Annotated in this window: 92 protein-coding genes, 2 tRNA genes and 2 pseudogenes; 60 read left to right on the top strand and 36 right to left on the bottom strand. The window is 69.9% G+C overall.

Annotated elements, in window-relative coordinates; translation table 11 throughout:
• Positions 1 to 396 precede the first annotated feature (396 nt).
• Positions 397 to 813, bottom strand: a pseudogene (gene tnpA / locus ACFU95_RS24160) (IS200/IS605 family transposase).
• A 25-nt stretch (positions 814 to 838) separates the two neighbouring features.
• On the opposite strand from tnpA, the gene ACFU95_RS24165 reads away from it, so the two are divergent.
• Positions 839 to 2062, top strand: a complete 1224-nt coding sequence (locus ACFU95_RS24165) for an RNA-guided endonuclease InsQ/TnpB family protein (RefSeq protein WP_383831206.1) — start codon at positions 839 to 841, stop codon at positions 2060 to 2062.
• 58 nt (positions 2063 to 2120) lie between these two features.
• Here the strand turns inward: ACFU95_RS24165 and ACFU95_RS24170 are convergent, their stop codons facing one another.
• Positions 2121 to 3476, bottom strand: coding sequence for an aspartate aminotransferase family protein (locus ACFU95_RS24170; protein WP_383831208.1), 1356 nt, complete (start codon positions 3474 to 3476; stop codon positions 2121 to 2123).
• 183 nt (positions 3477 to 3659) lie between these two features.
• Here ACFU95_RS24170 and ACFU95_RS24175 point away from each other — a divergent pair, with 183 nt between their 5' ends.
• The 4 genes from ACFU95_RS24175 to ACFU95_RS24190 all read left to right on the top strand — a co-directional run bounded on the left by ACFU95_RS24175 (position 3660) and on the right by ACFU95_RS24190 (position 8433).
• A complete protein-coding gene (locus tag ACFU95_RS24175) occupies positions 3660 to 4316 on the top strand; it encodes a type 1 glutamine amidotransferase family protein (protein ID WP_383831209.1) in 657 nt (218 codons plus the stop codon).
• Positions 4313 to 4771, top strand: coding sequence for a MarR family winged helix-turn-helix transcriptional regulator (locus tag ACFU95_RS24180; RefSeq protein WP_383831210.1), 459 nt, complete (start codon positions 4313 to 4315; stop codon positions 4769 to 4771). Before ACFU95_RS24175 ends, ACFU95_RS24180 begins: the two co-directional genes overlap by 4 nt.
• Before the next feature lie 89 nt (positions 4772 to 4860).
• On the top strand, positions 4861 to 6807 hold the full coding sequence (locus ACFU95_RS24185) for a protein kinase (RefSeq protein ID WP_383831212.1): 1947 nt from the start codon (positions 4861 to 4863) through the stop codon (positions 6805 to 6807).
• Between the two features lie 57 nt (positions 6808 to 6864).
• Positions 6865 to 8433: a PstS family phosphate ABC transporter substrate-binding protein gene (locus tag ACFU95_RS24190; protein ID WP_383831214.1), complete on the top strand. Its 1569-nt coding sequence runs from the start codon at positions 6865 to 6867 to the stop codon at positions 8431 to 8433.
• A gap of 22 nt (positions 8434 to 8455) precedes the next feature.
• Here ACFU95_RS24190 and ACFU95_RS24195 read toward each other — a convergent pair whose 3' ends face one another.
• Positions 8456 to 9208 (bottom strand): SLATT domain-containing protein, encoded by a 753-nt coding sequence (locus tag ACFU95_RS24195; RefSeq protein ID WP_383831216.1) that lies wholly within the window; start codon positions 9206 to 9208, stop codon positions 8456 to 8458.
• Between the two features lie 285 nt (positions 9209 to 9493).
• Here ACFU95_RS24195 and ACFU95_RS24200 point away from each other — a divergent pair, with 285 nt between their 5' ends.
• The 3 genes from ACFU95_RS24200 to ACFU95_RS24210 all read left to right on the top strand — a co-directional run bounded on the left by ACFU95_RS24200 (position 9494) and on the right by ACFU95_RS24210 (position 11194).
• Complete coding sequence (locus tag ACFU95_RS24200; RefSeq protein WP_234766960.1) at positions 9494 to 9838, top strand: YbaB/EbfC family nucleoid-associated protein; 345 nt, start codon at positions 9494 to 9496, stop codon at positions 9836 to 9838.
• A gap of 92 nt (positions 9839 to 9930) precedes the next feature.
• A complete protein-coding gene (gene recR, locus ACFU95_RS24205) occupies positions 9931 to 10530 on the top strand; it encodes a recombination mediator RecR (protein WP_383831218.1) in 600 nt (199 codons plus the stop codon).
• Complete coding sequence (locus ACFU95_RS24210; protein ID WP_383831220.1) at positions 10523 to 11194, top strand: DUF5063 domain-containing protein; 672 nt, start codon at positions 10523 to 10525, stop codon at positions 11192 to 11194. The genes recR and ACFU95_RS24210 overlap by 8 nt, the downstream gene beginning before the upstream one ends.
• A 29-nt stretch (positions 11195 to 11223) precedes the next feature.
• On the opposite strand, the gene ACFU95_RS24215 is transcribed toward ACFU95_RS24210, so the two are convergent.
• Positions 11224 to 12060: a PhzF family phenazine biosynthesis protein gene (locus ACFU95_RS24215; RefSeq protein WP_383831222.1), complete on the bottom strand. Its 837-nt coding sequence runs from the start codon at positions 12058 to 12060 to the stop codon at positions 11224 to 11226.
• Positions 12061 to 12256: 196 nt separating this feature from the next.
• On the opposite strand from ACFU95_RS24215, the gene ACFU95_RS24220 reads away from it, so the two are divergent.
• A complete protein-coding gene (locus tag ACFU95_RS24220) occupies positions 12257 to 12673 on the top strand; it encodes an SsgA family sporulation/cell division regulator (protein WP_383831224.1) in 417 nt (138 codons plus the stop codon).
• Between the two features lie 73 nt (positions 12674 to 12746).
• Here the strand turns inward: ACFU95_RS24220 and ACFU95_RS24225 are convergent, their stop codons facing one another.
• Positions 12747 to 13478, bottom strand: a complete 732-nt coding sequence (locus ACFU95_RS24225; protein ID WP_383831225.1) for a TSUP family transporter — start codon at positions 13476 to 13478, stop codon at positions 12747 to 12749.
• Between the two features lie 166 nt (positions 13479 to 13644).
• Here ACFU95_RS24225 and ACFU95_RS24230 point away from each other — a divergent pair, with 166 nt between their 5' ends.
• Positions 13645 to 13830, top strand: a complete 186-nt coding sequence (locus tag ACFU95_RS24230) for a hypothetical protein (RefSeq protein WP_383831227.1) — start codon at positions 13645 to 13647, stop codon at positions 13828 to 13830.
• A gap of 162 nt (positions 13831 to 13992) precedes the next feature.
• Complete coding sequence (locus tag ACFU95_RS24235) at positions 13993 to 14493, top strand: SgcJ/EcaC family oxidoreductase (protein ID WP_383831229.1); 501 nt, start codon at positions 13993 to 13995, stop codon at positions 14491 to 14493.
• Here the strand turns inward: ACFU95_RS24235 and ACFU95_RS24240 are convergent.
• The 4 genes from ACFU95_RS24240 to ACFU95_RS24255 all read right to left on the bottom strand — a co-directional run bounded on the left by ACFU95_RS24240 (position 14459) and on the right by ACFU95_RS24255 (position 18556).
• Positions 14459 to 15844 carry a sensor histidine kinase gene (locus tag ACFU95_RS24240; RefSeq protein WP_383831231.1) on the bottom strand — a complete coding sequence of 462 codons (1386 nt, stop codon included), beginning with the start codon at positions 15842 to 15844 and terminating at the stop codon, positions 14459 to 14461. The two genes, ACFU95_RS24235 and ACFU95_RS24240, sit on opposite strands and share 35 nt — an antisense overlap.
• Positions 15841 to 16539 (bottom strand): response regulator transcription factor, encoded by a 699-nt coding sequence (locus tag ACFU95_RS24245; protein WP_383831233.1) that lies wholly within the window; start codon positions 16537 to 16539, stop codon positions 15841 to 15843. The genes ACFU95_RS24240 and ACFU95_RS24245 overlap by 4 nt, the downstream gene beginning before the upstream one ends.
• 102 nt (positions 16540 to 16641) lie before the next feature.
• Positions 16642 to 17829 carry a cytochrome P450 gene (locus tag ACFU95_RS24250; protein ID WP_383831235.1) on the bottom strand — a complete coding sequence of 396 codons (1188 nt, stop codon included), beginning with the start codon at positions 17827 to 17829 and terminating at the stop codon, positions 16642 to 16644.
• Positions 17819 to 18556, bottom strand: a complete 738-nt coding sequence (locus ACFU95_RS24255; RefSeq protein WP_383831365.1) for a tRNA-dependent cyclodipeptide synthase — start codon at positions 18554 to 18556, stop codon at positions 17819 to 17821. The genes ACFU95_RS24250 and ACFU95_RS24255 overlap by 11 nt, the downstream gene beginning before the upstream one ends.
• 320 nt (positions 18557 to 18876) lie before the next feature.
• Between ACFU95_RS24255 and ACFU95_RS24260 the strand changes: the two genes are divergently transcribed.
• The 4 genes from ACFU95_RS24260 (at position 18877) to ACFU95_RS24275 (ending at position 23679) form a co-directional block, all read left to right on the top strand.
• Positions 18877 to 20154: an aspartate kinase gene (locus ACFU95_RS24260; protein WP_383831237.1), complete on the top strand. Its 1278-nt coding sequence runs from the start codon at positions 18877 to 18879 to the stop codon at positions 20152 to 20154.
• Positions 20155 to 20299: 145 nt separating this feature from the next.
• Positions 20300 to 21358 carry an aspartate-semialdehyde dehydrogenase gene (locus tag ACFU95_RS24265; RefSeq protein WP_383831239.1) on the top strand — a complete coding sequence of 353 codons (1059 nt, stop codon included), beginning with the start codon at positions 20300 to 20302 and terminating at the stop codon, positions 21356 to 21358.
• Between the two features lie 441 nt (positions 21359 to 21799).
• The gene (locus ACFU95_RS24270; protein WP_383831242.1) at positions 21800 to 22480 is read left to right on the top strand and encodes a SigE family RNA polymerase sigma factor; all 681 of its coding nucleotides are present in this window, start codon (positions 21800 to 21802) and stop codon (positions 22478 to 22480) included.
• Between the two features lie 149 nt (positions 22481 to 22629).
• Entirely contained in the window at positions 22630 to 23679 is a 1050-nt protein-coding gene (locus tag ACFU95_RS24275) for a hypothetical protein (RefSeq protein WP_383831367.1), read from the top strand.
• A 23-nt stretch (positions 23680 to 23702) separates the two neighbouring features.
• Here ACFU95_RS24275 and ACFU95_RS24280 read toward each other — a convergent pair whose 3' ends face one another.
• Positions 23703 to 24563 carry an SURF1 family protein gene (locus ACFU95_RS24280; protein WP_383831244.1) on the bottom strand — a complete coding sequence of 287 codons (861 nt, stop codon included), beginning with the start codon at positions 24561 to 24563 and terminating at the stop codon, positions 23703 to 23705.
• Between the two features lie 155 nt (positions 24564 to 24718).
• Between ACFU95_RS24280 and ACFU95_RS24285 the strand changes: the two genes are divergently transcribed.
• On the top strand, positions 24719 to 26572 hold the full coding sequence (locus ACFU95_RS24285) for a prolyl oligopeptidase family serine peptidase (RefSeq protein WP_383831246.1): 1854 nt from the start codon (positions 24719 to 24721) through the stop codon (positions 26570 to 26572).
• A 113-nt stretch (positions 26573 to 26685) separates the two neighbouring features.
• On the opposite strand, the gene ACFU95_RS24290 is transcribed toward ACFU95_RS24285, so the two are convergent.
• The 4 genes from ACFU95_RS24290 to ACFU95_RS24305 all read right to left on the bottom strand — a co-directional run bounded on the left by ACFU95_RS24290 (position 26686) and on the right by ACFU95_RS24305 (position 30074).
• Positions 26686 to 26880, bottom strand: coding sequence for a ferredoxin (locus ACFU95_RS24290; protein ID WP_383831248.1), 195 nt, complete (start codon positions 26878 to 26880; stop codon positions 26686 to 26688).
• Between the two features lie 126 nt (positions 26881 to 27006).
• Positions 27007 to 28227: an amidohydrolase family protein gene (locus tag ACFU95_RS24295; protein WP_383831250.1), complete on the bottom strand. Its 1221-nt coding sequence runs from the start codon at positions 28225 to 28227 to the stop codon at positions 27007 to 27009.
• Positions 28228 to 28347: 120 nt separating this feature from the next.
• Positions 28348 to 29076 (bottom strand): TIGR03943 family putative permease subunit, encoded by a 729-nt coding sequence (locus ACFU95_RS24300; RefSeq protein ID WP_383831252.1) that lies wholly within the window; start codon positions 29074 to 29076, stop codon positions 28348 to 28350.
• Positions 29073 to 30074: a permease gene (locus ACFU95_RS24305; RefSeq protein WP_383831254.1), complete on the bottom strand. Its 1002-nt coding sequence runs from the start codon at positions 30072 to 30074 to the stop codon at positions 29073 to 29075. The genes ACFU95_RS24300 and ACFU95_RS24305 overlap by 4 nt, the downstream gene beginning before the upstream one ends.
• 220 nt (positions 30075 to 30294) lie before the next feature.
• Between ACFU95_RS24305 and ACFU95_RS24310 the strand changes: the two genes are divergently transcribed.
• On the top strand, positions 30295 to 32214 hold the full coding sequence (locus ACFU95_RS24310) for an NAD-binding protein (RefSeq protein WP_383831369.1): 1920 nt from the start codon (positions 30295 to 30297) through the stop codon (positions 32212 to 32214).
• A 15-nt stretch (positions 32215 to 32229) separates the two neighbouring features.
• On the opposite strand, the gene ACFU95_RS24315 is transcribed toward ACFU95_RS24310, so the two are convergent.
• The 6 genes from ACFU95_RS24315 to ACFU95_RS24340 all read right to left on the bottom strand — a co-directional run bounded on the left by ACFU95_RS24315 (position 32230) and on the right by ACFU95_RS24340 (position 46561).
• The gene (locus ACFU95_RS24315; protein WP_383831255.1) at positions 32230 to 32991 is read right to left on the bottom strand and encodes a glycosyltransferase family 2 protein; all 762 of its coding nucleotides are present in this window, start codon (positions 32989 to 32991) and stop codon (positions 32230 to 32232) included.
• A complete protein-coding gene (locus ACFU95_RS24320; RefSeq protein ID WP_383831257.1) occupies positions 32988 to 33593 on the bottom strand; it encodes a UTRA domain-containing protein in 606 nt (201 codons plus the stop codon). The genes ACFU95_RS24315 and ACFU95_RS24320 overlap by 4 nt, the downstream gene beginning before the upstream one ends.
• Positions 33594 to 33920: 327 nt before the next feature.
• The gene (locus tag ACFU95_RS24325) at positions 33921 to 37979 is read right to left on the bottom strand and encodes a hypothetical protein (protein ID WP_383831259.1); all 4059 of its coding nucleotides are present in this window, start codon (positions 37977 to 37979) and stop codon (positions 33921 to 33923) included.
• Between the two features lie 412 nt (positions 37980 to 38391).
• Positions 38392 to 39315, bottom strand: a complete 924-nt coding sequence (locus ACFU95_RS24330) for a hypothetical protein (protein WP_383831261.1) — start codon at positions 39313 to 39315, stop codon at positions 38392 to 38394.
• Between the two features lie 2 nt (positions 39316 to 39317).
• The gene (locus tag ACFU95_RS24335; protein ID WP_383831370.1) at positions 39318 to 41021 is read right to left on the bottom strand and encodes a sulfite reductase flavoprotein subunit alpha; all 1704 of its coding nucleotides are present in this window, start codon (positions 41019 to 41021) and stop codon (positions 39318 to 39320) included.
• A gap of 5 nt (positions 41022 to 41026) precedes the next feature.
• A complete protein-coding gene (locus ACFU95_RS24340; protein ID WP_383831263.1) occupies positions 41027 to 46561 on the bottom strand; it encodes a glutamate synthase-related protein in 5535 nt (1844 codons plus the stop codon).
• Positions 46562 to 46989: 428 nt separating this feature from the next.
• On the opposite strand from ACFU95_RS24340, the gene ACFU95_RS24345 reads away from it, so the two are divergent.
• From ACFU95_RS24345 to ACFU95_RS24380, 8 genes are all read left to right on the top strand, one after another.
• Complete coding sequence (locus tag ACFU95_RS24345; protein WP_383831372.1) at positions 46990 to 47697, top strand: Crp/Fnr family transcriptional regulator; 708 nt, start codon at positions 46990 to 46992, stop codon at positions 47695 to 47697.
• A gap of 93 nt (positions 47698 to 47790) precedes the next feature.
• Positions 47791 to 48603, top strand: a complete 813-nt coding sequence (locus tag ACFU95_RS24350) for a hypothetical protein (protein WP_383831264.1) — start codon at positions 47791 to 47793, stop codon at positions 48601 to 48603.
• On the top strand, positions 48596 to 50896 hold the full coding sequence (locus ACFU95_RS24355) for a hypothetical protein (RefSeq protein ID WP_383831266.1): 2301 nt from the start codon (positions 48596 to 48598) through the stop codon (positions 50894 to 50896). The genes ACFU95_RS24350 and ACFU95_RS24355 overlap by 8 nt, the downstream gene beginning before the upstream one ends.
• Positions 50893 to 51966 (top strand): hypothetical protein, encoded by a 1074-nt coding sequence (locus ACFU95_RS24360; protein ID WP_383831268.1) that lies wholly within the window; start codon positions 50893 to 50895, stop codon positions 51964 to 51966. Before ACFU95_RS24355 ends, ACFU95_RS24360 begins: the two co-directional genes overlap by 4 nt.
• On the top strand, positions 51959 to 53389 hold the full coding sequence (locus ACFU95_RS24365; RefSeq protein ID WP_383831269.1) for a DUF4407 domain-containing protein: 1431 nt from the start codon (positions 51959 to 51961) through the stop codon (positions 53387 to 53389). Before ACFU95_RS24360 ends, ACFU95_RS24365 begins: the two co-directional genes overlap by 8 nt.
• Before the next feature lie 95 nt (positions 53390 to 53484).
• Complete coding sequence (locus tag ACFU95_RS24370) at positions 53485 to 53979, top strand: hypothetical protein (protein WP_383831271.1); 495 nt, start codon at positions 53485 to 53487, stop codon at positions 53977 to 53979.
• Positions 53980 to 54473: 494 nt separating this feature from the next.
• Positions 54474 to 55628 (top strand): ImmA/IrrE family metallo-endopeptidase, encoded by a 1155-nt coding sequence (locus ACFU95_RS24375; protein ID WP_383831273.1) that lies wholly within the window; start codon positions 54474 to 54476, stop codon positions 55626 to 55628.
• On the top strand, positions 55628 to 56128 hold the full coding sequence (locus tag ACFU95_RS24380; RefSeq protein ID WP_383831275.1) for a DUF4411 family protein: 501 nt from the start codon (positions 55628 to 55630) through the stop codon (positions 56126 to 56128). The genes ACFU95_RS24375 and ACFU95_RS24380 overlap by 1 nt, the downstream gene beginning before the upstream one ends.
• A gap of 63 nt (positions 56129 to 56191) precedes the next feature.
• Here ACFU95_RS24380 and ACFU95_RS24385 read toward each other — a convergent pair whose 3' ends face one another.
• Positions 56192 to 57439 carry an XRE family transcriptional regulator gene (locus ACFU95_RS24385; protein ID WP_383831277.1) on the bottom strand — a complete coding sequence of 416 codons (1248 nt, stop codon included), beginning with the start codon at positions 57437 to 57439 and terminating at the stop codon, positions 56192 to 56194.
• 158 nt (positions 57440 to 57597) lie between these two features.
• Complete coding sequence (locus tag ACFU95_RS24390; RefSeq protein WP_383831279.1) at positions 57598 to 57933, bottom strand: GntR family transcriptional regulator; 336 nt, start codon at positions 57931 to 57933, stop codon at positions 57598 to 57600.
• A 592-nt stretch (positions 57934 to 58525) separates the two neighbouring features.
• Here ACFU95_RS24390 and ACFU95_RS24395 point away from each other — a divergent pair.
• The 17 genes from ACFU95_RS24395 (at position 58526) to xerC (ending at position 70196) form a co-directional block, all read left to right on the top strand.
• Positions 58526 to 58975 (top strand): transcriptional regulator, encoded by a 450-nt coding sequence (locus ACFU95_RS24395; protein WP_383831281.1) that lies wholly within the window; start codon positions 58526 to 58528, stop codon positions 58973 to 58975.
• 32 nt (positions 58976 to 59007) lie between these two features.
• Positions 59008 to 59157: a hypothetical protein gene (locus ACFU95_RS24400; RefSeq protein WP_383831283.1), complete on the top strand. Its 150-nt coding sequence runs from the start codon at positions 59008 to 59010 to the stop codon at positions 59155 to 59157.
• Between the two features lie 177 nt (positions 59158 to 59334).
• Entirely contained in the window at positions 59335 to 59625 is a 291-nt protein-coding gene (locus ACFU95_RS24405; RefSeq protein ID WP_383831285.1) for a hypothetical protein, read from the top strand.
• Complete coding sequence (locus ACFU95_RS24410) at positions 59622 to 60635, top strand: DUF2637 domain-containing protein (protein ID WP_383831287.1); 1014 nt, start codon at positions 59622 to 59624, stop codon at positions 60633 to 60635. The genes ACFU95_RS24405 and ACFU95_RS24410 overlap by 4 nt, the downstream gene beginning before the upstream one ends.
• Positions 60635 to 61042, top strand: coding sequence for an RRQRL motif-containing zinc-binding protein (locus ACFU95_RS24415; protein WP_383831289.1), 408 nt, complete (start codon positions 60635 to 60637; stop codon positions 61040 to 61042). Before ACFU95_RS24410 ends, ACFU95_RS24415 begins: the two co-directional genes overlap by 1 nt.
• Positions 61043 to 61045: 3 nt before the next feature.
• On the top strand, positions 61046 to 61357 hold the full coding sequence (locus tag ACFU95_RS24420; protein ID WP_383831291.1) for a hypothetical protein: 312 nt from the start codon (positions 61046 to 61048) through the stop codon (positions 61355 to 61357).
• Positions 61354 to 61530: a pRL2-8 gene (locus ACFU95_RS24425; protein WP_383831374.1), complete on the top strand. Its 177-nt coding sequence runs from the start codon at positions 61354 to 61356 to the stop codon at positions 61528 to 61530. The genes ACFU95_RS24420 and ACFU95_RS24425 overlap by 4 nt, the downstream gene beginning before the upstream one ends.
• Positions 61531 to 61659: 129 nt before the next feature.
• Complete coding sequence (locus ACFU95_RS24430) at positions 61660 to 63885, top strand: cell division protein FtsK (protein ID WP_383831293.1); 2226 nt, start codon at positions 61660 to 61662, stop codon at positions 63883 to 63885.
• 141 nt (positions 63886 to 64026) lie between these two features.
• Positions 64027 to 64302 (top strand): hypothetical protein, encoded by a 276-nt coding sequence (locus ACFU95_RS24435; protein WP_383831295.1) that lies wholly within the window; start codon positions 64027 to 64029, stop codon positions 64300 to 64302.
• Positions 64299 to 64493, top strand: coding sequence for a hypothetical protein (locus ACFU95_RS24440; protein WP_383831297.1), 195 nt, complete (start codon positions 64299 to 64301; stop codon positions 64491 to 64493). Before ACFU95_RS24435 ends, ACFU95_RS24440 begins: the two co-directional genes overlap by 4 nt.
• A gap of 19 nt (positions 64494 to 64512) precedes the next feature.
• The gene (locus ACFU95_RS24445) at positions 64513 to 65115 is read left to right on the top strand and encodes a hypothetical protein (RefSeq protein ID WP_383831299.1); all 603 of its coding nucleotides are present in this window, start codon (positions 64513 to 64515) and stop codon (positions 65113 to 65115) included.
• Complete coding sequence (locus ACFU95_RS24450) at positions 65112 to 65420, top strand: hypothetical protein (RefSeq protein WP_383831301.1); 309 nt, start codon at positions 65112 to 65114, stop codon at positions 65418 to 65420. The genes ACFU95_RS24445 and ACFU95_RS24450 overlap by 4 nt, the downstream gene beginning before the upstream one ends.
• Positions 65421 to 65435: 15 nt before the next feature.
• Entirely contained in the window at positions 65436 to 65831 is a 396-nt protein-coding gene (locus ACFU95_RS24455) for a hypothetical protein (protein ID WP_383831302.1), read from the top strand.
• Between the two features lie 87 nt (positions 65832 to 65918).
• Positions 65919 to 66764 (top strand): bifunctional DNA primase/polymerase, encoded by an 846-nt coding sequence (locus ACFU95_RS24460; RefSeq protein WP_383831304.1) that lies wholly within the window; start codon positions 65919 to 65921, stop codon positions 66762 to 66764.
• Between the two features lie 2 nt (positions 66765 to 66766).
• The gene (locus tag ACFU95_RS24465; protein ID WP_383831306.1) at positions 66767 to 68242 is read left to right on the top strand and encodes an ATP-binding protein; all 1476 of its coding nucleotides are present in this window, start codon (positions 66767 to 66769) and stop codon (positions 68240 to 68242) included.
• Between the two features lie 467 nt (positions 68243 to 68709).
• Complete coding sequence (locus tag ACFU95_RS24470; protein ID WP_383831308.1) at positions 68710 to 68919, top strand: helix-turn-helix domain-containing protein; 210 nt, start codon at positions 68710 to 68712, stop codon at positions 68917 to 68919.
• 74 nt (positions 68920 to 68993) lie between these two features.
• Positions 68994 to 70196, top strand: a complete 1203-nt coding sequence (gene xerC, locus ACFU95_RS24475; protein ID WP_383831310.1) for a tyrosine recombinase XerC — start codon at positions 68994 to 68996, stop codon at positions 70194 to 70196.
• 82 nt (positions 70197 to 70278) lie between these two features.
• On the opposite strand, the gene ACFU95_RS24480 is transcribed toward xerC, so the two are convergent.
• The 3 genes from ACFU95_RS24480 to ACFU95_RS24490 all read right to left on the bottom strand — a co-directional run bounded on the left by ACFU95_RS24480 (position 70279) and on the right by ACFU95_RS24490 (position 72385).
• Positions 70279 to 70352, bottom strand: a tRNA-Pro gene (locus ACFU95_RS24480).
• A 33-nt stretch (positions 70353 to 70385) separates the two neighbouring features.
• Positions 70386 to 71195, bottom strand: coding sequence for a Pr6Pr family membrane protein (locus ACFU95_RS24485; protein WP_383831312.1), 810 nt, complete (start codon positions 71193 to 71195; stop codon positions 70386 to 70388).
• A gap of 263 nt (positions 71196 to 71458) precedes the next feature.
• Positions 71459 to 72385 (bottom strand): metallophosphoesterase, encoded by a 927-nt coding sequence (locus tag ACFU95_RS24490; protein ID WP_383831314.1) that lies wholly within the window; start codon positions 72383 to 72385, stop codon positions 71459 to 71461.
• A 196-nt stretch (positions 72386 to 72581) separates the two neighbouring features.
• Between ACFU95_RS24490 and ACFU95_RS24495 the strand changes: the two genes are divergently transcribed.
• Positions 72582 to 73046 carry a GatB/YqeY domain-containing protein gene (locus tag ACFU95_RS24495; protein WP_383831316.1) on the top strand — a complete coding sequence of 155 codons (465 nt, stop codon included), beginning with the start codon at positions 72582 to 72584 and terminating at the stop codon, positions 73044 to 73046.
• Positions 73047 to 73162: 116 nt separating this feature from the next.
• Here ACFU95_RS24495 and ACFU95_RS24500 read toward each other — a convergent pair whose 3' ends face one another.
• Entirely contained in the window at positions 73163 to 75457 is a 2295-nt protein-coding gene (locus ACFU95_RS24500; protein WP_383831318.1) for a transglycosylase domain-containing protein, read from the bottom strand.
• Between the two features lie 482 nt (positions 75458 to 75939).
• Between ACFU95_RS24500 and wblA the strand changes: the two genes are divergently transcribed.
• Entirely contained in the window at positions 75940 to 76278 is a 339-nt protein-coding gene (gene wblA, locus ACFU95_RS24505; RefSeq protein ID WP_383831320.1) for a transcriptional regulator WblA, read from the top strand.
• A gap of 90 nt (positions 76279 to 76368) precedes the next feature.
• On the opposite strand, the gene ACFU95_RS24510 is transcribed toward wblA, so the two are convergent.
• The 4 genes from ACFU95_RS24510 to ACFU95_RS24525 form a co-directional block, all read right to left on the bottom strand.
• The gene (locus ACFU95_RS24510) at positions 76369 to 77784 is read right to left on the bottom strand and encodes an ArsA family ATPase (RefSeq protein WP_383831322.1); all 1416 of its coding nucleotides are present in this window, start codon (positions 77782 to 77784) and stop codon (positions 76369 to 76371) included.
• Between the two features lie 52 nt (positions 77785 to 77836).
• Complete coding sequence (locus tag ACFU95_RS24515; RefSeq protein ID WP_383831324.1) at positions 77837 to 78814, bottom strand: ArsA family ATPase; 978 nt, start codon at positions 78812 to 78814, stop codon at positions 77837 to 77839.
• Positions 78815 to 79095: 281 nt separating this feature from the next.
• Positions 79096 to 79302, bottom strand: coding sequence for a DUF397 domain-containing protein (locus ACFU95_RS24520; RefSeq protein ID WP_383831326.1), 207 nt, complete (start codon positions 79300 to 79302; stop codon positions 79096 to 79098).
• Entirely contained in the window at positions 79299 to 80138 is an 840-nt protein-coding gene (locus tag ACFU95_RS24525) for a Scr1 family TA system antitoxin-like transcriptional regulator (protein ID WP_383831376.1), read from the bottom strand. The genes ACFU95_RS24520 and ACFU95_RS24525 overlap by 4 nt, the downstream gene beginning before the upstream one ends.
• A gap of 656 nt (positions 80139 to 80794) precedes the next feature.
• Here ACFU95_RS24525 and ACFU95_RS24530 point away from each other — a divergent pair.
• The 5 genes from ACFU95_RS24530 to ACFU95_RS24550 all read left to right on the top strand — a co-directional run bounded on the left by ACFU95_RS24530 (position 80795) and on the right by ACFU95_RS24550 (position 84637).
• Positions 80795 to 81121, top strand: a complete 327-nt coding sequence (locus ACFU95_RS24530) for a hypothetical protein (protein WP_383831328.1) — start codon at positions 80795 to 80797, stop codon at positions 81119 to 81121.
• Positions 81122 to 81783: 662 nt separating this feature from the next.
• A tRNA-OTHER gene (locus ACFU95_RS24535) sits at positions 81784 to 81900 on the top strand.
• 117 nt (positions 81901 to 82017) lie between these two features.
• Positions 82018 to 82869, top strand: a complete 852-nt coding sequence (locus tag ACFU95_RS24540) for a radical SAM/SPASM domain-containing protein (protein ID WP_383831330.1) — start codon at positions 82018 to 82020, stop codon at positions 82867 to 82869.
• A 20-nt stretch (positions 82870 to 82889) separates the two neighbouring features.
• Positions 82890 to 84035 (top strand): methyltransferase type 11, encoded by a 1146-nt coding sequence (locus ACFU95_RS24545; RefSeq protein ID WP_383831332.1) that lies wholly within the window; start codon positions 82890 to 82892, stop codon positions 84033 to 84035.
• A gap of 227 nt (positions 84036 to 84262) precedes the next feature.
• A complete protein-coding gene (locus tag ACFU95_RS24550) occupies positions 84263 to 84637 on the top strand; it encodes an SH3 domain-containing protein (RefSeq protein ID WP_383831334.1) in 375 nt (124 codons plus the stop codon).
• 708 nt (positions 84638 to 85345) lie between these two features.
• Here the strand turns inward: ACFU95_RS24550 and ACFU95_RS24555 are convergent.
• Together ACFU95_RS24555 and ACFU95_RS24560 are read right to left on the bottom strand one after the other, a co-directional pair.
• Positions 85346 to 86095 (bottom strand): annotated as a pseudogene (locus ACFU95_RS24555) (transposase family protein).
• A gap of 336 nt (positions 86096 to 86431) precedes the next feature.
• On the bottom strand, positions 86432 to 87127 hold the full coding sequence (locus ACFU95_RS24560; RefSeq protein WP_383831336.1) for a TetR family transcriptional regulator: 696 nt from the start codon (positions 87125 to 87127) through the stop codon (positions 86432 to 86434).
• 762 nt (positions 87128 to 87889) lie between these two features.
• Here ACFU95_RS24560 and ACFU95_RS24565 point away from each other — a divergent pair.
• Positions 87890 to 88222 carry a hypothetical protein gene (locus tag ACFU95_RS24565; protein WP_383831337.1) on the top strand — a complete coding sequence of 111 codons (333 nt, stop codon included), beginning with the start codon at positions 87890 to 87892 and terminating at the stop codon, positions 88220 to 88222.
• A gap of 728 nt (positions 88223 to 88950) precedes the next feature.
• On the opposite strand, the gene ACFU95_RS24570 is transcribed toward ACFU95_RS24565, so the two are convergent.
• Positions 88951 to 89754 carry a GntR family transcriptional regulator gene (locus ACFU95_RS24570; RefSeq protein ID WP_383831339.1) on the bottom strand — a complete coding sequence of 268 codons (804 nt, stop codon included), beginning with the start codon at positions 89752 to 89754 and terminating at the stop codon, positions 88951 to 88953.
• Positions 89755 to 90027: 273 nt separating this feature from the next.
• Here ACFU95_RS24570 and ACFU95_RS24575 point away from each other — a divergent pair, with 273 nt between their 5' ends.
• From ACFU95_RS24575 to ACFU95_RS24605, 7 genes are all read left to right on the top strand, one after another.
• Entirely contained in the window at positions 90028 to 90408 is a 381-nt protein-coding gene (locus tag ACFU95_RS24575; protein ID WP_383831341.1) for a hypothetical protein, read from the top strand.
• Positions 90408 to 90869 (top strand): hypothetical protein, encoded by a 462-nt coding sequence (locus ACFU95_RS24580; protein ID WP_383831343.1) that lies wholly within the window; start codon positions 90408 to 90410, stop codon positions 90867 to 90869. The genes ACFU95_RS24575 and ACFU95_RS24580 overlap by 1 nt, the downstream gene beginning before the upstream one ends.
• On the top strand, positions 90869 to 92206 hold the full coding sequence (locus tag ACFU95_RS24585; RefSeq protein WP_383831345.1) for an FtsK/SpoIIIE domain-containing protein: 1338 nt from the start codon (positions 90869 to 90871) through the stop codon (positions 92204 to 92206). The genes ACFU95_RS24580 and ACFU95_RS24585 overlap by 1 nt, the downstream gene beginning before the upstream one ends.
• Positions 92203 to 92394, top strand: coding sequence for a hypothetical protein (locus ACFU95_RS24590; RefSeq protein WP_062723942.1), 192 nt, complete (start codon positions 92203 to 92205; stop codon positions 92392 to 92394). Before ACFU95_RS24585 ends, ACFU95_RS24590 begins: the two co-directional genes overlap by 4 nt.
• Positions 92395 to 92459: 65 nt before the next feature.
• Positions 92460 to 92801, top strand: coding sequence for an SH3 domain-containing protein (locus ACFU95_RS24595; RefSeq protein WP_383831347.1), 342 nt, complete (start codon positions 92460 to 92462; stop codon positions 92799 to 92801).
• Positions 92802 to 92975: 174 nt separating this feature from the next.
• A complete protein-coding gene (locus tag ACFU95_RS24600; RefSeq protein ID WP_383831349.1) occupies positions 92976 to 94424 on the top strand; it encodes a replication initiator in 1449 nt (482 codons plus the stop codon).
• Positions 94414 to 94977, top strand: a complete 564-nt coding sequence (locus ACFU95_RS24605; protein WP_383831351.1) for a hypothetical protein — start codon at positions 94414 to 94416, stop codon at positions 94975 to 94977. The genes ACFU95_RS24600 and ACFU95_RS24605 overlap by 11 nt, the downstream gene beginning before the upstream one ends.
• An 80-nt stretch (positions 94978 to 95057) precedes the next feature.
• Here ACFU95_RS24605 and ACFU95_RS24610 read toward each other — a convergent pair whose 3' ends face one another.
• Entirely contained in the window at positions 95058 to 96815 is a 1758-nt protein-coding gene (locus tag ACFU95_RS24610; RefSeq protein WP_383831352.1) for a recombinase family protein, read from the bottom strand.
• A gap of 7 nt (positions 96816 to 96822) precedes the next feature.
• Between ACFU95_RS24610 and ACFU95_RS24615 the strand changes: the two genes are divergently transcribed.
• From ACFU95_RS24615 to ACFU95_RS24625, 3 genes are all read left to right on the top strand, one after another.
• Positions 96823 to 96993, top strand: coding sequence for a DUF4177 domain-containing protein (locus tag ACFU95_RS24615; protein WP_369390941.1), 171 nt, complete (start codon positions 96823 to 96825; stop codon positions 96991 to 96993).
• Positions 96990 to 97457, top strand: a complete 468-nt coding sequence (locus tag ACFU95_RS24620) for a RidA family protein (protein WP_383831354.1) — start codon at positions 96990 to 96992, stop codon at positions 97455 to 97457. Before ACFU95_RS24615 ends, ACFU95_RS24620 begins: the two co-directional genes overlap by 4 nt.
• Before the next feature lie 78 nt (positions 97458 to 97535).
• Complete coding sequence (locus tag ACFU95_RS24625) at positions 97536 to 98378, top strand: nucleotidyltransferase domain-containing protein (RefSeq protein WP_383831356.1); 843 nt, start codon at positions 97536 to 97538, stop codon at positions 98376 to 98378.
• Between the two features lie 75 nt (positions 98379 to 98453).
• Here the strand turns inward: ACFU95_RS24625 and ACFU95_RS24630 are convergent, their stop codons facing one another.
• Positions 98454 to 99284, bottom strand: a complete 831-nt coding sequence (locus tag ACFU95_RS24630; protein WP_383831357.1) for an MBL fold metallo-hydrolase — start codon at positions 99282 to 99284, stop codon at positions 98454 to 98456.
• A gap of 58 nt (positions 99285 to 99342) precedes the next feature.
• A complete protein-coding gene (locus tag ACFU95_RS24635) occupies positions 99343 to 100215 on the bottom strand; it encodes an NUDIX hydrolase (protein ID WP_383831359.1) in 873 nt (290 codons plus the stop codon).
• Positions 100216 to 100432 lie beyond the last annotated feature (217 nt).

Below are 100432 nucleotides of genomic sequence, written 5' to 3' on the forward strand. Positions count from 1 at the left end.
GGGCGGGCTGTGATGCCTGGATTGGCGCGGTGGGGCGAAGCCGCCTGCGGGTGGGTGGGGGTTCGGGATGGTGGTGGCTCGTCCTCGAACGCCGGGCGGGCTGTGATGCCTGGATTGGCGCGGTGGGGCGAAGCCGCCTGCGGGTGGGTGGGGGTTCGGGATGGTGGTGGCTCGTCCTCGAACGCCGGATGGGCTGTGATGCCTCGACCGGCGCCGTGAGGGCGGGCTGGAAAGATCCGGACCGGCTACCGGGATCTATTGGCAGTGCTCCGGCCTTCAGGCCGGGGGTGAAGCGAATCTGGCGGTGTGACGCGGAGCGTCACCGCGACTGGTCCGGCGGAGCCGGACGGAGGTATGCCGCCGGGAAGGCCTGGTCCCGGCGGAGCCAGGCGGTGCTCATCCCGGCCGGTTCTGCTGTTCGATGTACTGTCGGACCACGGACAGCGGGGCACCGCCGACGGTGCCCGCGAAGTAGGACCCGGACCAGAGCTTGTTGGCCCGCCAGTAATGGCGTACCAGGTCAGGGAACTCTTGGCGCAGACGGCGGGAGGAGACGCCCTTGAGGGAGTTGACCAGCTTGGTGACGGCGACCTTGGGCGGGAAGTTCACCAGCAGGTGGACATGATTGTCCTCGCCGTTGAACTCCACCAGCTCGCACTCGAAGTCCGCGCAGACGGAACGCATGATCTCCTCCATCCGCCTCAAGTGGCCGTCGGTGAACACCTTGTGCCGGAACTACGTCACGAAAACCAAGTGCACATGCATCACGAAAGCGCAGTGCCTGCCAGTTCTGATCTTCTGCATCTCGGCCATAACCCAAGTATCTATCGTGGCCGGCATGCAGCTTCGGTACAGCTTCCGCCTGTACCCGAACCCCGTCCAGCAGGCCGCGCTGGCCAGGGCGTTCGGGTGCGCCCGCGTGGTGTTCAACGATGCCGTCCGCGCCCGCGAGGAGGCCCGTGAGGCCGGGCGGCCGTTCCCGACGGCCGGGCAGCTGTCCCGCAGCCTGATCACCGAGGCGAAGCGGACCACCGGGCGGTCCTGGCTGGCCGAGGTCTCCGCGGTGGTGCTCCAGCAGTCCCTGCGCGACGCCGAGACCGCCTACCGCAACTTCTTCGCCTCCCTGAAAGACACCCGCAAGGGCCCGAAACTGGGTGCGCCGCGTTTCAAGTCCCGCAAGGACCACCGGCAGTCGGTCCGGTTCACCGCGAACGCCCGCTGGAAGATCACCGACGCGGGCCGCCTCGACCTGCCGAAGATCGGTGCGGTGCAGGTGAAATGGTCGCGCACGCTACCCACCACACCGTCCTCGGTCGCCGTGATCAAGGACGCGGCGGGACGGTTCTTCGCGTCCTTCGTCATCGACACCGACCCCACCGCCGACCAGGCCCGGATGCCGCAGACCGAGAACACCATCGGCATCGACCTCGGCCTGACCCACTTCGCGGTCCTGTCCGACGGCACGAAGATCGACTCCCCGCGGTTCCTGCGCCGCGCGGAGAAGAAACTGAAGAAGGCCCAGCGCGAGCTGTCCCGCAAACAGAAAGGGTCCAAGAACCGCGCCAAGGCCCGCCTGAAGGTCGCCCGCGCCCACGCCAAGGTCGCCGACGCGCGCCGTGAGTTCCACCACCAGCTCTCCACCAAGCTGATCTCCGAGAACCAAGGGATCGCCGTGGAAGACCTGTCGGTGGCGGGACTGGCGCGTACCAGGCTGGCCAAGTCCGTCCACGATGCGGGCTGGACCTCGTTCGTGAACATGCTGGAGTACAAGACCGAGCGGTACGGCCGCACCTTCATCAAGATCGACCGGTTCGCACCGACGAGTCAGGTCTGCTCCACCTGCGGCGTCAAGGACGGACCCAAACCCCTCAGCGTTCGGGAATGGACCTGTACCGCCTGCGGCACCATCCACGACCGGGACCACAACGCCGCGATCAACATCGAAACGGCCGCCGGACTGGCGGTAACGGCCTGCAGAGCGCCGGTAAGACCAGAACCCGTTCTGGCACAGCGCGAAGAAACAGGAAGCCACGGATTCCCGACCGGAAACCGTGCCGCGTAGCGGCACGGCAACCCGTCAGAGAAGGCCAGAATCCTCGCCCTTCGGGGCGAGGAGCATGTCAATCCGTGTACTCGTCCGCCACGGTCAGGGCGGCGTCCAGTGCGGCCAGGCCCTCCTTCAGCTCGGATTCGGTCGTGTTGCAGGGCGGTACGACGTGGGTACGGTTCATGTTCATGAACGGCCAGATGCCCCCGGCCTTCGCGGCGGAGCCGAACGCCGCCATGGGGGCGTTCGCCTCGCCCGCCGCGTTGTAGGGGACCAGGGGCTCGCGGGTCTGCCGGTTCTTCACCAGCTCGACCGCCCAGAACATGCCGACTCCCCGCACCTCACCGACGCAGGGATGCCGCTCGGCCAGCTCACGCAGCCCGGGGCCGACCACGTCCGCGCCCAGTCGGGCGGCGTTCTCGACGACGCCCTCCTCGGCCATGACGTTGATCGTCGCGACGGCGGCCGCGCAGGCCAGGGGGTGCCCGGAGTACGTGAGACCGCCGGGGTACGGCCGCTTCGCGAAGGTCTCGGCGATGGCCCCGGAGATGGCCACACCGCCCAGCGGCACATAACCGGAGTTCACGCCCTTCGCGAAGGTCATCAGGTCGGGGGTGACGTCGTACAGGTCCGCCGCGAACCACTCGCCGGTCCGCCCGAACCCCGCCATGACCTCGTCCAGGACGAAGACGATCCCGTACCTGTCGCAGATCTCGCGCACCCCGGCCAGATATCCGGGCGGCGGCAGCATGATGCCCGCCGTCCCCGGAATCGTCTCCAGGATGATCGCGGCGACGGTCGACGGCCCTTCGAAGGCGATCGTCGTCTCCAGATGCTCCAGCGCCCGCGCGCACTCCTGCTCCTCGGTCTCGGCGTAGAAGCGGGAGCGGTAGAGGTAGGGCGCCCAGAAGTGGACCACACCCGCCGTGGCGCTGTCGGAGGCCCAGCGGCGCGGGTCGCCGGTGAGGTTCACCGCCTGCTGGGTGCCGCCGTGGTACGAGCGGTACGCCGACAGCACCTTCGGGCGGCCCGTGTGCAGCCGGGCCATCCGCACCGCGTGTTCCACGGCGTCCGCGCCGCCGTTGGTGAAGAAGATCTTGTCCAGGTCACCCGGCGTCCGCTCGGCGATCAGCCGCGCCGCCTCGGACCGGGCCTCGATGGCGAAGGCGGGCGCGAAGGTGGTCAGGTGTGCGGCCTGCTCCTGTATCGCGGCGACGACCTTCGGGTGCTGGTAGCCGATGTTCGTGTAGACGAGTCCGCTGGTGAAGTCGAGGAAACGCCTGCCGTCGTAGTCCCAGAAGTACGAACCCTCCGCACCTGCGACGGCGAGCGGGTCGATGAGCTCCTGCGCGGACCAGGAGTGGAACACGTGCGCACGGTCCGCGGCCTTCACGGCGGCGCCGACCTCGGGATCTGGCTGAGGGGTCATGCGGCCGAGCGTAGGAGCGCGGGGTGTGGGCGAGGTATCGGCGTCATGTCTGTGCTCGGGAGGTTTCCGCGACAGGTTGTCGACAGCGGTGGCACAGGAGGGAGGGGACACAGGGCGTCCATTGACAGCAAGCTGTCTTAGTGACAGTATGTTGTCAACTTCGAGGGGTCCTCAGGAGGAGCCATGAGCAGCACCACCGGCACCACCGCAAGCATCCGCAAGCCCGTGTACCTCGCCGTCTACGACACCCTCGCCGACTGGGAGCCCGGCCACGCCACCGCGCAGCTGGCCCGGGCCGGGTACGAGATCCGCACCGTCGGTCCGACCCGCGCACCCGTCACCACCGTCGGCGGCCTGCGCATCCAGCCCGACCTGGCCCTGGACGACGTACGGCCCTCGGACGGGTCGCTGCTGATCCTGCCGGGCGCCGACCTCTGGACCGAGACATCAGCCGCTGACGCGGCGGGGGGTGACGCACTCGCTCCCTTCGCCCGCACCGCCCGCGCCTTCCTGGACGCCGGTGTGCCGGTGGCCGCGATCTGCGGGGCGACGGCCGGCCTGGCCCGCGAAGGGCTGCTCGACGACCGGGACCACACCAGCGCGATCTCCTTCTACCTGGCCGCGACCGGGTACGGCGGCGGCGGGCGGTACGTCGAGGCCGACGCCGTCACCGACGGCGGGCTCGTCACCGCGGGTCCCACCGAACCCGTCGCCTTCGCCCGGGAGATCCTGCGGCTTCTGCACGTGTACGAGGACGAGGCCGTCGACGCCTGGTACCGCCTGTTCCACGACTCCGACGCCGAGGCGTACGCGGTGCTCGAAAAGGCCGGCGTGCTGTGAGCCGGGAACGACAGGACCTGCTCAGCCGCAGCGCGCTCGGGGTCTTCCGGCTCAACGGCCGGTTCCTCGCGGTCGCCGAGGAGCTGGCCAGGCCCGCCGGGCTGACGGCGGCCTGGTGGCAGGTGCTCGGGGCGGTCCTCGGCGAACCCCTTCCCGTCTCCGGAATCGCCCGCGAGATGGGCATCACCCGGCAGAGCGTGCAGCGCATCGCCGACCTGCTGGTGGACAAGGGCCTCGCCGAGTACCGGCCCAACCCGGCCCACCGCCGCGCGAAGCTCCTCGCGCCCACCGAGGAGGGGCTGGCGGCCGTCTCCCGCATCGACCCCGGGCACGCGGCCTTCGCGGACCGGCTGGCGGAGGCGTTCGGGGAGGCGGAACTCGCCGATGCCGTACGGGTTCTGGAACGGATGTCGAAGGTGCTCGACGGGATCGCCGCACCTGTTACGGAACCGTAGACGCCGCCCCGCTCACCTCCTCATATGCCGCACTATCGTGGGGCCGTGGCGTAGGCGGGGGCCTGCGCGAGCGGGGTTGGGGGCGTGCGATGGAGAAGCTGGGGTCGGATGATCCGCAGCAGATCGGGGCGTACCGGCTGCTGGCGCGGCTGGGGGCGGGCGGGATGGGGGACGTCTACCTCGCCCGCTCCGACCGCGGCCGGACCGTCGCCGTGAAACTCGTCCGGCGGGAGCTGGCCGCACAGGAGGAGTTCCGGGCCCGTTTCCGGCAGGAGGTGCAGGCGGCGCGGCAGGTCGGCGGGTTCTGGACCGCGCCGGTGCTCGACGCCGACACCGAGGCCGACGTGCCCTGGGTCGCCACCGGGTATGTCGCCGGGCCCAGCCTCCAGCAGGTCGTCGGCCGCGACCACGGGGCGCTGCCCGAGCGGTCGGTACGGATCCTGGCGGCGGGCCTCGCGCACGCGCTCCAGGACATCCATGCCGCGGGCATCGTGCACCGGGACCTGAAACCGTCCAATGTGCTGGTCACCATCGACGGCCCTCGCGTCATCGACTTCGGGATCGCCCGCGCCCTGGAGACCGTGGACGAGAGCGGGCTCACGCGCACCGGCGCGCTGGTCGGGTCGCCGGGGTTCATGGCACCCGAGCAGGTGCGCGGGGACCGGATCACGCCCGCGTGCGACGTGTTCTGCCTGGGCTCGGTGCTCGCGTACGCCGCGACCGGCACGCTGCCCTTCGGCTCCGTCGACAGCGGCGCGCACGCCGTGATGTTCCGGATCGCCCAGGAGGAGCCCGACCTGGAGGGCGTGCCCGAGGGCGTCGCCGACCTGGTGCGGGACTGTCTGCGCAAGGACCCCGGCGCCCGGCCGACGCTGGACCGGATCCTGGAGCGCACGGGGGCCGAGGACACCGTCTCCGGCGGCCGGTCCCGGGATCCGTGGTTGCCGAGCGCGCTGGTGGCCCAGCTGGGGCGGCACGCGGTGCGGTTGCTGGACACGGAGGATCCGGTGGGTCCGGTGGGTTCCGAGGGTTCTGTGGGGGCGGGGGCGCCGGGGTCCGCCGAGCCGACTCCCGCGGCCTCCCCCGAGCACGCTTCTGCCGCCCCGCCCCCGCCGCCGGACCATCTCCCCACCGTGGCCGCGACACAGAGCGGTCCGCCCCTGCCCCTGCCCCCGCCGCCGGGCCCGGGCACCCCTCCCGGTGGCCCCTTCGGAGAGGCCGCCGCCTCTGGCGGCACCCCGGCGCACCCGGCGTACGGCTCCCCGCAACAGCACCCGCAGCAGCACTCCCGGCAGCCGGGGTACGGCTATCCGCCGGCCGGCCCCAACCCGCCCCACGGCCCCGCCCCCGCGTACGGTCCCACCCCCACGTACGGCCCGAACCCGCCGTACGGCCCCACCCCGCCCTACGACCCGGCCCTGCCCTACCTCCCCACGCCCCCTCCCGAAGCGCCCCACCGCAGCGGCCGTTCCACGGTGGCGCTCGTCCTTGTCGCGCTGGTCGTCGCGCTCGCCGCCGGTGGTTCGGTGTACGCCCTCATGAACGGCGGCGGGGACGACGGTGCGGGCGGCGGTCCGACGGGCGGCCCCCACAGCGCGACCCGATCCCCGACCGACCCCGCGACCTCCCCTTCCACCGACCCGGCCACCTCCCCGGACCCGACGGACAGCGCGCCGACGGACGGCGCGGTCCCGACCCGGTACCTGGGCACCTGGACGGCCTCGATCGACAACGCCACCGGCGAGAACTCCCGCCGGCTGACCATCCGGCAGGGCGAGGTGGGCGACAAGGTGCTCTCCCTCGTCGCCGACGGCCCCGCCGGCAGCGGCACCTACCACTGCGAGTTCGAGGCGACGCTCACCGAAGCGCCGGGCGCGGACGGCCCGTTGACGATCGGCCCGTCCACCGTGACCGCCGGCGAGCCGGCCACCTCCTGCTCACCCGGCGCGGCCACCGAGATCACCCTGCTGCCGGACGGCAGGCTGGAGCGGGTGAACACGAGCAGCGGGGAGAAGCTGACGTACACCAGACAGTAATCGCAAGTACCCCTGCGCATAAGGCTGTTGAGGCCGCGCGAGCCTACTGTGACCCCGGTGGAATGGCTGAGCGCAGAGAACATCGTGGCCGTCGGTACGGCGGTGCTCGGTGTCGTCGCGTCGGGCGTCATGGTCTGGTACGAGCGGCGTGTGCCGCGCAGGAAGCGGATCGGCTATCGCGTCCAGATGGACAACCCGATAGGCGACGACGTGCGTTCGGGCCGGGCCAACGTCAGGCTCGGCCTCTTCGACGCGGACATGGACGACGCGACGCTGGTGCTGCTGCGCGTCGAGAACGACGGCTCGCAGAGCATCGACCGCGACGACTACACGGGCCCCGAACCCCACGGCCTCACCGCGGTGTTCACGGACCGCACCATCCGGGGCGTGTCGGTCACGCAGCCGACCGACATCGACCATCTGATGGACCACTTCACCGCGCAACGGGGCTTCGGCTACGAGGACAACCGGCTGCGCATCCCGCGCGTCCCGCTCAACCCCGGTGAGTACTACAAGCTGCTGGTGATGCTCTCCGGCGGCGACGTGGGCGCGGAGATCCGGCTGCGCGGCGGCATCCGGGACGGCGAGGTGCGCCCCAACCGCGCGGCGACGCCGGACGACACACCGCCGGTGTTCAGCCTCCCGGCCAGGATCTTCACCGGCCTGCTCACCCTCTCCGTCCTCGCCCTCGCGGGCATCGTCGTCTTCCGTGACGGCAATCCCATCGAGTGCGAGCAGGGCGAGGTGACCGTCATCGGCTCGACCGCCTTCGAGCCGGTGATCGAGACGCTGGCGAAGAGTTACGAGCGCAAGTGCGCGGGCGTCGAGATCCACGTCGAGACGCGCGGCAGCGAGGCCGGCGTCGCCGAGCTCGCCGCCCTGGCCGGCCGGTCGAAGCCGAACGCGCGGAACGTGATCGCGTTCTCCGACGGCCCGCTGGGCGACCGGCTGGGCCTGAAGGGGAAGAAGATCGCGCTGTCCGTCTTCACGCTCGTCGTCAACGACGGCATCGACCTCGGGCCGGACGGCCTGTCGGTGCGGCAGGTGCGGGACATCTACCAGGGCAGGTACAAGCGCTGGGGCGAACTGCTCCCCGGGGCGGACCGGGCGACCGCCGACCTGCCCGTCGTCCTGGTCAGCCGCAGCGACAGTTCGGGGACGCGGCAGGTCTTCCAGGACCGTGTACTGGGGGAGTGGGAGCAGGCCCAGAGCACGTCACTGGACTGCCGGCCGTCCAGGGGCGCCGTCACCGCCGTGACGCGGTGCGAACTCCCCGGCACGAGCGACGTCCTGGACAAGGTCGCCGAGCAGCCCGGCGCCCTCGGGTACAGCGAGCTGAGCGTCGCCGCCCAGCACAAGGGGGTGCGTACCGTCCCCCTCGACGGCGACCGTGCCGACGTGGACGAGATCGAACGCGGCGCCGGCGCCTACCCGTACCGCGACATCGAGTACGCCTACACCTACGGCACCCCCTCCGAGGACTCCCTCACCGCCGGCTTCCTCGCCTACCTGGACAAGGAGGGCAGCCGCCAGGTGATCCGTACCCAGGGACATCTGCCGTGCGCTACGCCGGTGGGCCTGAGGCTGTGCGCGGACGCCCCGCCATCCGGCCCGTCCGGCGTGTGAGGGGCGGGGGCGAAGGAAACCCTCACCGAGGCTCCGGCGGCCGCTGCCGAGGCATGTTGGGCCGGGCCCCGTTGGCCGGCGGCACCGCGAACCGCCCCTGCCCCGCCCCCACGTCCTGCCGGGTCCCCCCGGCCACCGCCGACTGGATCCCCATCGGCGCGGACCCCGTGCGGAACTCCACCATCCAGTCCGCCGTCTCCGCCCGCACCAGCTCGGTGACATCCTCCGAGAACCGCCGCAACACCCCCAGGCACCGCTCGGCCGCCTCGCTCGCCGTCCCCTCGGCCGGCCCGAGCACCTCCCGCACACTCTCCGTCGCCCAGTCGAACTGAAGCATCTGCAACCGCCGCTGCACCGCCTGAGCCGTGGCGACGTCCCTTATCCACCCGGACGACACCCCGAAGAACCGGTCGATCGCCACACACGCCACCGCCACCAACAGCGCCAGATACCCCCACGGCGCCACCCCGCTCGCGGCCCCCGTCAGCTCCAGCAGCGGCAGCGCGGCCCCGACGACCGCCCCCGCCGCCGCCCCGCCCCGCAGCGCCCGAGCGCCCCGCCGCTTCCACACCCGGTCCGCGAGATACCACGCCGCCGTGTCCATCGCCCCGCGCTCCACCCACCGGTACAGCTCGTGCAGCCGGACCGCGGGCTCCCCCCAGTCGCCGAGCGGAAACGCCCGCCCCGTCAGATCGCCCGGCCGCAGTCCGGCGGCCCCCTCACCACCCCGCCTGTCCTGCGGCGACCTGTCGGGCTGCATCTCCGGCTGAACCACCCGGCACTCCCTACTGATCACGGTGCGTGACCTCGCGTACGACCCGGGTACGACCCCCGCGGCGCACGGAACGTCACGCGACACCTGAGGCTGACGCGCCGGACCCTTCCTACCTCCCAATGGGTGGCGAAGAGATGTCTTTCGCCTCTTTTCCGCCCAGAAGAGGGCCTTGATCAGGTATAGGACTCCAGTTCCTCTCACTCGAAAGAGTGCTGGGGCGACGGCTGCGCGGACCACGTAGGCTCGTGCTGAACGGGAAACGCGTATACACGCAAGGAGCTGATCGTGATCCCCGGTGGTGGCCAGCCCAACATGCAGCAGCTGCTCCAGCAGGCCCAGAAGATGCAGCAGGACCTGGCGAGGGCGCAGGAGGAACTGGCTCAGACGGAGGTCGAGGGCCAGGCGGGCGGCGGCCTGGTGAAGGCCACCGTGACGGGTTCCGGCGAACTCAGGGCGCTCAAGATCGACCCGAAGGCGGTGGACCCGGACGACACCGAGACCCTCGCCGACCTGGTCATCGCGGCCGTACAGGCGGCCAACGAGAACGCGCAGACGCTCCAGCAGCAGAAGCTGGGCCCGCTGGCCCAGGGCCTGGGCGGCGGCAGCGGCATCCCGGGCCTGCCCTTCTGACGCTCAGGGCGTTGCCCGGCTCGTCTTTCTAAGAGGGGCCGCCGCCAACTACCGTACGTACCGTAAGGAACCCCAGGAAGGACGGCAGTCCGTTGTACGAAGGCGTGGTCCAGGACCTCATCGACGAGCTGGGACGGCTGCCCGGCGTCGGTCCCAAGAGCGCGCAGCGGATCGCCTTCCACATCCTCCAGGCGGAACCGACGGACGTACGGCGTCTCGCCCAGGCCCTGATGGAGGTCAAGGCGAAGGTCCGCTTCTGCGCGACGTGCGGCAACGTGGCGCAGGAGGAACTGTGCAACATCTGCCGGGACACACGCCGCGACCCGGCGGTGATCTGCGTGGTCGAGGAGCCGAAGGACGTCGTGGCGGTCGAGCGGACCCGCGAGTTCCGCGGCCGCTACCACGTTCTCGGCGGCGCGATCAGCCCGATCGAGGGTGTCGGACCGGACGACCTGCGGATACGAGAACTCCTCGCGCGGCTGGCCGACGGGACGGTCACGGAGCTGATCCTGGCCACCGACCCGAACCTGGAGGGCGAGGCCACGGCCACGTACCTCGCACGCATGATCAAGCCCATGGGCCTGAAGGTCACCCGCCTGGCCAGCGGCCTCCCGGTGGGTGGCGACCTGGAATACGCGGACGAGGTCACCCTCGGCCGCGCCTTCGAGGGGAGACGACTCCTAGATGTCTGACGCCACGCTGCACGCGACCGACCAGGACCCGGACGACTTCGCGGTCCAGATCTCGGACCAGATCGAGAGCTTCCTGGTCGCAGTCACGGAGGTCGCGAAGGGCGACGAGCCGGGCTCGACCGTGCCCTTCCTCCTCCTGGAGGTCTCCCAACTCCTCCTGGCCGGCGGCCGCCTGGGCGCCCACGAGGACATCGTCCCCGACGAGCGCTACGAGCCCGACCTGGGCCCGGAGCTCGACGTCGACGAACTCCGCGAGAACCTCGCCCGCCTGCTGGACCCGGTGGACGTCTACTCGGAGGTCTTCGACCCCTACGAGCCCCGCAAGGCCCCGGTCCCGGCCCGGATCTCCGACGACCTGGCCGACGTCATCACCGACCTGCGCCACGGCATGGCCCACTACCGCGCCGGCCGCACCACCGAGGCCCTGTGGTGGTGGCAGTTCTCGTACTTCTCCAACTGGGGCACGACGGCCTCGGCGACCCTGCGCGCCCTGCACTCGGTCCTGGCCCACATCCGGCTGAACCAGCCCCTGGAGGAGCTGGACGGCCTGGACACGGACCAGGGTGTGATGGGTGACGAGACGCTGGAGTTCGAGGCCGGGAGGGTCATGGAGCAGGAGATCGGGGGGCCGCTGGGGGTGCGGCCCGCCAAGCAGCGCCAGTAGCTCAGCTCCGTCAGCTCAGCTCCGTCAGCTCAGATCCGAACGGCCGTGCCGGTCACGCCGATACCCGTGTCCGGTCCGGCCGGTACCGTCACCGTGATCGTGCTCGGCCTGCCCATGTCCGCGCCCTGATGGATCGTCAGGGTGGCGGGCGGGGCGACGAGTTCGAGCTCCCGCAGATAGCCGCCGAACGCGGCCGCCGCCGCACCCGTGGCCGGGTCCTCGACCACTCCACCGGGCGGGAACGGGTTGCGGGCGTGGAACACCGTGGCGGACTCCCGCCGCACCAGATCGACGGTGGTCCAGTCCTCGCGGGCCATGAGGGCGGCGAGCGCGGCCATGTCGTAGTCCAGGTCGGCCAGTCGCTCCCGGCTCGCGGTGGCGAGGATCGGATGCCAGGCCCCGGCGAAGGCCACGCGCGGCGGCAGCGCCGGGTCCAGGTCCTCGGCGGTCCAGCCCAAGATCGCCAGCAGCTCGGCCAGTTCGGCCTCGCCGATCAGAGCCGTCCGCGGCGCCACACTCACCAGGGTCGCCACCACGGCGCCCTCCGCCGTGCGGTCGGTGGTCACGGTGACGGGGCCCGCCTGGGTACGCATCACCAGCGGGCCGGTGCCGTGTCGTTCCGCGTGGGCGACGGCCGTCGCGATCGTCGCGTGGCCGCAGAACGGCACCTCGGCCAGCGGGCTGAAGTACCGCACGTCCAGCGTGCCGTCGCCGGACGGCACCACGAACGCCGACTCCGAGTAGCCGACGTCGGCCGCGGTCGCCAGCATCTCCTTGTCGTCGACCCCGGTGGCGTCGAGCACCACACCCGCCGGGTTGCCTCCCGTGGGGTCGCTGCTGAAGGCCACGTATCGCAGAATCTCCATCCGGGGACCGTAGCCGTGCGGGGGGAACCGGGCCAGGGGATTACTCGGGGAGCGCCGGGGGTGGGCCGGGGAGCGTGACGCGCGTTACAGGAAAAGGCTTCTGAAGTGGCGTAATGCAACGGCCCCTCGGGCGGTCTCACAGGCACAACGGCCGCACCCGGCCGGTGCCGCACCCCCCTCGAATCGGAGCCCGACCATGCACGTCACCCTGGAGCAGCCGACCGGCGCCTGCCTGATCACCGCCACGGACAAGGACATCGCGATACCCGCCACGCTCCGCTACACCTCGGCCGACCCGCTGGCCGTGCACCTCGACTTCCCGCCCCATGTCACGCTCGACGGCGAGGTCACGACCTGGACGTTCGCCCGCGTGCTGCTGAGCGAGGGCCTGCACGCCTCCGCCGGGCTCGGCACCGTACGGGTCCGGCCGTGCGGGTCGTCCCACACCTACGTCGAGTTCCACTCACCGGTGGGCACGGCCGTGCTCCGGTTCGCCACCGTGGACCTGTACCGCTTCCTGGCCCGCACCTACACCGTGATCGCGCCCGGTGAGGAGACGGTGGGTGCGGAGCTGGACCACGGGCTGGTGGCGTTGTTCGGGGGGCGGGTGTGAGCAGCGGGGAATTAGGGCCCGTCGTGGGCGGGGAGGGGAAGGGCGACGGCGAGGAGCCCGCGTCGGGTCGCCGTCACAGGCCCGACAGGCCCTTCCCCACCGCCGTCACCCCGCCCAGCAGCGCCAGCGCCAACACCAGCAGCCGGGCCCGCTCCTCCGGTGTCCGCGCGGCGAGCCACCTGCCGATCACCCCGCCGGCCGCCATCCCCCCGACCACCACCCCCCACCGGGACGCGGCCAGCTCCGGCACCCCGTTCGCCGCCACCGAGAACGCGTTGACGACGACCCCGTACAACTGGGCGTTCGGCACGAACTCCCGTACCGTCCAGCCCGCGTTGACCGCGTAGAGGGACACCGGCGGGCCGCCCACCCCCGCCGCGGAGTTCATGAAGCCGCCCACCGCACCGGCCGCGACCGCGCCCCGTCCGCCGCGCAGTGCCGGTACCCGGGCGCCGCGCAGGACCAGGAGTACGGAGACGGTCACCAGCCCGCCCATGACCAACAGCAGTACGGGCTCCGGCAGTTGGCGTGTCATCCATGCCCCGAGCGGGACCGTGCAGGCCGCCGCGGCGCACAACGGGACCATCGCGCCCGGCCGCACCTGCCGCAGGCCGCCCGCCAGACCCACGGCACTGATCGCCCCGGCGGCGCAGTTGGCGAGGACGACACCCTGCGCCGGTCCCAGCAGCAGGATCAGCGCGGGTACGGCGACCAGGGCGAAGCCCATCCCCGTGAGCCACTGGACGCAGGAGCCGAGCAGCACGATGGCGGCCAGCAGCGTGTCGCCCGTCCATCCGCCCGCCATGCCCACCCCTCGACGTCCCCGCCCCAGGCACGAGTCTGCCTTTGGTGCAGCCCGCTACACCACCCCTTCGGGAGCGCACACCCTCGTCGCTGACCTCGGCAGACGGGATCGTTGATCTCGTCAGGTCAACGGCCGCCGCAGCGGCCCCGCCCCGAAGGAAACCGCCATGAAGGCCCTGCTCTCCTCCCGCCCCGTCCTGTGGTTCCTGTTCCTCTTCAACGCCGTCGTCGCCGCGGCCGCCCCCTTCGTCGTGGACGGTGCCCAGTCCGTCGCGACCAGCGTCGGCATGGGCGTGGTGTCCCTCGGGGCCGGTTCCGCCCTGCTGCGTCGACGGACCGTGAACGCGGCGTAGCCGACGGCTCACCCGGCGTGAATTGGGCATGTGCTTTCCCGGCCCTGCATCTGCCCTGTACGGGCCCTAACCGGTGCCACGCGAATCTGGAGTCACCTCCACCGCAGAGAACACGGAAAGCGGAGAGAGACCCACCAGACCGCACAGCACAGGGAGTTCGCGATGACCCGTCGTTCCATGAGCAAGCGCGCAGCCGTCGTCACCGTGGCCGCCCTTGTCGCCGTCGGAACCCTTGCCGCGGGTGGCGCCGTCGCCGGTCCGGAGAAGGCGGCGAAGCCCACCAAGAAGCAGGTGGCCGCCCTGTTCGACGGGTGGAACGCGGCGCTGAAGACCCAGGACCCGGAGAAGGTCGCCGACCTCTACTGGGACGACGCGGTCCTGCTGCCCACCCTCTCCAACCAGGTCCGTGCCGACCGCGAGAGCCGCATCGACTACTTCGAGCACTTCCTGGCGAACGAGCCGGTCGGCAAGAAGATCGAGACGCACATCAACGTCCTCGACTCGAACTCGGTGCTGGACGCGGGTCTCTACGAGTTCGCGCTCACCGACCACGACACGGGCAAGAAGAGCATCGCCAAGGCCCGGTACACCTACGAGTGGGAGAAGCGGGACGGCGAGTGGAAGATCGTCAACCACCACTCCTCGTTGATGCCCGAAGGCTGATCCGCACGGACAGCCCGCCCCCGGCAGCGTCGCCCAGGGTCACCGTCCCGCCGTCGTCGGTCACCAGTTGCTTGACGACGGCGAGGCCGAGGCCGGAGCCGGCCTTCCCGGTCAGGCCCTGGCCGCGCCAGAAGCGGTCGAAGGCGCGGGACTTCTCCGCGTCCGACATGCCCGGGCCCTCGTCGTCCACCGACAGAACCACCTCTTCGCCCCTCGGCTCCACCCGGACGGTGATCGTGCCGCCGTCCGGTGACACCTCCAGGGCGTTCGAGAGCACGTTGTCCAGCACCTGGTCCAGATGACCGGGGCTGGTCAGCACAAGCGGCCGGCCGTCGGCACTCCCCCCGAGCGTGATGGTGACTCCACGCTCGTCGGCGGCCGGCCTCCACACCGCCAGCCTCTCCCGCACGATGTCCCACAGGGGGAGCGGTTCCGCCGCGGTGACCTTCGCCTCCGCCCGCGCCAGCACCAGCAGGCCGTTCACCAGCCGGCTCATCCGGACGACCTCCGCGGTCGCCTGCTCGACGTCCTCCTTGACGAAGTCGTCGTCCGTGCCGTCCGCGATGTTGTCCAGCGACAGCCGCAACGCGGTGAGGGGAGTGCGGAGTTGGTGCGAGGCGTCGGCCACGAAGATGCGCTGGGACGCGACCAGCGTGTCCAGGCGCTCCGCGCCCTGGTTGAGGGTGCGCGCCAGCGTCTGGGTCTCCGGGGGGCCGGTCACGGGCGAGCGGGCGGTCAGGTCACCGTCGCTGAACTTGCTCGCCATGTCGTTGAGCTGGCGCAGCGGCCGGGTGATCCGCCGGGCCGCCGCGGCACCGATCACGGCGGCCACACCGAGGACGACCACCGCGAGCCCGGCGCGGAAGCCCCAGATCTGCCAGAGGCGGCTGGTCATGCCGTTGGTGTGGTACACGATGCGTACGGCGCCGACGACCGGGCCTCGGTTGCGGCCGTCGAGGTCCTCCATGCTCTGGCGGGCGGGCACCGTGATCTTCAGCTCCGGCCCCCAGATGAAGGAGGAGCCCCAGTCGGTCGTGCGTTCGCCCTTCTCCAGGGCCTTGGTCAGGGCCGCGTCCTGCCGCGGTTGCTGCAGGCCCGTGTCGCAGCGCTCGGTCACCTGGACGTCGCTGGACGTCTGACCGCCGAAGGCGTCAGCCATCTCCTCCAGCGCCGCGCACGACGAGGCGTTCCCGTTGCCGAGCAGCAGGGCCATGGTCCTGGCCTCGCGCATGACGGAGTCCGCGGTGTCGTCCCGCAGCTGGTCCGTGAGGGTGAAGGCGACCGGCACGGTGAACAGGGCGATCGCGACGGCGACCAGACCGACGTAACTGCGGATGAGCTGACGGATCATGACGTGCCGTTACCGCCGTCGCCCTTGGCGATCTCCAGCCGGAACCCGACCCCCCGCACCGCCTCGATCGTGATCGCCCCCGTGAGCTTGCGCCGCAGCGCCGCCACATGGACGTCCAGCGTCTTCGTCGGGCCGAACCAGTTGGCGTCCCAGACGGCCTCCATGATCTGTTCGCGCGACATCAGCGCCCCGGGTTCCTCGGTGAGGAAGGCCAGCAGGTCGTACTCCTTGGGCGCGAGGGCCACCTCCGCGCCGTCCAGGCGGACGCGGGCCGCCTTGCGGTCGATGGTGAGGCGGTCGCCGTAACGGTCCGGGCCCGCCTCGGCGGCGGCACCCGTGCGGGGCTGCGCCCGGCGCATCACCGCCCGTATCCGCGCCATGACCTCCCGCACGCCGAACGGCTTGGAGACGTAGTCGTCGGCGCCGAGCTCCAGCCCGACCACGCGGTCCGTCTCGTCGCTGCGCGCGCTGATCACGATGATCGGCACCTCGCCGCGCTCGCGCAGCGCCTTGCAGACGTCGAGGCCGTCGGTGTCGGGCAGGCCGAGATCGAGGAGTACGACGTCGTAGGGCTCGGTGTGGCCGAGTGCCGCGCCGCCCGTGGTGACCCAGGCCACCTCGAAGCCGTACCGCAGCAGTCCGCGCCGGAGCGACTCGGCGACCGGTTCGTCGTCTTCCACCAGAAGTACCCGCACAGGGCGAACCATAGTGGTTGAACTTTAAAGACGACCGGACGCCGAGCCTGTGAACAGGCGATAAGCGGGTAAATCGACCGCCGGCCGACCGCTACCCGGTCGCTACCACATGATCGGCAGCCGCTCCGGGATCCGCTTCATGAACCCGGTCCGCCACACCAGCTGCTCGATCGGCACCGCGAGCCGCAGTCCGGGCATCCGCTCCAGCACGGTCTCCAGGGCGATCTCGGCGTGCTTGCGGCCGAGGGCGGTGGCGGGGCAGTAGTGGCGGCCGCCGCCGAAGGAGAGATGGGCGGTGGCGTTCTCGCGGGCGAGGTCGACCGTGTGCGGGTCGGGGAAGGCGGCCGGGTCGAAGTTCGCGCCCTCGACGAGGACCAGGACGAGGTCGCCCGCCCGCACGTCCACCTCTCCCAGCCGTACGTCCTCGGTCGCCAGCCTCGGCAGACCGTCGCCGATGGACAGGTTGACGCGCAGGAGCTCGTCCACGGCCGCGGGGATCCTGCCGGGGTGCGCGATCAGCTCGGCCTGCAGCTCCGGGTGCTGGACGAGCGACACCAGCGCCATGGTCAGGAAGCCGGCGGTGGAGATGACGCCCGCGCCGAACATCGTCACCCCGACCGTCGCGAGCATCTCGTCGCTCAGATGGCCGTAGTCGGGGTCCGCGCGCAGGGCGGCGAGTTCGGCCATCAGCCCCGTCGTCGCCGGGTCGTCGAGCCGCTCGGTCATGTAGGCGATGTCCCGGTCCCAGTTCAGCCGGGCGCCCGTGACCGGGCAGGCCGAGTTCATGAACGCGATGTCCAGGCTCCGCGTCAGCCGGGGCGCGTCCTTCGGCGGGATGCCGAGGATCCGGCAGTGCATGCCCGCCGAGTACGGGTCGGCGAAGCCGCCGCGCAGGTCCGCCGGGGCCCCCTCGCGGACCAGCCCGTCGACGAGTTCGGCGGCCTGGGACCGCATCCACCGCGCCAGGCCGGGGCTCTTGGGGTTCAGCGCCTTCAGTACGGCCTTGCGCAGTCCGGCGCCGGTGATGTTCCCCATGTTGTTGACGACCTCGGGCGGGATCGTCAGCGCGTACTGGCGCGGCACGCCCGGGGCCGAGGTGTCCTTCAGGCTGAAGCGCGGGTCTTCGAGGACCTGCCTGCACAGCTCGTACGACGACACGAGCCACGCCTCGTCGCCGGCGATGGTGCGCACGCGGCGCACCGGGGTCGAGGCGCGCAACTCCTCCACCTCTCCCGGGAGTTGGTCGCCACGCCAGGAGAACGGGAAGTCGATCAGGGTTTCAGTGGACATCGCAGGCCCCTTCCGCGGGCGTCACGATGGCGTGCCCCTGGTTGCGGGAGGCGCGCAGACCGGCGCCCCGGGAGTAGAGCAGCTCGGCCATCGGCAGGAGCTGGTGGTAGCAGTTGAGGGAGGAGGGGACGCCCAGGATGGCGGGGGTGTCCAGGAAGAGGGGTGCCTCGGCGCAGACGTAGGCGAGGCAGACCTCGCGCTGCGCGTCGGTCGCGTGCCCCGCCTTCTCGGCGAGGAAGGAGTCGACGAGCTGCTCGCAGGTCGTGCGGAACTCGTCGTCGGTGGCGAGGCGGGCCTGGAGGCGGTCGTGGATCTCGCGGTACGCCGGGTTGCCGCGGAAGTCGGACATGGCGTGGGCGTGCAGGCGGGTGCCGGCCGGGTCGACGGCCTCGACCGCGCCCAGCACCTTGGCCCGTACCCCGCGCAGGTTCTTCACCGCCTTGCGGCGCGCGTCGTCGGGCGGATAGCCGGACGCCGCGTACATCTCGGCCACGTACAGGTCCGTGTAGACGAAGTCCACCCGCTCGAACAGGGCGAGGCCCCAGCGGGCCAGGTCGTGGACGCGGCGGGCGGAGAAGTAGCTGTTGCCGGGGGAGACGCCGATGACGGCGTGGTCGCCCGCGCCGCGGATGACCTCGCAGTGGGGCGTGAAGGGCTGGATCTCGAAAAGGCCGGCCGGGGAATCCGTATCGGCTCGCGTGACGTGCTGGATCTCTGAAGCGGTCACAGTCGTCAAAGGAAGAGATTCCTTCGCGTCGCTAGTCCCGATGGAGCCTTGTGCCCCTGGTGTGGCGACGACGACGCGAAGTTAGCGGTCGACTACGGAGAGCGTCAATGGCTGATTTCGCGCTCCGCGCCGCGCGGCGGGCATCGGGGGTGTGCGCGGCCGTGCGGCCCGAGTGACCTGCACCACTAAACCGATTGCCCCACCCCCGGCCGGGCAGACACCACCCCGAGCGCCCGGATCTCACCATCTGGGAACCCCAAGGTCGAATTCGGACGCTCGTTAGACTGAGCCGACACACACGGACTGAGCGAGGAGCGCACGTGGGCCTTGTCGTGCAGAAGTACGGAGGCTCCTCCGTAGCCGATGCCGAGGGCATCAAGCGCGTCGCCAAGCGGATCGTGGAAGCCAAGAAGAACGGCCACCAGGTGGTCGCCGTGGTTTCCGCGATGGGCGACACGACGGACGAGCTGATCGATCTCGCCGAGCAGGTATCCCCGATCCCTGCCGGACGCGAGCTCGACATGCTGCTGACCGCCGGAGAGCGGATCTCCATGGCCCTGCTGGCCATGGCGATCAAAAACCTGGGCCACTCGGCCCAGTCGTTCACCGGCAGCCAGGCAGGTGTCATCACCGACTCGGTCCACAACAAAGCCCGCATCATCGATGTGACGCCGGGCCGGATCCGTACCTCGGTGGACGAGGGCAACATCGCCATCGTCGCCGGTTTCCAGGGCGTCAGCCAGGACTCCAAGGACATCACCACGCTGGGGCGCGGCGGGTCCGACACCACCGCCGTGGCGCTGGCCGCCGCCCTCGACGCCGAGGTCTGCGAGATCTACACCGACGTCGACGGCGTGTTCACCGCCGACCCGCGTGTGGTCAAGAAGGCGAAGAAGATCGACTGGATCGCCTTCGAGGACATGCTGGAGCTGGCCGCGTCCGGCTCGAAGGTGCTGCTCCACCGGTGTGTGGAGTACGCCCGTCGTTACAACATCCCGATCCACGTGCGGTCCAGCTTCAGCGGGCTTCAGGGCACGTGGGTCAGCAGCGAGCCGATCGAGCAAGGGGACAAGCAGGTGGAGCAGGCCATCATCTCCGGTGTCGCGCACGACACCTCCGAGGCCAAGGTCACGGTCGTCGGCGTCCCGGACAAGCCGGGCGAGGCCGCCGCGATCTTCCGCGCGATCTCCGACGCCGAGATCAACATCGACATGATCGTGCAGAACGTGTCCGCCGCCTCCACCGGCCTGACGGACATCTCCTTCACGCTGCCGAAGTCCGAGGGCCGCAAGGCCATCGACGCCCTGGAGAAGAACAAGGCCGGCATCGGCTTCGACTCCCTGCGCTACGACGACCAGATCGGCAAGATCTCCCTGGTCGGCGCCGGTATGAAGACCAACCCGGGCGTGACGGCCGACTTCTTCAAGGCGCTGTCCGACGCGGGCGTGAACATCGAGCTGATCTCGACCTCCGAGATCCGCATCTCGGTCGTCACCCGCGCCGACGACGTCAACGAGGCCGTCCGCGCCGTGCACTCCGCCTTCGGACTCGACTCCGACAGCGACGAGGCTGTCGTGTACGGGGGCACCGGGCGATGACCAGCCCTGGCCGTCACCTTCCCGTCGTCCGCCCGGAGGGCGGGCCGCGCGGTGGCGTGGGGGCCCCTCCCGCCCGAGCCGTGCGAAGCGCGGTTCGAGGGTGGGGGAGCATGCGATCGCAAGGCGCCGCGCGGCAGGCGGGAAGGTGACGGCCAGGCCCGCACCGACGCTCGCGGTCGTGGGTGCGACCGGGGCCGTGGGCTCGGTCATGCTCCAGATCCTGTCCCAGCGCGCGGACATCTGGGGTGAGATCCGTCTGATCGCCTCGCCGCGCTCGGCCGGCCGCAAGCTGGCCGTGCGCGGCGAGCAGGTCGAGGTGGTGGCGCTCACCGAGGAGGCCTTCGCCGGGGTCGACGTCGCGATGTTCGACGTCCCCGACGAGGTGGCCGCCCGGTGGGCGCCCATCGCCGCCGCCAAGGGCGCGGTGGTGGTGGACAACTCGGGCGCCTTCCGGATGGACCGGGAGGTGCCCCTCGTCGTCCCCGAGGTCAATCCGCACGCGGTGCGGATGCGGCCGCGCGGGATCGTCGCCAACCCCAACTGCACGACCCTCTCGATGATCGTGGCGCTGGGCGCGCTGCACGCCGAGTTCGGGCTGCGCTCCCTGGTGGTGTCCTCGTACCAGGCGGTGAGCGGGGCCGGACGGGCCGGCGTGGAGACCCTGCGCCGGCAGCTGTCCCTGGTCGCCGGCACGGAGCTGGGGACCAGCCCCGGTGACGTACGGCGGGCCGTCGGCGACGACACCGGTCCGTTCCCGGAGCCGGTCGCGCTGAACGTCGTGCCGTGGGCCGGGTCGCTGCGCGAGGACGGCTGGTCGTCGGAGGAGATGAAGGTGCGGGACGAGTCCCGCAAGATCCTCGGGCTGCCGCAGCTGCCGGTCGCGGTGACCTGTGTACGGGTGCCGGTGCTGACCGGGCACTCGCTGACCGTGCACGCCCGCTTCGAGGGCGAGGTCACGGTCGCCAAGGCGCGCGAGATCCTGGCCACCGCGCCGGGGGTCGTGCTGTACGACGACCCGGACGCCGGGGAGTTCCCGACGCCGTCCGACGTGGTGGGTACCGACCCCACCTGGGTCGGCCGGGTGCGGCGCGCGCTCGACGATCCGACGGCCCTCGAACTCTTCGTCTGCGGAGACAATCTGCGCAAGGGCGCGGCCCTGAACACCGCGCAGATCGCGGAGCTGGTGGCGGCGGAGTTGCGGTGAGGCCCCGGTGGCGCCGTAAATCCCCTGGGCTCCGACGGGAACATTTGTAGGATCTGTGTGAAAAGTGTGAGCCGATCGATGGTCCGGACCACTTGAACCGGACACTGTCGGCAGTTGAAGATTTTCCTCCCCGCCCTGCAACCGCTTGCAGGGCGGGGAGCGTCTTTGCGGTCGCCTTCAGGGGGCGCGGAGACGCGTTTTTCTGGCGTGGGGACGCCGGATGGGCAGGGCGTGGGGACGCTCGCCCATATGGGATATAAGGGAAGAGCGGGTAGGCATGTGGGCGTTTGACGCACGGTCAGCTGTGCTGCCTGGCGCGAGACGGTCGGTAGCGGGGGTGGGAGAGTCGGCTGCGGGCCCGGGAGGGGCGGCTGCGGACACTGTCGCAAAAGTGACGTCCGGCACGTACAACCCTCACGGGGGGACGCGTGTCCAACAGGCGTGGCAGAGGTACTCGACTTCAGCGCGGCGACCCGCGGCACGGCCCTACGGCCGCCCCGCCGGCCCGTCCGATCCCGCATGCCCGGTGCGCCCGGCGGCATGCCGGTGATCGCGCCCATGCCCGCAGCGCGGCCCGCCCGCATACCCAGTCAGCGCGACGGCGCCGAGGCCGAGAACGCCGCGGCAGCCGGTACGACCGTCGACCATCTCACCGAGACCTACCGGGCCCACTACCGCTCGCTGCTGGGTCTCGCGGCCCTCCTCCTCGACGACACCGCCTCCTGCGAGGACGTCGTCCAGGAGGCGTTCATCCGCGTCCACTCCGCGCGCAAGCGCGTCCGCGACCCGGAGAAGACGCTGGCGTACCTCCGCCAGACGGTCGTCAACCTCTCCCGCTCCGCCCTGCGCCGCCGGATACTCGGTCTGAAGCTGCTGTCGAAGCCGATGCCCGACATGGCGAGCGCGGAGGAGGGCGCGTACGACCAGCTGGAGCGGGACTCCCTCATCAAGGCGATGAAGGGCCTCCAGCGCCGGCAGCGCGAGGTGCTGGTCCTGCGGTACTTCGCGGACATGACCGAGGCACAGGTCGCCGAGACGCTCGGCATCTCGCTGGGCTCGGTCAAGGCGTACGGCTCGCGCGGCATCGCGGCGCTGCGGGTCGCCATGGAGGCACCGGCATGAGCGAGGACCATGGCGAGCGGCGTGATCCGCACGTCTCCCACGAGCCCTCCGGGGATCCCCCCACGCCCTTCGGGGAGTGGGGGAGGTCCGGGCCGGCGGGACGGCCCGACAAGCAACAGCCGAAGCAATCGCACGCTGGGAACGGAACTGTGAACCACGGCCCCGACGACCAGGGTCCCGAGGGGCTCGACTCGGACGAGCTGGCACTGCGCCGCATACTGCACCACGCGGTGGAGGAGATCGAGCCGCGCGACGGCACGCTGGACCATCTGCGCAGGGCGGTGCCGGCCCGGCGGGCACGCAAGCGGCAGGCGCTCGTCGGCGCGGCGGCCGCGGTGCTCTTCGTCGGCACCGCCGTCCCGGCCCTGGTGCACGTCTCCAACTCCACCGGCGCCAACGTCAACTCGTCGAACGCCGGCCATGGCGAACAGGCCCAGGGGGGCGCCGGTCAGGGCAAGGAGACGGAGGGCGGCGAGAGCACGTCCGGCGGCTCCTCGGGCAAGACCGAGGACAAGGGCAAGGGGAACGAGAAGGACGAGGACAAGGGCACCGGCACCGGACCGGGGACCGGCTCCGGCGCCTCCGACAACCCCCTGGCCACCAGCACGGCCGGTGTCCCCGTCTGTACCGCCGAGCAGCTCGGCACGGCGGGCGGCACCGCGGAGGTCCCCGACGTGTCCGGCGCGGTGTACGGCACCTTCACCTTCAGCAACATCTCCACCGCCGACTGCACGGTGGGCAGCCCGGGCACGGTGGGCTTCGTCACGGCCGGCGCGGCGGACGCCACGAAGATCGGAGCCCCGGTCCGGCACGTCGCCGGTGACCCGGCGGCCGGTCTGCCCGACCCGTCCCAGGAGCTTGCCTCGCTCGTTCTCAAGCCGGGCGACTCCTACCAGGTGAAGTTCGCCTGGATCCCCACGGAGACCTGTCCGTCGACGGGCGAGAACACCGGCGGCAGCACGGGCGGCGGCGAACCGTCCCCGGACCCGACCCCGACCGAGAACCCCACCGGCGCGACCGAGGGAACCTCCACGGGCGGTGACACCGGCACGTCGACCCAGATGCTCGCCGCGGAGGGCACGGCCGACGGCAGCGTCACGATCTCCAACACGGCGGAGGCGGGCACGACGGCCTCGGTGACGGTGTCCAACGCGTGCGCGGGCAACATCTACTGGACGGGCCTGCTGGCAGGGGCGTAGCGGACGCTTCGCGCCCCGGCGCGCTAGGCGTTCGTCGGCTGCTGTGGCTGGTCCCCGGCCGGGTTCTCGGCCGGCTTCCCGGTCGGTTCCCCGGGCCGGCCGGCCGCGGGAACGGCGGCCGTCTCGTCCGCCACCAGTCCCAGTTCCGCGTCCCGGATGGACTCCACCTCGCGGCGGAGCAGGCGGAACCACATGAAGACCACGAAGCCCGCGAAGACGAACCACTCGCCGGTGTAGCCGAGGTTCTGGAACGCCTTCAGGTCGAGGCCGGTGTCGTTGGCGGCGGTCACCGGTACCGGCTTCATGCCCGAGTCGGCCTTGGCGAGGGTGATCCAGGCGTCGTAGACGTCGTAGGAGACCAGGTTGACCAGCGATGCCGCGCTGATCGCCGCCGTCTGGCCGGACGGCAGACCGCCGCGCGCCGGAACGCCGTTCTCACCCGGCACCTCGGACGCCTGGAGCGCGCCGGTGACCGTGACCTCGCCGGTGGGCGCGGCGGGCGCCTCGGCCCGGTCGGCGTCGCCGGGCAGCCAGCCCCGCACGACCGGCAGTGCCCGGCCGTCGTCGGTGCGCAGCAACGTCAGGACGTAGAAGCCCTGCCTGCCGTCGAGCTCCCGGTCGGGCACGAGCAGCTGCTCGCCGTACCGGCCGCTCGCGGTGGCCTGCCTGCCCGACGTGGCCTTGTCCACCGGCAGCAGCTCGGCGAGCGGACGGGGAGCCTCGTGCTCGGCCTTCTCGGCCAGCTCGCCGGCGGTGCGGTGGTCCTGCACGCGCGCCTCGAACCGGCTCAGCTGCCACGACCCCATGAACACGCAGAAGGGGATGGCGAGCAGCACGAAGACGTTGATCCCCCACCAACGGGGCGTCAGCAGAAACCGGTACACGCCCTCAAAGGTACGGGGCTCCTCCACAGGGCCCGGCCGTGGGGTCGGTACCGCTCGACGAGATGCTCCCGGCACTGACAGCGGGGGCGTGAAAGTTATCCACAGGCTGGGGGCCTCGCCAGCGGATTGTCGGCGGGGCCAGGCACTATGGGGCCATGACTGAGAGCCACGGGTCCGATTCGCGGGATCACCACATGCAGGACAAGGGCATGGCGGACAAGGCCACGCCGGACTGGGAGACGCGCTTCAGGGCGCCTCGGGTGTCGCTGCCCGACTGGGCGGAGGACGCACCGGACCGCTCCTTGTTCGTGTCGAACGCCACAGGGACGTACGAGCTGTACGCCTGGGACCGTTCGACGGGCGAGCAGCGCCAGGTGACCGACCGGCCGAACGGCACGACGGACGGGGTGCTCTCCCCGGACGGCGCGTGGATCTGGTGGTTCGACGACAAGGACGGCGACGAGTTCGGCGTGTGGCGCCGTCAGCCGTTCCCCGGCGGGGAGGACGAGCTCGCCGCGCCGGGCCTGGACCCGTCGTACCCGGCGGGCCTCGCCCTCGGCCGGGACGGGCGTACGGCGATCGTGGGCCGCTCGACGGACGAGGACGGTACGACGATCCATGTGGCCCGTTCCGGCGAGCCCCCGGCGGAGATCTACCGCCACCGTGAGTCCGCCGGCGTCGGCGACCTCTCGCACGACGGCTCGCTGATCGCCGTCGAGCACACCGAGCACGGCGACGCGATGCACTCGGCGCTGCGCGTCCTGCGCCCCGACGGCACGGCGGTCGCCGAACTCGACGACACCAAGGGCGGCACCGAGGAACTGGGCCTGGAGGTCCTGGGCTTCGCCCCGGTCGACGGCGACACGCGCCTGCTCATCGGCCACCAGAGGCGCGGCCGCTGGGAGCCGCTCGTGTGGAACGTGGCGACGGGGGAGGAGACCGACCTCGCGCTGGAGCTGCCGGGTGACGTCAGCGCGGAGTGGTATCCGGACGGGGCCGCCCTGCTGATCGCGCACAGCTTCGAGGCGCGCAGCGAGCTCTTCCGGTACGACCTGGCCGGGCGTGAGCTGGTGCGCGTCCCGACTCCCACGGGATCGGTGTCGGGGGCGACGGCCCGCCCGGACGGCAGTGTGGAGTACCTGTGGTCGTCGGCGGCGGAGCCGTCCGCGGTGCGGTCCACGACGGGCCGGGTGGTGCTGGATCCGCCCGGCCTGAAGTCCCCCGGCTCGGTCGCGGTGGAGGACGTGTGGGTGGAGGGGCCGGGCGGCCGCATCCACGCGCTGGTGCAGCGGCCGGCCGGCACCGAGGGCCCGCTCCCGACCGTGTTCGACATCCACGGCGGACCGACCTGGCACGACAGCGACGCGTTCGCGGCGGGCCCGGCGGCCTGGGTGGACCACGGGTACGCGGTGGTCCGGGTCAACTACCGCGGCTCGACGGGCTACGGGCGCGCGTGGACGGACGCGCTCAAGCACCGGGTCGGGCTGATCGAGCTGGAGGACATCGCGGCGGTGCGCGACTGGGCGGTGACGTCCGGCCTGGCCGACCCGTCCCGCCTGATCCTCACCGGCGGCTCATGGGGCGGCTACCTCACCCTCCTCGGCCTCGGCACCCAGCCGGACGCCTGGACGCTGGGCATCGCCGCGGTGCCGGTCGCCGACTACGTCACGGCCTACCACGACGAGATGGAGGCCCTGAAGGCCATGGACCGCACCCTCCTGGGCGGCACACCCGAGGAGGTCCCGGAGCGGTTCGAGGCATCGTCACCCCTGACATACGTCGACCAGGTGAAGGCACCGGTCTACATCTCGGCGGGCGTGAACGACCCGCGCTGCCCCATCCGGCAGGTCGACAACTACGTGAAGCGGCTCCAGGCCCGCGGGGCGGTGCACGAGGTGTACCGGTACGACGCGGGGCACGGGTCACTGGTGGTGGACGAGCGCATCAAGCAGGTGCAGTTGGAACTGGACTTCGCGGAGCGGCACCTGAAGGCTCCGCACCGGCCCTGACCTCGGCGCGGGGGTCCGGGGCAGCGCCTTCGGACGACACGGCCCCGCCCCTCCCATGCTGACAGCGGCAGGCCGCTCGGCGTGGTGGGGGCGGGCCCGGAGGGCAGGCCCTCCTACCCGATACCGGTGAGGGAGATGGCCTGGGACGGGCACTTCTCGACGGCCTCCCGCACCTGTGGATCGTCGCCGCTGTCCTCCCGTCCCGCTCGTACGACGCCGTACTCGTCCACGAACTCGAAGACCGACGGGGCGCGATGCGCGCACTCGGCCGAGCCGTAACAGAGGCTGGGGTCGATGGAGACCTTCATCCGCGCTCCCGTCGTGCGCACTCCGGCATGGACTTTCCTGACTGGACTGCCCATCCGGTGGACCCGCTCAACCCTCCGCGCCCCGCCCCGCTCTGCCTCGTCCCTCTCCGCCCGCCCCGCCCCTCCTCAATCCCCTTGGTCGAAGGCGAGGTCGAGCATCCGGATCGCGTTTCCGCGCAGCAGCTTGTACGCCACCTCGTCGGAGAGGCCGCCGACATGCTCCTGGGCCACCCGCTTCGTCTCCGGCCAGGTCGAGTCGACGTGTGGATAGTCCGTCTCGAAGGTGGCGTTGTCGACGCCGACCGTCTCGATCGCCTCGATGCCGTGCTTGTCGCGGAAGAAGCAGCAGAAGATCTGGCGGTAGTAGTACGTCGACGGCGGCTCCGGGATCAGGTCCTTCACGCCGCCCCAGGCCCGGTGCTCCTCCCAGACGTCGTCCGCGCGCTCCAGGGCGTACGGGATCCAGCCCATCTGGCCCTCGCTGTAAGCCAGTTTCAGCCGCGGGAACTTCACCAGGACCCCGGAGAAGAGGAAGTCCATCATCGACGCCATGGCGTTGTTGAAGCTCAGCGAGGCCTGGACGGCGGGCGGGGCGTCCGGCGACGCGGCCGGCATCTGGGACGAGGACCCGATGTGCATGTTGACGACCGTGCCGGTCTCCTCGCAGGCCGCGAAGAAGGGGTCCCAGTAGCCGGAGTGGATGGACGGCAGCCCCAGATACGTCGGGATCTCGCTGAACGTCACGGCGCGCACCCCGCGCGCCGCGTTCCGGTGGATCTCCGCGACCGCGAGGTCGATGTCCCACAGCGGGATCAGGCACAGCGGGATCAGCCGGCCGCCGCTGTCGCCGCACCACTCCTCGACCATCCAGTCGTTGTAGGCGCGCACACAGGCGAGCCCGACCTCCTTGTCCTTGGCCTCCGCGAAGGTCTGCCCGCAGAACCGCGGGAAGGTCGGGAAGCAGAGCGAGGCCTCGACGTGGTTGACGTCCATGTCCGCCAGCCGGGCCTTCGGGTCCCAGCAGCCGCGCCGCATCTGCTCGCGCGTGATGCCGTCGAGGGTCATCTCGTCCCGGGAGAAGCCGACGGCGGCGATGATGCGCTTGTACGGGAAGAGGCCGCCCTCGTACTCCCACCAGTCGGTGATCTGGCCCTGCGGGTCCGTGGTGAACCGGTACTTCCCGCCGACGTACTCGAGTTCGCCGATCCCGGCGGTGAGTGGCTTCGGGCCCCGGTCCCGGTACTTGGCCGGGAGCCAGGTCTCGAAGAGATGCGCGGGCTCGATCACGTGATCGTCCACGCTGATGACTTTGGGCAGGTCCTTCGTGCCGCTCTCGGTACTGGCCACGCCTACCTCCTGGCTGCTGCGCTGCTGCCTGCCGGTGCCTTGAAGCGCTAAATCTGACGGTCCATCAGATTTAGCTTCAGGTTAGGGCGCGTCCTGGGGAGCGGCAAGAGAGAGCACGCGTCAGCTGTTCCAGCTCTCGTCATACGGATCCGCCGGCGCCGTCACCGGCTTCGCCTGCGTGACCTCGATGAACGGGATCGGGCCGCCGTTGACCGGGTCCGTGGCGCGGCGTGGGGTGTAGGTGCCGGTGATCCGTAGCCAGGTGTCCGGCTGGAGGACCGGTGGGACCTGGCCGGTGAGGGCGACCTTGACCGGCTGGGCGTCGGCGGCGCAGCAGTTGAGGGCCATGCGGACGAGGTAGGGGGTGCCGTCGCGGTCCAGGGCCAGGAAGCCGGTGAGCTGAACGCGGCGGTCACGCAGGGTACGGCCGTGGTCGTAGACGGCGCGGCCCGCGTAGTCGACCACGCTGAGGGGCAGGGGGTCGGCGGCCGGGAGGGCCGGGTAGGCGAGGGGTTCCTGGAGGGCCGTGCCGGTGCGGGTGGCGCTGTAGGAGCCGAGGGCGGGCGGGGCGACCAGGATCAGGGCGAAGAGGGGGAGGACGAGGAGCCAGGCGACGCGGGGTTCGCGGTGGGCGTGTCCCTCTTCGGCCGCGGGCCCCTTGTGCCGCCGGGCCCGCTTGCGCTCGTACCAGACCGTCGCCACCGCCGCCGCGATCAGCACCGCGCCGGACACCAGCACCAGCGGGCGCAGGCCCTGCTTGACGTACCGCAGATAGAGGTCGGTGGTGCCCGCGTGCAACAGGGACGCGCCGAGCAGGAACAGCACTGCCGACTGGGCCTGGCGGTTCACAGGATCACCCACCCGGTCAGCACCGACACGACGACGGCCAGCGCGAAGGTGGCCGGCGCGAAGCGCAGGGCGAAGGCGCGGCCGAAGGTGCCCGCCTGCATCGCGAACAGCTTCAGGTCGATCATCGGGCCCACGACGAGGAAGGCGAGCCGGGCGGTAAGCGAGAACTGGGACAGCGACGCCGCCACGAAGGCGTCCGCCTCCGAACAGATCGACAGCACCACCGCGAGGACCGCGAGGGCGAGGACCGACAGCACCGGGTTGTCGGCCGCCGTGCTCAGCCATGTCTCCGGGACCACCGCCTTGAGCGTCGCCGCCGCCATCGCCCCGACCACCAGGAACCCGCCGGCGTGCATCACGTCGTGCCGGACGGAGCTCCAGAACGCCTCGCCCCTGCTCCGGCCGTCGTGGGACGGGTGGGACGGCGGCTTCAGCCAGTCCGTACGGCCCAGGCGCAGCCACAGCCAGCCCATCGCGCAGGCCACCAGCAGGCTGGCGACCAGGCGGGCGAGGACCATCTCCGGGTTGCCGGGGAAGGCGACGGCCGTCGCCGTCAGCACGATCGGGTTGATCGCGGGGGCGGACAGCAGGAACGTCAGCGCCGCGGCCGGGGTGACACCGCGCCGGACCAGCGCTCCGGCCACCGGCACGGACGCGCACTCGCAGCCGGGCAGCACCGCGCCCGCGACTCCGGCGACCGGCACGGCGAGGGCCGGGCGGCCGGGCAGGGCCCGGGCGAAGAAGGACGGCGGGACGAACACCGCGATCGCCGCCGAGAGCAGCACGCCGAGGACCAGGAAGGGCAGCGCCTGGACCATCACCGCCACGAACACCGTGGTCCAGCTCTGCATGACCGGCGCGGAGAGCGCGCGGCGGATCGGGCTCTGGAGGAGCACCAGCACGACCATGAGCATGGTGAGGAGGAGAGGGGAGTCGAGGTGCCGGCCCTCCTGCCCGGTCCCGCCGGTCTCCTGCGGGGCCGCTTTGGTGATCGCCACGGGCGAGGTACCTCCGGTGGTGCGGAAGGGCGCTGGTTTCCCTCCCCTCCAGTACGGACCGCGGAGCGTGCGCGTTCAGTCGCGGAGGTTCGGCGGAGGTTCGGTCACCAAGGTCCGGTCGGCGGCGGGCCGCCTCTGGAACCACCGTCACCATGCGGCAGTCTCTTCCCTCGTGGGGAGCGTTCCGAATCAGGGCTTGAGCAGTGACACGGCCGCGCACATGGTGGTCTGCGGCGACGACGGTCTCGCGCACCGGCTGGCCGCCGAGTTGCGCGGTGTGTACGGAGAACAGGTCACGCTCGTCGTGCCACCCTCCGAGCGCACGGTACGGCCACCCGTCGTGGGCCGGGCCAGGGCCGCGTCGGCGGCGCTGCTCGGGGCGGTGACCGCGGCCGTGGGCCGCGCGGGCGGCGGAGCCGGCCACAACGAGGCGGCCGGGAGCATCCGGGTGGTGGAGGCAGCCGAGGCCACCGAGGCCGCGTTCGCCGACGCGGGGGTGGAACGGGCCGCCGCGCTCGCCCTCGTCTATGACGACGACGAGACCAACATCCGCGCCGCCCTCACGGCCCGCCGCCTCAACCCCCGTCTGCGGCTCGTCCTGCGCCTGTACAACCGCCGGCTGGGCCAGCACATCGAGGAACTCCTCGACCAGGCCGCCGCGTTGGCGACCGGCGTGGGAGACGCCGGCCTGGACGCCTCCACGACCGTCCTGTCCGACGCCGACACGGCCGCGCCCGCGCTGGCCGCCACCGCCGTCGCCGGCACCACCAAGGTCGTCCAGACGGACGGCCTGCTGCTGCGCGCGGTGGAGCGCCAGCCCTCGCGGCCGGGGCAGACACCCCCACCCGGACTGGCCACGCTGGCCCTGCTGTCCACGACCAGCAACGACCCGGCGGGAACGGACGGTTCGGAGGGCAGCGGGGAGCAGGGCCCGCTGCTGCTGCCGGACGAGGCGGCCGTACAGCGGGCCAGGGGCCGCGGGACCGTCGTCCTGGAACAGGTGTCGTACGCGGGCCCGTCACTGCCGTCGGGCCGGAGCGTCGTACCGTCGTTCGGCTCCCTGTTCTCGCGGCGGCTCAGGTGGTCGCTGGCCGGGATGGTGGGGTGTGTCGCGGCGCTGGCCGTGGCGCTGACGGTGGTGACCGGGGAACACCCGCTGTACGCGACGTACATGACCCTCCTGGACCTCTTCGCCATCAACGAACCCGCCCTCCACCAGTCCATGGCCCGCCAGATCCTCCAGCTGCTGTCCGGGCTGACCGGCCTGCTGCTCCTTCCGGTGCTGCTCGCCGCGGTGCTGGAGGCCCTCGGCACCTTCCGCACCGCCTCCGCGCTGCGCAAACCGCCGCGCGGGCTGGGCGGCCATGTCGTCCTGCTCGGCCTGGGCAAGATCGGCACCCGGGTGCTGACCCGGCTGCGGGAGCTGCACATCCCCGTCGTGTGCGTCGAGTCCGACCCGGAGGCACGCGGGATGGCGACGGCGCGCCGGCTGCGGGTGCCGGTGGTGCTCGGGGACGTCACTCAGGAGGGCGTCCTGGAGGCCGCCAAGATCCACCGCTCGCACGCGCTCCTCGCGGTGACCAGCGCGGACACCACGAACCTGGAGGCCGCCCTGTACGCCCGCTCCGTCCGCCCCGACCTGCGGGTGGTCCTGCGCCTGTACGACGACGACTTCGCCACCGCCGTCTACCGCACCCTGCGCGCCGCGCACCCCCACGCGTCCACCCGCAGCCGCAGCGTGACCCATCTGGCCGCGCCCGCGTTCGCCGGGGCGATGATGGGCCGCCAGATCCTGGGGGCGATCCCCGTCGAACGGCGGGTGCTGCTGTTCGCGGCGGTGGATGTGGCCGGTCATCCACAGCTTGAGGACAAGACCGTCGGCGAGGCCTTCCGGGCGGGCGCCTGGCGGGTGCTGGCACTGGACCGGACCGCGCGGGACGAACGCCGCGACGGCGGCCGGGAGGAGCCGGCGGTGGAGGAGGCGTACGAGACCCCCCGCGAGGGCGGTGCGTCGGGGTGGGTGTGGGACCTGCCCGACTCCTGCGTCCTGAAGAAGGAGGACCGGGTCGTCCTGGCCGCCACGCGGCGGGGGCTGGCGGAACTGCTCGGGAGGCGGTCGCGGGAGCGGGCGGGGGCGTAGCGGCGGCCACCCGCCCTACGGATACCGCCACCCGAAGGACCCCAACGCCCGTGCCCTGGCCTCCACCACCGCCATGCGCGCCCGCCGCTCCCCGGGGTCGACGTGCGACGCCTGCCCCGTCGCCTGCCCCTCCCACTTCCGGTAGAGCAGCCCCACCCGAGCCGAGAACCAGCCCCGGCTCACGGAGTTGAGCGCCAGCAGCAGGCCCGTGTCCTCGGAGGCGGGCAACGCCATCCAGCCGCCGAGCGCGAGCAGGAGGTCCCGGCGTACGCACAGGGTCGCCGGGTGGACCTGGGCGCGGAAGTCGTTCGCCGCCCAGAAGTCGAGTACGGCGCCCCGTTCGATCGGCCCTTCGTCGGGGTCGCCGGGAAAACCGGCCGTGGAGCCGTCCGGCAGGAGGTCCAGGACCCGGGAGGTCGTCCAGCCGATGGCGCGGTCGGCCTCCAGGGCGGCCAGGTCGCGGGCGAGTGTCCCCGGGGCGAGCTGGTCGTCGGCGTCCAGGATCTTCGCGTACTCGCCCTCGGTGTGCGCGAGCGCGATGGTGCGCGCGACGCCGGGGCCCCCGGGGCGGCCCTGACGGAACGTCACGCGCGTGTCGTCGGGGACGTACGGGCGGACCTCGTCGGTCTGCCCGTCCTCCTGGATCACCCAGTGCCACTCCCAGCCCGCGGGCAACTCCTGTGCGCACAGCGACCTGTGGGCCTCGGGCAGGAACATCGCCGACGGGCCGTGGACAGCGGTGACGACGATGAGGCGCCGGGGCACAGCGGCACTCACCACCTTTCCAGGGATGTGGTGAACAGCAGCTCGGCGCGGTCGCCGGGCAGCGTGACCTCGGAGAGGTCCACGGCGCGGCCGGCGATGTCGTACGACGTCTTGCGCAGCAGGATCACCGACGTCCCCGGCGGCAGACCCAGCTCCCGGGTCTCGCTCGCCGTCGGCGGCCGCGCGGTGACCCGCTCCTCGACCCGGCCGACCTCGATGCCGACCGTGTAGAGCTGGTTCTGGGTGCCGCCCGGCCAGGGCTCGTTGGCGGCGTCCAGCAGCTTGGGATTGGCGGCGATCATGTCGCGGACCAGGTAGGACGTCACCAGGCTGAACGGGGCGCTCTCGGCGGCGCAGCGTGTCCGGTAGGTGCGCTCCAGGAGGGGGCTGCCCTCCGGTACGCCGAAGACGTGCGCGAGTTCCCAGGGAGCGGCGACCTCGCGGTAGCGGGCGTGGAAGACGAGGTCCCGCACCCGAAGGCCGGTCTCGTGCTCGGTGGCCCCGGTCGCGGCCCGCGTGGGGAGCGGGCGGCGGGCCCGGTCCTTCTCCCACTGGTGGCGGTGGTTGTCGCGGAGCATCGCACCGCGGGTGCGGCGCGGTTCGTCCGTGATCACTTCGTACGCCTTCGGCACTGGCGGTCACCGGCTCGTTGTCCGGGGTCAGACACGATCAGCGTACGACTCCTCACGAGGGCGTGCCGGTCGGGGCGGGCCCTGCCGCCCCGGGCGTCGCGGACATGCGAAGGCCCGACCGCTGGCGACGGGGGATGCACCAGCGATCGGGCTGCGCCCACACTAACAAGGCTGCCTGCCTCACGGGAGCCGCCTGATCCGCTGCGAGGAGGGGTTGTGATCGGGATCACGGAAACCGCTGTCCGCCGAACCACCGTCATGTCACTTGCGTCCCGGCTCCGTCACGGAGCGCAGCGCGCGAAGGCGCCTCTACGTCGCGCACGGCGGTTCGTACGACAGCCGGGGCAGGTACTCGTGCCACTTCTCCCGGGTCAGCACGCCCCGCGTACTCGCGCAGACGCGGCGGATCGCCTGGTCGACGTCCAGGTTCCACAGCCGGACGGTGTCGGTGCCGCTGGAGACGCCGAGCATGTGGCTCGTGGGGCTGAACGACAGGAAGTTGCCCGTCTTGGCGTTGGGACTCATCGCCTGGCCCATGGGCGAGGCGTCCGAGGGGCTGGCGACGTTCCACAGCCGGACCGTGTTGTCGTTGCCGCCGCTGGCCAGATAGCGCCCGCCCTTGCTGAACGTCAGGGAGACGACCGCCTCGGTGTGGCCGGTGAGCGGGTCGCCGTGCGGGGTCGCCGCGCGCGCGTCGGTGACGTCCCAGAGGCGCACGGTGTCGTCGTCGCCGCCGCTGGCCAGCGTGTGGCCGTCCGGTCGGAAGGCGAGCGCGTTGACGGGCCCGGTGTGGCCGGTGAGGGGCGCGCCGAGCAGGGTGGGACGCCGGGGGTCGGTCACCTTCCACAGCCGGATGGTCGCGTCCGCGCTGCCACTGGCGAGGGTGCGGCCGTCCGGGCTGAAGGTGAGGGAGTTGATGTAGCCGGTGTGCCCGGTGATGGGCGGGCCGAGCGGCACGACACGGGCGGGGTCGCTGACGTTCCACAACCGGATGGTGCGGTCGTCGTAGGCGGTGGCGAGCGTGCGCCCGTCCGGGCTGTACGCCAGCGCGTCGGGGCCCATGAACCGGGTGCGCAGCAGGATGGGGGAGTCGTAGGGAAACGGATGGGCCGGGTCCCTGACGTTCCACAGGCGCACGCTCTGCTCGCCCGTCGTCACCGCGAGCGTGTGGCCGTCGGGCGAGAACACCTGGGAGCGCTGGCCGGTGTCCCCGGGCAGGAAGGGCTTGCTCAGTGCCACCGGCCGGGCGGGATCCCGTACGTCCCACAGCCGGATCCCGCCGTCACGCGCGGCCGTCGCGAGCACCTTGCCGTCCGGGCGGAACGCCCCGTTGCCGCCCACCATGTCCGACGTGGGGATCGACCACAGGCGCACCTTGCTGTCGCCGCTGCCGGTGGCGAGGGTGCGGCCGTCGGGGCTGAACCCGAGCGCGTACATCTCCCCGCTGGCGCCCGCGAGGGGCTCGCCGACCTGCGAGGGATACGCCGGGTCGCGCACGTTCCACAGGCTCGCCGTGCTGTCCGCGCTGGCGGCGGCGAGCATGGTGCCGGCGGGGTTGAACGCCACCGACCAGACGGGGCCGGTGTGCCCGGTCAGGGGTGCGCCCAGCTGGGTGCCGCGGCGTGGGTCGGTGACGTCCCAGAGCCGGATGGTGTCGTCGGAGCTGCCGCTGGCGAGGGTGCGGCCGTCCGGGCTGAAGGCGACGGAGTGGACCAGGCCGGTGTGCCCGGTCAGCTCGGAGAGCTTTTCCGGCCGCCCCCGGTCGGCCAGGTCCCACAGCCGGATGGTGTCGTCGTCACCCCCGGCCGCCAGCGTCCTGCCGTCGGGGCTGAAGGCCACGGACCTGACGGCGGCCCCGGCACCGGTCAGCGTGGCGAGGGCCCTGGGCCGCTCGGGGTCGGCCACGTCCCACAGCCGCACGGTCCGGTCCTCCCCGACGGAGGCGAGGGTGCGGCCGTCCGGGCTGAAGGCGACCAGGTAGATCGTGCCGTCGTGGCCGGTCAGGGGCGCGGCGAGCGGACGTGGCCGGCCCGGGTCCCGTACGTCCCACAGCCGGACCGTGCCGTCGTCGGCGGCGCTGGCCAGGGTGCGGCCGTCGGGGCTGAAGACCGCGCTGCTCACCCAGCTCTTGTGCCCGGTCAGGGGCTTGCCCAGGGGCTGGGGCCGCTCGGGGTCGGCCACGTTCCACAGCCGTACGGTCCGGTCGTAGCTGGCGGTGGCCAGGAGCTTGCCGTTCGGGCTGAACGTGGTGAGGTAGACGGCGCCGGTGTGGCCGCGCAGAGGGGTGGCCAGCGGGGCGTTCACGATGGAGATCAGCCTGCTGGTGGTGTCCTCGTCGTCGGGGCGCAGCCGGTGCGCCACGAGGTCGAGCTGGGCGGACAGCGACGGGTCCGTGTACTGGAACCGGTCCGCCTCGGCGAGTACCTGCGCGAAGACGGCGTCGTCGCGCTGCTGCCAGGCGACCACCGCCGCGCCGACGGCCAGCATCGCCAGCGCGACCAGCGCCGCGACCGCGCTCCGCATGATCCAGACGGTGCGCCGGCGCAGCCTGACCGCGGCGGCCAGGAACTCCACCGCGCTCCGGGTGAGGAAGGTGTCCCCGGCGGACCGTGCCCAGCCGTGCGCCTGCTCCAGCCGGGACCCCCGGTACAGCAGCGACGAGTCACGGTTCGAGCCCTCCCAGGCCCGGCCGTCCTCCTCCAGCCGCTGGCGCAGCAGGTTGCCCTGCCGGTCCTCGTCGATCCAGTCCCGCAACCGCGGCCAGGCGTGCAGCAGCGCCTCGTGCGTGATCTCCACGGTCTCCGCGTCCAGCGTGACCAGCCGCGCCCGGACCAGCGCTTCGAGCGACTCCTCCGTCTTGCCGGGATCCGTCGACTCCGCCGCCAGCTGCCGTCGCGTCCCGCGCCGCCGGGTCGCGGCGGTGTCCTCGCCGAGCCGGACCAGCCTGAGCAGCAGCAGCCGCGCGGCCGTCCGCGCCGCCGGGTCGAGGCCGGACCAGGCGCGCTCGGCGGTGGCGGCGACGGCCCCCTGGATCCCTCCGGCCGCGCGATACCCGGCGAGCGTCAGCCGCCCGGCCTTGCGCCGCTGCCAGGTGGCGAGCAGCGCGTGCGACAGCAGCGGCAGCACCCCCGCGTCATGGGTGCCGCGCGGCCCGTCGGCGCTCACCTCCCGCACGATCAGCTCCGCCAGCCCCGGCTCCAGCTCCAGCCCCACGGCCTTGGCCGGCCCGGTCACCGCCTCCCGCAACTCCGGCGTCGTGAGCGGCCCGAGCACCATGTGCCGGTGCTGGAGCGCGTCGGCCAGGTCGGGGTGGGCCAGGCACTGCTCGTAGAAGTCGGCGCGGATGCCGAGCAGGACGAGGACGGGTGGGAGGCCGCCGGGTCCGGCCGGGGTGCAGGCGGCGTGCAGGAGCCGGATGAAGGTACGGCGGTCGGCTTCGTCGGGGCAGAGGGTGAAGGTCTCCTCGAACTGGTCGACGATGAGCACGGCCGGGGCGGCGGGGACGTCGGGGGCGTCGGAAGGGTGGCCGGGGCCGGCCGCGGAGGCTTCGCGCCGGGCCCAGGCGAGGACCGCGGCGCGGGTGGTGTCCGCGAAGTCCGTGGATCGCGGGTCGGCGCCGCTCTCGTACGGCCCGTCGAGGCCGGCCGGGCCGCCCGCGTCCGGCTCGTCCGAGGAGGAGACGACAGCGGCGAGTTCCGGTATCAGACGGGTCAGCTCGCCGAGCGGATCGGCGCCCGGCACGAGCTGCACCACCGTGCCGGCCGGGCCGCCGCTCTTCCCGCCCAGCGCGCCGTCGCGTAGCGCGGGCACGAGGCCGGCGTTCAGCAGGGAGGACTTCCCGGCCCCCGAGCCACCGACGAGCATGACCAGTCCGCCGGTCTTCTCCACGGCACGCAGCTGGGCGACCAGGGCGTCGGTGCTCCGCTCCCGCCCGAAGAACCACCGGGCGTCCTCCTGCCGGTACGAGGCCAGCCCCCGGTACGGACACACCCCGCCGGCCGCGGCGGGGGCCTCGACGGCCGGAGTCTGCTCTTCCTCTTCCCCGGACGTGGCCCGCGCCCACAGGCGCTGCCACTGGCCCAGGTCGTACAGTCCGGCGGAGACGGGCGTGGGCCGCGCGCGCCGCGCCTGCGGAATCAGGACGTGCAGTACGGCCGACAGCGCGGCGAACTGGGCGGGCACGTTCCTGGCCCGCCGCCAGTCACTGATCCGCTGAGCGGACACCCGTACCGGGCGCCCCCGTTCGTCGACCCGCTGGAGCCGTACGACCGCCTCGGCCACACTCTTCAGGGGAGGGTTACCGGCCTCCTTGTAGAGCAGCGCGAGCCGTTCCGCGAAGGCTGTGCGTGCCGCCGAGTCGGAACTCAAGGCCTCCCCTTCCTTACTCCGCCGCACCAGGACATCCGGACCGGAAAACTCACTTTATACGGCTGACCTGCGGTAAACGCGGCGTCCGGAGACCGGACGCTCCTCGCCCACGCCCTTCGGCTGGCAGGATCACGACGCAGGAGCGCAGCTCTCGCGCGTCCCCCAGGCAGGCCACCAGCTCCAGAGCCCGGAGACCCCACACATGGCGCCGCATGTTCTCGGACACCTTCCGCCGGATCTTCTTCCGCGCGAGTTGCCCGCACCCGGCGCCGCCCTGGTCCTGTTCGGTCCGCACTGACCCGCTGAGGCGGGACGGCGCGGATCGACACCTCCCCGCCGTTCGGCACCGGTCCCCACGAGGGGAGGGACCGGTGCCGGACGACGCGGTCGCACCGCCCGCGCGGCCGCCCGGCTAGGCGTCGGGCAGCGACGCCGCGAGGTGCTCCCACGCCGCGTGGACGTCCTCTCCGACGATCCCGAACTGCGTGATGACCGCGACGCAGCGTCCGTCGGCGTCGTCGAGCTCGATCGCCGAGGTCGGGCCGTGCGCCGCCGTGGAACGCACGAGGTGGCACGCCCGGACCCCCGCGAGGTCGATCTCCACCGAACTCTCCGCGATCGCCGCGAACACCCGCCCGCCCGCGGTCCGGTCGGTGACGTGCACCCGGCCGCCGCACGCCTGCATGGCCGCCGGGGCGAACACCGCGACGCCGATCGGCAGGCCCACGGAGCAGACGTGGTCGAGCACCGCGGGCACGACACCGACCTCGATCGCCCGGTGCTCACCCCGGTACCGGTCGAACCCCCCGCGCCGGGCGAGGCCGCCGTCCGCGAGGACCGCGTCGAGCTGCGCGAGCTGGTCGCCGTACTCCCACGCCGGCACCCCGGGGGCCGCGGACGCCAGGGGAGCTGGTGCCCCCGCGTCGGCCGTACGAGCGAGCCCGGCCAGCAGCCGGTCCCCCTCGGAGAGCAGCCGCCCCTGGTGCGCGGTCCGGCCGTCCGCGTCGAACAGGTGCAGCGCCACCGAGCCGGTGGCATCCTCCCGTACGACCACGGCCGAGGTGACGCCGTCGCCGTCGATACGCAGGGCGATCGAGCCCGGCCGGACGGCGAACGCCTCGCCGCGCAGGCTCGGGACCGCGTAGCTGCCGGCCTGGTCGATCCGTGCGACCGGGCCTCCGGTGACCGCCTGGACGTACTGGAAGAGCGTCAGGCACCTCGCCAGCTCCGGCATCCGCGCGTCGATCAGCCGCACGCCGCTGTTCCGCCTGCCGCAGCACCCCTCGAAGGCACAGCCGTGGTGGCCGCCCCGGGCCTGGGGATCATGGTCCGTCATGCTCAGTACACGTCCCGTACGTACCGCTTGGCCCGGCGCAGCCGCGCGAGGTACTCCGCCGCGTCGTCGTCGCCGCGTCCGCGCTGCCCGGCGATGACGCCCAGCAGCGCCGCCTCGACGTCCTTCGCCATACGGGAGGCGTCACCGCAGACGTAGAGGTGCGCGCCCTCCTCCAGCCAGGAGTACAGCTCGCGCGAGCGCTCGCGCATCCGGGTCTGCACATAGACCTTCTCGGCCTGGTCGCGCGAGAACGCGAGGTCGAGTTCGGTGAGCACGCCGCGTTCGCGCAGGCCGGTCAGCTCGTCCTCGTACACGAAGTCGGTCTCGCGGTGCTGGTCGCCGAAGAACAGCCAGTTGCGTCCGGCGGCGCCCCGCGCGGCCCGCTCGTGCAGGAAGCCGCGGAAGGGGGCGATGCCCGTGCCGGGGCCGATCATGATCATCGGGGCGTCGTCGTCCGCGGGGACGCCGAAGGAGGCGTTCGGCTGCACGAAGACGCCGACCCCCGAGTCCACCCGGTCCGCGAGGTAGGTCGACGCGACGCCCTCGTACCGGCCGTACCGGACGGACGCGACCGTGAGGTGGACGCGGTCCGGGTGGGCGAGCGGGCTCGACGCGATCGAGTACTGCCGGGGCTGCAAGGGCCTGAGCAGCGGGAGCAGTTCGGCGAGGCCCGGCGCCGCCGGACCGGCGTCCCGGAGCAGGTCGAGCACGTCCCGGCCCCACAGCCAGGAGTCCAGGTCGGACCGGTCGCCGTGCGCGACGACCGAAGCGAGTTCGCTCGACGGGGCGCGGTCCACGAGATCGGCGATGAGCTCCTTCGACGGGGTGCGGATCTCGCGCCCGGTGCGCAGCAGCTCGGCGCTCTCCTCGTCACCGGCGGCGCCCAGGTGTTCCAGCAGCGTGGCGACGAGAGCGTCGGCGTTCACCGGTACGACGGCCAGGGCGTCCCCGGCCTCGTAGGTGATGCCGCTGTCGCCGAGGTCGAACTCGTAGTGGCGGATCTCCTTGGCGCTGCGCGGCGAGGACAGCAGACGGTTCACGGCGAGCCGGGAACGGTAGGGGTTGCGCTTGTTCCACCGGGAGCGGGACGGGGCGGCCGGGGACGCCTCCGTGGCCGGTGCGCTCGCACCCGTCTCGGCGGCCAGCCGCTCCAGGACCCCCGCCGTCCACTGCGCGGCCGGCTCCTCGAAGTCGACGTCGCAGTCCAGGCGGTCGTGCAGCCGGGTGGCCCCCAGCTGCTCCAGCCGGGTGTCGATGAGCTTCGCGGCCTGGCAGAAGTCGTCGTAGCCGCGGTCCCCGAGCCCGAGGACCGCGTAGCGCAGCGCTTCCAGCCGGGGTGCCGTGTCGGCCTGGAGCGCCTCCCAGAAGAGCCCGGCGTTGTCGGGCATCTCGCCCTCGCCGTACGTCGAGGTCACCACCACGACGTGGGACATGGCGGCGAGCCGCTCCGGCGTGACGTCGTCGAGGGCGGTGGCGGTTCCGCCGAGGCCGCGGGCGCGAGCACCGGCGACCAGTTCGTCGGCGAGGACCTCGGCGTTCCCGGTCTGGGTGCCGTACAGGACGTCGATCGTCGCGGCGGGCGCGTCGTCCGCGGCGCCGCTGCGGCGTCCGGCGGCGGCGATCCCGGCGATGAACCCGGCGAGCCAGGCCTCCTGCTGGGCGGAGAACGGCGCGTCGGCCGGGATGAGCGACCCGGTCGGGGGCATGAGGGTCACGCGGTCACCGTCTCGGTCGGGGGCTGGGGGGCGTGGATGTGGCGTTCGGCGAGGTCGTCCAGCGCCGCGGTCGCGAGCAGCTCGTCGAAGCGGGCGGCGCGCACCCGGCCGGCGTTCTTCGCGTTCTGGTGGACGATCCAGCCGTAGGTGCCGGGGGCGTCCACGCTGAGGTTGTTGCGCTGCTTCAGGGCGCGCTTGTAGTCGTCGAGGCGCTTGACGGCGATGAGCGTGGCCAGCTCGTCGTCCGCGAACCGCTCCAGCGTGCCGCGCAGGTACTTCACGACGCGCTGCTTGACGAAGAAGTCCTCGGTGAGCACGAGGTTCCGGACGGCCTCGGCGACCCGCGGATCGTCCGGGCCGCTCGCTCCGGGCACCCGCTGGAGGGCGAGGTCCTGCGCGACGCCGAGCACCGTGTACGACGACAGCAGCGAGAACATGTCGTCGCTGCCCTGGTCGCCGAAGGCCGGGGCACGGCCGCCGAGCACGGTGCGCCGGTCGCGGTAGTCGACCTTGAACGCCCGGAGCTTGTCCGTGGCGATCGACGTCGCCAGCTCGTCGAGGAGCTGGGGGCGGGTCGCCGCGGCGAGGATCTCCCCGGCGTCCTGGTACAGCAGCAGGGCGCGCGGCATCCCGCAGTACACGTGCTCCCGTTCGCTCGGCCAGTTCTCCAACAGCCGTGCGGCCAGGGGAGATCCGGTGGCTTCCAGGTGCCAGGTCAGCAGCAGGCGTACGACTTCTTCGTGGAAGGTGCCATGCGTGGTGTCGGTCACCGGGAACACGAGCAGCGAGTCGGCGCTGACCCGGCCGGGAAGCTCGCCCGACGGGTCGTACTGGTACAGGAACCCGCCGCTCATGCCGTTGCCGAGGCCCTTGCCGAAGCCGCCGAGGTTGAGCACGGTGCCGCCGGTCATGTACTCGCAGCCGAAGTCGCCGAGGCCCTCGACGACCGCGGTCGCGCCGGAGTTGCGCACGGCGAACCGGTCCCCGGCCTCGCCCTGCACGAACGTCCGCCCGCCGGTCGCGCCGAACAGGGCGAAGTTCCCGACGAGCACGTTGCCGCCGCGCTCGGCGCTGCCGCCGCCCGGGGCGCGGACGACGATCCGGCCGCCGCTCTGGCTCTTGCCGACGCCGTCGTTGGCGGTGCCGGTGTGTTCGAGGGTGATGCCGTCGTTGCAGAACACGCCGTACGACTGACCGGCGGACCCGGTGGTGCGGATGTGGACGGCGCCGTCGACGAGGCGGCGACGGCCGCGGTCGTCGGTGGTGATCGCGGGTGCGTCCGCGTCGAGTTGGTGGTTGAGGAGCCGCTCGACGTCGACGGAGAGCTGTCCGCCGACCGACTTGTCGCTGTTGCCGAGGCGGATGCCCTCGATGAGCGTGGCCGGCTCGCGCCGGTCGAGGAGCGCTGCCCTGACCCGCCCGATCAGGGTGTCGTCGGTGGTGAAGTCCTTCTCCAGGTACTCCGGGTCCGCCACCACCTTCTCGGGCACGCGCGCGAGCAGCCGCCGCACGTCGAGCCGCCCCACGCTCGCCGGGTGGTCGAGGAGCTGGAGCAGGTCCGTGCGCCCCCGGGCCTCCCGCAGGGACCGCAGCCCCAGGCGGGCGAGGATCTGCCGGACGTCGTGCGCGATGTTGAGCAGGTACTGCGCCAGCGCGCGCGGATCGCCCTCGAAGACCTCGGGGTTCGTGGTGAGCCCCGCGGGGCACTTCACGTTGCAGTTCTTCGCCATGACGCAGCCGAGCATCATCAGCGCGGTCGTACCGAACTCGAAGCTGTCGGCACCGAGCAGCGCCGAGGTGACGACGTCACCGCCGGTCTGGTGGGCGCCGGAACAGCGCAGGACGACCTTCTGCCGCAGCCCGTTCGCGACGAGCGCCTGGTGCACCTCGGCGACGCCGATCTCCGCCGACCGTCCGGCGTACTTGAGGCTGGTGACGGCCGCGGCGCCGGTGCCGCCGGTGTTCCCGGCGACGTTGATGACGTCCGCGCCGGCCTTGGCGACGCCGACCGCGATGGTGCCGATGCCCTCCGAGGACACCAGCTTCACGATCACCCGTACCCGTGCGGCCTTGCAGTCGTGGATGAGCTGCGCGAGGTCCTCGATCGAGTACGTGTCGTGGTGGGGCGGCGGCGAGATGAGCTCGATGCCCGGGGTGCCGCCGCGCGCGGCCGCGATGTCGACGGTGACCTTGGGCGCGGGCAGCTGACCGCCCTCGCCCGGCTTGGCCCCCTGCCCGATCTTGATCTCCAGCTCCTGCAGCATCGGATCGGCGAGATAGCCCGCCCAGATCCCGAACCGGCCGGAGGCGAACTGCTTGATCCGGGAGCCGCGGATGGTGCCGTACCGGGTGTGGTGCTCGCCGCCCTCACCGCTGTTCGACAGGGCGCCCACCATGTTGGTGCCGTGGGCGACGGCCTCGTGCGCGGTCGCCACGAGCGCGCCGTGGCTCATCGCGCCGGAGGCGAGGCGGCGGGTGATCTCGTGGGCGGGCTGGACGTCGTCGAGGGGCACGCTGTCGGGGGCGTGGCGCAGCAGGGTGAGCAGACGTGCGGCGGTGCCGGTGGCGGTGACGAGGACGCCGCCGGGGCCCGCTTCGAGGGTCTCGGTCTCGCCGGGGTGGGCGAGGGCGAGGCCCTCCGCGAGGGCGGTGTGCCGGTCGGTGCCGTCGGGGCCCGGGGAGGTGAGGCGCAGCCGGACGGTCACGGTGTCGGCGGCCCGCTCCGTGACGGATCCGGCCACCCCGCGCACCGTGACGCTCGCGTTGCCGCCCGTCGAGAACCGGCCCAGCTCACGGGCGAAGTCCTGCGGGGTCCGCAGCCCGGTGACGTCCGCGGGCAGCGCGAGCACGTCACGCAGCGCCGACGGCCGGCGCGAGCGCTCCTCGTGCGTCGTGCGCAGGAAGGCGCGGTACCCGGGAGTGATCCGGAACGCGTCGATCTCGGCGTCGCTGAGGGCGTCGTACCCGGTGTTCCGGTAGGCGGCGTCGGTGATCCCGAACGCGTCGTCGAGCTGTCCCAGCGTGAGCAGCCGCAGCGCGTCCGAGTCGGCCGGGCGGGCGAACTCCGGCCGCTCCTCGGCCATGTCGCCGAAGCCGCGCACCGCGGTGACCCCGAACGAGTGCCCGGCCCCGTCCGACCGCTCCTTGAACAGCCCGAGCAGCGGAATCTGCTGCTCGCTCCCGACCGTGCGGGCCCGCTCGTGCCACTCGGTCGCGGCCTGCGCGATCCGCGCGAACCCGACCCCGCCGACGGGGGCCTGCATGTGCGGGAAGACCCGTGCGAAGACGTCGTCGCGGGTGTCGAGGTAGTTCGGCTCGAAGAACTCGCCGCCGATGTAGCTCTCGGCGGTGCACAGCCCGACCCGCCCCATGGTCTTCGCGAGGGACTTCTCGGCCGCCTTGCGGAACTTGGCCAGCGCCCGGTCGGTCTCGGTGATCTCACCGGCGGGCGCGGGCGCGCTCGGGAACCTCTCCTCGGCGCGCAGCCGGGCACTGAGGCTGTAGACGGCGGAGGCGCCGAAGCCGAGCGCGGTGGCGACATGGTGCGAGGAGGCCAGCTGGCCGCTCTCGGCGACGACCGAGACGCGCAGGCGCAGCCCGGTCTCGATGAGGCGCTGGTTCACGGCGGCGACGGCGAGGATGACGGGCAGCGGCGCGCGAGCGGAGGAGACGGCCCGGTCGCTGAGGAGCGCGATGCCACCGCCTTGCGCGGCGAACCGCTCGACGTCGTCGCAGAGCCGGCCGAGCGCGGCCCGCAGTGCGTCGGCGTTGGCGCTCTCGTCGCCGCGCACCGGCTCGTAGAGCATGGCGAAGCGCTCAAGCGGAACGATCCGCTGATCCCGGAGCCGGACCATGTCGAGGTGCCCGAGCACCGGCGAGGACACGACGAGCTGCCGCCCGTCGGTGCTGCCGGTCCCGTCGGGCTTCGGCCCGAGGGCGACCCGCATGCTCATGCCGTCGGCCTCGCGGATGCTGTCCAGCGGCGGGTTCGTCACCTGGGCGAACCGCTGCGAGAAGTACTTCGCCATGCCGCCCTCGGTGTCGCTGAGCGCGTTGATGGCGTTGCCGTACCCCATCGCCGAGATCCGCTCCGACCCGTCGGCGAGCATCGGGTCGAGCATGAACCGGAAGCTCTCCTGGTTCAGCGAGTACGCCACGTACCGCCCGGCGAGGCTGAGGTCGCCGTCGTATCCGAGCGTCGTCGTGCCGCGGTAGTAGTCGGGAGCGGGCAGGTCGTCGAGGTTCACCCGGGCCGAGGCGAGCAGTTCGGAGTACGGCCGCCGCGCGGCGAGGGCGTCCAGCACCTCGCGCGTACGCATCCGGCGCCCGGTGCGGTGATCGACGACGAGCATGCCGCCGGCCTCGATCCGGCCCCGCCGCACGACCTCGTCGTCCGGGAAGGCGACCTGCCCGGCCTCCGAGGCCACCATCAGGTACTCGGCGGTCTCGACGGTACGCAGCGGGCGCAGCCCGAGCCGGTCGAGCCGGGCACCGACGACGTCCCCGTCGCTGAAGATGACGGCGGCCGGGCCGTCGTTCTTCTCCTCGTACAGGGAGAAGTACTCCAGCATGTCCCGTACGCCGTCGGGCAGCGTGCGGTCGTTCTCCCAGGCGGGCGGCATGAGCGACACGACGGCCTCGACGAGGTCGAGCCCGTCGTCGAAGACCCGGCTCTGCAGGGTCTGGTCGAGCCGGCTGGAGTCGGACTGCCCCGGCGGACGCACGATGCTCCGGGTGCGGGCCCGCGCGAGGGCCTCGTCGCTGAGCCGGTTCTTGCGGTCGGTGTTGAGCTCACCGTTGTGCGCCATGAGCCGGAACGGCTGCGCCATGGTCGGGTGCGGCTCGGTGTTGGTGGAGAACCGGGTGTGGAAGTACAGCGTCCGCACGGAGTGCCGGGGATCGCCGAGATCCCGGAAGTACCCGATGACCTCACCGGAGTTGAGCCGCCCCTTGAGCACCTGGGTGCGCGCGCTGAGCGAGAGCGGGTACAGCCCGGCGTACGAGGCGTCGTCGGCGTAGGCGACGGCTTCGACGGCGAGCAGGGCACGGTTGGCCGCGGCGTCGACCTCGGATCGTTCCCAGGTGCTGGGCGCCCGGAACACCCACTGCGCGATGGGCAGTTGGTACGGCTCGGCGGCGGGCCGGGCGACGGAGTGGTCCACGGGCACGTCACGCACGAGCAGCGTCTCGAAGCCCTGCTCGGCGATACAGCGCCCGACCAGTTCGACGGCGCTGTCGCGGCGCCCGGAGTCGGTCGGCACGAAGCAGTTGGCGACGCCGAAGTGCCCGGCGCGCAGGTTCTCGCCGGTGATCGCGCGGAAGAACTCCACCGACAGGTCGACGCTCACGCCCGCGCCGTCACCGACGCCCTCGGCGGAGGCGCCGCCCCGGTGCGGGATGGCGCAGAGCGCCTCGTGGCCCTTGCGGATGACGTCATGGCTCGGTACCCCGTCGAGACGGGTGAGGAAGCCGACGCCGCAGTCACTGTGGTCGCGGGCAGGGTCGTACAGACCGAAGGCGGAGTGATTCAAGTGCGGTCCTGTGAGCGTTTGCGGCTGGGGGTACCTCCCAGGCCCCTGGGGCGCTGGGGGAGGAACGGCCAGGCTGCGTCGGTGGAGCGCTCGCCGCGGGCCGACCGGTGGGACGGTCGAGGCCCTGAGTGGTGCGAGTGAATATGGTAAGGCTTACCTAAATTCCACCGCAAGTGTGCTCGGTGCGGGATCCCGGGCCCGTCGCCCCCGTGGACGCCCCGACCTCCGCCTTCCCGGGAGCGCGCCCCGCGCCCCGGCGAAAACTGGATCAGTTGTTCGTGTAAAGAACACCCATTCGGTCAATTCCGGCTGGGAAGCGAGAAAACAGGCCACATGCCGTTCTGGCCGTGTGCGGGAACACCGCTCGGCGGCAGCATGGTCAGGCATTTGGATGGCGCGCTGCGCCGCGGAGATCGTCGGGGGTGCTGGTGAATCGCGCTTGGCCGCCGTCCACCTTTCTCGGCCTGTTACGGAATACGACACGTGACGAACTCCTGGACCAGGGAACCCCGATCACCTATCCGCCACATCGGGCACTACTGCAACAGGGCGAGGAGAGCCGGCACGTCCTGTTGGTCACCAGCGGTGTCGTGAAAGTGGTCGCCAGCGCGGAGAGCGGCTACGACATGCTGCTCGCCGTCCGTATAGCGGGTGAGCTGGTCGGCGAAATGGCGGCCTTCGAGGAGCGCCCCAGGTCCGGCACGGTCGTCGCGTGCAGCGACGTGAGCGCCCGGATCATCCAGGTGCGGGCGCTGGAGACCTTCCTCGCCCGCCACCCGGACGCCATGCGGGCCATCCTCCACATGCTGTGCGCCCGGCTGCGCTGGGCCAACCGGCGCCGGATCGACTTCCAGGCATACGACTCGCTGACCCGCCTGGCCCGCGTCCTGGCCGAGCTGAGTCAGGCCTACGCCCAGCCCGTGCCGGACGGCGACGGCAAGCGGTGCGACCTCGGCGTGACGCTCACCCAGAAGGAACTCGCGTCGCTGGCGGGCCTGGCCCTCAACACGGCCGAAAAGAGCCTGGCCGCCCTGGCGGCCAAGGGGCTGGTGGAACGCAGTTACCGCAACATAACCATCTGTGACGTTCCCAAACTGCTGGAATTCGCCAAAGTCGTGGCCGACAACCCGTATTGATACGGAATCACTTCACCCACTCTCTCCTAGCCTCTCCCGCACGCACTACATGGGCAGTGTCCGCCCATGGCCTGCCCAGAGAGGAATGATCGGGTGGATGAGTGGCCCGGGTTCTATCCCTGCACCTGTATAGCCGTGGACGCCCAGGCCTACGGCAGCAAGAACGACCGTAGGCAGTCCGAAACCCAGCACGACCTGCCGAGGCTCCTCGACCGGGCCGCCTGGGGCGCCGGCCTGGACCGCGCCCAGTGGCACATCCAGCGCAAGGGCGACGAGCAGCTCGCGGTGCGCCCCCTGGACGGCACCGAACCACGGCTGGTCGACGACTACGTCCGCCATCTCGTCGCCGAGCTGCGCGAGTACAACGCCCAGCGCGTTCCCGCCGCCCGGATGAGGCTGCGGGCCGTCATCCACCAGGGGCTGGTGGCGCTGGCCGACAACGGCTTCGCCGGTTCGGCCGTGGTGGCCACGGCGCGCCTGCTGAACGCGCCCCCGCTCTACCGTGCCCTGGCCGCGCACCCGCACGCCGACCTGGCGCTGTTGCTGTCCGACGACGTGTTCCGGTCCGTGGTGGCGGGCGGTCACACGACCCTGACCCCCGAGGACTTCGCCCACGTCACCGTCCAGGTGAAGGAGTACGAGGCCACGGCCTGGCTGCGCGTGCCCGCGCTCGGCGCACCGGCCACCGCCTCACACGAGCCCGGGACCGCGGAGCCGGGGAAGCCCGCGGCCCCGGCGTCGGGGGAGCCCGCGGCGGACCGGCCCGGACCGGCCGCCGCGGGCGGAGCCGACGGCGCGACGCCGATCAGCAACGCCTACCAGGCCGACCAGATCAACGTCACCAACATGGCCGGACCCGTGGATGCCCGGGGCGCCGTCTTCGGCTTCGGGAGCGCGGGTGGCTGACGCGTCGGACCCGGCCGACGGCGGACCGGCCGTATCACCCGCATCGCCCGCGCCCCCTCCCGACGAGGACGCCGCACCGCCCACGCCGCAGGACGCGGGCGGTGCGCCGGAGGCCGCGGAGGACGCCCCCGACTCGGACCCGGGACCGGAGGCGACTTTCGAGCGGCGCAAGGAGCAGGAGGAACGAGAGGAGGACGACCGGGGCTACGACGATCTGCGCCGCGTCCACCAGCTCGTCAACAACAACTTCTACGGCGGCGTCGACGCCTCCGGAGCGGCGTTCGGCTTCGGCGCCACCTCCTCTCCCGGCCTCGCCCCCGGCACCATCGAGCCCGACGAGGCGGACCGCGCCCTGCGGTTCTACGTCCCGCCGCAGCACTGCTTCGACGAGGCGCTCGGCAAGCTGCACGAGGGCGCTCTCGTGGTGCTGACCGGTCCGGACAACTGCGGCCGGGGCGCCGGCTCCCTCGCCCTGCTCAGGAAGATCCTGGGCGAGGGAGCCAGGCTGCGCAGCCTCTCGCCCGCCAACGCCCTCGCCGAGCTGGCCGCTTCACGGGACCTCAAGCCCGGGCAGGGGTACGTCATCCTCGACTACGTCGGCGAGCTGCATGCCGAGGCCGTGCAGGTCTACGAGATCGGGCGGCTGAGCGAGGAACTGCGCCGCAAGGGGTCGTACCTGGTCATCACGGCCGGCGACACGGCCCGCCGCCGCCTCGCCCTGCGGGACCACTGTGTGCCGTGGCGGGCCCCCGACCCCGTGGAGCTGTTCGACCACTGCCGGGAGAAGCTGCCGTACGCCGGCCTCGAACCGGACACCGAGACGGAGCTGCTGGAGCGGGTCGGCGAACAGCGGCGGCCGGCCGACGTCGTCGCCGCGGCCGTGGCGCTGTCCCGGAAGGGCCCGCAGGCGGCACTGGAGACCCTGCGCGACCGGCACCGGGAGCTGGTCCAGGCGTGGTTCCGCAAGCGGCCGGACGCGGACGACCTGCTCGCGCTCGCGGCCCTGGCCTTCCTGGAGGGCATCCCGGAGCGGACGTTCGAGAAGCAGTGCGCCGCTCTCGCCGCCCATGTGCGCAACTGGGAGCAGAGCGGAGAGACACCGGTCGCCGAGCCGGACGGCCCGGCCGGGGCGCCGCTGAGCGGTGCCGTGACCGGGCAGTCCCGGGCCCGGTGGCGAGAGCGGGCGGTCGGGCTCGTGACGACGGAGTCCCGTCTCGGCCCGAGCCGGGACTCCGGCCGCAGCGAGCGGTGCCTCGTCTTCACCTCGCCGCGCATCCGCGAACTCGTCATCGAGGAGCTGCACGACCTCTACGGCTACGAGCTCTGGTATCCGCTGCGCCAGTGGCTGGGCGAACTCGCCCTGCTGGGCGACCTGGACACCCGGGCGGAGGTGGCCCGGGGCGTGGCGCTCCTCGCCCGGTACGCGCTGGTCGAGGTCGACGAGAACCTGCTGCAGGTGTGGTCCGACGGCATCACCAGCCAGCGGGTCACCGCCGCGCTGACGCTCCAGTTCATGTGCGGCGTGGAGCATCTCGCCCCGCAGGCCCGGAACATCGTCCTCGGCTGGGTGGACAACCGCGGCGCCGGGCGAGCGGTGACGGCGGCCATGGCGCTGACGGGGCGCCTCGGCTCGCTCTACCGCCTGGAGGCGCTCAACTGGCTGTGGTTCCTGGCGAACCGGGGCGAGCGGGTCGCGTTCTCGGCCCGCCGTTCCCTGGTCCTGCTGCTGCAGACCGCGGAACAGGACCCCGAACGTGCCCTGTTGATCCTCCGGTACGTCCGGACCGTGATCGCGAAGGCCGGGCCCGGTTCCCGGGAGCGGTCGATCGCCCTGCGGACCGCCGTCCAGCTCCTGGAGGCCAACCGGCTGGAGGCTCCCTCCGAGCCCTTCACCGCGGCACTGCTGCGCACGGTCCCGGACAGCGCCCGCCACCTCGGATCGCTGTGGGCACACGTCCTGCACAGCAGCAGCCGCAGCCGCGCGGTCAGCGCGCTGTGCCGCACGCTGGTGCACCTGCGCGAGGACCCCTCCGTCACCGGCGCCGTACAGGAACTCGGCGAAGCCATGCGCAACGCCATGAGCCCGAGGCAGTGGACCGCGCTGCGCCACCACCTGTCCATCGCGTTGAAGCACCCCGACTACGCCATCCCCGGTGCCGGCCAACTGGCGCAGGTGCTCCTCGGATCACTGCGCGGCCGCGCGTCGGCGGACTCCAGGCGCTCCACCCAACCCCTCACCTCCTCCAGATCCACTCCTCCCTTCCCTTCCGCTCAAGGAGGCCGAAGCAAGTGAACTACCCGGTCATAGCCGAGCACATCCTGGCCACGGTCCAGGGCACCTGGTGGTCTCGGCGTCGCCGCCGAGAGGACGTACCGCAGCTGCCGCCCGGCGCGGTCTACGTCTTCAGGGTCGGCGGGAACTACCGCACCTTCCCCGAGGGCATGGTGTTCGACCCGTCCCACCCGGACGTGCTCGACGCCTCCTCGGTCAGCCTGGTCGACACCCGGGCCCGCCTGGTCGACGTGGAGCGCCCGCTGCCCTCGGTGAGCGAGGCGGACAACTTCACCATGCGGGCATCCTTCACCTGCCAGGTGACCGACCCGACCGTCATCGCCCGGCAGGGCATCATCGACGTCACCGTTCCCCTGCGCGCCTACCTGATGGGCGACAGCGACCTGCCGAGGGTGAGCGCCGGACACCGCGTGGAGGAGATCAACGCGGTGCGCACCGAGGCCGGCCACCGGATGACCGCCTACAGCGCGATCGTGCCGCCGCGGGTCGCGGGCATGAGCGTCGAGTTCGTGAACGCCGAGGTGCATGCGTCGGACGACCTGCGGGACTGGGAGCAGCGGCTGCGCGACGAGCGGCGCTCCTGGGAACTCCAGCGCGGACAGCGCGACTTCGAGACGCAGGACGCCATGCGGATCGCGGAACTGCTCTCCCAGGGGTCCGACCACGTCGACGCCTTCGGCATCGCCCGCAAGGAGATCGACGTCACCGAGGCGGCGGCCCGCATCCACCGGAGCACCGCGAAGGACTCGGACCGCCGCCACGAGGCCGAGGCGACGGACCGGGCCCACGCGCAGTCGCTGGAGACCTCGGAGGCGCAGATGCGCCGCGAGATGCTGCTGACGCTGCTGCGGCAGATGGGCGGCAGCGAGTACGTCGACTACCACCAGGTGCTGGAACAGGTGCTGCGGGAGACGGGCGGCCAGGCGACGCCCGGCATCGGAGCCGCCGCGGACACCGCCCGCATGGTCGAGTCGGGGCAGGCCCGCCCCGGCCGCCCGGCCGCGGGCCGGGACGGCTCACGCGACCCGCAGGGCGGTTTCGTCAAGGACGAGGACGATCTCGTTGACTGAGTTCCTGACGAACCACGCGACGGCCTCCGGTACGGCGGGCGACCAGGGCGCCGACGGTGCGCCCGCCGCCCGCCCGCCGAGCGGCCGCACCACCGCCCGCACCGCCGCCCACACCACGGACGGGCCCTCCGCCCGCGCCCCCCGCCGCCCGGCCGACTACGACGCCGCGCGCCGGCTACGCACCCTGACCGGCGTCGACGAGGAGTTGCTGGCCAAGGTCAGGTACGAGCGGAGCAAGTACACGGCCCTCGGCGGGGTGGTGCTCGGTACCTCCGTCATCGCGGCGTTCTCCATGTGGAACTTCGCGACGGAGGCACTCGGCAGGGTCTCCCTCATGGCCCTGGTCCCGACGGTCATCTGGATGCTGTTCGTACTCAACCTCGACCGCTGGCTGGTCACACCGCAGCCGAACGCGCGGCAACGGGTCGGGCCGCTCCTCACCCGTCTGCTGATCGCCCTGCTGCTGGGCACGGTGATCGCCGAGCCCCTGGTGCTGCGCATCTTCCAGACGGCCATCGAGGAACGCGTCGCGGACGAACGCACGGACGCCGTCGACCGGTTGCGCACCAACCTGGTCCGCTGCAACCCCGTACCGTCCACGACGCGGACCGTCACCCCGGAGGGCTGCGACCGGACGTACGTCCTCTCCTTCCGCGCGACGCCCGGCGAACGGGTCGAGGAACTGGCCGCCCTGCGCTCGGACGCCGCCGCTCTCCAGGAGCGGGTGGACCGGGACAGCGGCAGGCTGGAGGACATCGACTCCGAGGTACGGGACGAGTGCCGCCGGCTGGTCCGCATCGCCGCCACCGGCCTGTACCAGCGCACGTCCGAGTGCCTGCGCCTGCGCGACAAGGCGCGGGACTACCGGACCACCCACCGCACCGGTGCGAACGAGAAGCGCCTCGCCGGCATGAACACCCGCATCTCGGAGATCGAGGCCCAGCTGACCTCGTCACGCGGCGAGTTCCTCGAATCCCGGGCCGACGGCATCGAACGGCGGCTGGACCAGGAACGCGCCAAGCAGAAGGAGATCGGTGTCCTGGAGCGGATCCGGGCGCTTGACGAACTCGCGAGCGGGAACCCGGTGCTGTTCGTGGGCATCTGGCTGGTCCGCCTGCTGTTCGTACTGCTGGACGTGCTCCCCGTGCTGGTCAAGTACCTGAGCGGCGAGACCGCGTACGACCGGATGCTCACCAGCGAGAGCAACAGCGCGGTCAAGATCCACAGCGAGGAGGTACGCATCGCCGAGCGCCGGGCCCTGGCGAACCTGGAGATCGCCCAGGACGCCATCGAACAGGAGGTGCGGCGCCACCGCGCCGAGTCCGAGGCGGCGTTCCGGGAACACACGGCAGCGATGAACATCCGGGTCCGGCAGGCGGTGAACGCCCTGGAGGACGAGATCCGCCGCTCGTCGACGGTCTGACTCTCGCCGGCACAACAACCAACCCAGCAGTTACAACGACGGCCGCCCCGCCCACCGGGGCGGCCGCCGCACCCTGACGGAAAGGAGGAAGAGACATGACCACGACCACCCCCGGAGGTCCCGGAGGCGCCCCCGACACGAACCCCGACAACACACCCGACCGGGGCGCCGAACTCGCCAGGGTCCAGCTGTCCGAGGCACGCGAGGAACTCGTGCGGGCCGACGGCAAGGCCGGCCTCCTGCTGGCGTCCCTGGGAGCGACCCTGACCGCCCTGCTCGGCGCGATCGGCAGCGGCCTCATCGCCCCACGGCAGTACCCGGTCGTCCCGCAACTGCTCCTCTGGGTGGGCTGCGCCGCCTGCGTACCGGCCCTCACCCTGCTGGGCCTGGCCGTAACCCCCAGGCTGGGAGACCCCCACCGCAAACGAACCTTCGCCGGCACCGACCCCGCCTCCCGGGACGTGAGCCAGTTGACGGTCCTGTCCCAGATCGCCTGGACCAAATACCGCCGCATACACCACGCCCTGGCCTGGGGCACAGCCTTCTTCACCCTCACGCTGCTGGGCCTGGTGACGGGATGGTGGACTTAACCCCGCAGACCACCCCGGAAACCACTCAGGGACCCGACCCGCGCCGCGGATCAGGCCCCTGAACTGGTGTTTCGGCTGTCGGGGTGGCGGGATTTGAACCCACGACCTCTTCGTCCCGAACGCGATCAGGCCCTTTGTGACCTTGTCCACAAGATGTTGAGCTGCACGTACCACTCCGCAGGCGTCCATAGCCGTCCAGGACGGTACTGGCGTGGCTGCCCCGTTTGGCCCCCCGTTTGGCCCCCTGCTCGGACGCCTGCGGGGCCATATCGTGGGCGGATCGTGCCTGGTCCCGGGGCCTCTGGGCGCGCTCGCTCGGCCGACTACGTGCGTCGCTGTTGCCGGCATGAGCTTGGTGTAGGGACAGCCCGAGCATGCTCCGCAACGCAACTGGGCAGAGAAGCATCTACGGCGGTGACCGATCCGTGACAGAACGTAGAGTTCGCAAGCGTCACTTTGGTCTCTAACCTATGGTCGAGGGGGAGGTGAGTGGCATGTCTGTCCGTGTCCGGGTGGAACCGGCTCTGTTGGAGTGGGCGGTTGAGCGGGCCGGATGGTCGGAGGAGATTACTGCCCAACGTGTCCCGAAGCTTGACGAGTGGCTTACCGGGAGAGCTCGCCCCACGCTGAAGCAGTTGGAGCGTTTCGCTCACCTCACCCACGCACCGCTCGGACTCCTGTTCCTCCCTGAGCCGCCGGAGGAGCCTGTACCGATCCCCGACATGCGAACGCTCGGCAATCGCGCCATCGTTCGCCCCTCCGTCGACCTCCTTGACACTATCTATTCCTGCCAGTCGCGGCAGGACTGGTACCGCGATTACGCGAACAGTCACGGCGCCCCAGACCTCGAATTCGTTGGATCTGTAAACCCGTCTAGCGACTCCCGTGAAGTAGCCGACGAGATCAGGGAAGCGTTGCGCTTCAGCGTTTCTGAGCGGACGGCTTTCGCGACTTGGCGAGAAGCGTTGCGCCAGCTCATCGACCGTATCGAGGACATTGGGGTTCTTGTTATGGTCAATGGGGTGGTGGGAGCTGACACGCATCGTAAGCTAAAGCCGGAGGAATTTCGGGGCTTCGCCCTGTCGGATCCCATTGCTCCGCTGATTTTCGTTAACGGTGCGGATACTAAGGCAGCTCAAATCTTCACCATGGTTCATGAGCTTTGCCATATCTGGCTCGGTGAAAGTGCACTCTCTGATGCTGCAATGGCGAAGAAGAGTAACAATGAAGCGGAGCTATGGTGCAATCGTGTGGCAGCAGAGGTGCTTGTTCCGCTGGTGGAAATTCGCAGTGAGTACGGCGGTGACGCCACGGTTGCCGAGTTGGAACGTCTTGCGCGTCGGTATCGCGTAAGTACCCTTGTGGTTTTGAAGCGGCTCTATGATGCAGGGTTCCTTCAATGGGATGACTATCAGGCGCGGTACGCTGCTGAACGCCAACGTGTTGTCGCCGCAATGGCGGGGCGGGAGGGTGAGTCTGGTGGCAGTTTCTATAACACGCAGCCTCTGCGTCTTGGTCGACGGTTCGCACGCGCAGTGATCGCAGACACCTTTGAAGGCGGGACGCCCTTCAGGGATGCCTATCATCTTCTGGGTACGAAAAAGCATCAGACGTTTGAGAATCTCGTTGCGAGTATCGGGGCCGCCTAATGTATCTAGTCGACTCCAACGTGCTGATCGAGGCGAAGAATCGCTACTATGCCTTTGATATAGCGCCTGGATTCTGGGCGTGGCTTGATTACGCTCACGCTAACTTCGTAGCATGCAGCATTGAGCCTGTAAGGGATGAGTTGATCCAGGGTGGGGACGAGCTAGCAGATTGGGCGATCGGTCATCCTGACTTCTTTCGCCCCATTGACGCAGTCACTACCACGCACTTTGCTCCGCTTACGGTTTGGGCTAATTCTCGCAGCTACACGAATGCTGCCATCGCGGAATTCTTGAATAATACGGCCGATTTCTTCTTGGTGGCCTATGCGAGAGCGCACAATCATACGCTCGTCACCCACGAACAACCTCGGCCGGACTCCAAGAGGCGTATTCTTATTCCAGACGCCTGCGAGGCGATGGGGGTTACTTACGCGAATACATTCGTAATGTTGCGAAATTCGAGAGCGCGGCTTGACTTCCAAACGCCGACGGCTGCCTAATCGTCGTACGGTTAATGACGCGAGGACCTGGGTCCATGTGAACCCAGGTCGCCTCTTGTGAAGTCACCGAGGCATGAACCCGGGCTTCTGCTCGGCGAGCGAGTGAAGCCGGGCGAGGTATTCCTGTGCCCCCGGCTCGGAGCTGTACCGGTGACGCATCTCGGCAGCAAGCTCGCGGCTGGTCATGATCAGTGAAGGCACCGACTTGCGGTCCCCTTCGAGAGCCCGCTCACCCATGATGAGCGCCTGCTCCAAGTCGCCCTCACGCGCTGCGGTGACTCCGAGCGTGACCCGCGCTTCTGCGTTGCGCATCGGCGAACGCTCGGTGCCGTCGAAGTCTGTTCCCGCCCTCAGCACCTCTTCGGCGAGCGTGCGCGCAAGCTTGTCTTCGCCGACCAGGCGGTAGCAGTCCATCGCGTAGAAATCGAACTTGGCTGGGTCCACCACGAAGTGGTTGTCAAGGTTCCCGGGGTACGGCATCCCTTCGAGCAACCGCCGCCCCTTGTCCAAGGCGACCTCGACTTGCCGGCGGTCCCCGATCCGCGCCCACGCCTTGGCTTCCTGGGCTGCGAGCTGCACGGCCACGCCGTGATGCTGTGCCGTCTCGGCTCCGGCCTGCGCCGCCGCGATGACCCCGCGGTAATCGCCGGTCGTGAGGGCGAACCATGCCCGCATCTCGTGTGCCCACCCGGCGACCTCCGCATGGTCCGCCTCGGTCGCCAGCGAGAGCGCCGCCTGTCGTGTCGACTCAGCCGCGTGGCGTGCGCCCGTGTCGTACTCGACACAGCCGACCAGTAGCGCGAGCCACCCAGACAGCGCGAGCACCTCGCGGTGCTGCGCGAGCGTGAGGCTCTTCGTGTGAAGCTCGACAACACGACGGAGCCACTGCCGCCCCTCGATGAGGAGCTGTTCGCTCGGCATGAACGGGTACTCCGAGGCGAGCCGGTCCGCCGTGATCCGCAGGGCGTCCAGCGTGGCATTGTCGACGTCGGACCGGTTGAGGCGGCTCACGATCTCCAGCGTCTCCATGCCGGACGCTGCAAGGATCTCCTTGTCCCCGTCCCGTCGCGAAGGCGCCGGGAAGAGCGCGTGCGTCACGGTGCCGAACAGGGCCGCGATGATCGGTTGGTAGAAGTCGTTCGGCATCTGGCCTGACTCCCAGCGCTTCCACTGGCGAATCATGCTGTCCTCTGCGGGCAGCTCCGTGGGAGCGTGCGCCCGCAGCGCCCTCACTGCCTGACGCTGAGACCAGTCGCGCGCCGATCGTTCGGCAGCGATGCGCCGCGCCCATGCGGGCCTGTCGTCGGTCATGTGCCCTCCTCCGAGTGCCTACTCCGAGTCTCACCCGCGCGCCGGGGGGACAGGGAAGGGGACACGGGGGTGTCACTGGACATGTCCCCACCTCCGCTTCTCCGTCCCCTGGCTGTCACTTACGTCACACCTTCCGTTCCTCGCATGCTGGTTGCAGATCACGCACCGCCCGGGGCGGAGCGCTCTTCGAGTGCTGCGACCCGTTCAGTCAACGCCTGAATCTGGGAGCGGATTTCCTTGATGTCGTCGTGCACGTCGCTGCTGGTGGAAGCCCCGTCGCTGACGAAGTTGCCGAGGTTTCCGGCCGACACGATCAACCCTTCGGCCCGGAGCGCGGCCAAGCCGTTCTGGATGGTCTGGCTCGCGAATCCGAAGCGGTCGATCAACTCGCGCTGCGACGGGAGCTTGTCTCCCGGCTTCATCTTCTTGATGTCGTCGCGAAGTGCGTCCGCGACCTGCACCGCTTTCGGCTTCGGCCCTCCTGTGACAGTCATGCCCTGAGCGTACCCACCACAGCGAACTAGTGCGCATCACCCCATGGGGGTTGTGCACCACAGCAGACTAGTGCAAGCTAGTCAATGAGCGGCCCTCCCGAAACCTCGGGAAACAGCCGCTTGACCTGCACGAATGCACAGGGCGGGGACGCTGCAATCCCGCTAAAGGCCAGGTGGAACAGGGTTTCGGCCCGTACTGGCGAGGTGGCCCGGTGACCGCGAGCAACGGCCGGAGTGTGGGGACAAGGTCCCCCTTGCAGTGCATATCCCCTGTTCAGCGGTCTGAAGGAGTCTCAGTGAGTCGACGAAAGCGATGGGCGCCGCCGTGATCGACCGGCATGGCGGCGCCGCTCCATCCTCGGTCCGCGAGCACCTCAAAGTGCCGCGGCCAACCGGTCACCTTCCACCGAATCGCGGCGGCTATCGCCGCGCCGGTTGCTCGCCCCGCCCGTCCGGGAGCTCTGCGGAGCGTCTCGTACGGGCGGGGTCGAGGGGAGCCGGAGTCCCGGTGTCCACAGTCCGGAGCAGTCGCCGTCTCACCAACACGCCTGCGGCTGCTCCGGGTTCCAGTCCCTCCGCCTGAGGAGAAGCAGTGACCGCTGCCACCTTCGCCGCCGTGTTCGTCGCCCTGTACGTCGCCCACAGTGTGGGTGACATCTGGGTGCAGACCCATCGCCAGTCCGCGCACAAGGGCCGCCCCGGCTGGTCCGGCCGCCTCATGTGTACCCGGCACGTCGCCACCCTGACGCTCACCAAGCTCACCGTTCTGCTGCCGGTCGCATGGCTGCTGGACCTGCGCCTGTCCCTGCTCGGCACCCTCGCCGGGCTCGGCGTCGACGCTGTCACGCACTGGTGGGCGGACCGCCGCACGACGCTGGCGCGGCTGGCCGAGGTGATCGGCAAGGGCGAGTTCTACCGGTTCGGTGCCCCGCGTGCCGGCCGTGACGACAACCCGCACATCGGTACCGGCGCCTACGCCCTTGACCAGTCCTTCCACCACTTCTGGCTGCTGGTCGCCGCTCTCCTGATCGCCACCGTCTGACCCACCCACCGCGCCGGAAAGGACCACCTGCCATGGCCAAGATCTTCGGCTTCTCCGACGGCGACTTCGCGCCCCTGCCCGACGACATCACCGTTGAGAGCACCGTCACCCTCAGCGGCGGCGACAGCCTGGAGACGACCGACGGCCCCATCACGAACCGGTACGAGACCACGAACGACTGACCCTCACCCCTGCATCACCGCCCCGGCATTCCGCCGTGAGGGCGCCGGATCGAATCCGGCCCGGGGCACTTCCCCCTTGCCGCGCTCGCGGCACGGGTTCTTCCGGAGCAGCCGCCGTCTCACCAACACGCCTGCGGCTGCTCCGGCTCCCAAGTCCCTCCCACTTCAGGAGCTTTCATGCGTGCGTACATCGGACACCAACAGGCCGTATCTGCTGAGGACTTCGCCGAACTGGCGCTCGGCACCCCGGTTGAGCTGTGGCTCGGGGTGGAGGGCGAGAGTGACGAAGAGCGCGCGGCCCGCGAGGACGCGGCGCGCGACATTCTCGCCGACAACCCCGAGATGCCCGACGACCTGGTCCGCATGGCCGCGCAGGTCATCGAGGAGAACCCGGACCTGTTCGACGTCGTCCCCCTCGCCCGCTCCGCCCGGCGCCGTCGCCCGGCGCGCAAGGGGGTGGCGGCATGACCAGCACGACCCCCATCCCCGAGGCGCCTGCGTCTGGGGTGCCGCCGCTGACCCGCCCGGAAATGGGGCTCGCCGGTGTCGGTGCGCTCGCTGCGGCCGGTGTCGGTGCGCTCGGTCTGATCGCCTCCTTCGACGCCGTCTCCGAGGCTGCGGCCCGCTGGGGGTTCGGTGAGCCATGGATGCTGCCGGTCGGTATCGACGTGGCCATCCCCGTGTTCACCGTGGCCAACCTGCTGCTGATCCGCATGGATATGGCGCTCGCGTGGGTGCGGTTCGTGCCCTGGATCCTCACCCTGGTCACCTGCGGCCTGAACGTCGCCGCCGGACACGGTGTGTGGGCGAAGGTCGCGCACGGCACGATGCCGCTGCTGTGGGTGGTGTTCTCCGAGATCGGCGCGCACATCTACGCCGTCCGCATCGGCGCCGCCACCGGCCGCCGCATGGAGAAGATCCGCTTCTCCCGCTGGCTGCTGGCTCCGCTGTCCACGTTCGCGCTGTGGCGCCGCATGACGCTGTGGGAGGTCACCTCCTACGGCGTGGCTCTGGCGCTGGAGAAGGAACGGCAGTTGGCCCGCGCGGACCTGCGCGAGCGCTACGGCCGCACGTGGCGCTCGAAGACCCCGCGGCGTGAGCGCGTGATGCTGCGCATGGGCGACCTGGCCCCCGCCACCGAGCAGGACACGCCCGCTGAGCCTCCGGTGGAGACTCCGCCGGCGCCTCCGGCCGAGCCCAAGCCGCGCCCGCGCCGGACCCCCGCCAAGAACAAGGCCAAGGCGCAGCGCACCTTCGAGGAGCTGCTGACCGAGGCACGCACGGCCACCACGGAGTGGACCGAGGCGGATCTGACCGCGGACCGTATCCGCACCACGCTGCATGTCTCGCAGGCCAACGCGCGCACGCTGCGCGACACCCTGAAGGGCGAGCGCGCCGACGGCCGCCAGCTGCACGCGGTCGACGACAACGCCGTTGCCGATGCGGGTCAGTCGGACGCGTCGGCTGAGGCTGCCTGATGGCCGCGTACGGCAAGTGCTTCGATCCTGCCGGTACTCGGTTCGGAGTGCCCACGTTCCCCTGGCACTTCGCCCCGGACGGTTACGCCACCCGTCGCCAGCTGCGCGAGCGCGGGTTACGCCCCGGTGGCCAGCCGGTCGCCGCGCAGGTGATGCGCCAGCACCGGGGCCGCAAGGCGGGGGTGCAGGTCGCCTACCTCTACCGCGAGGACCTGGCCAAGCCGGTCCGTCCGATGACGTCGCGCAAGTGGGGCGCGCTCGCCCTGGCGATGCTCGCCCGCCGCACCTGCCCCGAGTGCCGCGTCACCTACAGCTACTGCCTGCCGACCTCGCTCGGGATGTGCATCCTCTGCGCCTACCCCGACAGCCCTCAGCCCGCCAACTGCACGTTCCCGAGGAGGGGTTGACCCATGCCGAACACACGTCGCCTGGATCGCGAGATTGAGCAGACCACCCGCAAGCTCGAAGCCGTACGCCAGCGGGAGATGTGGCCGCTGAACGGCCGCGAGCGGCGCGCCGTCCTGGCCGGACTGGCCTCCGGTGCGCGCAAGGTCGTCCGCGGCAAGAGCCCCGCCCGCGCCGAACGGCAGCTGGAGACCGCGTGGGGTGTTGCCGAGAGTCGACTGTCCGGCGAGATCACCGCCCTGGAGACCGAGCGGCAGCGGGTCCTGAACGAGGCTGCCACGGCGAAGGCTGCCAAGAAGTCCTCCAGCTGGTGGTGACCGTGGCCCGCATCCAGACGCCTCTGGGCGAGTGCCCGCAGTGCTGGCAGCACGCTCACGACCGGCGCGCACACCGTCACCTCAAGCCCCGCGAGGACTGCCCGCAGTGCGTGGACCACATGCGCAACGGCCACCCCTACATCGTGCCCAAGGAGGCGTCTCGCTCGTGGTGACCGTGCCACTCCCGCGCCCGCACCTGTGACTGACCTCCCCGCAGTGATCCGGCGGGGCCCGGCCGCTCACCTCCTACAGCGACGGCCGGACCCCGCCTTTCCTCACACCCGCAAGTGGAAGGAATCTCAGTGAAGCACCCCGACGACGACGAACTCTTCAACCGACTCGAAGCCGAGATGAACGCCGACTCCGGGGGCGAGGTAGTCGACCTCGACAAGGCACGGTCGGCCCGCTCCGAGTCGGCCGACCCGACCACCCGACCCGACGCCGACCGGTCGCCCGACTCGCAGGCCGGTCGGTCGGGTGACGAGTCGGCCGACCCGACCGAGCGCCGGATGGTCGACCAGCCGACACCGACCGCGACCGGTCCGGGCTACCTCGGTCGGCTCGCGAGTGCACGGCGCCGGGCGGTCGTTCCCACGTGGCTGACGTCCGTGGCGGAACTCAGGACCGCGTCGGCGTGGGTGGCCCGCCACTACGCCCACTCGGTCGGCTACCACGCGCTGCGCTCCCCGGTCTACGCCGCCCGCCTCACCCTCCAGGCGCCGTCCGGTGCCGCGAAGTTCATCGGCGGCACCCTGCGGTGGATGGCCGACCGCGAGGGCGAGCCGGTCCGACTCGCCGCCGTCCGGCGCGAGGACGCAGCCGAGTACCTGAAACTGTCGCGGCAGCGCGACGGGCGGGTGCGACTGCGCACGCTGGTCGCCGTGCTCGCGATGTTCATCGGGCTCGGCTCCGCACTGGCCATCTACGTCCTCGCCCCCGACTGGCTTCAGGCCCTGTCGGTCGGCGCGGTCGTGATGGCGCTCGGGGCCGCCGGCCGCAAGGCGGACGCCCCCGTCATCCACCGCGCGGTGGAACTGCCCACGGCCGTCAAACTCACCTCGGACATCGTGCTGCGTGCACTCGGCTCGCTCGGCATCCCCGCCATCAACCAGGCACAGGGCAAGGGACGGGACGGGTTCGAGTTCACCGCCCCGATCACCCGCGACGGCCCCGGATGGCGCGCTGAAGGCAACCTCCCCTTCGGCGTCACGGTCACGGACATCATCGAACGGCGCGAACGCCTCGCGTCCGGCCTGCGCCGCCCGCTCGGGTGTGTGTGGCCGGAGGCGGTACCGAACGAGCACACCGGCCACCTGGTGCTGTGGGTCGGCGACCAGGACATGTCCAAGGCGACGAAGCCCGCCTGGCCGCTGCTGAAGTCCGGCAGCACGGACCTGTTCAAGCCGGTCGCGTTCGGCACCGACCAGCGCGGACGCTGGGTCGAGATCACACTCATGTACATCGCGGCCGTGATCGGTGCGATCCCCCGCATGGGCAAGACCTTCCTGCTCAGGCTGCTGCTGCTCATCGCAGCGTTGGATCCGCGCGCTGAGCTGCACACCTACGACCTGAAGGGCACCGGCGACCTGGACCCGGTCGGCAACGCCGTCTCCCACCGGCACCGCGCCGGGGACGAAGAGGAGGACATCGAGTACGCGGTGCGGGACCTGCGCGCGCTGCGCGAGGAACTGCGCCGCCGGGCGAAGATGATCCGCACCCTGCCGCGGGACATCTGCCCCGAGTCCAAGGTGACCTCCCAGCTCGCCGACATGAAGAACCTCGGGCTGCACCCGATCGTGGTCGGGGTGGATGAGTGCCAGGTCTGGTTCGAGCACGACAAGTACGGCAAGGAACTCGAAGAGATCTGCACCGACCTGGTCAAACGCGGTCCCGCCACCGGGATCGTGCTGCTGCTCGCCACCCAGCGCCCGGACGCCAAGGCACTGCCCACGGGCATCTCCGCGAACGCCTCGGCCCGGTTCTGCCTGAAGGTCATGGGCCAGCTGGAGAACGACATGGTGCTCGGCACGTCCGCCTACAAGCGGGGCGTACGCGCGACCATGTTCAGCTGGGGCGACAAGGGCATTCACTACTTCGTCGGCGAAGGTGCGGACGCCCGCATCGTCGGCTCCGTCTACGTGGACGCCCCGGCCGCCGAAGCCATCGGCGCCCGCGCCCGCAAGGCACGCGAACTCGCCGGCACCCTCACCGGTCACGCGCTTGGCGAAGAGCCGGAGCAGGACGCCTCCAGCGCGTATGACCTGCTGCGCGACATCCTCGCCATCGTCCCGGCCGACGAGCCCAAGGTGTGGTCCGAGACCGTCGTCGCCCGCCTCGCCGAACTCCGCGAGGACGTCTACGCCGGATGGGACCCCGAGGGGCTCGCCGCCGCGCTCAAGCCGCACGGCGTCTCCACGATCCAGGTGGGCCGCCGCGTCAACGGCAAGGTCGTCAACCGGCGCGGCATCGACCGCTCCCACATCACCACCGTGATTGCGGAGCGTGACGGAAACCGGGACGCGGGCTGAGCCTCCGGGGCCGCTAGCGCTAGCGGCACACCCCGCTAACGTTAGCGGCCCCGCTAGCGCCCCAAACCCATTCTGATCAGGCCGCTAGCGGATAGCGGCCCACCTGCGGAAACCCCTGAAACCCGCCTGGAAGGGCCCCTCATGGCCTTCACCCTGCTCGCTATCACCCTGCTCATCGGCGTAACGCTGTGTTACGTCGCTGTGTGTGCTGCCTCGCCGTTCGGTGACTGCCGCAAGTGCCACGGCATGGGCCACAAGCTGAAGACCGACCGCAAGGGACGGCTCAAGCGCGGCAAGGACTGCCGCCGCTGCCACGCGACCGGCAAGCGCATACGCATCGGTCGCTGGCTCTACAACCGCTTCGCCCGCATCTACCGCGCGGGCACCGACACCCCCCGCCCGGAGGCTTCGCGATGACCCTGACCATCTCCGCCGTGCTGCTGTTCGGCGCCGCCTCCGTCGTCGCCGTCAAGACCAGGGCGAGCGGTCCGGGCGCTGCGGTGTTGCTGTTCCTGTTCGGCTTCTTCACCGCCGGAACCGGCGCCTACGAGCCCATCCACGACGTCGTCCAGGCGTGCGCCGACGCCCTCAGCGACCTCGGCAACTGACAGGACAGGAGGAGCACTCATGAACGACCCCACCACCGCCCGCCACTGGCTCGCCGACGCGCTGCCCAAGGCCGCACCCGCCATCGCCACCACCACCGTGCTCGCCCTCGCCCGGATCTGGAACGCCAACGGCGCCGAACACTCCGTCGGCAACGCCGCGCTGATGACCGCACTGTCCCTCAGTGCCGCCGCCGCAGGCGTGGTCGCGGGCAACGCCACCGGCGACTCCGTCCTCGTCGGGACCGCGTTCGCCGCCTCCGGCGCCCTCGCCTTCGCCGGGGTCGCCGGATACTCCGACGGGCTCTCGCTGCCCCTGCTGCTGTGGTCCCTCGCCACCGCCGGCGCCTACGGACTCGCCGCCCGCTACTGGCGCCACGACCGCCGCGAAACCGTGGCGTACCAGCGGCAGACGAACGAGCGACGCGAGGAGCACGCACACATCGAACGCGTCGAAACCCTCCGCTCCACCACCCAGATCGAGGTGGCCCGCACCGGCGCCGCCTACGCCGAACAACTCGCGCAGGCACTCGTCACCCGCGCCACGCTCCCCGGCTTCGACCTCACCGCCCTGGAAGGCGCGGGACTGCCCGAACTGCCCACCGCAGAGAGGAAGTCCGCATGAACGGCCGCGCCCTGCCCCGGCTGCGCATCCAGCGCGCCACCTGGCCCCGCCCGGCTCTGATCCTCACCGACACCCCCCGCCCCGACTGCCGCAACTGCGACGGCATCGGCGGCATCGAGCACGACTACGGCAACCACTACGACGGCGAGTACGAGGGCACCGACTGGGAGCCCTGCCAGTGCTGGAACGAACACCGCCGCTGGACCCTGCTGCCCCTGCCGCGCCTGCCCAAGTGGCTGCGACGGCGCCGCCCCGCCCGCGACCCGTGGGCCGCCAACGGCTACAGCGACGAACCGCCCTTCTGAGCCGAGAGGAAGCCCATGACCAACCGCAACACCGACCCGACCGAGCACCCGCGTAAGGCCGCTGAGGCGGTACGCGCCTTCAACCACACCACCCAGCGCACCCGCGACCGTCGCCCCGGCATCGCGTACCCCGGCACCGTGTACCGCACCATCGGAGCCTTCGGAACGCTTGCCCATCGGCTGCCGCAGGCCTTCGACCAGATCGGCACGGCCCTGGCCGACCTCCACGCGGCCGGACACCTCACCGCCGATCACGGCACCTCCACCGAACACGCCATCGCCGTCTCCGAGGCACTGCGCGAAGCGGAGAAGCACGCCACTGCGATGGCCGACGCCCTGGAACGCGCCCAAGGCGCGTCCAGCCCGCTCGGTTACTCCGGCCCGATCGACGACGCCGACGACGACCTGTAGCCACGCCCGGGGCGGGCGCCGTCTCACCACAAGCCTGCGCCCGCCCCGGTTCTCCAGTCCCTCCAAGAGAGCAGGAGACCACCCAGCATGCCCCAACCCACCCCTCCGCTGCGAGTAGCCCTCACGCTCGCCACCGCCGGCGTGCCCGTGCTGCCCCTCCGGCACGGCAAGGTCCCTGTCGGCAACTGCCTCACCTGCACCCGCAACGCATGCGGCGGGCGGCCGAACATGAAGACCTCCGGCCCCTGTGCCTGCACGGCTCCCTGCCACGCGTGGGCCGCCGCCACCACCGACCCCGCCATCCTCACCTCGCCCGCGTGGACCCCGGCCTGGCGTCAGGCTGTGGGAGTGGGTTACCACCCAGGCGGTGCCCGGCTCACCGTCGTAGACCTCGACACCCCGGACGCCGTCGTATGGGCCCAGCGGAACCTGCCCGCGACCCGGACCGTGCCGACCACACGCGGGCAGCACTGGATCTACCAGGGCGTCAGGAGTTCGTCCAACGGGGTCCGGCCGGGCGTGGACATCAAGTCCTCCATGGCCTACGCCCGTTGGCTTGGTCCCGGCACCGGCATCATCACCGCTCTGCCGGACAGTGTCCGCGCGCTCGCCGCGAGGAAACCTACGGTCAGGCCGGTGCCGCATGCCCGTACTGTGCCCGCGCTGGCCGGTGGCGGGGAGTGCCGGCACCGTACGCCCGCCTACCTGGAGCGTGGCATCGCCATGGCGGAGGAACGCATCACCGAGGCGTCCAGCGCGGTCCACACCACCGTGTACCGGACGTTCCTCGCGGTGCTGTCCGCCCACGGCCGGTGCGGCTGCCTCACCGACGTCCATATAGCGCGGCTGTTCACCGCGGCGCAGGCCAAGGGCGAATCGCCGCGGCACTGCACCGACGCATGGACCAACGCCCGCACCACACTGGGGATGTAAGCATGTCCGAGGATGACAAGACCCCGGCCCGGCAGATCATCACCGACTACGCGCAGGCGCACTTCCGGTACTTCCGGACCGTCGACGGCACCGTGTACGCGCAGCGCAACGGCCACCCCGTCGCCCGGCCCATCCGCTCCCAGGGCACCACTGGCAGCCACCGCCAGGAACTCATGGTCGGTCTCTTCAAGGACGGGGTCGGCGTGTTCAACGGCACGGCACTCAAGGAGGCGTTGGACTTGATCGAAGCACTCGCGCTGACCGAAGGCGTGCAACCCACCCACATCCGCGTCGCGCCCGGGTTCGACGGCGCGACCTGGCTCGACCTGGGCCGCGACGACGGCAAGTGCGTCCGCATCCACCCCACTGGATGGGACATCCACACCCCCGACCCGCAGGAAGTGTGCTGGCGGCGCACCCAGCTCACCGGCGAACTCCCCCTGCCCGCCAAGGACACCAACGGCAAGGGCATCGACCACCTGCTCCGCCTGTGCAACTTCGCCAGCGCCGAGACCGAATGCCTGGCCATCGCCTGGCTGATCGGCTGCCTGGAACCGTCCGTCCCCGTCCCCGCCCCCTTCCTCACCGGCCCTCAAGGGGCGGGCAAGTCCACCGGCGGCCGGATGCTCGTACGGATCATCGAGGGGATGAGCGGCGACCTGCGCCGCGCCCCGAAGGACGAAGAGAACATGATCACGGCAGTCGCCGCAGGATGGGTCACCGCCCTGGACAACCTCTCCCACCTTCCCCCGGACCTGTCCGACCTCATGTGCTGCATCGTCACCGGCGCCGAGAGCATCAAGCGCGCACTCTTCACGGACGGCGACGTCGTCCGCTCCCGCTACCGGCGCCCCATGCTGCTGACCGGCATCGATGTCGGCGTCATCCGCCCCGACCTCGCCGAACGCCTCCTCCCGCTCCGTCTCGTACGGCCCCGGGTACGGCGGACCGAGGCAGAACTGTGGACGGAGTACGCGGAGGTCCTGCCGGTCGTACTCGGCTCCCTGCTGGACCTGACGGTGAAGGTGCGCGCCGCGCAGGCGGAAACGCCCACCGACCTGCGGATGGCCGACTTCGCCCATCTGTGCGCGCAGCTCGACGCGGCAACCGGATTCGGCTCCCTTGCCGCGTACCGGGCCAACCTCGATGACCTCAACGACGACGTCATCGAAGGCGACCTGCTGGCCCAGACGGTGCTGAAGCACGCCGGCGAACTCGACGCGGGCGAGGAAGTCCGCATGACGTCATCGGAGTGGCTGCACTGCCTCACCACCCTCTACAGCGGCGAGGAGTGCCGTCCCCTGCCCAAGGGATGGCCCACCACCGGCAAGGTCTTTTCCGACCGGCTCAAGCGGCTACAGCCGACCCTCGCCGCACGCGGCGTGCTCATCGACTGGGGCCGCACCCGTGCCGCCCGCTACATCGAGATGACCCGGCCCCCGCTCCCGCCACCGAACGAGCAGGAAGCGGCGTTCTGACCCGCGCCACCACGGGACCGCACCGAACAAGCAAGAGGAGCACCCGCCGCCCGAGGTGCTCCTCTTGCTGTTCGGCGGCTTGCCGCCGCCCCAGAGACGCGCCGCGTAGCGGCTCCTTCTTCATGTCCTGAGCCGCACCGCACCAGAACAGACACCACCTCTTCTCTTTTTCCTAAGAGAAGAGACCTTGCGTCATCCACGTCACCAGCCACCCGAAAACGGTCCCTGACCAGCGGCTACAACGGTGACGCAGACGGCCAAACCTGAGTCACACCGCGTCACCCGCGTCACAGGTGACAGAACACCACCCCACCCTGTGACACGCCCCGATCTGCCCGCGTCACCGCATAACCACAGGTCAGGACCCCAAATGACGCGTGTGACGCGATGACGCAGAAATCCGCACCTCGGACAGACGCGGACTCCCGAAAAGGGCCCCCGGAACCCTGCCAAGGAGGCACCACCGCATGGCCACCGTTGCCGAAGCTGCCGGACAACTCCTCTACCGCCCCGAAGAGGCGGCCAAGGCTCTCAGGATCGGACGCTCGATGGTCTACGAGGAGATACGCCTCGGACGTCTCCAGACCGTCCGCATCGGCCGTCGCCGACTCGTGCCGCCGGAGTACATCGCGCAGTACGTCGAACTCCTCAAGCACGAGGCAGAGAACGCCGCCTGAACTCTCGATCACCCCAGTTCCACAGGGCCGCGCCCACCAGGGCGCGGCCCTCTTCTATGGAGGCACAACAGAAGATGAGCGAGACCCCGAAGCCCACCCGGGCTGGCCACGGCGCGGACACGATCTATTGGGACCCCGCCAAGAAGAGTTACGTGGGAGCCGTCTCCCTGGGGTACGCCCCGAACGGCAAGCGCCGTCGGCCGAAGGTGTACGGCAAGACGAAGACTGAAGTCCGCAACAAGATCCGGGACTTGAAGAAGGAGATGCAGACCGGCGTCAAAGCGCCGGCCAACTACACCGTGGCCGACGCGGTGAACGACTGGTTGGAGCGCGGGCTAAAGGGGCGGGATGAGAAAGGCACCATCGGCAAGAACCGCTCGATGGCGAACAAGCACCTGATCCCGTTCATCGGCAAGGCCAAGCTGAAGGAACTCAGCGCGGACGATGTCGACGACTGGTTGGACGACAGGGCTGAATTCCTCGCGACGCGAAGCCTGCGTGACCTGCTCGCCATCCTGCGCCGTTCCATCGAGCAGGCTCAGCGTAGGGACAAGGCCGCGCGGAACGTCGCCCTACTCGTAACCGCTCCGGAGGGGCGCCCCGGCCGTCCGAGCAAGGCCCTGAACCTGGAGCAGGCGAAAGCTGTGCTTGCCGCCGCGCGTCCGTCACGGCTCTATGCCTACCTCGTGCTCTCGCTCCTCAGCGGCGTACGCACGGAAGAGGCACGGCCCCTCACCTGGGATCACGTCTTCCTGGAGGCGACGGACGGCACCCCGCCCCACGTCGCGGTGTGGCGTTCGGTGCGCAAGCACGGTGAGACCAAGACCAGGAAGAGCCGCCGGACCATAGCTCTGCCGAAGCAGGTGGTCGACGTGCTCGAAGAGCACATGCGATGGCAGAAGCAGGAGCGGGCATCGAGAGGCATGGAGTGGAGCCAGACCGGCCGTGTCTTTACGACTCGGAGCGGCGAGCCGCTGGACGCAGCAAACGTCCGGCGAGACTTCAAGGCCATCGTGAAGAAGGCCGGCCTGAACCCTGAGTGGACGCCGCGGGAGCTCCGGCACAGCTTCGTGTCCCTGCTCTCCGACCATGGCATCCCCTTGGAGCGGATTGCGCTCCTAGTCGGGCACAGCAGTCAGGCGACCACAGAGGCGGTCTACCGCAAGCAGCTCCGGCCCGTGATCACGCAGGGTGCCGAAGCGATGGATGACATCTTCGCCGAAGATCAGGAAGGGGAGGCCAGGGAGGACGACGAAGAGGGCGACGCGGTGGCCTGATCAACTTCGTTTGGCCCCCTGTTTGGCCCCCCGGGCATGACAGAAGGCAGTTACGAAATTCGTAACTGCCTTCTGACCAGCGTCGGGGTGGCGGGATTTGAACCCACGACCTCTTCGTCCCGAACGAAGCGCGCTGCCAAGCTGCGCTACACCCCGATGTCACTGCTTGTCGCGGCGACGACGTTTACTTTAGCCCACCGGTGGCTGGAGACGAAATCCGGTTTTCGCGCGTTGGTGGACGCGGTGGCGGATCGGGTTGGGGCGGGCGTGGTCGAGGGCCACGAGGGCGATGCCCAGGGCGTAGGTGGCGAGGCCGATGAGGAGGGCGTTGGCCAGGATGCTCCGGTAGCCGTGCTGGGCCACGTCGAGGAAGGGGTAGAGGTAGCGGCCCGGCGTGCCGGGGGCGAGCAGCTCGCCTCGGGTGAGGGTGAACGTCAGGTAGGCGAGGGGGTAGAGCATCCAGGTCGCCACCGGGCGGAGGCGCAGTTGGCCCGGTGCCGTCAGGAGCAGCCAGTCCAGCAGGGCCGCGACGGGTGTCGCCGTGTGCAGGACGTGGGTGGTGAGCGCGTGCCAGCCCGTCGGGCCGGTGGCCTCGCCCGTGAGGACGCCGGGCAGCATGAACGGGCTCGTCTCGTTGGCCAGGAGCACGTGGTAGGTGAGGCCCGTGATGATGGCGTAGAGCAGGGTGGCGCCCGTCAGTGCCGAGGGGAGAGGGCGGCGGGCGGTCCAGGCGCGGCGGGCCGAGAGGGTGAAGACCAGGGCCAGCAGGATGTTGCTCTGGATCGCGAAGTGGCTCAGGGTGCGCGAGGGGCTGCCGAGGGCCAGTTCGATGGCCACCGCCGCGGCCGCGACCAGGGCGACCAGCAGGCGGTATGTCGCGGCCAGGGGGCGGCGGGCCGGGGCCACCACCGCCGTGGCGGGAACGTGCGAGGGCAGCAACGCGGGGATGCCCGGTATCGCGGGGAGGTCCGGGATGTCCCTGGGTATCGGGGCGGTCATGCCCTCACGCTAAGCAGGGTGGGCAAAACGGGCGATACGGGTGGTCCATGCGGGTTATACGCCGACCGGCTGCCCGCCTCGAACCTCCCTTGCCCCCTTACCTGCCTCTGCCCGGGCTCGCCCTGCCCCTGCCCCTGCCCCGCTCCCGCGCCCTGCCTCGCCCCGCCCCGGAGTCGGCCTGCCCTCGCTCACGCCGCCTCACCCATGCCGACGGCGTCGCCGCACCCCCGGCACCGACCGGGCCGCCATAACCCCGTCAGCGACTACTCCCGCCCCACCAGCGTCAGCAACGTCGCCTCGGGCGGGCACGCGAAGCGGAACGGCGTATAGCGGTTCGTGCCGCAGCCCGCCGAGACGTGGAGGTAGGACGTACGGCCCTCAGCCGTGTGCGCGGACAGGCCCCTCGCACGGTCCGTGTCCAGGTCGCAGTTGGTGACCAGGGCGCCGTAGAAGGGGATGCGGAGCTGGCCGCCGTGGGTGTGGCCGGCCAGGACCAGGGGGTAGTCGTCGGCGGTGTACGCGTCCAGGACACGCAGGTACGGGGCGTGGACCACGCCCATCGCGAAGTCGGCGGCGCCGGACGGGCCGCCCGCCACCTGCTCGTAGCGGTCCCTCCTGATGTGCGGGTCGTCCAGGCCGGTGAGCTCCACCGACACGCCCTCGACCTTCAGCGTCCCGCGCGTGTTCGTCAGGTTGAGCCAGCCCGCGGCGTCGAAGCCGTCGCGCAGGTCCTCCCAGGGGTTGTGGAGCGCGCCGACGGCGGGCGGGTTGCCGTTCAGGCCGTGGCGGCCCTGGGTCTTCTCCAGCAGGTAGCGGGCGGGGTTGCGCAGCTTGGGGCCGTAGTAGTCGTTCGAGCCGAAGACGTACGCGCCCGGGAACTCCATCAGCGGGCCCAGCGCGTCCAGCACCTCCGGCACGCCCTCGGGGTCGGACAGGTTGTCGCCCGTGTTGATCACGAAGTCGGGGCGCAGGCCCGCCAGCGAGCGCAGCCAGCGCTGCTTCTTGCGCTGGCCGCCGACCATGTGGATGTCGGAGACCTGGAGCACGCGCAGCGGACGCATGCCCGCGGGCAGGACGGGAATCGTCACCCGTCGCAAGCGGAAGGAACGGGCCTCGAAACCCGCCGAATACAGCAGACCGGCGGCGCCAACCGCCGTGATTCCCAGGGGTACTCCATATCGCGCGCGCATACGACCATCGTGTCAGACCCGGGGGAGCGCCCCGTCCAGTCCGTCGCTACCCCACCCGGCCCGGCCGTCCCCGCGCCATCCCGGGCCGGCCGGGCTCCTCCCCACCCCTCCCCCATCCGCCGACACGGCGCCCCTGCGCACACGCCCCTTGAAATCAACGGGCGTTCCGCTGCCCACACCTGCGACAATCAACGGCATGACCACGCTCAAGTCGAAGCTCCAGGAAGACCTCAACTCCGCGATCAAGGCACGCGACGAGCTCCGCTCCTCGACGCTCCGGCTGACGCTCGCCGCGATCACCAAGGAGGAGGTCGCGGGCAAGGAGAAGCGCGAGCTCTCCGACGACGAGGTGCAGAAGGTGATCACCCGCGAGGCGAAGAAGCGCCGCGAGGCGGCCGACGCCTTCGCGCAGGGTGGTCGCACCGAGCAGGCCGAGCGGGAGAAGGCGGAGGGCGAGATCCTCGCCACCTACCTGCCGAAGCAGCTCAGCGAAGACGAGCTGAACCAGATCGTCGCCCAGGCCGTCGAGGAGGCCAAGGCGGCCGGCGCCGAGGGCCCGCGGGCCATGGGCGCCGTCATGAAGATCGTGAACCCGAAGGTCGCGGGTCTGGCCGAGGGCGGCCGCGTCGCCGCGGCGGTCAAGAAGCTGCTGGCCGGCTGACGCTGACGTAGCAGGGCCACCAGGCCCATAGGCGACGGCCCCTGTCCCCTCGTACGAAGGGACAGGGGCCGTCGTCCTGTCACGGACCCTCGGGCCGGTCCGGTCGGGTCACCGCCTCAGTCGCGGCCCCCGTTGGCGTTCCCGTTCGACTGGCCCTGCCACCAGCCCTCGGGGATCGAGAAGGTCGGCGTCGGGAAGGTGCCGCCGTCCGTGCCGCCGTTGTTTCCACCGTTGTCCCCGCCGCCGATCAGGCCGCCGACGAGGCCGCCGTTGTCGCCGTTGTTCCCGTCGTCGCCGTTGTCGTCGCCGTCCTCGTCACCGCGGCCCTGGTCGCGGTCCTCGTCGTCGGGGATGTGGACCCTGTTGAACCGGTCGACGGGCTTGCCCTCCAGGGCGCCGATCATGGCGTCCCTCCAGATCGGCCCGGGGACCCGGCCGCCGTAGACGAGGTCGTGGTACTCGCCGCCGATGTAGATCCTCTGCATCTTGACCTTCTGGGTGGCGCTGCCGACCCAGACGGCGCCCGAGAGGTTCGGCGTGTAGCCGACGAACCAGGCGTTGCGGCGCTCGTCCGTCGTACCCGTCTTACCGGCGCTGTCGCGGTCGGTGAGACCGGCCTCCTTGCCGGTACCGGAGTCGACCACGCCCTGGAGCAGGTTGTTGATGGTGTCCGCGGTCTGCTCGGACATCGCGCGCGAGCAGGTCGACTTCGGCACCTCGAGGGACTTCTGCCGGCCGCCGGCCTTCTGCGAGATCGACTCGATGGCGATCGGCGTGCAGTACATGCCGCGGGAGGCGAAGGCGGCGTACGCGCTGGCCATCGTCAGCGGGGAGAGGCCGACGGAGCCGAGGGCGATGGCCGGGCGCTCGGGGAGCTTGTCACCGTTGCCCTGGCGGACCTGGAGCTTGTCGGTGATGTTGACCACGGGGCACAGGCCGATGTCGGCGATCATCTGCACGAAGTAGGTGTTGACCGACAGCTCCATCGCCTTCTTCAGGCGGTAGGGGCCGTGCTCCGACTCGCTCTCGTTCTCCAGCTTCTCGCCGCGCAGGTTGGTCCACGGCTTGCTGTCGCAGGTCTGGACCGGGCTCGGGTACTCCATCTCGTACGGCGACGAGTACTGCTGCGTCGGTGGCCGGCCCTCCTCCAGCGCGGCCGCCGCGACGAACGGCTTGAACGTCGAGCCGGTCGGGAAGCCGAAGTTGGAGCCGCCGTACGCCGAGTCGACCGAGTAGTTGAGCTCGGTCTCGTTCTTGCCGTAGCCGTACGGCTTCGACTGGCCCATGCCGACGATCTTGCCGGTGCCGGGCTCGACCAGGGTGGTCGCCGCGGCGACCTTGTCGTCCTGGTTGACGTGGTCCTTGAGCGAGGCCTGGACGGACTCCTGGGCCTGCGGGTCGAGGGTCGTCGTGATGGTCAGGCCGCCCTGGTTCCAGATCTTGGCGCGGGCCTCGCGGTTCTTGCCGAAGACCGGGTCGCTCTTGAAGACCTTCTCGACGTACTTGCAGAAGAAACTGGCGCCCTTGACCGCGGTGATGCAGCCGTTGTTGGGCTTGCTGACCTTCAGGCCCAGCGGCGCCTTCTTGGCCTTGTCGGCCTCTTCCTGGGAGACGTCGCCGACGTCGGCCATGCGCTGGAGGACGACGCTGCGCCGCTTGGTGGCCTCGGCCTCGTCGTTGATGGGGTCGTAGCGGCTCGGCGACTGGACGATGCCGGCCAGCAGCGCGGCCTGGGCGAGCGTGAGGTTCTTGGCGGACTTGGAGAAGTAGCGCTGGGCCGCGGCCTCGACGCCGTACGCCTGCTGGCCGAAGAAGGTGATGTTCAGGTAGTTCTCGAGGATCTTCTTCTTGCCGAGTTCTTCCTCGACCTGGATCGCGTACTTCAGTTCCTTGATCTTGCGGCCGAGGGTCTGCTGGGTGGCCTGCGCGACCTTCGTCGGGTCGTCACCCGCCTCCTCGACGAAGACGTTCTTCACGTACTGCTGGGTCAGCGTGGACGCGCCCTCGCTGACGCCGCCGCTCTGGGCGTTGCGGTTGAGGGCGCGGAGGACGCCCTTCAGGTCGATCGCGCCGTGCTGGTAGAAGCGGGCGTCCTCGATCGCGACGATCGCCTTCTGCATGTACGGCGAGATGTCCTTGAGGTCGACCACCGTACGGTCGCGTGAGTAGACCGTGGCGATCGTGCCGCCCTTGGCGTCGAGGATCGTGGTGCGCTGGCTCAGCGGTGGCGTCTTGAGGTTGGCCGGGAGTTCGTCGAAACTCTCGACCGAACCCTTGGCGGCAAGCCCCAGCGCGCCGACGGCGGGCAGTGCGATACCGGCCAGTACGGCTCCCGCGAGCACACTGACACCGAGGAACTTGGCGGCCTGCTGCGTTGACGACAGACCACCGCCCGAGCGCTTCTTTGGCATGGAGGCAGCCTAAACCGTAGACATGAGCGAACCGAGGGCCGACCGTGCGGGAGCGCGCGACCGACGGGCATGGCGAGCCGAGGTGAGACAGCCCGTTTCCCGGACAGGCGCGCAGGCGTTGGCCTAAGCTGCTCTCAACTGTCACAGCAGTGCGGCCACGTATCAATACGTCCGGCGACCCCGAATCGTTGCGGAGGTTCCCCACTTTTTTGGTGGGCGCGTGTCCGAATCCGCCTTGTGTGTCACCCGGCGTCCGTTGTGACTCAACAGAACTGTCCCGGTTTGCCGGGAAGGTCGTGTATGTCGCCAGCTCACTCCCCCGGGTGATCTGCCGCTTACGCATAGTCCGTTCGGGCCATTCAAGATTGGGCCCGAAGGGGGTGTTGCGCTGTGCCCACCTTCCGTAACGTCCTCAACTGGCGGCGGTGAATATGCCGCTGCCGCCGTGGGGGAGCCTCGATTCGGGAGAGGACGGCGCCGGTATGGGCTGGGTAGTCGACTGGAGTGCGCAGGCGGCCTGCCGCACTACCGATCCGGATGAACTGTTCGTTCAGGGAGCAGCGCAGAACAGGGCCAAGGCGGTGTGCACCGGATGCCCGGTGCGCACGGAGTGCCTGGCGGACGCGCTCGACAACCGCGTCGAGTTCGGCGTGTGGGGAGGAATGACGGAGCGGGAGCGCCGCGCACTGCTGCGCAGGCGGCCCACCGTGACCTCCTGGCGCCGGCTGTTGGAGACGGCGCGTACGGAGTACGAGCGAGGGGCGGGCATTCTGCCGCTCGACGACGACGAGGTGTACGAGGACTACGCGGCGGTGAGCTGAGGGGGCCGAGCGGTCACCCCTGGGGCGCCGATTCAGGCAGGCAGATCCACGGGCCTGCCTCGGGCGGGCCCACGGGACTCCCTCCGGCATTCACGCGTCGACCGCGGGATCCGGCAGCTCCGGCCGATGGGCCGCGAGCCGGTCTCCGATGTCGCGCAGTCCCGCGAGGTCATGCACATCGCCGGGCAGCGCGGCCACTTCGGCGACCGCCACCTCGGGGTGCAGCGCGGTGAAGCGGTCGCGCGTGCGCTGCTCGCGCGAGAGCAGCCGCATGCGGTCGGCGTGCAGCCTCAACAGCCCTGCGGTGAGTTGGTCGACGGACCGCTCGACGTGTGGGGTGACGGACTTCGGTTCGTCCGTGGCCGCGGTGGGCTCGGTGTCCGTGGTGCGCTCGGTGTCCGTGGCGGCGGGGGAGCCTGCGTCGGGAGCCGGTGCCGCGGAAGCGGCCGATTCTGAACTGCCGTACATGTCGGGGGAGTTACGAAGTCCAGCTTTCCCGCCCTCCTGATCCACAATGCGGGGCTCTTCAAGATTTTCCGCGGCGGCGAGCGCCCGCTCGGCGGACAGCCGGTCGGCGCCGCTGCCGTGGACCCGGTTGAGCACCAGACCGGCCAGCGGCATGTCCTCGGCGGCCAGCCGCTCCACGAAGTACGCGGCCTCGCGCAGCGCGTCCCGCTCCGGCGCCGCCACCACCAGGAACGCCGTCCCGGGCGCCTGAAGCAGCTTGTACGTCGCGTCCGCGCGTGTGCGGAACCCGCCGAACATCGAGTCCATGGCGGCCACGAACGTCTGCACGTCCTTCAGTAGCTGACCGCCGAGCAGCTTGCCCAGCGCGCCCGTCATCATCGACATGCCGACGTTCAAAAACTTCATCCCCGCGCGGCCGCCGACCTTCGCCGGGGCCAGCAGGACACGGATCAGCTTGCCGTCCAGGAACGAGCCGAGCCGCTTGGGCGCGTCCAGGAAGTCCAGCGCCGAGCGGGACGGGGGCGTGTCGACGACGATGAGATCCCACTCGTCCCTGGCCCGCAGCTGGCCCAGCTTCTCCATCGCCATGTACTCCTGCGTGCCCGCGAAGCCCGCCGAGAGCGACTGGTAGAAGGGGTTGCCCAGGATCGCGGACGCCCGCTCCGGGTCCGCGTGCGCCTCGACGATCTCGTCGAAGGTGCGCTTCATGTCGAGCATCATCGCGTGCAGCTCGCCGTCGCCCTCGACGCCCTTCACCCGGCGCGGAGTGTTGTCCAGCGAGTCGATGCCCATCGACTGGGCGAGGCGGCGGGCCGGGTCGATGGTCAGCACGACCACCTTGCGCCCCCGCTCGGCGGCCCGCAGCCCCAGCGCCGCCGCGGTCGTGGTCTTGCCGACGCCGCCCGAACCGCAGCACACCACGATGCGGGTCTTCGGGTCGTCGAGCACCGGGTCGAGGTCGAGCACGCGCGCGGGGGACAGGCGCGGGGGACCGTGGCGGGCGCTGTCGTGCGCGTGGGCCGCTTCCGGACGACTCATGACATCCCCTGCTTCCGACGTACCGCGTACGGCTCCCGACTTGTGAACGGACTCACGTCAGGCCCTGTTCCCGCAGCTCGCCCGCGAGTTCGTACAGACCTGCCAGGTCCATGCCCTCGGCGAACAACGGCAGTTCGTGCACCGGCAGCCCCAACTCGTCCAGGACCGCCCGCTGCTCGTGCTCCAGCGCGTACCGCTCGGCGTACTCGTCGGCCTGTGTCAGCAGCGGATCCACCAGCTTCTCGGCGTTCCCGCCGCGCCGCGCCCCGCCGAGCCCGGCCGAGGACAGCGACTTGGCGACGGCCACGCGCGGCACACTGCGTACGAGTTCCAGGTCGGCCGCGTCCAACACCTCGGGCCGCACCATGTTCACGATGATCCGGCCCACCGGAAGCCGCGCCGCCTCCAGCTCGGCGAGGCCGTCCGCGGTCTCCTGGACGGGCATCTCCTCCAGCAGTGTCACCAGGTGCACGGCCGTCTCGGACGACTTCAGCACCCGCATCACGGCCTGCGCCTGATTGTGTATCGGCCCGATCCTGGCGAGCCCGGCGACCTCGTCGTTGACATTGAGGAAGCGGGTGATGCGCCCGGTCGGCGGCGCGTCCATGACGACACAGTCGTAGACGAACCGCCCGGCCTTGTCCTTGCGCCGCACGGCCTCGCAGGCCTTGCCAGTGAGAAGGACGTCTCTCAGCCCCGGCGCGACGGTGGTGGCGAAGTCGATGGCGCCGAGCTTTTTCAGGGCCCGGCCCGCGCCGCCCATCTTGTAGAACATCTGGAGGTAGTCCAGAAGGGCCAGTTCGGGATCGATGGCGAGGGCATACACCTCCCCGCCCCCAGGAGCGACGGCGATCTTCCGCTCCTCGTAGGGCAGCGCCTCTGTTTCGAAGAGCTGCGCGATGCCCTGCCTGCCCTCGACCTCGACGAGAAGCGTCCGCTTCCCCTCGGTGGCGAGGGCGAGGGCGAGCGCGGCGGCGACCGTGGTCTTTCCGGTCCCGCCCTTGCCGCTGACGACCTGGAGCCTGCTCACACCTTCGAGCCTAACCAGTCGCCGCGCGAGTCACGCGGCAGCCTGTGGACAACCTGAGAGCAGTCGGCCGCATGGCCCCCTCCGGGCAACGGATAAAGTCGGCCACATGACCAAGTGGGAATACGCAACCGTGTTGCTACGTACCGGGTCATAAGATACCGCAGACGCCCCGGACAGCACACGGCTTCGGCGGCGCCCATGGCGGGTCGGCACAGAGGAGAGCCCCGCCAGACGAAGGGATGCCTGACGGGGCTTCAGTGCCGGCGTATGCCGGGATGCCATCACACAGTGCCGAAGGCTCCGGCCTTGACGCCTGTAACGAAGGACGTGAACGCGTCGGTGGGGACTTCCAGAACCGGACCGCCGAGGTTCTTGGAGTCACGGACGGGGACCACTCCGGGAATGCCGTAAGCGACCTCGACGCAGGAACCGCCGCTGCCGCTGTAGGAGGACTTGAACCAGGTCAAGGGGAGGGAGTCGGTCGTCACGGTGTGCCCTTTCGTACCTGCTCGATCATGGCCACTGATTCCGCCTGGGAAAGTGCTTCGGCCTGTAGTTGATGGTAGGCCCTCACCAACGGCAGTACAGATGTGATCTCCCTGTCCAAGTGCCCGTTGGTCTCAGACTCAACGTAGGACATGACGGAGCGGTCGGGCAGAGTCAGCAGATTAACCAGCCGGTTGAACGGCCGGCGCTCGCCGAGGGAGTAGGGGGCCAGTTGGAGTGCCGTGTCCGGCTGGTCAGCGAACTCGATCAGACGGGTCAACTGACTCTCCATGATGTCCGCTCCTCCGATGGGTCGCCGGATGCAGCTCTCATCCAGGACAACGATCACCATCGGTGGGGGACGTCGTACCAAGGCCGCTTGCCGTTCCACCAGAAACTCAACGCGCTCAGCGGCTTGTTCGCGGCTGAGCGTGCCCCGCTTCACGTGACCTTCTTCGATGGCTCTTGCGTATTCCGGTGTCTGGAGCAATCCGGGAATCACTCCTACATCAAACAGCCGGATCTCTGCTGCGCGAGCCTCCTGTCCTAAGTACTCCGGGAAGCCCTCCAGCAGGCTGCCATTTCGGATCTCGCCCCACGCGCGTTCGAACGAGTCGGCGGTCCCACTGAGCCCGAGAAGAGTGTCCAAGCTCCGCGAGAAGCGGAGAGTTGGCGGCTTGCGGCCCGTTTCAACCGCCGAAATATGTCTTCCCGAGTAGCCCACTTGGACAGCCATCTCGTCCTGGGTCCAGCCGCGTGCCTCCCGCGAGCTGCGAAGACGCGCTCCGTACGCCGCTTGGGGCGAGGCGTCCGGGTTCAACTCCTTCAGGTTTACCAATGTGCCCTCCGTTTCTGGAACGTTGAAGACACGGTGACTGTAGGCCACGCTGAATCTGCTTGGTAGTGGAAGCGCTACGGAGAGGAGCGGTTGTGTCCGATCAGGGGACGGCTCCGCCCCAGACTGACGAGGCGGCGGAGCGGGAAGCACTCAGGATCGAGTTCTGGCGAAGTGCCCCGGCGTGGGTGCCTCGGACCGGTTACACGGATCCAGCACCCAGGGTGCTGCGTGATGTTGAGACCGGGCTCAAGGGATTGCTGTGAGTGCGGGCGTGGGTACCGACGCGCAGCAGCGTGAATACACGACGTACGCGCCCAAGGGTGAGAAGTGCCGTAGGTGTCACAAGCCGTTTCTGAGTCTTGAGCTCGTGCGGCGCGTGACGCCGTTCGGTATCGCTACCGGTCGCCCCTACGTGCACCCGGAGTGCCCCACTGCGGCCAAGTCATGACGCCTTCAGGGAGGCGTCTCGGTGGCCGCTCCAGCCTTCCCGGTCCAGGCCCGGTTGAGGGCGCTGAGCGGCCCTCGGACGGGAACTGGTGGATGGCGCTTGGGGGCACGCGCGACTTGGCGTCGGGTGTGATCGCGTTTCCTTGCGGATCGCTCCCGCCGTGCCGCCTCCCGGAGTGCCGACACTGCAAACAGAGAGGGTGTGCACCATGACGTGTGGTACCGGGCTGGACGTGCCCGAAGGGATGCGTGCGGCAGCGTTGGAGTTCGCGGACGGGTTGCCGGACGAGGCGCCGTTGCCGGTCTCCGTGGCATGCGAACTCGACAAGCATGACGACGGCGAACACGTCGCGCGTTTGCGGAACTTGAACGAGGGGGCCGTGTGGGTCATGTGGGAGGGCGACGGCATCACAGTGCAGCCCATCGCCGACTGCGAGTCGTACCGTCCGTCACAGGACGGCAGTTCCGTGGCCGGCGCGCTCTGTGGGCTGCCTGCCGCGCATCGGGGCGGCCACACGTGGGAGCGGTGCGCGTGACCTCGAAGGAGACTGCCGTGGTGACTTCCGCCGGCGCTATGGGACGGACCGACAACCGATGCTGACTGACCTGACGACGCCTGGTCCGGGGTCTGTGGACCCGGAACGCTGCGTCATGTGCGAGCGGCTGCGCGCCGTGCTCCAGGCGGTCGTGCTCCTGGGTGATCCGCAGGCAGCGGGCAACCTCGTGCGCGCCGCACACGCGCACATGATCCATGGCCACCCGGACGACCGGCGGACGCAACGTGCTGTCCCTGAGCAGACCTCACGAAGGGTGGCCTAGCGGTGACCAAGTGGCCTCCGCAACTGGACTACCGCGCGACGGGTACCCATCGGCGATTACGTACCTGGCGCTTCAGTGCCGACGGCCCCTTCTGGGGCGGGGTGCTGCTCCTGGTGATCTGGGGATCGGCAGTGACCGTGATCGTGTCAGCCATCGCGAGTGGATCCAGTTCCCCCTGAGCCCCCGCTCTGGCCGGATGACCCCTCCCCCCTGATCTCCGGCCAGGGCGGGTTTCACTTCCTCTGTCGGTGGTCCTGGTGGGCGATCCCCAAGCAGGTCCCGCGTTGACCGATGGAGGGCCCGTGAATCACAGCCGAATCGCGAAACCCAACGGCCGCGTCGGCTGTCATCCGGTCCGACCCCGGACACGGGCGTCCATCCCCTTGTAGCTCAGTCAGGAAGAGCCTCCCCGCTCCTTGGGGCGACTTGACGTCGCTGGCGCGCGAGACCACCGCAGCGCCCGGGAGAGACCCCGGTTCGAGTCCGGGCAAGGGGACTGCTCGCCCTTGGTGGATCAATCCGCCACGGGCTCTTGAGGCGATCGGACGCCGCCAGAGCCCGGCACGTCAGTGCACGACACGACACGAAGGAGAGTGTGGCTGTGACCGTGATCATGGAGAGGTCTGTAAGCGCCCCCGTGGCGGGGATCGAGTCTCTTGAGCTGGAACTCACCGGCAAGTGCCAGCTCACCTGTACGCACTGCCTGTCCGAGTCCAGCCCTCAAGCCACGCACGGCTCCATGACTCCGCAGAACTGGCGCGAGGTCATCACGGATGCTGCCGCGCTCGGCATCCGAACCGTTCAGCTCATCGGCGGAGAGCCGACTGTCCACCCGCACTGGCAGGAGTTCACGGAACTCGGACTGTCACTCGGGCTGCACGTTGAGGTGTACTCCAACCTGTTCCATGTGGCGCCACAGTGGTGGGAGCTGTTCGAGCGGGACGGCGTGACGCTGGGAACCAGCTACTACAGCAGCGACCCCGACGAACATGACAAGATCACTGGCCGACGGGGGAGTTACGCCCGTACCCGGAGCAACATCCAGGAAGCGGTCACCCGGGGAATCAGGGTGCGCGTCGGGATCGTGGACATCCTGCCTGGGCAGCACGTCGCCGAGGCACGCGCGGAGTTGGCTTCCATGGGCGTGCAGCACATCAACACGGATCGAGTGCGCGCCGTCGGACGGGCGAAACTGCCCGGAGTCGCGGCGACCCTGGACGAGATGTGCGGGCGGTGCACCCGTGGCCGCGCGGCGATTCTGCCCAACGGCGACCTCGCCGGCTGTGTCCTGGCACGCGACTTCCCAGCGGGCAACGTGCAGAAGGTCCGTCTCGCCGAGCTGCTCGGCGGTCCGCAGTGGGCGGAACTCTCGGCGAGGATCCCCGCTCCGCGCGCTGCCTGTACCCCGGACGACTCCGGCGACTGCGATCCCGCGAACACCGAAGCGTGTGACCCTGCGTACTGACCACTGAAAGGCTCGGCAGCATGGAATGGAACGAGCAAGCGGAACGGCTCGCGCACCGGGTGACGGATCCTGATTCCCGATGGCTGGAGCCTGTGGCCCGCGTTCCTCGCCATGAGTTGGTTCCTCGCTGGTGGGAGGTGGACGACTCGGGGGAGTGGGTGCTGCGGGACGGTCCGAGCGATCCGGTCGCCTGGGCGGAAGCCGCTTACGCCGATCGGTCCTTGATCACCAAGGTAGGCAGGCTCCATGCTGACTTGGCGAAACCCGGTGATCAGCCTTCAGGTGTGCCCACTTCGTCTGCCACGCTGCCGAGCCTGGTCGTGCGCATGCTCCGACACGCACGGCTCGGAGACGGGCTTCCCCTCCTGGACCTGGGAACGGGAGCCGGCGGGCTCACCGCGTACGCATCACATCGCATCGGCGACCAGTGTGTGTGGAGTCTGGACGTGGACCCGTACCTGACGAGCGCGGCGGGCGAACGGCTGGCTTCCATGGGCTACCACCCGCAGCTCCTCACGACAGACGCCACCGAGCGTGTGCCTGGCAAGTACGAGCGGATGGTGTGCACTGTGGCGCTTCCGCCTGGCCCTGGGCTTCGGGCCGTTCTCGCAGCACTGGTGCCTGGGGGACGCGTCGCAACAACCCTTGCGCGGACTTCCCTGATCGTGACCGGGTGGAAGCATCCGAATGGGGATGTGGTCGGTCGGGTCGAACGGGACATGGCGGGCTTCATGCTCACCCGGTCCGGCGACGACTACCCACCCGCCCTCACGGAGCTGTTCTCCCTCGCCCGCACAGCCGAGGGACAGAAGAGAAGCACCGGGCGCTACCCCGTGGCGGACGTGGCCAATGCATGGGAACTGCGATCCATGCTGGAAGTCACCACACCGGGTGTTGAACTCGGCTACGAGACACACGGCCGGACTCGGACCGCATACCTGGTGCACCCGGACGGTTCATGGGCGCGCGCGTCCGCTGAGTGGACCGACTCGCCGGAAGTACACGAGGGCGGCCCGCAGCGACTCTGGCAGGCGCTGGAGCGCATCCGGAACAGACTCAACACAGAAGGAGTGTTGCCGCTGCTCGGGGCGGACGTAAGGATCACACCCGACGGTGTGTGCCACCTGTCACGCGGGCGGTGGCGGGCAACTATGGGCGCCGGCTGAGGCCCGGTCCCTGCTGCCGCTGAAAGCGTCTCCGCCCTCTGCCGTGCTCTGTGGCAGAGGGCGGGGCTCTGCCTTCCGTTCTGTGGACACACTCTCGACTCATGCGGATAAGTGGTTGACATCAGCGTGGTTCGCATCTGATGCTGACAACTCATCCGGATGAGTGTCTGGCTCCGTGGAAGCGGATCCAGACCGCTCGCACTGTTTCGAGCGAAGGGAAGTTGATCATGGGTCGTAAGGTTCTGCGGTCGCTGGTTGTGTCTGGTGTGATGGTGGCCGGCATCGGCCTGGTGGGCGCCTCGGCGGCGTCGGCGGTGGTTCCGTCGGGTCCGTCCGGGGTGGCGGTGAGTGCGCCGGCTCCGTTGTCGGCCCACGGTGCGGTGACCGAGTCCGTGAATTACGCGACGACGCGCACGGCGACCGTGGATGGGCTGCGGGTGCGCATAGGGCCTGGTACCGGCTCGGGGATCCTCGGCCAGATATACGCGGGTGAGCCGGTGCAGGTCATCACGTCTGCGCGGGACAGTGGCGGCCAGCGCTGGGCCCTGCTACGCGACGGACGGCGCTACGAACCCACCCCGCCCAACACTCTCGCGGCTTGACAGACCGCATTAGGAATCACTGTTAGCCTGCTGATTTATCGTTCGTTTATCGCTCCATGGTCAGCTCAGTGCTGACTTCGATGGCGACGGCGGCTCGGGCTACGCCTACTGCATCCAGACCCGCGAGCCCGACCTGCCTGCCGCGATCGACAACGACGCCGAGAGTGCGAGATCCGCCTACCTCCGCTAAGGGCTTGCAGGGAACCATCAGGGGCTGGCGGCCCAACACAGCGATGAAGGGAACAAGTATGAAGCGGTGGCGTACCGTAATGGCAAGGATCGGCATTGCCGCAATGATCGTCGGCGGCACGATGTCTGTCTCTGCGCCGCCTGCAGCGGCACACATGTGGTGGACCGTAGGACATAACATGTCTTATGACAAATGCCATAAGTTGGGCAAATACGACGTGGCCCATAATGGCGTCATCTCTTACGATTGCGTAGACATCGGCTACACGGGGGGGAATATGTACCTCCTTGATCGTAGTTGCGCAAAGGCATTCCAACCCATCGACGGAAATAGCCCCACTTGTAGTGCTGTTCGCTCAAAATACAAGCTCGAAGAATTTGACTGACGTATGTCGCTCGTGTCCGCTGCACGTCTCCAGGCTTCAGTGCACCCAATCGAATTCCGCTGAACCGCTGCGGGCACATCTTGACTGGATCCCGCCTTCGCATAATGGCCCGTCTCTTGATCAGTGAGCTCTTTCAGAGCTGCCGCTCCAAAGTGAGGACTGCCGCGGAGATGGACGGCATTCGATTCGGACTGCACCGGGACCTGCGGAAGATCCGCCACGACTTCAGTCGTGCGACGCCACGCTCGACCGGCGCCCGTGCTGTGGACAGCGCTCGGTTGACGGTGTGCTGGGTCGGTGTGAGGTCGCGGCCCGGCGGGCGTCTGAGAGGTGTCGTCACCCAGAGGCCGGCTCCCATGTAGGCGCGGTCGGCGAGGATGGGAACGCCCTGGCGTTCGCAGATCCGGATGATCCGGTGGGTGCGGGCCGCAGTGAGATCGTGCACGCGGCCGGGCAGCGTCGGCGAGATTCATAGCAGCTGCCCGACCGGGTCGGTCACCACCTGCACGTTCACCCCGTGTCGGCGGTGTTTGTGGGAGAAGTCGGCCCGGCTGTCGCCAACGCGGTCGCACTCGGCCAGGGTGCCGTCGAGCAGGACGTAGTCCGGGTTGGCCTCGCGCAAGGCGCGCAGCAGGCCAGGTGCCCTCTCTGCGAGCAGATCGACGACGGCTGCCGTGTATGCGTGGGCGGTGCCGACGGAGATGCCGAACCCGGCAGCGAGCTGGGCGAGGGTGTCGTGCCGGCGCAGGTACACCAGGCCGACCAGGGCACGCTGGTGCGGCGGGAGCTTGCAGCGGCGGTCACCCTCGCGGGTGACGATGAGCATGGTGACCCACTCGACCAGGGCGTGGGGCAGATCGAGTGCGGCAGAATACGGAACCAACGCGGCTCCTGTGCCTGTGGGGTGAGACTTCGAACACCTCCTCCAACGGCACGGGAGCCTCGTGCGTTTCGGGCATCGACCCCGTCACCCGTTCAGTGGCCACGCTGAAAGAGCTCAGTAGCTCGCTAGGGGAGGCCAGCCCCTTCCTGGTTTCGACCGGCAGGGGGCCTCTTGCTCGGTCACGTCGGGTGTCATGCGGGGGCATTGTGTGCGTTGCGCGCAGGGCAGTCAGTTGCACACGTGTCCCCATGCGAGCCACACCATGGAATGGAATTGCTAGTTTCGAACCGGTAGCAGCTTTAGCTGTCGCGCGACCATATCCGGCGAGCGTCGCAGTTACGTCATGTCGCCGGACGGTGAAGCATTCTTTCGTTCAAGGTGGGCTGTATAGAGTCGCCGGCCCCGGTCCGCAGAGAAGTCAATTTCTGGCAGGGTGCCGGGATGCGCAATCGCGCTCATGAGGTTCATATACATTCGGGCAACTCTTTCTTCGACGTTGTCCAAGTGCCCGTCAACTGCCTCACTGGTGAGTACAAGGCCGGCCCATGCGCCTGCAATTTGGTAAGCCTCTTCGGTGGGAGTTACTCCCGCTCTCAGTTCGCCTCTGCGTTGGGCCTCGGTCAGCTGGTCGGTGTTAACTGTGATCCAGTCGGGCCAGGGCGTTCCGTAGGTGTCCCGTGCGTTCTTGTGGATGGACAGGCGCAGGGCTGCCCGTAGGCCGGCCTCCTCGGTGATTCTGTAGGCAAGAATTGCGCCGGTGTCTACCACTTCTTGGAGCTTGAGTTCCTGCGGCTGTAGTCCCTCCCTGGTTAGTGTTGCTTCAAGGATGGCCACTGCCAGGTCCAGTCTTCCTCCTGGGAAATGGAAATAGAATCCTCCCTTGTTTGTTCCTGCGAGTTCGATGATTTCGTTGATCGCCGCTCCTTCGTATCCTTTCTCTTCGAAAAGCAAGCCCGCTGCGGACATGATTTGCTGTCTGGTTGATTTGGCGCGCTGGGACTGTCGACGGCGCGGTTTCTGAGGCTCGTTCATCTGTTCTCACCTTCAGGGTGAAATTTGGGTCTGGATGTAATTGGGCGCGGGTGCTTCCGAGCGTTGCGCCAGAGGTCGGACCTGGTCGGCAGGCTGAGAGGTGCTGGCTAAGCAGGAGTAAGGCCCGGACTCGTGAAGGTGTCGTGGCTGAAGGTCGGTCCTTGTGCAGGTCTGGGGCGCGAACAAGGGCACTGCCGACCGGGTGGAGAACCGGCTTTGATCGCCGACTGCGTCAACTGCGTTCACCTGTACCGGAATTGCTTCGACCTTCCTTGGTTTGACTCCGTAACCGGTGAGCGGAAACCGGGATACCTGACAGGTCTTCAGAAATGCCGTGCTTGACGTCGTCGAGGATAGGGCCCCACACTTGGCGCGTCTAGAACAGACCGTGCGGTTCTTTTTCGGTGGGCAGGTGGACCTGTGTGGGCGACGTGCTTCGTCTCGGCAGGGCGGCGAGCTGCGGTAGCCGTTGGTGCACAGACGCCCCCTCGCTGGCCTGCTGAGACTGGCTGTGCCGGTGGTGCGAACCTCCTGTGGCAGGGTCCTGGCGTTGAGTGCCGCGCCGATCCCGGCGCTGGCCACGGAACAGACTGTTTGGTCGCTTAAGGGGTGACGGTGCGCAGCCGTCCTTACGGAAAGTAGTGGGTTGGAAACCGGGTGAGAGTGGGCTCGCTTCCCGGAATTCTCTGGATGAACGTTCGAGTGGGCAAGGATTGTCGGCTGCTGTGACCAGCGCGGCCGTGGCTGGAGTGGGTTTGCGCAATGAATGACACATCGTCGGACGGGGGCTTTGGCGGTGCGGACGATGCGATATTCGTTCGCGAAATGGACTACGTGCCGCCTTGGCGGGAAGCCAACGAAGTTGCCGAGGAGTTGAACGCGGCCATGGCGGCGCTGGGTGTGGACGTGCGCATGGTGCGGGCCGTGGCGCACGTGGGTGCCCACGGGGAACCGAGGGTGTGGCTCCGCCTGGAGGGCGCGCGGCTGGTCGCCCGGAGACTGCGTGGGGCGGCGGCCATGAGGGCGGCGCGGGTGGTGGAGTTCCAGCGGATGGCGGATGAGAGGGAAGGGGAGTTACAGGATGGGGCGGCATGACGTCTGGCGGACGGCTGAGGGTTCGCATGTGTGGATCGAGACGGACCGGCGTGGTGAGTTCATCCGCTGCGAAGGGTGCCCGCGTCCGATCCTGATCACGGGGTTCGGTCCGGCACGGTTCGCGGCGAAGAAGCACGCTGACACCTGCCGGCAGTAGGGGCCAGCGGCATCGGGGCGAGCGTTCGCCGGCACATGGCTGGAGGTCGGTGCGGTACCCCTCGACGGGGGAAGGGTGCTGATCACGTGCGTGGTGACTTCACGCGCGCATGGGCATGAGCCACGACGAAACCCGCATTCGCGCGTGAGGTTGCCACGCTGGGCGGGGTCCAGGGGCGCGCTATAGCGTCCCTGGTACCACCGGCCGGAACCGGGTTTGTCACGGCGTTGCGTGCCATGGTGGGGGTGCGCGGGTGTCCTTGGTGAACCCAGCGTGGCCGGACGGAGTTGGCGCCCGTGACGGGAAGCGCGGACCCCGCTCTCCTGGCTCGGATCGCTCGTGGCTGACGGGGCACACGGTGAAGCCCCTCGCGACGATTCCGCGGGGGGCTTCTCTGCTTGGTGGGGCTGTGGTGGCGGTCGGGCGGCTGGTCGTCCGGACGGGACCGGCCGGAGGCCGCATGCCCGGCCGAGGCGGCCAGAGCCGCCCGGCGCGCCGTAGGCGCGCCCTTGAAGCAAGTAAAGAGAAGTTACGCCGATCGGGAGGGGCGCTTGAAGCAAGTAAAGAGAAGTTACGCCGATCGGGAGGGGCGCTTGGCGGCGCGCTTGGCGGGGGCCTTCGTCGGCGTCACGGGGAAGACGAGCTGACAGGTGGCGGCGGGTGCCTTCAGCTCCTCGCACAGCAGCGGGCGGTCCTGGTCGGCGTCGGCGGTCACGCGGTAGGCGATCAGCAGGGGGCTGGCGTCGCTGAGTCCAAGTGCGGTGCGCTCGTCCGGGAAAGGAATGCGAGCGGTGACGTGTTCGGTGAACGACAGGCTGAGTCCGGCGTCGGCAAGCTGCTGGTACAGCTCGGCTACTTCGGCGTCGGGCTGCTCGGCGAGGGTGGGAACCTTGGCTGCGGTGGCGAGCGGGATCAGGACCCGGTGGGCCATGCGGGCGCCGGTTGCGGGGTCGTACAGGGTGCGGTCCACGTTGATGGCGTCCTGGTCCTGCTGGTCCAACAGGGCTGCCGGGCGGCCTTCCAGCGTGCTCCTGCTGACAGCGGGCGCCTCCGCCTCCGTGGCCTCGGGAAGGCTCCAGCTCCCCTTCGTCGTGCGCTGGATGGACCGTTCAATGCGGGTTGCGGGAAGTCCGCCGGCAAAGGCCAGGACGATGCTCCCCTTGCCCTGCTGCGACTCGACCAGTCCCATGCTGCGCAGCTCGGCGATGGCGGTGCGTACGGTGTGCTTGCCGACCCCGTACATCTCGACCATCTGGCTCTCGGACGGCAACAGTTCGCCGGGCTGGTAGCGGCCTCGGCGGATGTCGTTGGCCATGCGCTGAGCGATCTGCATGTACATGGACGGGGCGCGTTCGATGTGCTCTCGGGCTGGCATGGCTGGGTGTCCTTCTGAGGTCGGCGGCAGATAGTTCACGGGGTGCTCGACGTCTGTGCGGTCAGTCGTCGTGCCGGGGGCTTGTCAGTGGGGCGTGGTATAGGCGGGCGCAGATGCACTCATGAGGATAAGTGGTGTGCCGTCTCACGTATACCCGGCCCCACACATCCGGATAAGAGGTTGACCTGATTTCGCTGTCCAAGTAATGATGGTCACCCCAGCTCATCCGGAGAAGTGGATGTGTGGGTGAACTCTGAAGTGAGGTGGATTCCCTTGGAAGACAAGCCGATCGAGGTCGGGCGGTTGGGTGCGATTCGTTGCCTGATCGCGCCGGAGCCGCGTACGACGCTGGAGGGTGAACAGCGCAGGGACCGTGAGGGCAACCCGTTGTGGATCACGGGGCTGGTCGTCCGCCAGTTGGAGGGGCGGCGGCTCGATGAGATCCACGTGACCACCGTGGGGCAGCCGCAAGGGCTGACGGAGGGCGGTGAGGTCAAGGTCGCGAATCTGTGGGCTCGTGACTGGGCGCTGGAGGGCCGGACCGGTACGAGCTACCGGGCTGACGCGATCACGCCCGCGACGGGCTCGGGCGGCGGTTCGGTGCCGGCTGCTCCGGCTTCCGGGTCGCGCGGGAAGTCGGCGGGTGATTCCTGATGAGCCGTCCCTTCTACAACGTCAACGGTCCTCAGGGCGACGGTATGGCCTGCGTGCTGTGCGGGGCCGACTTCCTCAAGGACAAGATCACGTCCGTGGAGGTGGGCCACAACCCGCTGGACGACGGGTCGGTGTACGCCTGCAAGGAACCGTGCGCGCGGCTGCTCGCCGAGGATGCCGAACGCATGGCCTTGGAGATGCGGGTGGTGGCCGGTCTGGACGACGTGGACGTGCCCGTGGGTGACGACGACCCGGTGTTCTGCGTCGACGGTCACTTCGGGTCATTGCTGCGGGACCTGCGGACACTCGCCGGGACCGAGGCGCTGTTGGCCACGTCCGACGACAACACCACCATCCGCTTCCTCCTCTCCTTGACGGCCCGTCATGCCGAGACGGCCATGATGCGCGCGCGGCTCGTGCTGGCGCGCACCAAGCCGGGCGCCAGGGACGGTGACGCCTGATGCCGGCCTCCCTGGTGGTGTGGATCCTGACGGCGCTGATCATCGTCGGTGTGCTCACGCAGCGCTGGTGGGAACCGCGTCTGGAGGCGCGGGGTGTCCCGGTGCTGCGGTGGCCGTGGCGCTGGTGGCTGGCCGGCTACCCGGGCACCGCACTGAGGATCGTGTCGACCTGGCGGCGGCTGGCCTACCTCAACGGGCTGTCGGTGAGCACGCACCCGACGAGCCGGGTGATCGGCCGTGATCTCGTGGTGCAGGGGCAGGCACTCAAGCCGAAGCCTCCCCGGCTGTCCTGGCCGGTGCCGACAGCTAACGGGCTGAAGCTGCGAGTGCTGCTGCATCCGGGACAGACCCCGGCGCCGTACTACGCGGCGGCCCGTGCCATGGAACACACCTGGCGCGTGCACAGTGTCCGGGTCACCTCGCCTCGCCGGGGACAGGTGGTCATCGAGGTCACCGCCGCTGATCCACTGACCGGTGACGTCCCTTCGAGCCGTTCGCCGGGCCATGTGCTCATGGCGGCTGACGTGGGCCGATTCGAGGACGGCGGCCCGTGGCTGATCGACCTGCGGCGCGTTCCTCACTGGCTCATCACGGGGGCCACGCAGTCCGGCAAGTCCTCGCTCCTGGCGGCACTGGTGCTCGCGCTGGCGCCCCAGCCGGTCGCCCTGGTCGGCATCGACTGCAAGGGCGGCATGGAACTCGGGCTGTTCGGCGGACGGCTGACCGCTCTCGCCACTGACCGGACACAAGCACTCGGCGTGCTGTCCGGCCTCACCGACGAGATCCAGGCGCGGATGCGGTGGTGCCGCACCTGGGGCAAGCGGTCCGTCTGGGAGCTGGACGAGGAACAGCGGCCGGTGCCACTCGTCGTGATCGTCGACGAGCTGGCAGAGCTGTACCTGACCGACGGCTCCCGCGAATCGAAGGATGTGGCGGAGCAGTGCGGAACCCTGCTGCTGCGCATCGCCCAACTCGGCGCGGCGCTCGGCGTCCACCTGGTCATCGCCGGACAGCGGGTCGGCTCCGACCTCGGCCCCCGCGTGACCGCACTGCGCGCCCAGCTCGGCGGACGCGTCGCCCATCGTGCCCACGACGCGGCGTCGGCCGAGATGACCTTGGGCGACATCAACCCGGACGCCGTGATCACCGCGCAGAACATCACCGAGGACGAACAAGGCGTCGCCGTCATCGCCACGGGCGGCCGGTGGATGCGCGCACGCTCCCGTCCGGTCTCCACCGCCGAGGCGGCCGAGATCGCCCGGAGCGATCCGCCCCAGGATCCGTTCCTGACCCAACCCGACCCCGTCACCTTCCAGAAAGGAGGAATCGCGGCATGACACAGACACATATCTGGGTCATCGACTCATTCCTGTTCCTGTACGTCGTCCTGACCTCACGGTCACGCGAAATCCGGGCCTATCAGGCAACACTGATCGCCCTCTTCGGATTCCTTCTCGCCGGGACGCCATTCGCCTATCCCGTGTGGGCAATCGTCAAGGCAATCGGAAGCCTCTTTTTCGGCTGACGCCGGAAAAGAATCCCAGGGGTGGCACAAGGTTGCCCCGAAATTTCTCTCAGAGGAGAAATGAAATGAAGCTCCGTCAGAACCTTACCCGTTCCCTTGCGGCAAGCTCGCTCGGCCTGAGCGTCATAGGGGCCGGTATAGCCACCGCCCCCGCCGCTTCGGCAGCGTCCTTGCCCAAGGCGTGCGACTGGGAATGGGCTTGGCCGCAGCCGAACAAGGCTACCGCCGCTGTAAACCTGCGGAAGGGGGCGGGCATCAAGTATACCTCTCTCGGAATCCTGCGAAAGGGCACTCGATTTACCGAGTACTGCAACAAGGAATTCAAGTGGGACTACGGAAAGGTCGCCAGTGGGCCGAACAAGGGTAAGTGGGGCTGGGTCAAGTCCGAATATCTTGACCCGCAATAAGAGCAAGTGGGGCTAGACGAGTTACGGCTGCCTGCTCCCGTAGAGAACTGACCACCTGTCGCACTCCATTCTCTTCTGGCTGATCAAAGCCGAGTCGAATTCGCAGCCGAGGCAAGCCGAAAAGAGAGTTGACCCATGAACGTCGCGCCTATCCCTCGCGAAAGGGGGCCACCTGTGTATCCGATATCGGATAAGGCGCGGCGCTCAGTCCTCAATGAGGCTGAGCGTCTGCGCCTTCTTTCTCCCACCGAGCGCGACCTTATCCGGCTCGTCCACGAACCCGGATTCCCGCGCTGGCTCGAACAAATTAAATCTATCGGCGGGTGCGCCCACCCCATCTACCTAGCCGGGCGCACTACAACCCGCGACGCGATTACCGGCGAGGTGCTGAGGCACTACGACACCGGTGACGATCCCGGCGGCCGTATGCCGGTCCGCTGCCGCAACCGCCGAGAGACGCGCTGCAAACCGTGCTCCTACCTCCACGCGGGCGACACCTTCCACCTGGTCCGCTCCGGTCTCCTGGGCGGCAAGGGCGTCACGGACGGCGTGCAGCGTCACCCCCGGCTCTTCGTCACCCTCACTGCCCCCTCCTTCGGCGCGGTGCACCGTGCCAGCACCCCGGACAGGGCTGTATGCCGCCCTCGACGGGACGGCGGAGTCTGCGAACACGGGCGGCCCCTCGGCTGCGGCCAAAAGCACGCCGACACGGATTCTGCGGTGGGCCAGCCGCTCTGCCCGGACTGCTACGACTACACCGGACACGTTCTCTGGCACGCTTCCGCCGGCGCCCTGTGGAACCGCTATTGCCACATGCTCAGGCGGCATCTGGCGACCGCCGCAGGAATCACACAAACCCGCCTACGCGAACACCTGACGGTGTCCTTCGCGAAAGTCGCCGAATACCAGAAGCGCGGGGCCGTGCACTTCCACGCGGTGATCCGCCTCGACGGACCCGACGGACCTTCCTCGCCCGCGCCACTGTGGGCCACGACCGAACTCCTTGAACGCGCCGTGCGGTCGGCTGCCGACCAAATAGAGGTACATACGCCGTACTCCCCGGCGACCGGTGAACGGGTCGTCAGATGGGGAAAACAGCTCGACGTACATCCGATCCGCAGCGACGCATTCACCGAATCATCGGCAGTCACCGACAACGCCGTTGCGGCCTACGTCGCGAAATACGTCTCCAAGAGCGTCGGCGACGCGGGCGGCATCGACTACCGCATACGCGACTTCGACAGCATCCGCCTCGCCCCAGTCAATGCCCACCTGCGCGCCCTCATGGCTGCCTGCTGGCGCCTGGGCGGCCTTGCGGATCTGGAAGAACTGAAGCTCCGGGCTTGGGCTCACGCGCTCGGATACCGGGGCCACATCCTCACCAAATCCCGTCAGTACTCCACCACATACGGAGCACTCCGCGCCGTGCGAGCGGATCACCAGGGCGGCGGCCTCTTCGCCCAGGAGGGCGAAGACACCGTCACTGAATCTGCCTGGCGCTACGTCGGCTCCGGCCACTCCCCGGCCGAAGCGGACTTCGCAGTCGGAATAGCCGAAGACCTAGCCGCCCTACGCGAATTCAGAAGAGACATGATCGCCGAGGGGTGGAAGTATGCCACCTAAGGATTATGTGGGGGTGATCCTCTTCGGGCGCAGGAAAGGCAATCGGCCTGAACCGTTGGATAGGTGGCGTTTGGCGAGTGAGGACAAAACGGTGAGGGATCGGCTTGAGGGCGTGCTGAATAGTGGCCGCTTTCGAGTCCTGCTGGACAGCGCGGATTCCGTTCAGCTAGAGATGGTGCAATGGGATCAATCCGGAGTGATTCATCATTGCGACGGGGCCGTGATCCTTTCACCCGCAGAAAGGATAGGAACTCCATGCGGATGTCCCCTCGAAATTGAGAAACGGAAGAACTGTGCGGCGAATGGGCTGGGTCCGCAACCGGGTGTGAGAGTCGAATTTCGGATTGCCGACTGTCCAGAGGTGGGGACCTTCGCCTTTAGGTCGAGCTCCTGGGCCTTCTTTGGTGCGGCAGTTGCACTTAAGAACGAGCTGGCTGGAAGAGGTGGGAGAGTATTGTGTAATCTCTTTATTGAAGCTGTTGAGTTGAGGTCGACGGGCGGTGCCTTTCTCACCCATTTCCAGCCACTGATAGCGGCTGTGGAGTCGCGATAATAAACAGAAAGGGGTCTCAGTCGCATCACGTCGACTGAGACCCTCGGCGGTCACTGTCGCTAGTTATGGCGCGTCACGGTTCATGAACGGTCATCGTTGTCTTTTGGTGAAGTCATCCAATGGATTGTTGTCCGGGCTCGAACCTCCGACCGTGCATTCTTTCCACGTGACTTCTCGTGAGGTAGAGCCTTGCGAATTACGATCTTCTTGATGAAGCACGCCACGAAATCCCGCCGTTCAGCAAGGTCGGCACTGTGCCACCAGGACCCGGGGCCTAGCGGATCCGCTAGAGGATCTTCCAGGTTCAGCCATTCTCCGATCGGCAAGACAGGGGAATCGAGGGAGGCGATTTCCGCGATTCGTTGCTCTGCTCCTGCCATTCTGGCTTCTTGTGTCGCAACTTCCTTCGCGAATCGGTTGCGTCCGATCTCGTTGCCCATGTACGAAACTTGCATGTCGTACAGCGTTTCAAGAGCTCGTACAGCGTCGGCCCGTTCCACTAGTAGCGTGGCGCGTTCCTGGGCACGCTCCGGCGCCTCCTGCTTCATCCCGTACAGCTCTGTAGCTGCCCTGATGATTTCGAGCGACTCCGGGTTTTCTTCTGCTGTTTGGATCACCGCGAAGATGCGCCGGGCTACGTAGTCGTCCAGCGAATAATGCGAGATCGATACCCCCCCTTCGTGTTCGCCGTTCTTGGGCCGCACGCCTCGCTGGCGAGAGCAGGAATACGAACCTCCTCGCGGCTTCTTGGAATTACCGCCGCCCATAGGGCGTGTGCATTCGCATTCCAGGATTTCCTGTGAGCTGAGCAGTGTCGAAATTCTGCTCTCCCATTTCCGCTTCGGGCGCTTGTCCAGCCATGCTTGTAGCTCGTACCAGTCTGCCGGGTCGAGAATCGGTTTCCAGGATTTAACCGGATGGCCCATTTCATCTCGTACGATCTTGTGGCCGACGACCTTCAGTTTCTCTGGATTGCTTTTCTGGGGTTCGTAAATTGGCTCAGTATGAAAACCGGCCACATGCGGATGTCGAAGAATTCGCATGAGAGTTCCAGTGTGCCACTGCCCGTTTTTCGTCTTCTTTCCGCGAGAGGCGCCTTGCGTCGGGATGTCGTCGCGATTGAGTTGTGCAACGATGTTTCCGACACTGCCTGGCGCTTCGCGGCCAATCACGGTAGCGCTTGGAACGTGCTTGTGGAGCTTGATGGTTTCCCACACGTCCCTGATGACCTTCGCCTCGTCCTCTTCGGTCTCAAGAAGCTGTACGGCAACCGGCTTTCCTTCGTGGTTCGTGCGGATCTCTTCCCTGAGTTTCCGTCCGTACGGCGCCTTTCCACCGACGTAGCCGCCCAGTTCGCGGGCTGCCCTTGCTGTGTCCTTGACCGCGATGCTCTTGTTCTTGCTCTCCTGGTGAGCGGCGTCGAGACGCATGATCAGATGGATCAGGTCCATCAAGTTGCCCTTGCGAAACTCGCCTTCAGTGACGCTGACGAGCACAACACCGAGGTTCAGCAACTCGGTGACGATCGGGATCGCGTCCAAGGGCTCCATGCGAGACAGCCGCGACACGTAGTAGACGATCACCATGTTCACGCGCCCGGCGCGGCAGTCGTTGAGGAGTCGCTCGAACTGGGGGCGGGTCTTGCCGTTGAAGGCGGAGATGCCGATGTCCTCGTAGTGTCCGCACCACACGGCGTTGCCGGGAAGTTGGTCGTACCGGGCCTTGTTAGCGGCACGCTGGGAGGCCGGGCTAGCCTCGCTCTTGTTCCCACGGGCGGCTGATTGCCGCACGTAGCTCGCCGCGTGAGTTGTCATGCCGCTCACGACTTCAGGAAACATGGGGTTCATGGTGTCACCCGTTAAGTATGAGTACGCAACCGTGCCGCTGCTCGTCCACGCCACGAAGCAGATTCTGGACACCTGGGGCGAGGACGGCTGGGAGCTCGTCCAGGTCGTGCCCGGGCCGAACAACCCCGAGCAGCTCGTGGCCTACCTGAAGCGGGAGAAGCAGGCGTGAGCGCGGTCGAGGCGAAGCTCGCCGAGCTGGGTCTGAAGCTTCCGGCGGTCGTCCCTCCGCTGGCCGCGTACCAGCCGGCGGTCCAGTCGGGTGTGTACGTCTACACCGCCGGCCAGCTCCCGATGGTGGAGGGCAAGCTCCCGGTCACCGGCAAGGTGGGCGCGGAGGTCACCCCCGAGGAGGCCAAGGAACTCGCCCGTGTCTGTGCCCTGAACGCCCTCGCGGCCGTGAAGTCGGTGGCGGGTGACCTGGACCGCATCGCGCGCGTGGTGAAGGTCGTGGGCTTCGTGGCCTCGGCCTCGGACTTCACCGGTCAGCCCGCCGTCCTCAACGGTGCGAGCGAACTCCTCGGCGAGGTCCTCGGCGACAAGGGCGTCCACGCGCGCAGCGCGGTGGGCGTGGCCGTGCTTCCGCTGGACGCGCCGGTGGAGGTCGAGGTTCAGGTGGAGCTGACGGGGGCGTAGGCCTTCGGCGGTGGGGACGGCGTGTCGCAGCCTGCCTGGATCCTCCGGGCGGGCCGCACATCAGGGCACAGTGGCCTCATGGCCGAAACCGTTCTCAGCAGCGGGCCCGAGAGCGGGCCCGACAGAGGGCTCGACGCCCAGGGATTCATCGCGCGCGAAGGGTCCCTCGGGCGTGTTCCCCGCCCGTTCCGGCCCGTCGTCGCAGCCGCGCGGGACCGCCTGCTCGACGTGTTCGGGGCGCGGCTGGACAGCGCCTACCTCTACGGGTCCCTTCCGCGCGGCACCGCGCGTGTGGGGCGCAGCGACCTGGACCTGCTGGTCGCCCTGCGCGAGGAGCCGACCGAGGCGGACCGGGCGGACGCGCGCGTGCTCGACGAGGGGCTGGACGACGAGTTCGCGCAGATCGACGGGGCCGGGACGCTGCTGTACAGCCGCGGACGGCTGCTGAGCGATCTGGAGACCTACGACCTCGGATGGTTCGTCGCCTGCCTCTGTACGCCCCTGCTCGGGGCCGATCTCGCCGAGTGCCTGCCGCGCTACCGGCCCGACGCGCTGCTCGCGCGGGAGACCAACGGCGATCTCGCCCTCCTGCTGCCCCGCTGGCGGGAGCGGATCGCCGGGGTCGATGACAGCGAGGACGCACGCAGGCCGCTCGTGCGGTTCATGTCGCGGCATCTGGTGCGGACCGGGTTCACGCTGGTCATGCCTCGCTGGGGCGGATGGACCAGCGATTTGAGGGAGATGGCGGAAGCCTTCGGGGCGTACTACCCCGTGCGGGCCGAGCAGATGCGGACGGCGGCCGTGCTCGGGTACGAGCCGACGGGCGACGCGGGTGTACTCCGGTCCCATGTCGATGATCTCGGGCCGTGGCTCGCGCAGGAGTACGCGCGCGTGCACGGCGTCAAAGCGCCGCGGCCCTGATGAGCGGCGCTGGTGAGCGGCCTCAGATGACGTGCGGGGCTCGGGGGCCCGGGAACTTGGCAGTTCGGGCGCTCGCTAGATGAGGCCGTGCTCCTCCAGATAGTCCAGCTGCGCCCGTACCGACAGCTCGGCCGCCGGCCACAGGGAGCGGTCCACGTCCGCGTACACGTGGGCGACGACCTCGGCCGGTGAGCCGTAGCCGTCCTCGACGGCCGTCTCGACCTGGGCGAGGCGGTGGGCGCGGTGGGCGAGGTAGAACTCGACGGCGCCCTGGGCGTCCTCCAGGACGGGGCCGTGGCCCGGGAGGACGGTGTGGACGCCGTCGTCCACCGTGAGGGACCTGAGCCGCCGCAGCGAGTCCAGGTAGTCGCCCAGGCGGCCGTCGGGATGCGCCACGACCGTCGTGCCGCGGCCCAGGATCGTGTCGCCGGTCACGACCGCGCGGTCGGCCGGGAGGTGGAAGCAGAGCGAGTCGGCGGTGTGGCCCGGCGTCGGAACGACACGCAGTTCCAGTCCGCCGACGTTCACCACGTCCCCGGCGGCGAGTCCCTCGTCGCCGAGGCGCAACGCCGGGTCCAGGGCACGCACGTGCGTGCCGGTCAGTTCGGCGAAGCGTACGGCGCCCGCGGCGTGGTCCGGGTGACCGTGCGTGAGCAGGGTCAGGGCGATGCGCTTGCCGGACTTCTCGGCCATCGCGACGACGTTGCGCAGGTGTCCCTCGTCCAGGGGGCCGGGGTCGACGACGACCGTCAGGTCGGAGTCCGGCTCGGAGAGGAGCCAGGTGTTGGTTCCGTCCAGGGTCATCGCGGAGGGGTTGGGCGCGAGGACGTTGACGGCGCGGGGGGTGGCGGGGCCGGTGAGGACTCCGCCTCGCGGCTGGCCGGGGAGGGCTGCTGCGTCCGTCATACGAGGGGGCCTTCCAGAGCTGTGGGCGGTGCCGGTGTCGCGGGTACTGCGGGCGTGGTCATGCGGGGGCCTGGCCGGTCGGGATGTGCTTGGTGAACTCGTCGTGGCCGGGCCAGGACAGCACGATCTCGCCGTCCTCCAGGCCGGCTCGCGCCAGGACGGGCGTGAGGTCGCGGTCGGGGGCGGCGGCGAGGGCGTGCGCGGCGGTGTCGTACGGGATCAGCTGACGCAGCGTCGCGATGGTGGGGGGCATCATCAGCAACTCGCCCTTGTCGTACGAGGCGGCGGCCTCCGCGGGGCGGATCCACACCGTGCGGTCGGCCTCGGTGGAGGCGTTGCGGGTGCGTTGGCCCTCCGGGAGGGCGGCGACGAAGAACCACGTGTCGTAGCGGCGGGGTTCGAACTCCGGGGTGATCCAGCGGGTCCAGGCGCCCAGGAGGTCGGAGCGCAGGGCCAGGCCGCGGCGGTCCAGGAACTCGGCGAACGACATGTCCCGGGCGACCAGGGCCGCGCGGTCCGCCTCCCAGTCCTCGCCGGTGGTGTCGCCCACGACGGTGTCGTCGGTGGGCCCGGCGAGCAGGACGCCCGCCTCCTCGTACGTCTCCCGCACGGCCGCGCAGACGATCGCCTGAGCCGTCGCCTCGTCGACGCCCAGCCGCTGGGCCCACCACGCGCGCGTGGGGCCCGCCCAGCGGATCTGATGCTCGTCGCGCGGATCGACGCCGCCGCCGGGGTAGGCGTACGCCCCACCCGCGAAGGCCATGGACGCGCGGCGGCGCAGCATGTGCACGGCAGGACCGGCTGTGGCTTCGGCGTCCCTGAGCAGCATGACGGTGGCCGCGCGCTTGGGGACGACGGGGGTGAGACTCCCGTCCGCGAGCGCACGGATGCGGTCCGGCCACTCAGGTGGGTACCACTGCCCGTTTGCCATGGGCGGAGGCTATCTCCTGGTGCGCGGATGTTCGAGGGGTGGCCGGGGTGGGTGCCTCCGGCTGGTGGGGCGGGTGGGGTGCCTGCCGTGGTCTGTTGCTGGTGGGTGGGGGTGCGCGTCTGTGCCTGCGGCGCCTGTGCGGGTTCGGTGGGGGCTCGTGGAGCGCGGGGGCGTGAGGTTGTGGGTCGGGGCCGCGTCGGGGGGTGTCCGTCCTCGG

This window comes from Streptomyces sp. NPDC057623 (genome assembly GCF_042800355.1).
Classification (GTDB): domain Bacteria; phylum Actinomycetota; class Actinomycetes; order Streptomycetales; family Streptomycetaceae; genus Streptomyces.

Bases quoted from the DNA above. Each gene is read 5' to 3' on its own strand.
- ACFU95_RS24165 (WP_383831206.1), top strand. From the start codon at position 839: ATGCAGCTTCGGTACAGCTTCCGCCTGTACCCGAACCCCGTCCAGCAG.
- ACFU95_RS24170 (WP_383831208.1), bottom strand. From the start codon at position 3,476: ATGACCCCTCAGCCAGATCCCGAGGTCGGCGCCGCCGTGAAGGCCGCG.
- ACFU95_RS24175 (WP_383831209.1), top strand. From the start codon at position 3,660: ATGAGCAGCACCACCGGCACCACCGCAAGCATCCGCAAGCCCGTGTAC.
- ACFU95_RS24185 (WP_383831212.1), top strand. From the start codon at position 4,861: ATGGAGAAGCTGGGGTCGGATGATCCGCAGCAGATCGGGGCGTACCGG.
- ACFU95_RS24210 (WP_383831220.1), top strand. From the start codon at position 10,523: ATGTCTGACGCCACGCTGCACGCGACCGACCAGGACCCGGACGACTTC.
- ACFU95_RS24215 (WP_383831222.1), bottom strand. From the start codon at position 12,060: ATGGAGATTCTGCGATACGTGGCCTTCAGCAGCGACCCCACGGGAGGC.
- ACFU95_RS24220 (WP_383831224.1), top strand. From the start codon at position 12,257: ATGCACGTCACCCTGGAGCAGCCGACCGGCGCCTGCCTGATCACCGCC.
- ACFU95_RS24225 (WP_383831225.1), bottom strand. From the start codon at position 13,478: ATGGCGGGCGGATGGACGGGCGACACGCTGCTGGCCGCCATCGTGCTG.
- ACFU95_RS24230 (WP_383831227.1), top strand. From the start codon at position 13,645: ATGAAGGCCCTGCTCTCCTCCCGCCCCGTCCTGTGGTTCCTGTTCCTC.
- ACFU95_RS24235 (WP_383831229.1), top strand. From the start codon at position 13,993: ATGACCCGTCGTTCCATGAGCAAGCGCGCAGCCGTCGTCACCGTGGCC.
- ACFU95_RS24240 (WP_383831231.1), bottom strand. From the start codon at position 15,844: ATGATCCGTCAGCTCATCCGCAGTTACGTCGGTCTGGTCGCCGTCGCG.
- ACFU95_RS24250 (WP_383831235.1), bottom strand. From the start codon at position 17,829: ATGTCCACTGAAACCCTGATCGACTTCCCGTTCTCCTGGCGTGGCGAC.
- ACFU95_RS24285 (WP_383831246.1), top strand. From the start codon at position 24,719: ATGACTGAGAGCCACGGGTCCGATTCGCGGGATCACCACATGCAGGAC.
- ACFU95_RS24290 (WP_383831248.1), bottom strand. From the start codon at position 26,880: ATGAAGGTCTCCATCGACCCCAGCCTCTGTTACGGCTCGGCCGAGTGC.
- ACFU95_RS24310 (WP_383831369.1), top strand. From the start codon at position 30,295: ATGGTGGTCTGCGGCGACGACGGTCTCGCGCACCGGCTGGCCGCCGAG.
- ACFU95_RS24330 (WP_383831261.1), bottom strand. From the start codon at position 39,315: ATGACGGACCATGATCCCCAGGCCCGGGGCGGCCACCACGGCTGTGCC.
- ACFU95_RS24335 (WP_383831370.1), bottom strand. From the start codon at position 41,021: ATGCCCCCGACCGGGTCGCTCATCCCGGCCGACGCGCCGTTCTCCGCC.
- ACFU95_RS24370 (WP_383831271.1), top strand. From the start codon at position 53,485: ATGACCACGACCACCCCCGGAGGTCCCGGAGGCGCCCCCGACACGAAC.
- ACFU95_RS24375 (WP_383831273.1), top strand. From the start codon at position 54,474: ATGTCTGTCCGTGTCCGGGTGGAACCGGCTCTGTTGGAGTGGGCGGTT.
- ACFU95_RS24380 (WP_383831275.1), top strand. From the start codon at position 55,628: ATGTATCTAGTCGACTCCAACGTGCTGATCGAGGCGAAGAATCGCTAC.
- ACFU95_RS24385 (WP_383831277.1), bottom strand. From the start codon at position 57,439: ATGACCGACGACAGGCCCGCATGGGCGCGGCGCATCGCTGCCGAACGA.
- ACFU95_RS24390 (WP_383831279.1), bottom strand. From the start codon at position 57,933: ATGACTGTCACAGGAGGGCCGAAGCCGAAAGCGGTGCAGGTCGCGGAC.
- ACFU95_RS24400 (WP_383831283.1), top strand. From the start codon at position 59,008: ATGGCCAAGATCTTCGGCTTCTCCGACGGCGACTTCGCGCCCCTGCCC.
- ACFU95_RS24405 (WP_383831285.1), top strand. From the start codon at position 59,335: ATGCGTGCGTACATCGGACACCAACAGGCCGTATCTGCTGAGGACTTC.
- ACFU95_RS24410 (WP_383831287.1), top strand. From the start codon at position 59,622: ATGACCAGCACGACCCCCATCCCCGAGGCGCCTGCGTCTGGGGTGCCG.
- ACFU95_RS24415 (WP_383831289.1), top strand. From the start codon at position 60,635: ATGGCCGCGTACGGCAAGTGCTTCGATCCTGCCGGTACTCGGTTCGGA.
- ACFU95_RS24420 (WP_383831291.1), top strand. From the start codon at position 61,046: ATGCCGAACACACGTCGCCTGGATCGCGAGATTGAGCAGACCACCCGC.
- ACFU95_RS24435 (WP_383831295.1), top strand. From the start codon at position 64,027: ATGGCCTTCACCCTGCTCGCTATCACCCTGCTCATCGGCGTAACGCTG.
- ACFU95_RS24440 (WP_383831297.1), top strand. From the start codon at position 64,299: ATGACCCTGACCATCTCCGCCGTGCTGCTGTTCGGCGCCGCCTCCGTC.
- ACFU95_RS24445 (WP_383831299.1), top strand. From the start codon at position 64,513: ATGAACGACCCCACCACCGCCCGCCACTGGCTCGCCGACGCGCTGCCC.
- ACFU95_RS24450 (WP_383831301.1), top strand. From the start codon at position 65,112: ATGAACGGCCGCGCCCTGCCCCGGCTGCGCATCCAGCGCGCCACCTGG.
- ACFU95_RS24455 (WP_383831302.1), top strand. From the start codon at position 65,436: ATGACCAACCGCAACACCGACCCGACCGAGCACCCGCGTAAGGCCGCT.
- ACFU95_RS24460 (WP_383831304.1), top strand. From the start codon at position 65,919: ATGCCCCAACCCACCCCTCCGCTGCGAGTAGCCCTCACGCTCGCCACC.
- ACFU95_RS24465 (WP_383831306.1), top strand. From the start codon at position 66,767: ATGTCCGAGGATGACAAGACCCCGGCCCGGCAGATCATCACCGACTAC.
- ACFU95_RS24470 (WP_383831308.1), top strand. From the start codon at position 68,710: ATGGCCACCGTTGCCGAAGCTGCCGGACAACTCCTCTACCGCCCCGAA.
- xerC (WP_383831310.1), top strand. From the start codon at position 68,994: ATGAGCGAGACCCCGAAGCCCACCCGGGCTGGCCACGGCGCGGACACG.
- ACFU95_RS24485 (WP_383831312.1), bottom strand. From the start codon at position 71,195: ATGACCGCCCCGATACCCAGGGACATCCCGGACCTCCCCGCGATACCG.
- ACFU95_RS24490 (WP_383831314.1), bottom strand. From the start codon at position 72,385: ATGCGCGCGCGATATGGAGTACCCCTGGGAATCACGGCGGTTGGCGCC.
- ACFU95_RS24495 (WP_383831316.1), top strand. From the start codon at position 72,582: ATGACCACGCTCAAGTCGAAGCTCCAGGAAGACCTCAACTCCGCGATC.
- ACFU95_RS24500 (WP_383831318.1), bottom strand. From the start codon at position 75,457: ATGCCAAAGAAGCGCTCGGGCGGTGGTCTGTCGTCAACGCAGCAGGCC.
- wblA (WP_383831320.1), top strand. From the start codon at position 75,940: ATGGGCTGGGTAGTCGACTGGAGTGCGCAGGCGGCCTGCCGCACTACC.
- ACFU95_RS24510 (WP_383831322.1), bottom strand. From the start codon at position 77,784: ATGAGTCGTCCGGAAGCGGCCCACGCGCACGACAGCGCCCGCCACGGT.
- ACFU95_RS24530 (WP_383831328.1), top strand. From the start codon at position 80,795: ATGACGTGTGGTACCGGGCTGGACGTGCCCGAAGGGATGCGTGCGGCA.
- ACFU95_RS24540 (WP_383831330.1), top strand. From the start codon at position 82,018: ATGGAGAGGTCTGTAAGCGCCCCCGTGGCGGGGATCGAGTCTCTTGAG.
- ACFU95_RS24545 (WP_383831332.1), top strand. From the start codon at position 82,890: ATGGAATGGAACGAGCAAGCGGAACGGCTCGCGCACCGGGTGACGGAT.
- ACFU95_RS24550 (WP_383831334.1), top strand. From the start codon at position 84,263: ATGGGTCGTAAGGTTCTGCGGTCGCTGGTTGTGTCTGGTGTGATGGTG.
- ACFU95_RS24560 (WP_383831336.1), bottom strand. From the start codon at position 87,127: ATGAACGAGCCTCAGAAACCGCGCCGTCGACAGTCCCAGCGCGCCAAA.
- ACFU95_RS24565 (WP_383831337.1), top strand. From the start codon at position 87,890: ATGAATGACACATCGTCGGACGGGGGCTTTGGCGGTGCGGACGATGCG.
- ACFU95_RS24570 (WP_383831339.1), bottom strand. From the start codon at position 89,754: ATGCCAGCCCGAGAGCACATCGAACGCGCCCCGTCCATGTACATGCAG.
- ACFU95_RS24580 (WP_383831343.1), top strand. From the start codon at position 90,408: ATGAGCCGTCCCTTCTACAACGTCAACGGTCCTCAGGGCGACGGTATG.
- ACFU95_RS24585 (WP_383831345.1), top strand. From the start codon at position 90,869: ATGCCGGCCTCCCTGGTGGTGTGGATCCTGACGGCGCTGATCATCGTC.
- ACFU95_RS24590 (WP_062723942.1), top strand. From the start codon at position 92,203: ATGACACAGACACATATCTGGGTCATCGACTCATTCCTGTTCCTGTAC.
- ACFU95_RS24595 (WP_383831347.1), top strand. From the start codon at position 92,460: ATGAAGCTCCGTCAGAACCTTACCCGTTCCCTTGCGGCAAGCTCGCTC.
- ACFU95_RS24605 (WP_383831351.1), top strand. From the start codon at position 94,414: ATGCCACCTAAGGATTATGTGGGGGTGATCCTCTTCGGGCGCAGGAAA.
- ACFU95_RS24610 (WP_383831352.1), bottom strand. From the start codon at position 96,815: ATGTTTCCTGAAGTCGTGAGCGGCATGACAACTCACGCGGCGAGCTAC.
- ACFU95_RS24615 (WP_369390941.1), top strand. From the start codon at position 96,823: ATGGTGTCACCCGTTAAGTATGAGTACGCAACCGTGCCGCTGCTCGTC.
- ACFU95_RS24625 (WP_383831356.1), top strand. From the start codon at position 97,536: ATGGCCGAAACCGTTCTCAGCAGCGGGCCCGAGAGCGGGCCCGACAGA.
- ACFU95_RS24630 (WP_383831357.1), bottom strand. From the start codon at position 99,284: ATGACGGACGCAGCAGCCCTCCCCGGCCAGCCGCGAGGCGGAGTCCTC.
- ACFU95_RS24635 (WP_383831359.1), bottom strand. From the start codon at position 100,215: ATGGCAAACGGGCAGTGGTACCCACCTGAGTGGCCGGACCGCATCCGT.